The organism is Pseudomonas sp. TE21394 (assembly GCF_054057835.1).
This window is the reverse complement of record NZ_JBSRZR010000001.1, coordinates 1,138,040-1,251,720: the sequence shown is the minus strand read 5'-3', so window position 1 is coordinate 1,251,720 and position 113,681 is coordinate 1,138,040. Positions and strand designations below refer to the sequence as shown.

The 113,681-nt window shown below is 61.0% G+C and carries 98 protein-coding genes, 7 tRNA genes, 3 rRNA genes and 3 pseudogenes (2 of these 111 running past the window's edge); 69 read left to right on the top strand and 42 right to left on the bottom strand.

The features are described from left to right. On the top strand, window positions 1-85 hold the end of the coding sequence (locus ACVWZT_RS05830) for an ArsR/SmtB family transcription factor (RefSeq protein WP_296235552.1). It extends 629 nt beyond the left edge of the window; 85 of the gene's 714 nt are visible here — the last part of the coding sequence; its start codon lies beyond the left edge, outside the window; its stop codon occupies window positions 83-85. A 19-nt stretch (window positions 86-104) separates the two neighbouring features. On the opposite strand, the gene ACVWZT_RS05825 is transcribed toward ACVWZT_RS05830, so the two are convergent. The 5 genes from ACVWZT_RS05825 to ACVWZT_RS05805 all read right to left on the bottom strand — a co-directional run bounded on the left by ACVWZT_RS05825 (window position 105) and on the right by ACVWZT_RS05805 (window position 4,455). Beyond that, complete coding sequence (locus ACVWZT_RS05825) at window positions 105-1,052, bottom strand: adenosine deaminase (RefSeq protein WP_296235553.1); 948 nt, start codon at window positions 1,050-1,052, stop codon at window positions 105-107. A gap of 86 nt (window positions 1,053-1,138) precedes the next feature. Beyond that, window positions 1,139-1,825, bottom strand: coding sequence for an SDR family oxidoreductase (locus ACVWZT_RS05820; RefSeq protein WP_296235554.1), 687 nt, complete (start codon window positions 1,823-1,825; stop codon window positions 1,139-1,141). Window positions 1,826-2,188: 363 nt separating this feature from the next. Continuing rightward, window positions 2,189-2,773, bottom strand: a complete 585-nt coding sequence (locus ACVWZT_RS05815) for an IMPACT family protein (RefSeq protein WP_457468551.1) — start codon at window positions 2,771-2,773, stop codon at window positions 2,189-2,191. Window positions 2,774-2,782: 9 nt separating this feature from the next. After that, a complete protein-coding gene (locus tag ACVWZT_RS05810; RefSeq protein WP_170028128.1) occupies window positions 2,783-3,445 on the bottom strand; it encodes a TetR/AcrR family transcriptional regulator in 663 nt (220 codons plus the stop codon). Window positions 3,446-3,534: 89 nt separating this feature from the next. Then, the gene (locus ACVWZT_RS05805) at window positions 3,535-4,455 is read right to left on the bottom strand and encodes a LysR family transcriptional regulator (RefSeq protein ID WP_296235560.1); all 921 of its coding nucleotides are present in this window, start codon (window positions 4,453-4,455) and stop codon (window positions 3,535-3,537) included. Window positions 4,456-4,570: 115 nt separating this feature from the next. On the opposite strand from ACVWZT_RS05805, the gene ACVWZT_RS05800 reads away from it, so the two are divergent. The 10 genes from ACVWZT_RS05800 (at window position 4,571) to ACVWZT_RS05755 (ending at window position 16,959) form a co-directional block, all read left to right on the top strand. Then, complete coding sequence (locus ACVWZT_RS05800) at window positions 4,571-5,917, top strand: aminotransferase class III-fold pyridoxal phosphate-dependent enzyme (RefSeq protein WP_457468549.1); 1,347 nt, start codon at window positions 4,571-4,573, stop codon at window positions 5,915-5,917. 73 nt (window positions 5,918-5,990) lie between these two features. Further along, window positions 5,991-7,484 (top strand): CoA-acylating methylmalonate-semialdehyde dehydrogenase, encoded by a 1,494-nt coding sequence (locus ACVWZT_RS05795; RefSeq protein ID WP_296235557.1) that lies wholly within the window; start codon window positions 5,991-5,993, stop codon window positions 7,482-7,484. A 558-nt stretch (window positions 7,485-8,042) separates the two neighbouring features. Then, window positions 8,043-9,579: ribosomal RNA gene (locus ACVWZT_RS05790) — 16S ribosomal RNA — on the top strand. 84 nt (window positions 9,580-9,663) lie between these two features. Further along, window positions 9,664-9,740 (top strand) — tRNA-Ile (locus tag ACVWZT_RS05785). 24 nt (window positions 9,741-9,764) lie between these two features. Then, a tRNA-Ala gene (locus tag ACVWZT_RS05780) sits at window positions 9,765-9,840 on the top strand. Between the two features lie 249 nt (window positions 9,841-10,089). Next, window positions 10,090-12,981, top strand: a 23S ribosomal RNA gene (locus tag ACVWZT_RS05775). 134 nt (window positions 12,982-13,115) lie between these two features. Further along, window positions 13,116-13,231, top strand: a 5S ribosomal RNA gene (gene rrf, locus ACVWZT_RS05770). The 16S, 23S and 5S rRNA genes sit together here with 2 tRNA genes alongside, the layout of an rRNA operon. Before the next feature lie 165 nt (window positions 13,232-13,396). Beyond that, entirely contained in the window at window positions 13,397-14,056 is a 660-nt protein-coding gene (locus tag ACVWZT_RS05765; protein ID WP_296231942.1) for a paraquat-inducible protein A, read from the top strand. Continuing rightward, the gene (locus ACVWZT_RS05760) at window positions 14,043-14,666 is read left to right on the top strand and encodes a paraquat-inducible protein A (protein WP_296231941.1); all 624 of its coding nucleotides are present in this window, start codon (window positions 14,043-14,045) and stop codon (window positions 14,664-14,666) included. Before ACVWZT_RS05765 ends, ACVWZT_RS05760 begins: the two co-directional genes overlap by 14 nt. Next, entirely contained in the window at window positions 14,659-16,959 is a 2,301-nt protein-coding gene (locus ACVWZT_RS05755; protein ID WP_457468546.1) for an MlaD family protein, read from the top strand. The genes ACVWZT_RS05760 and ACVWZT_RS05755 overlap by 8 nt, the downstream gene beginning before the upstream one ends. Window positions 16,960-17,182: 223 nt before the next feature. On the opposite strand, the gene rpsT is transcribed toward ACVWZT_RS05755, so the two are convergent. After that, window positions 17,183-17,461, bottom strand: coding sequence for a 30S ribosomal protein S20 (gene rpsT / locus ACVWZT_RS05750; RefSeq protein ID WP_003247625.1), 279 nt, complete (start codon window positions 17,459-17,461; stop codon window positions 17,183-17,185). A gap of 250 nt (window positions 17,462-17,711) precedes the next feature. Here rpsT and murJ point away from each other — a divergent pair, with 250 nt between their 5' ends. From murJ to ispH, 6 genes are all read left to right on the top strand, one after another. After that, a complete protein-coding gene (murJ, locus tag ACVWZT_RS05745) occupies window positions 17,712-19,250 on the top strand; it encodes a murein biosynthesis integral membrane protein MurJ (RefSeq protein ID WP_296231939.1) in 1,539 nt (512 codons plus the stop codon). Window positions 19,251-19,368: 118 nt separating this feature from the next. Next, the gene (gene ribF / locus ACVWZT_RS05740; RefSeq protein ID WP_457468543.1) at window positions 19,369-20,319 is read left to right on the top strand and encodes a bifunctional riboflavin kinase/FAD synthetase; all 951 of its coding nucleotides are present in this window, start codon (window positions 19,369-19,371) and stop codon (window positions 20,317-20,319) included. Further along, window positions 20,316-23,147, top strand: coding sequence for an isoleucine--tRNA ligase (gene ileS / locus ACVWZT_RS05735; RefSeq protein ID WP_457468541.1), 2,832 nt, complete (start codon window positions 20,316-20,318; stop codon window positions 23,145-23,147). Before ribF ends, ileS begins: the two co-directional genes overlap by 4 nt. Beyond that, window positions 23,140-23,655, top strand: coding sequence for a signal peptidase II (lspA, locus tag ACVWZT_RS05730; protein ID WP_296231936.1), 516 nt, complete (start codon window positions 23,140-23,142; stop codon window positions 23,653-23,655). Before ileS ends, lspA begins: the two co-directional genes overlap by 8 nt. Beyond that, window positions 23,648-24,085, top strand: a complete 438-nt coding sequence (fkpB, locus tag ACVWZT_RS05725; protein WP_186674028.1) for an FKBP-type peptidyl-prolyl cis-trans isomerase — start codon at window positions 23,648-23,650, stop codon at window positions 24,083-24,085. The genes lspA and fkpB overlap by 8 nt, the downstream gene beginning before the upstream one ends. A gap of 14 nt (window positions 24,086-24,099) precedes the next feature. Continuing rightward, window positions 24,100-25,047 (top strand): 4-hydroxy-3-methylbut-2-enyl diphosphate reductase, encoded by a 948-nt coding sequence (gene ispH / locus ACVWZT_RS05720; RefSeq protein ID WP_186674026.1) that lies wholly within the window; start codon window positions 24,100-24,102, stop codon window positions 25,045-25,047. A 49-nt stretch (window positions 25,048-25,096) separates the two neighbouring features. Here the strand turns inward: ispH and ACVWZT_RS05715 are convergent, their stop codons facing one another. Continuing rightward, complete coding sequence (locus ACVWZT_RS05715; RefSeq protein WP_296231934.1) at window positions 25,097-25,594, bottom strand: GspH/FimT family pseudopilin; 498 nt, start codon at window positions 25,592-25,594, stop codon at window positions 25,097-25,099. A 109-nt stretch (window positions 25,595-25,703) separates the two neighbouring features. Between ACVWZT_RS05715 and ACVWZT_RS05710 the strand changes: the two genes are divergently transcribed. The 5 genes from ACVWZT_RS05710 to thiO are packed head-to-tail and all read left to right on the top strand — an operon-like array spanning window position 25,704 to window position 28,537. After that, window positions 25,704-25,886, top strand: coding sequence for a prepilin-type N-terminal cleavage/methylation domain-containing protein (locus tag ACVWZT_RS05710; RefSeq protein ID WP_296231931.1), 183 nt, complete (start codon window positions 25,704-25,706; stop codon window positions 25,884-25,886). Further along, a complete protein-coding gene (locus ACVWZT_RS05705; RefSeq protein ID WP_457468538.1) occupies window positions 25,883-26,533 on the top strand; it encodes a PilW family protein in 651 nt (216 codons plus the stop codon). Before ACVWZT_RS05710 ends, ACVWZT_RS05705 begins: the two co-directional genes overlap by 4 nt. Further along, a complete protein-coding gene (locus ACVWZT_RS05700; RefSeq protein WP_457468537.1) occupies window positions 26,530-26,994 on the top strand; it encodes a hypothetical protein in 465 nt (154 codons plus the stop codon). The genes ACVWZT_RS05705 and ACVWZT_RS05700 overlap by 4 nt, the downstream gene beginning before the upstream one ends. Window position 26,995: 1 nt before the next feature. Next, a complete protein-coding gene (locus ACVWZT_RS05695) occupies window positions 26,996-27,385 on the top strand; it encodes a type IV pilin protein (protein ID WP_296231927.1) in 390 nt (129 codons plus the stop codon). 54 nt (window positions 27,386-27,439) lie between these two features. Then, window positions 27,440-28,537 (top strand): glycine oxidase ThiO, encoded by a 1,098-nt coding sequence (gene thiO, locus ACVWZT_RS05690; protein ID WP_457468535.1) that lies wholly within the window; start codon window positions 27,440-27,442, stop codon window positions 28,535-28,537. Between the two features lie 32 nt (window positions 28,538-28,569). Here the strand turns inward: thiO and ACVWZT_RS05685 are convergent, their stop codons facing one another. Together ACVWZT_RS05685 and ACVWZT_RS05680 are read right to left on the bottom strand one after the other, a co-directional pair. Next, window positions 28,570-28,800 (bottom strand): PP0621 family protein, encoded by a 231-nt coding sequence (locus ACVWZT_RS05685; protein WP_296231925.1) that lies wholly within the window; start codon window positions 28,798-28,800, stop codon window positions 28,570-28,572. A gap of 94 nt (window positions 28,801-28,894) precedes the next feature. Next, window positions 28,895-29,914, bottom strand: a complete 1,020-nt coding sequence (locus ACVWZT_RS05680; RefSeq protein ID WP_225780296.1) for an outer membrane protein assembly factor BamD — start codon at window positions 29,912-29,914, stop codon at window positions 28,895-28,897. A 147-nt stretch (window positions 29,915-30,061) separates the two neighbouring features. Here ACVWZT_RS05680 and rluD point away from each other — a divergent pair, with 147 nt between their 5' ends. The 6 genes from rluD (at window position 30,062) to ACVWZT_RS05650 (ending at window position 35,078) form a co-directional block, all read left to right on the top strand. Beyond that, window positions 30,062-31,024 (top strand): 23S rRNA pseudouridine(1911/1915/1917) synthase RluD, encoded by a 963-nt coding sequence (rluD, locus tag ACVWZT_RS05675; protein WP_170028155.1) that lies wholly within the window; start codon window positions 30,062-30,064, stop codon window positions 31,022-31,024. Further along, a complete protein-coding gene (pgeF, locus tag ACVWZT_RS05670; protein WP_457468532.1) occupies window positions 31,021-31,761 on the top strand; it encodes a peptidoglycan editing factor PgeF in 741 nt (246 codons plus the stop codon). Before rluD ends, pgeF begins: the two co-directional genes overlap by 4 nt. A 189-nt stretch (window positions 31,762-31,950) precedes the next feature. Further along, window positions 31,951-34,515: an ATP-dependent chaperone ClpB gene (clpB, locus tag ACVWZT_RS05665; protein WP_296231923.1), complete on the top strand. Its 2,565-nt coding sequence runs from the start codon at window positions 31,951-31,953 to the stop codon at window positions 34,513-34,515. Window positions 34,516-34,839: 324 nt separating this feature from the next. Continuing rightward, window positions 34,840-34,915 (top strand) — tRNA-Asn (locus ACVWZT_RS05660). 4 nt (window positions 34,916-34,919) lie between these two features. Beyond that, window positions 34,920-34,996, top strand: a tRNA-Pro gene (locus tag ACVWZT_RS05655). Between the two features lie 6 nt (window positions 34,997-35,002). Beyond that, window positions 35,003-35,078, top strand: a tRNA-Lys gene (locus tag ACVWZT_RS05650). Between the two features lie 390 nt (window positions 35,079-35,468). On the opposite strand, the gene ACVWZT_RS05645 is transcribed toward ACVWZT_RS05650, so the two are convergent. The 3 genes from ACVWZT_RS05645 to ACVWZT_RS05635 form a co-directional block, all read right to left on the bottom strand. Continuing rightward, window positions 35,469-36,764 (bottom strand): NAD(P)/FAD-dependent oxidoreductase, encoded by a 1,296-nt coding sequence (locus tag ACVWZT_RS05645; protein ID WP_225780299.1) that lies wholly within the window; start codon window positions 36,762-36,764, stop codon window positions 35,469-35,471. 84 nt (window positions 36,765-36,848) lie between these two features. Then, on the bottom strand, window positions 36,849-37,022 hold the full coding sequence (locus ACVWZT_RS05640; RefSeq protein ID WP_013970765.1) for a DUF3094 family protein: 174 nt from the start codon (window positions 37,020-37,022) through the stop codon (window positions 36,849-36,851). Between the two features lie 133 nt (window positions 37,023-37,155). Further along, complete coding sequence (locus tag ACVWZT_RS05635) at window positions 37,156-37,785, bottom strand: DUF1780 domain-containing protein (RefSeq protein WP_013970766.1); 630 nt, start codon at window positions 37,783-37,785, stop codon at window positions 37,156-37,158. Between the two features lie 204 nt (window positions 37,786-37,989). On the opposite strand from ACVWZT_RS05635, the gene ACVWZT_RS05630 reads away from it, so the two are divergent. Beyond that, window positions 37,990-38,682, top strand: a complete 693-nt coding sequence (locus ACVWZT_RS05630; protein ID WP_457468530.1) for an energy-coupling factor ABC transporter permease — start codon at window positions 37,990-37,992, stop codon at window positions 38,680-38,682. Between the two features lie 197 nt (window positions 38,683-38,879). Here ACVWZT_RS05630 and yacG read toward each other — a convergent pair whose 3' ends face one another. Genes yacG through ACVWZT_RS05610 form a run of 4 tightly spaced genes read right to left on the bottom strand, consistent with a single transcriptional unit; the run spans window position 38,880 to window position 41,777 of the window. Continuing rightward, the gene (gene yacG, locus ACVWZT_RS05625; RefSeq protein WP_170028160.1) at window positions 38,880-39,080 is read right to left on the bottom strand and encodes a DNA gyrase inhibitor YacG; all 201 of its coding nucleotides are present in this window, start codon (window positions 39,078-39,080) and stop codon (window positions 38,880-38,882) included. After that, window positions 39,077-39,700, bottom strand: a complete 624-nt coding sequence (coaE, locus tag ACVWZT_RS05620; RefSeq protein ID WP_457468528.1) for a dephospho-CoA kinase — start codon at window positions 39,698-39,700, stop codon at window positions 39,077-39,079. The genes yacG and coaE overlap by 4 nt, the downstream gene beginning before the upstream one ends. Beyond that, window positions 39,700-40,566: a prepilin peptidase gene (locus ACVWZT_RS05615; RefSeq protein WP_457468526.1), complete on the bottom strand. Its 867-nt coding sequence runs from the start codon at window positions 40,564-40,566 to the stop codon at window positions 39,700-39,702. The genes coaE and ACVWZT_RS05615 overlap by 1 nt, the downstream gene beginning before the upstream one ends. A gap of 2 nt (window positions 40,567-40,568) precedes the next feature. Continuing rightward, on the bottom strand, window positions 40,569-41,777 hold the full coding sequence (locus tag ACVWZT_RS05610) for a type II secretion system F family protein (RefSeq protein WP_457468524.1): 1,209 nt from the start codon (window positions 41,775-41,777) through the stop codon (window positions 40,569-40,571). A 216-nt stretch (window positions 41,778-41,993) separates the two neighbouring features. On the opposite strand from ACVWZT_RS05610, the gene ACVWZT_RS05605 reads away from it, so the two are divergent. The 8 genes and pseudogenes from ACVWZT_RS05605 (at window position 41,994) to ACVWZT_RS05570 (ending at window position 49,363) form a co-directional block, all read left to right on the top strand. After that, window positions 41,994-42,404: a pilin gene (locus tag ACVWZT_RS05605; RefSeq protein WP_225780306.1), complete on the top strand. Its 411-nt coding sequence runs from the start codon at window positions 41,994-41,996 to the stop codon at window positions 42,402-42,404. A gap of 71 nt (window positions 42,405-42,475) precedes the next feature. After that, window positions 42,476-42,551 (top strand) — tRNA-Thr (locus ACVWZT_RS05600). Between the two features lie 164 nt (window positions 42,552-42,715). Further along, window positions 42,716-44,043, top strand: a pseudogene (locus tag ACVWZT_RS05595) (tyrosine-type recombinase/integrase). 899 nt (window positions 44,044-44,942) lie between these two features. Further along, window positions 44,943-45,188: pseudogene (locus tag ACVWZT_RS05590) on the top strand (integrase domain-containing protein); the annotation flags it as partial. A gap of 567 nt (window positions 45,189-45,755) precedes the next feature. Beyond that, the gene (locus ACVWZT_RS05585; RefSeq protein ID WP_258800496.1) at window positions 45,756-46,742 is read left to right on the top strand and encodes a hypothetical protein; all 987 of its coding nucleotides are present in this window, start codon (window positions 45,756-45,758) and stop codon (window positions 46,740-46,742) included. After that, window positions 46,739-47,638, top strand: a complete 900-nt coding sequence (locus ACVWZT_RS05580; RefSeq protein WP_457468522.1) for a hypothetical protein — start codon at window positions 46,739-46,741, stop codon at window positions 47,636-47,638. The genes ACVWZT_RS05585 and ACVWZT_RS05580 overlap by 4 nt, the downstream gene beginning before the upstream one ends. A gap of 207 nt (window positions 47,639-47,845) precedes the next feature. Beyond that, window positions 47,846-48,535: a hypothetical protein gene (locus ACVWZT_RS05575; protein ID WP_457468520.1), complete on the top strand. Its 690-nt coding sequence runs from the start codon at window positions 47,846-47,848 to the stop codon at window positions 48,533-48,535. A 36-nt stretch (window positions 48,536-48,571) separates the two neighbouring features. Beyond that, complete coding sequence (locus tag ACVWZT_RS05570) at window positions 48,572-49,363, top strand: hypothetical protein (protein ID WP_457468518.1); 792 nt, start codon at window positions 48,572-48,574, stop codon at window positions 49,361-49,363. Between the two features lie 401 nt (window positions 49,364-49,764). Here ACVWZT_RS05570 and ACVWZT_RS05565 read toward each other — a convergent pair whose 3' ends face one another. Then, window positions 49,765-50,733: an SIR2 family protein gene (locus ACVWZT_RS05565; protein WP_457468516.1), complete on the bottom strand. Its 969-nt coding sequence runs from the start codon at window positions 50,731-50,733 to the stop codon at window positions 49,765-49,767. Window positions 50,734-51,724: 991 nt separating this feature from the next. On the opposite strand from ACVWZT_RS05565, the gene ACVWZT_RS05560 reads away from it, so the two are divergent. The 4 genes from ACVWZT_RS05560 to gabP all read left to right on the top strand — a co-directional run bounded on the left by ACVWZT_RS05560 (window position 51,725) and on the right by gabP (window position 56,403). Continuing rightward, the gene (locus ACVWZT_RS05560; RefSeq protein ID WP_457468514.1) at window positions 51,725-53,080 is read left to right on the top strand and encodes a type II toxin-antitoxin system HipA family toxin; all 1,356 of its coding nucleotides are present in this window, start codon (window positions 51,725-51,727) and stop codon (window positions 53,078-53,080) included. After that, complete coding sequence (locus tag ACVWZT_RS05555) at window positions 53,077-53,568, top strand: helix-turn-helix domain-containing protein (RefSeq protein ID WP_457468512.1); 492 nt, start codon at window positions 53,077-53,079, stop codon at window positions 53,566-53,568. Before ACVWZT_RS05560 ends, ACVWZT_RS05555 begins: the two co-directional genes overlap by 4 nt. Before the next feature lie 379 nt (window positions 53,569-53,947). Further along, window positions 53,948-54,850, top strand: coding sequence for a DMT family transporter (locus ACVWZT_RS05550; protein WP_457468510.1), 903 nt, complete (start codon window positions 53,948-53,950; stop codon window positions 54,848-54,850). Window positions 54,851-55,002: 152 nt separating this feature from the next. Then, entirely contained in the window at window positions 55,003-56,403 is a 1,401-nt protein-coding gene (gabP, locus tag ACVWZT_RS05545) for a GABA permease (RefSeq protein ID WP_457472027.1), read from the top strand. A gap of 42 nt (window positions 56,404-56,445) precedes the next feature. Here gabP and ACVWZT_RS05540 read toward each other — a convergent pair whose 3' ends face one another. The 6 genes from ACVWZT_RS05540 to ACVWZT_RS05515 all read right to left on the bottom strand — a co-directional run bounded on the left by ACVWZT_RS05540 (window position 56,446) and on the right by ACVWZT_RS05515 (window position 62,102). Further along, complete coding sequence (locus tag ACVWZT_RS05540; protein WP_457468508.1) at window positions 56,446-57,504, bottom strand: GlxA family transcriptional regulator; 1,059 nt, start codon at window positions 57,502-57,504, stop codon at window positions 56,446-56,448. A gap of 49 nt (window positions 57,505-57,553) precedes the next feature. Further along, the gene (locus ACVWZT_RS05535; RefSeq protein WP_289133744.1) at window positions 57,554-58,405 is read right to left on the bottom strand and encodes an ABC transporter permease; all 852 of its coding nucleotides are present in this window, start codon (window positions 58,403-58,405) and stop codon (window positions 57,554-57,556) included. After that, window positions 58,392-59,249 carry an ABC transporter permease gene (locus ACVWZT_RS05530; RefSeq protein WP_457468506.1) on the bottom strand — a complete coding sequence of 286 codons (858 nt, stop codon included), beginning with the start codon at window positions 59,247-59,249 and terminating at the stop codon, window positions 58,392-58,394. The genes ACVWZT_RS05535 and ACVWZT_RS05530 overlap by 14 nt, the downstream gene beginning before the upstream one ends. Then, window positions 59,246-60,358 carry a quaternary amine ABC transporter ATP-binding protein gene (locus ACVWZT_RS05525; RefSeq protein ID WP_289133746.1) on the bottom strand — a complete coding sequence of 371 codons (1,113 nt, stop codon included), beginning with the start codon at window positions 60,356-60,358 and terminating at the stop codon, window positions 59,246-59,248. Before ACVWZT_RS05525 ends, ACVWZT_RS05530 begins: the two co-directional genes overlap by 4 nt. Window positions 60,359-60,432: 74 nt before the next feature. Then, on the bottom strand, window positions 60,433-61,284 hold the full coding sequence (locus ACVWZT_RS05520) for a glycine betaine ABC transporter substrate-binding protein (protein ID WP_289133747.1): 852 nt from the start codon (window positions 61,282-61,284) through the stop codon (window positions 60,433-60,435). 125 nt (window positions 61,285-61,409) lie between these two features. Continuing rightward, window positions 61,410-62,102, bottom strand: coding sequence for a GntR family transcriptional regulator (locus ACVWZT_RS05515; RefSeq protein WP_289133748.1), 693 nt, complete (start codon window positions 62,100-62,102; stop codon window positions 61,410-61,412). Between the two features lie 339 nt (window positions 62,103-62,441). On the opposite strand from ACVWZT_RS05515, the gene ACVWZT_RS05510 reads away from it, so the two are divergent. From ACVWZT_RS05510 to ACVWZT_RS05485, 6 genes are all read left to right on the top strand, one after another. Further along, complete coding sequence (locus ACVWZT_RS05510; RefSeq protein ID WP_289134225.1) at window positions 62,442-63,164, top strand: GntR family transcriptional regulator; 723 nt, start codon at window positions 62,442-62,444, stop codon at window positions 63,162-63,164. 94 nt (window positions 63,165-63,258) lie between these two features. Beyond that, window positions 63,259-64,578 carry an NAD(P)/FAD-dependent oxidoreductase gene (locus ACVWZT_RS05505; protein WP_289133749.1) on the top strand — a complete coding sequence of 440 codons (1,320 nt, stop codon included), beginning with the start codon at window positions 63,259-63,261 and terminating at the stop codon, window positions 64,576-64,578. A 185-nt stretch (window positions 64,579-64,763) separates the two neighbouring features. Next, complete coding sequence (locus tag ACVWZT_RS05500) at window positions 64,764-66,092, top strand: MFS transporter (protein ID WP_457472025.1); 1,329 nt, start codon at window positions 64,764-64,766, stop codon at window positions 66,090-66,092. A 65-nt stretch (window positions 66,093-66,157) separates the two neighbouring features. Further along, window positions 66,158-67,051 (top strand): dihydrodipicolinate synthase family protein, encoded by an 894-nt coding sequence (locus ACVWZT_RS05495; RefSeq protein WP_457468504.1) that lies wholly within the window; start codon window positions 66,158-66,160, stop codon window positions 67,049-67,051. Window positions 67,052-67,064: 13 nt separating this feature from the next. Next, the gene (locus ACVWZT_RS05490) at window positions 67,065-68,555 is read left to right on the top strand and encodes an aldehyde dehydrogenase (protein WP_457468502.1); all 1,491 of its coding nucleotides are present in this window, start codon (window positions 67,065-67,067) and stop codon (window positions 68,553-68,555) included. Between the two features lie 174 nt (window positions 68,556-68,729). Beyond that, window positions 68,730-70,520 carry an MOSC domain-containing protein gene (locus ACVWZT_RS05485; RefSeq protein WP_457468501.1) on the top strand — a complete coding sequence of 597 codons (1,791 nt, stop codon included), beginning with the start codon at window positions 68,730-68,732 and terminating at the stop codon, window positions 70,518-70,520. A gap of 91 nt (window positions 70,521-70,611) precedes the next feature. On the opposite strand, the pseudogene chrA reads toward ACVWZT_RS05485, so the two are convergent. Continuing rightward, window positions 70,612-71,982 (bottom strand): annotated as a pseudogene (chrA, locus tag ACVWZT_RS05480) (chromate efflux transporter). 288 nt (window positions 71,983-72,270) lie between these two features. Between chrA and ACVWZT_RS05475 the strand changes: the two are divergent. The 3 genes from ACVWZT_RS05475 to ACVWZT_RS05465 all read left to right on the top strand — a co-directional run bounded on the left by ACVWZT_RS05475 (window position 72,271) and on the right by ACVWZT_RS05465 (window position 74,691). Beyond that, complete coding sequence (locus ACVWZT_RS05475; protein WP_457468500.1) at window positions 72,271-72,711, top strand: YqaA family protein; 441 nt, start codon at window positions 72,271-72,273, stop codon at window positions 72,709-72,711. Next, complete coding sequence (locus ACVWZT_RS05470) at window positions 72,708-73,442, top strand: TraX family protein (protein ID WP_457468499.1); 735 nt, start codon at window positions 72,708-72,710, stop codon at window positions 73,440-73,442. Before ACVWZT_RS05475 ends, ACVWZT_RS05470 begins: the two co-directional genes overlap by 4 nt. 319 nt (window positions 73,443-73,761) lie before the next feature. Continuing rightward, on the top strand, window positions 73,762-74,691 hold the full coding sequence (locus ACVWZT_RS05465) for a malate dehydrogenase (protein ID WP_457468497.1): 930 nt from the start codon (window positions 73,762-73,764) through the stop codon (window positions 74,689-74,691). Between the two features lie 58 nt (window positions 74,692-74,749). On the opposite strand, the gene ACVWZT_RS05460 is transcribed toward ACVWZT_RS05465, so the two are convergent. Further along, complete coding sequence (locus ACVWZT_RS05460) at window positions 74,750-75,571, bottom strand: amino acid ABC transporter permease (RefSeq protein ID WP_457468496.1); 822 nt, start codon at window positions 75,569-75,571, stop codon at window positions 74,750-74,752. Then, window positions 75,568-76,389 (bottom strand): ABC transporter substrate-binding protein, encoded by an 822-nt coding sequence (locus ACVWZT_RS05455; RefSeq protein ID WP_296231891.1) that lies wholly within the window; start codon window positions 76,387-76,389, stop codon window positions 75,568-75,570. Before ACVWZT_RS05455 ends, ACVWZT_RS05460 begins: the two co-directional genes overlap by 4 nt. Window positions 76,390-76,507: 118 nt before the next feature. Between ACVWZT_RS05455 and ACVWZT_RS05450 the strand changes: the two genes are divergently transcribed. Then, window positions 76,508-77,392: a homocysteine S-methyltransferase family protein gene (locus ACVWZT_RS05450; protein ID WP_457472023.1), complete on the top strand. Its 885-nt coding sequence runs from the start codon at window positions 76,508-76,510 to the stop codon at window positions 77,390-77,392. A 313-nt stretch (window positions 77,393-77,705) separates the two neighbouring features. Here the strand turns inward: ACVWZT_RS05450 and ACVWZT_RS05445 are convergent, their stop codons facing one another. From ACVWZT_RS05445 to ACVWZT_RS05435, 3 genes are all read right to left on the bottom strand, one after another. After that, window positions 77,706-78,653: an arsenic resistance protein gene (locus tag ACVWZT_RS05445; protein ID WP_457468493.1), complete on the bottom strand. Its 948-nt coding sequence runs from the start codon at window positions 78,651-78,653 to the stop codon at window positions 77,706-77,708. A 150-nt stretch (window positions 78,654-78,803) separates the two neighbouring features. Further along, complete coding sequence (gene glyA / locus ACVWZT_RS05440) at window positions 78,804-80,057, bottom strand: serine hydroxymethyltransferase (protein ID WP_023382412.1); 1,254 nt, start codon at window positions 80,055-80,057, stop codon at window positions 78,804-78,806. A 231-nt stretch (window positions 80,058-80,288) separates the two neighbouring features. Next, window positions 80,289-84,119, bottom strand: coding sequence for a sensor domain-containing protein (locus tag ACVWZT_RS05435; RefSeq protein WP_457468491.1), 3,831 nt, complete (start codon window positions 84,117-84,119; stop codon window positions 80,289-80,291). A gap of 249 nt (window positions 84,120-84,368) precedes the next feature. Between ACVWZT_RS05435 and ACVWZT_RS05430 the strand changes: the two genes are divergently transcribed. From ACVWZT_RS05430 to gdhA, 3 genes are all read left to right on the top strand, one after another. After that, entirely contained in the window at window positions 84,369-84,767 is a 399-nt protein-coding gene (locus tag ACVWZT_RS05430; RefSeq protein ID WP_457468489.1) for a hypothetical protein, read from the top strand. A gap of 231 nt (window positions 84,768-84,998) precedes the next feature. After that, window positions 84,999-86,666 carry an energy-dependent translational throttle protein EttA gene (ettA, locus tag ACVWZT_RS05425; protein ID WP_296231883.1) on the top strand — a complete coding sequence of 556 codons (1,668 nt, stop codon included), beginning with the start codon at window positions 84,999-85,001 and terminating at the stop codon, window positions 86,664-86,666. A gap of 217 nt (window positions 86,667-86,883) precedes the next feature. Next, window positions 86,884-88,224, top strand: a complete 1,341-nt coding sequence (gene gdhA, locus ACVWZT_RS05420; protein ID WP_296231882.1) for an NADP-specific glutamate dehydrogenase — start codon at window positions 86,884-86,886, stop codon at window positions 88,222-88,224. 137 nt (window positions 88,225-88,361) lie between these two features. Here gdhA and ACVWZT_RS05415 read toward each other — a convergent pair whose 3' ends face one another. The 4 genes from ACVWZT_RS05415 to ACVWZT_RS05400 all read right to left on the bottom strand — a co-directional run bounded on the left by ACVWZT_RS05415 (window position 88,362) and on the right by ACVWZT_RS05400 (window position 91,794). Then, entirely contained in the window at window positions 88,362-88,859 is a 498-nt protein-coding gene (locus ACVWZT_RS05415; RefSeq protein ID WP_457468487.1) for a GreA/GreB family elongation factor, read from the bottom strand. 66 nt (window positions 88,860-88,925) lie between these two features. Further along, the gene (locus ACVWZT_RS05410; RefSeq protein ID WP_296231878.1) at window positions 88,926-89,282 is read right to left on the bottom strand and encodes a hypothetical protein; all 357 of its coding nucleotides are present in this window, start codon (window positions 89,280-89,282) and stop codon (window positions 88,926-88,928) included. A 94-nt stretch (window positions 89,283-89,376) separates the two neighbouring features. Next, window positions 89,377-91,230, bottom strand: coding sequence for an Lnb N-terminal periplasmic domain-containing protein (locus ACVWZT_RS05405; RefSeq protein WP_457468485.1), 1,854 nt, complete (start codon window positions 91,228-91,230; stop codon window positions 89,377-89,379). 75 nt (window positions 91,231-91,305) lie between these two features. Continuing rightward, window positions 91,306-91,794 carry a DUF3015 domain-containing protein gene (locus ACVWZT_RS05400; RefSeq protein ID WP_170028199.1) on the bottom strand — a complete coding sequence of 163 codons (489 nt, stop codon included), beginning with the start codon at window positions 91,792-91,794 and terminating at the stop codon, window positions 91,306-91,308. 252 nt (window positions 91,795-92,046) lie between these two features. On the opposite strand from ACVWZT_RS05400, the gene ACVWZT_RS05395 reads away from it, so the two are divergent. From ACVWZT_RS05395 to ACVWZT_RS05375, 5 genes are all read left to right on the top strand, one after another. Further along, window positions 92,047-94,485: a Lon protease family protein gene (locus ACVWZT_RS05395; RefSeq protein WP_296231875.1), complete on the top strand. Its 2,439-nt coding sequence runs from the start codon at window positions 92,047-92,049 to the stop codon at window positions 94,483-94,485. A gap of 160 nt (window positions 94,486-94,645) precedes the next feature. Then, window positions 94,646-94,984 carry a PA4575 family protein gene (locus ACVWZT_RS05390; RefSeq protein ID WP_296231874.1) on the top strand — a complete coding sequence of 113 codons (339 nt, stop codon included), beginning with the start codon at window positions 94,646-94,648 and terminating at the stop codon, window positions 94,982-94,984. A 109-nt stretch (window positions 94,985-95,093) separates the two neighbouring features. Further along, window positions 95,094-95,582 carry a TIGR00645 family protein gene (locus ACVWZT_RS05385; protein WP_003247486.1) on the top strand — a complete coding sequence of 163 codons (489 nt, stop codon included), beginning with the start codon at window positions 95,094-95,096 and terminating at the stop codon, window positions 95,580-95,582. A gap of 157 nt (window positions 95,583-95,739) precedes the next feature. Further along, window positions 95,740-96,045 (top strand): DUF6482 family protein, encoded by a 306-nt coding sequence (locus ACVWZT_RS05380; protein ID WP_296231872.1) that lies wholly within the window; start codon window positions 95,740-95,742, stop codon window positions 96,043-96,045. 85 nt (window positions 96,046-96,130) lie between these two features. Beyond that, window positions 96,131-96,748 carry an FKBP-type peptidyl-prolyl cis-trans isomerase gene (locus ACVWZT_RS05375; protein WP_170028204.1) on the top strand — a complete coding sequence of 206 codons (618 nt, stop codon included), beginning with the start codon at window positions 96,131-96,133 and terminating at the stop codon, window positions 96,746-96,748. Window positions 96,749-96,836: 88 nt separating this feature from the next. Here the strand turns inward: ACVWZT_RS05375 and ACVWZT_RS05370 are convergent, their stop codons facing one another. The 3 genes from ACVWZT_RS05370 to ACVWZT_RS05360 all read right to left on the bottom strand — a co-directional run bounded on the left by ACVWZT_RS05370 (window position 96,837) and on the right by ACVWZT_RS05360 (window position 98,598). Beyond that, the gene (locus ACVWZT_RS05370; RefSeq protein WP_170028205.1) at window positions 96,837-97,082 is read right to left on the bottom strand and encodes a PA4570 family protein; all 246 of its coding nucleotides are present in this window, start codon (window positions 97,080-97,082) and stop codon (window positions 96,837-96,839) included. An 83-nt stretch (window positions 97,083-97,165) separates the two neighbouring features. Beyond that, window positions 97,166-97,507 (bottom strand): zinc ribbon domain-containing protein YjdM, encoded by a 342-nt coding sequence (locus ACVWZT_RS05365; protein WP_009686103.1) that lies wholly within the window; start codon window positions 97,505-97,507, stop codon window positions 97,166-97,168. Between the two features lie 122 nt (window positions 97,508-97,629). Next, on the bottom strand, window positions 97,630-98,598 hold the full coding sequence (locus ACVWZT_RS05360) for a polyprenyl synthetase family protein (RefSeq protein ID WP_296231869.1): 969 nt from the start codon (window positions 98,596-98,598) through the stop codon (window positions 97,630-97,632). Window positions 98,599-98,842: 244 nt separating this feature from the next. Between ACVWZT_RS05360 and rplU the strand changes: the two genes are divergently transcribed. From rplU to ACVWZT_RS05335, 5 genes are all read left to right on the top strand, one after another. Then, the gene (rplU, locus tag ACVWZT_RS05355) at window positions 98,843-99,157 is read left to right on the top strand and encodes a 50S ribosomal protein L21 (protein ID WP_003247466.1); all 315 of its coding nucleotides are present in this window, start codon (window positions 98,843-98,845) and stop codon (window positions 99,155-99,157) included. Window positions 99,158-99,195: 38 nt separating this feature from the next. Continuing rightward, entirely contained in the window at window positions 99,196-99,453 is a 258-nt protein-coding gene (gene rpmA, locus ACVWZT_RS05350; protein ID WP_070092741.1) for a 50S ribosomal protein L27, read from the top strand. Window positions 99,454-99,641: 188 nt separating this feature from the next. Further along, complete coding sequence (cgtA, locus tag ACVWZT_RS05345) at window positions 99,642-100,868, top strand: Obg family GTPase CgtA (RefSeq protein WP_296231862.1); 1,227 nt, start codon at window positions 99,642-99,644, stop codon at window positions 100,866-100,868. Between the two features lie 85 nt (window positions 100,869-100,953). Beyond that, the gene (gene proB, locus ACVWZT_RS05340) at window positions 100,954-102,072 is read left to right on the top strand and encodes a glutamate 5-kinase (protein ID WP_296231861.1); all 1,119 of its coding nucleotides are present in this window, start codon (window positions 100,954-100,956) and stop codon (window positions 102,070-102,072) included. Window positions 102,073-102,094: 22 nt separating this feature from the next. Then, complete coding sequence (locus ACVWZT_RS05335) at window positions 102,095-102,538, top strand: CreA family protein (protein ID WP_085617292.1); 444 nt, start codon at window positions 102,095-102,097, stop codon at window positions 102,536-102,538. A 145-nt stretch (window positions 102,539-102,683) separates the two neighbouring features. Here the strand turns inward: ACVWZT_RS05335 and mksF are convergent, their stop codons facing one another. From mksF to mksB, 3 genes are read right to left on the bottom strand one after another with little or no spacing between them, the layout of a single operon-like run. Then, window positions 102,684-105,515 carry an Mks condensin complex protein MksF gene (gene mksF, locus ACVWZT_RS05330; RefSeq protein ID WP_457468481.1) on the bottom strand — a complete coding sequence of 944 codons (2,832 nt, stop codon included), beginning with the start codon at window positions 105,513-105,515 and terminating at the stop codon, window positions 102,684-102,686. Next, window positions 105,512-106,219 carry an Mks condensin complex protein MksE gene (gene mksE / locus ACVWZT_RS05325; protein WP_225780358.1) on the bottom strand — a complete coding sequence of 236 codons (708 nt, stop codon included), beginning with the start codon at window positions 106,217-106,219 and terminating at the stop codon, window positions 105,512-105,514. The genes mksF and mksE overlap by 4 nt, the downstream gene beginning before the upstream one ends. Then, window positions 106,209-107,495, bottom strand: a complete 1,287-nt coding sequence (mksB, locus tag ACVWZT_RS05320) for an Mks condensin complex protein MksB (RefSeq protein WP_170028211.1) — start codon at window positions 107,493-107,495, stop codon at window positions 106,209-106,211. The genes mksE and mksB overlap by 11 nt, the downstream gene beginning before the upstream one ends. Before the next feature lie 239 nt (window positions 107,496-107,734). On the opposite strand from mksB, the gene ACVWZT_RS05315 reads away from it, so the two are divergent. Together ACVWZT_RS05315 and rimI are read left to right on the top strand one after the other, a co-directional pair. Next, window positions 107,735-108,520, top strand: coding sequence for an energy transducer TonB (locus ACVWZT_RS05315; RefSeq protein ID WP_457468480.1), 786 nt, complete (start codon window positions 107,735-107,737; stop codon window positions 108,518-108,520). Then, entirely contained in the window at window positions 108,517-108,972 is a 456-nt protein-coding gene (rimI, locus tag ACVWZT_RS05310) for a ribosomal protein S18-alanine N-acetyltransferase (protein WP_200626723.1), read from the top strand. Before ACVWZT_RS05315 ends, rimI begins: the two co-directional genes overlap by 4 nt. 115 nt (window positions 108,973-109,087) lie before the next feature. Here rimI and ACVWZT_RS05305 read toward each other — a convergent pair whose 3' ends face one another. Further along, window positions 109,088-110,245 carry a hypothetical protein gene (locus ACVWZT_RS05305; protein ID WP_296231853.1) on the bottom strand — a complete coding sequence of 386 codons (1,158 nt, stop codon included), beginning with the start codon at window positions 110,243-110,245 and terminating at the stop codon, window positions 109,088-109,090. 66 nt (window positions 110,246-110,311) lie between these two features. Between ACVWZT_RS05305 and ACVWZT_RS05300 the strand changes: the two genes are divergently transcribed. Next, a complete protein-coding gene (locus tag ACVWZT_RS05300) occupies window positions 110,312-110,893 on the top strand; it encodes a D-Ala-D-Ala carboxypeptidase family metallohydrolase (protein ID WP_457468478.1) in 582 nt (193 codons plus the stop codon). Here the strand turns inward: ACVWZT_RS05300 and ACVWZT_RS05295 are convergent. Then, window positions 110,833-111,750, bottom strand: coding sequence for a LysR substrate-binding domain-containing protein (locus ACVWZT_RS05295; RefSeq protein WP_457468476.1), 918 nt, complete (start codon window positions 111,748-111,750; stop codon window positions 110,833-110,835). The two genes, ACVWZT_RS05300 and ACVWZT_RS05295, sit on opposite strands and share 61 nt — an antisense overlap. Before the next feature lie 164 nt (window positions 111,751-111,914). Here ACVWZT_RS05295 and ACVWZT_RS05290 point away from each other — a divergent pair, with 164 nt between their 5' ends. Next, window positions 111,915-112,526 carry a LysE family translocator gene (locus ACVWZT_RS05290; RefSeq protein WP_457468474.1) on the top strand — a complete coding sequence of 204 codons (612 nt, stop codon included), beginning with the start codon at window positions 111,915-111,917 and terminating at the stop codon, window positions 112,524-112,526. Between the two features lie 66 nt (window positions 112,527-112,592). Here the strand turns inward: ACVWZT_RS05290 and ACVWZT_RS05285 are convergent. Further along, a tRNA-Met gene (locus ACVWZT_RS05285) sits at window positions 112,593-112,669 on the bottom strand. A 259-nt stretch (window positions 112,670-112,928) separates the two neighbouring features. Here ACVWZT_RS05285 and ACVWZT_RS05280 point away from each other — a divergent pair. Then, on the top strand, window positions 112,929-113,681 hold the 5' portion of the coding sequence (locus ACVWZT_RS05280) for an MFS transporter (protein ID WP_457468473.1). 462 nt of this gene lie beyond the right edge of the window; only the first 753 of its 1,215 coding nucleotides appear in the window; the start codon lies at window positions 112,929-112,931; its stop codon lies beyond the right edge, outside the window.

Here is a 113,681-nt window from a genome sequence, read left to right as displayed (position 1 = left end):
AGACACACGGGCTTTGCATATTTCAGCGCTGGGCATCCAGCAGATCAATCGCATTGCCCGCGTGCCGACGTTGCAGGTCGGTTGACCGCAACGCCGCCATTCATTCAGACCAACCGCGCATCCAGGCTGTTCTGGGCCAGGCGACGGGCCTGGGTTTCGCTCATGCCCAAGTCGGTATACAAGGCGTGGAAGTTTTCGGTGACGTAGCCACCGAAGTACGCCGGGTCGTCCGAGTTGACCGTCACTTTTACGCCGCGCTCGAGCATGTCGAGGATGTTGTGCTGGCTCATGTGGTCGAACACACAGAGCTTGGTGTTCGACAGCGGGCACACCGTGAGCGGGATCTGCTCGTCGATGATGCGCTGCATCAGGCGCTCGTCCTCGATAGCGCGCACGCCGTGGTCGATGCGCTTGACCTGCAACAGGTCCAGGGCCTCCCAGATGTACTCGGGTGGGCCTTCTTCACCGGCGTGGGCGACGGCGACGAAGCCTTCGCTGCGAGCGCGGTCGAACACTCGCTGGAACTTGCTGGGCGGGTGGCCCATTTCCGAGCTGTCCAGGCCAACGGCGATGAACGCTTCGCGGAACGGCAATGCCTGGTCGAGGGTTTTCTGGGCTTCGTCTTCGCTGAGGTGGCGCAGGAAGCTGAGGATCAGGCCACTGCTGATGCCCAGTTGCTTGCGGCCATCCTTGAGCGCCTGGTCGATGCCATTGAGCACCACTTCGAAGGGGATACCGCGGTCGGTGTGGGTTTGCGGGTCGAAGAACGGTTCGGTGTGGATGACGTTCTGTGCCTTGCAGCGTTGCAGGTAGGCCCAGGTCAGGTCGTAGAAGTCCTGCTCGGTGCGCAGCACGTCGGCACCCTGGTAATACAGGTCGAGGAATTCCTGCAGGTTGTTGAAGGCATAGGCAGCACGCAAGGTTTCCACGTCGGCCCACGGCAAGGCGATCTTGTTGCGCTCGGCCAGGGCGAACAGCAACTCGGGCTCCAGCGAGCCTTCCAGGTGCAGGTGCAGTTCGGCCTTGGGCAGGGCGTTCAACCAGTCATACATAGTGGGTCATCTCGATCAGGTACGGTTGCCGCCATTCTACAGGGCCTGGCCGGGCAATGTGCCCGGCCAGATTGCAAGCTGGTGAGTCACCAGACCAGGGGTTCGCCCTTGTAGTTGATGAAACGCAGGCCGCCGTGTCCGCTCTGGGCCTTGATCTGCTCGAGCATGCCGCGGGTGCTGGTCAGCACATCGATCTCGGCGTTTTCGCCGCCCATGTCGGTCTTTACCCAACCCGGGTGCATGGCCAGTACACACAGGTCAGGGCGTTGCTGTTCGACGACGAAGCTGTTGATCATCGAGTTGAGCGCTGCCTTGCTGGCCTTGTACAGGCAGATTTCGCCGCCGTCGGGGATGGTCACGCTACCCAGGATCGAGCTCATGAAGGCCAGCACGCCGCTACCTTCCCGCACCTGGCCGACCAGGCGGCGGGCCACGCGGATCGGTGCCACGGCGTTGGTCATGAACAACTCACCGAGGTCCTGGGTCTGTACCGTTTCCAGGTCTTGTGGCAGGGGCCCCATGACACCGGCGTTGACGAAGACCAGGTCGAACACCTGGCCTTGCAGACGCTGCTTGAGGCCATCCAGCTGGGCTGTGTCGTTCATTTCCAACTGTTCGATACGCACGCCGGGCACATCGGCAAGCGCCCCAGGCTGCTGCGGGTTGCGTACGGTGGCGGTAACGTTCCAGCCGTCCTCATGCAGGCGTTGCACCAGGCCAAGGCCCAGGCCGCGCGAGGCGCCAATGATGAGGGCCGATCTTGAAGAAGCCATGGAATCACTCCTTTATCAAAGCAAAGAAAAGGTAATGAGCATACGTCACAGTGGGCACTGGCGCCTGTCTGCCGAGTGTATAAAAAGTGAGCAGTCGTTTCGGAGCCGTGCATGGCTTGGCCCTGGGCCTGTTGGCGCACGGGTTATCCACAGGCTGTTCCACAGTTATTGTGCGCAAGGCGCATGGCGTAGCTGAATTTTGTGGCGTTCCGTTGGGGATAACGCTTGGGTAAACAGCGGTCTGCGTTCAGTACAATCGCTGATCAAAATATGATCAATAGCATGCAGGGCTTGAAAACACTGGCTTGCAAGCGAATGCCCCAAGCTTATCCACAGGCCGGCCCACAGTTGTTGTGGGCATGTTCAGCGCGCTTCGAGCAGAATGCGCCCGCGGCTCAGGTCGGCCAGTTGCTGCTGCAAAGACTCCAGGTGGGCATCGCCGAGGGCAATCACCAAGTCAACACCGTTGGCAGTGAATTGCTCGTCAAGGACCAACCCGTCAACCTCTGCCAGGCGCAACTTCACCAGCGCCAGTTCACTGAAACCACAGCTACAGGCGAATTCGCTGCGCTGCACCAGCAGCCGCTTGGGGGCCTGTTGCAGGCACTTGTTGGCACCGCCACCGTAGGCCCTGGCCAGGCCACCAGTGCCCAGCTGGATACCGCCGTACCAGCGGATCACCAGCACCACCACCTGGTCGCAGTCCTGCGCTTCGATTGCAGCCAGGATCGGTCGCCCGGCGGTGCCCCCCGGTTCGCCGTCATCACTGCTGCGGTACTGGGCGCCAAGCTTCCAGGCCCAGCAGTTGTGAGTCGCGGCCAGGTCGCTGTGGCGCTCGATGAAACTCATCGCTTCGGCGGCACTGCTGATGGGGCCGGCGAGGGTGATGAAACGGCTTTTGCGAATTTCCTCGCGGTATTCGCACAGGTCGAGCAGGGTAGAGGGCATAGATGACGGTCAGGCAGCCGGCTTGATGCCGCAGCCTTTCAGGATGATGTGGATAAGGTTGTTGCTGGCGTCTTCCATGTCCTGCTTGGTCAGGCGGCTGCGGCCGGTAACCTGGCAGATCTGGGTGGCGAAGTCGGCGTAGTGCTGGGTACTGCCCCAGAGCAGGAAGATCAGGTGCACCGGATCGACTGGGTCCATCTTGCCGGCTTCGATCCAGGCCTGGAATACCGCGGCACGGCCGCGGAACCATTCGCGGTAGTCGGCACTGAAGTATTCGGTCAGGCAGGTGCCGCCGCTGATCACTTCCATGGCGAAGATGCGCGAGGCTTGCGGGTTGCGCCGGGAGAATTCCATCTTGGTGCGGATGTACTGGCTCAGGGCTTCGGCCGGGTCGTCATCGACGCTCAAGGCGTTGAAGGTACTGTCCCACAACTCGATGATGTTGCTGAGCACGGCGATGTACAGGCCCAGCTTGTTGGTGAAGTAGTAATGCAGGTTGGCCTTGGGCAACCCCGCCTTGAGGGCGATGGTGTTCATGCTGGTGCCCTTGAAGCCGTGGCGGGCGAACTCGTCTTCGGCGGCCTGGATGATGGCCTGTTCGTTTTTCTGGCGAATGCGGCCCGCGGGTTTGCCCGAGGTGGCGAGGCGATGCGCAGGGACTTCTAGGGTCATGGACGATTCCGTACGGGTCAATGGCTGCGGCTGTCGGACAAGATTACCTGCCTGCGCCGAAGTGACAAGCGTTTCGGCAAAGACTGGCATCAGCGTGTCGCAGCCAGGCTCTCGAGGAAGCTTTCCAGCACCAGGTTGGGCCGCCGCCCCTTGCGTGTTACCCAACTCAGGCTCAGGTCATAGAAGCGCTGCCGGGGTTTAAGCGCACGCAAGCGGCCTTGCTGTACCCAGAACGTGGCGTAGTGGTCAGGCAGGTAGCCGATATAGCGCCCGGTAAGGATGAGAAACGCCATTCCCTCGCGGTCCGAAGCGCTCGCCGTGCAGTTCAGGGCCTGATAGTGCGCCTGGATCTCGGCCGGCAGGCGGAAGGTAGGGGCGATGGCTTCCTGGCTGTTGAGGCGGTCGTCATCTATCTGCTGGTCATCGGCATAGAACAGCGGATGGCCGACGGCGCAATACAGCAGCGAGCGTTCGCTGTACAACGGCTGGTACTCCAGGCCCGACAGCGGACTGGTCTGCGGCACCACGCCGACGTGCAGGCTACCGTCGAGCACGCCGTGTTCGACCTGGCTGGGCGCGATCATGCGGATCTGGATGCGTACATCGGGGCCACGGTCCTTGAGTTCGGCCAGGGCATGGGTGATGCGCATGTGCGGCAAGGTGACCAGGTTGTCGGTCAGGCCAATGTTCAGCTCACCACGCAAATGCTGGTGCAGGCCATTGACTTCGGTGCGGAAAGTTTCCAGGGCGCTGAGCAGTTGCAGGGCCGAATGGTAGACCTCGCGGCCTTCCTCGGTCAGCGAGAACCCGGCGCGACCGCGCTGGCACAGGCGCAGGCCCAGACGTTGCTCCAGGTCGTTCATTTGCTGGCTGATAGCCGAGCGACCAATGCCCAGCACGTTCTCGGCAGCCGAGAAGCCTCCGCACTCGACAACGCTGCGGTAGATCTTCAGCAGGCGGATGTCGAAATCGCTGACCTGGGCGAGTGGGTCGGGGCGTCTGCTCATCAGTTTAGCGGGGGCCTGTCTGAAGGTTAGAAATGTTGGCTTTTTCAGACTTTATCGCCGTGCCACTTTAGCTGCAACAACATCCATCGTTGCCTAGTCGTCTTCCGAGGAACCGCCGATGAACATGCCCGAAACCGCTACCGCCGGTATCGCCAGCCAGCTCAAGCTGGATGCCCACTGGATGCCCTACACCGCCAACCGTAACTTCCAGCGCGACCCACGCCTGATCGTGGCGGCCGAAGGCAACCACCTGGTCGATGACAAGGGGCGCAGGGTCTTCGATGCGCTGTCGGGGCTGTGGACATGTGGCGCAGGGCATACCCGCAAGGAGATCACCGAGGCGGTAGCACGTCAGGTCGGCACCCTGGACTACTCTCCGGCCTTCCAGTTCGGCCACCCGCTGTCGTTCCAGCTGGCCGAGAAGATCACCGAGCTGACCCCGGGCGACCTGAACCACGTGTTCTACACCAACTCCGGTTCCGAGTGCGCCGACACCGCACTGAAGATGGTGCGCGCCTACTGGCGCCTGAAAGGCCAGGCGACCAAGACCAAGATCATCGGCCGTGCCCGCGGCTACCACGGCGTGAACATCGCCGGCACCAGCCTGGGGGGGGTCAACGGTAACCGCAAGCTGTTCGGCCAGTTGCTGGATGTCGATCATCTGCCTCACACCGTGCTGCCGGTGAATGCCTTCTCCAAGGGCTTGCCGGAAGAGGGTGGCATCGCCCTGGCCGAGGAAATGCTCAAGCTGATCGAACTGCACGATGCGTCCAACATCGCTGCCGTGATCGTCGAGCCACTGGCGGGTTCCGCCGGCGTACTGCCGCCGCCCAAGGGTTACCTGAAGCGCCTGCGCGAAATCTGCACCCAGCACAACATCCTGCTGATCTTCGACGAAGTGATTACCGGTTTTGGCCGCATGGGCGCAATGACCGGTGCCGAAGCCTTCGGCGTGACCCCGGACCTGATGTGCATCGCCAAGCAGGTAACCAACGGCGCCATCCCGATGGGCGCGGTTATCGCCAGTAGCGAGATCTACCAGACCTTCATGAACCAGCCGACCCCGGAATACGCCGTGGAATTCCCGCATGGCTACACCTACTCGGCCCACCCGGTGGCTTGCGCCGCCGGTATCGCGGCACTGGACCTGCTGCAGAAGGAAAACCTGGTGCAGTCGGCTGCCGAGCTGGCGCCGCACTTCGAGAAGCTGCTGCACGGCGTGAAAGGCACGAAGAACATCGTCGATATCCGCAACTACGGCCTGGCCGGTGCCATCCAGATCGCTGCCCGCGATGGTGATGCCATTGTTCGTCCGTACGAAGCGGCGATGAAGCTGTGGCAGGCCGGCTTCTATGTGCGCTTTGGTGGCGACACCCTGCAGTTCGGCCCAACCTTCAACACCACGCCGCAGCAACTGGACCGCCTGTTCGACGCCGTGGGCGAGACCTTGAACCTGATCGACTGATCTGTCCGATTCTGAGGCCAGGCACGCGAGCAGTTCGCGCGCCTGGCTCAACCTTCTTTATCTGGAGTTTTGCATGAGCATTGTTCAGCACCTGATCCACGGCGAACTGGTTACCAAGGGTGAACGCAGCGCCGATGTCTTCAACCCGTCCACTGGCCAGGCTGTGCGCAAGGTCGAGCTGGCCAGCCGCGCAACCGTGCAGCAGGCGATCGACTCGGCCAAGGCAGCCTTCCCGGCGTGGCGCAACACCCCACCGGCCAAGCGCGCCCAGGTCATGTTCCGCTTCAAGCAGCTGCTGGAACAGAACGAAGCCCGCATTGCGCAGATGATCAGCGAAGAACACGGCAAGACCCTGGAAGACGCTGCCGGCGAACTGAAGCGTGGCATAGAGAATGTCGAGTTCGCCTGTGCAGCGCCAGAAGTGCTGAAAGGCGAGTACAGCCGCAACGTCGGCCCCAACATCGACGCCTGGTCCGACTTCCAGCCGCTGGGTGTGGTTGCCGGTATCACCCCGTTCAACTTCCCGGCCATGGTGCCGCTGTGGATGTACCCGCTGGCCATCGCCTGCGGTAACGCGTTCATCCTCAAGCCTTCCGAGCGGGACCCGAGTTCGACCCTGTACATCGCCCAACTGCTGCATGAAGCTGGCCTGCCGAACGGCATCCTCAACGTGGTGCATGGCGACAAGGAAGCGGTGGATGCGCTGATCGAAGCGCCGGAGGTGAAGGCCCTGAGCTTCGTCGGTTCGACCCCGATCGCCGAGTACATCTATGCCGAGGGCACCAAGCGTGGCAAGCGCGTGCAAGCCCTGGGCGGCGCCAAGAACCACGCAGTGCTGATGCCCGATGCCGACCTGGACAATGCGGTCAGCGCGCTGATGGGCGCGGCCTATGGTTCTTGCGGCGAGCGTTGCATGGCCATTTCGGTAGCGGTGTGCGTGGGTGATCAGGTGGCCGATGCGCTGATTGCCAAGCTCGAACCGCAGATCAAGGCATTGAAGATCGGTGCTGGCACCTCGTGCGGCCTGGACATGGGACCGCTGGTGACTGCTGCCGCTCGCGACAAGGTGGTGGGCTACATCGATGAGGGGGTTGCTGCCGGCGCCAGGCTGGTGGTGGATGGTCGTGGTTACCGAGTGGCCGGTAATGAGGATGGCTATTTCGTAGGTGGTACGCTGTTCGACAACGTGACGCCGGAGATGCGCATCTACAAGGAAGAGATCTTCGGCCCGGTACTGTGCGTGGTGCGCGTCAACAGCCTGGAACAGGCCATGCAGCTGATCAACGACCACGAATATGGCAATGGCACTTGCATCTTCACCCGTGACGGTGAAGCGGCGCGCCTGTTCTGCGACGAGATCGAAGTGGGCATGGTCGGTGTGAACGTACCGTTGCCGGTGCCGGTGGCCTACCACAGCTTCGGTGGCTGGAAGCGCTCGCTGTTCGGTGACCTGCATGCCTATGGCCCGGACGGGGTGCGTTTCTATACCCGTCGCAAGGCGATTACCCAGCGTTGGCCGCAGCGGGCCAGCCATGAGGCTTCGCAGTTTGCCTTCCCTAGTTTGTAAATAATGAACAGGAAGCGGGGAGGCCGTCAGGCCTCCCCGCTTGTTTTTCAGGAACGTTAAAGTTTCTTGAAATTAAAGGTTGACGCGATTTCGAATGCCCTTATAATGCGCCCCACTTCCAGCAACATCGGAACGAAAAACTCCTTGTTCATCAATGGGTTAAGTAGTTGCGGAAAAGCTGGAGGGGCTACGGTCGAATGATCGCAGCGGTCGAGATGAAGCTTGACAGCGGTTTTGGACGCTGTATGATTCGCCTCCCGCTACGAGCGATCGCAGCGAGTCAAGTGTTTGAAGCTAAACGAGTTTCTCGCGAAAAACTTCAAAATAAACGCTTGACAGGCAGTGAGGAAAGCGTAGAATGCGCGCCTCGGTTGAGACGAAACGCTCTTGACCAAACGCTCTTTAACAAATCGAATCAAGCAATTCGTGTGGGTGCTTGTGAGTACGGGTTGATAGTCACAAAGATTATCAGCATCACAAGTGGCCATGCGAGAAATCACATAGTCATTTGAGATTGCTGAGCCAAGTTTAGGGTTTCTTAAAAATCCAAGCAGTATTGAACTGAAGAGTTTGATCATGGCTCAGATTGAACGCTGGCGGCAGGCCTAACACATGCAAGTCGAGCGGATGACGGGAGCTTGCTCCTTGATTCAGCGGCGGACGGGTGAGTAATGCCTAGGAATCTGCCTGGTAGTGGGGGACAACGTTTCGAAAGGAACGCTAATACCGCATACGTCCTACGGGAGAAAGCAGGGGACCTTCGGGCCTTGCGCTATCAGATGAGCCTAGGTCGGATTAGCTAGTTGGTGAGGTAATGGCTCACCAAGGCGACGATCCGTAACTGGTCTGAGAGGATGATCAGTCACACTGGAACTGAGACACGGTCCAGACTCCTACGGGAGGCAGCAGTGGGGAATATTGGACAATGGGCGAAAGCCTGATCCAGCCATGCCGCGTGTGTGAAGAAGGTCTTCGGATTGTAAAGCACTTTAAGTTGGGAGGAAGGGCAGTAAGTTAATACCTTGCTGTTTTGACGTTACCGACAGAATAAGCACCGGCTAACTCTGTGCCAGCAGCCGCGGTAATACAGAGGGTGCAAGCGTTAATCGGAATTACTGGGCGTAAAGCGCGCGTAGGTGGTTCGTTAAGTTGGATGTGAAAGCCCCGGGCTCAACCTGGGAACTGCATCCAAAACTGGCGAGCTAGAGTACGGTAGAGGGTGGTGGAATTTCCTGTGTAGCGGTGAAATGCGTAGATATAGGAAGGAACACCAGTGGCGAAGGCGACCACCTGGACTGATACTGACACTGAGGTGCGAAAGCGTGGGGAGCAAACAGGATTAGATACCCTGGTAGTCCACGCCGTAAACGATGTCAACTAGCCGTTGGAATCCTTGAGATTTTAGTGGCGCAGCTAACGCATTAAGTTGACCGCCTGGGGAGTACGGCCGCAAGGTTAAAACTCAAATGAATTGACGGGGGCCCGCACAAGCGGTGGAGCATGTGGTTTAATTCGAAGCAACGCGAAGAACCTTACCAGGCCTTGACATGCAGAGAACTTTCCAGAGATGGATTGGTGCCTTCGGGAACTCTGACACAGGTGCTGCATGGCTGTCGTCAGCTCGTGTCGTGAGATGTTGGGTTAAGTCCCGTAACGAGCGCAACCCTTGTCCTTAGTTACCAGCACGTCATGGTGGGCACTCTAAGGAGACTGCCGGTGACAAACCGGAGGAAGGTGGGGATGACGTCAAGTCATCATGGCCCTTACGGCCTGGGCTACACACGTGCTACAATGGTCGGTACAGAGGGTTGCCAAGCCGCGAGGTGGAGCTAATCTCACAAAACCGATCGTAGTCCGGATCGCAGTCTGCAACTCGACTGCGTGAAGTCGGAATCGCTAGTAATCGCGAATCAGAATGTCGCGGTGAATACGTTCCCGGGCCTTGTACACACCGCCCGTCACACCATGGGAGTGGGTTGCACCAGAAGTAGCTAGTCTAACCTTCGGGGGGACGGTTACCACGGTGTGATTCATGACTGGGGTGAAGTCGTAACAAGGTAGCCGTAGGGGAACCTGCGGCTGGATCACCTCCTTAATCGACGACATCAGCCTGCTGATGAGCTCCCACACGAATTGCTTGATTCATTGTAAAAGACGATGTTGCACGTGACCCTGTTATAGGTCTGTAGCTCAGTTGGTTAGAGCGCACCCCTGATAAGGGTGAGGTCGGCAGTTCAAATCTGCCCAGACCTACCATTACATGGTTCAGCCGTAGAATACGGGGCCATAGCTCAGCTGGGAGAGCGCCTGCCTTGCACGCAGGAGGTCAGCGGTTCGATCCCGCTTGGCTCCACCACTTTCTGCTGTTGTGAAATTGTTGCACTTGATCAAACTCAGAAATGAACATTCGCATCGAATGTTGATTTCTGGCTTTTGTCAGATCGTTCTTTAAAAATTCGGATATGTGATAGATATAGACTGATGACCAGTTTCACTGCTGGTTATCAGGCTAAGGTAAAATTTGTGAGTTCTGCTCGAAAGAGCAACATGCGAATTTTCGGCGAATGTCGTCTTCACAGTATAACCAGATTGCTTGGGGTTATATGGTCAAGTGAAGAAGCGCATACGGTGGATGCCTTGGCAGTCAGAGGCGATGAAAGACGTGGTAGCCTGCGATAAGCTTTGGGGAGTCGGCAAACAGACTGTGATCCAGAGATCTCTGAATGGGGGAACCCACTCAGCACAAGCTGAGTATCTTGTACTGAATACATAGGTGCAAGAGGCGAACCAGGGGAACTGAAACATCTAAGTACCCTGAGGAAAAGAAATCAACCGAGATTCCCTTAGTAGTGGCGAGCGAACGGGGACCAGCCCTTAAGTTGGTTTGAGATTAGTGGAACGCTCTGGAAAGTGCGGCCATAGTGGGTGATAGCCCCGTACACGAAAATCTCTTGTCAATGAAATCGAGTAGGACGGAGCACGAGAAACTTTGTCTGAACATGGGGGGACCATCCTCCAAGGCTAAATACTACTGACTGACCGATAGTGAACCAGTACCGTGAGGGAAAGGCGAAAAGAACCCCGGAGAGGGGAGTGAAATAGAACCTGAAACCGTATGCGTACAAGCAGTGGGAGCCTACTTTGTTAGGTGACTGCGTACCTTTTGTATAATGGGTCAGCGACTTATATTCAGTGGCGAGCTTAACCGAATAGGGGAGGCGTAGCGAAAGCGAGTCTTAATAGGGCGTTTAGTCGCTGGGTATAGACCCGAAACCGGGCGATCTATCCATGGGCAGGTTGAAGGTTAGGTAACACTGACTGGAGGACCGAACCGACTACCGTTGAAAAGTTAGCGGATGACCTGTGGATCGGAGTGAAAGGCTAATCAAGCTCGGAGATAGCTGGTTCTCCTCGAAAGCTATTTAGGTAGCGCCTCATGTATCACTCCAGGGGGTAGAGCACTGTTTCGGCTAGGGGGTCATCCCGACTTACCAAACCGATGCAAACTCCGAATACCTGGAAGTGCCGAGCATGGGAGACACACGGCGGGTGCTAACGTCCGTCGTGAAAAGGGAAACAACCCAGACCGTCAGCTAAGGTCCCAAAGTCATGGTTAAGTGGGAAACGATGTGGGAAGGCTTAGACAGCTAGGAGGTTGGCTTAGAAGCAGCCACCCTTTAAAGAAAGCGTAATAGCTCACTAGTCGAGTCGGCCTGCGCGGAAGATGTAACGGGGCTCAAACCATGCACCGAAGCTACGGGTGTCATCTTTGATGACGCGGTAGAGGAGCGTTCTGTAAGCCTGTGAAGGTGAGTTGAGAAGCTTGCTGGAGGTATCAGAAGTGCGAATGCTGACATGAGTAACGACAATGCGAGTGAAAAACTCGCACGCCGAAAGACCAAGGTTTCCTGCGCAACGTTAATCGACGCAGGGTTAGTCGGTCCCTAAGGCGAGGCTGAAAAGCGTAGTCGATGGAAAACAGGTTAATATTCCTGTACTTCCAGTTATTGCGATGGAGGGACGGAGAAGGTTAGGCCAGCCTGGCGTTGGTTGTCCAGGTTTAAGGTGGTAGGCTGGAATCTTAGGCAAATCCGGGATTTCAAGGCCGAGAGCTGATGACGAGTTGCCTTCAGGCGACGAAGTGGTTGATACCATGCTTCCAAGAAAAGCTCCTAAGCTTCAGATAACTGGGAACCGTACCCCAAACCGACACAGGTGGTTAGGTAGAGAATACCAAGGCGCTTGAGAGAACTCGGGTGAAGGAACTAGGCAAAATGGCACCGTAACTTCGGGAGAAGGTGCGCCGGCGAGGGTGAAGGACTTGCTCCGTAAGCCCATGCCGGTCGAAGATACCAGGCCGCTGCGACTGTTTATTAAAAACACAGCACTCTGCAAACACGAAAGTGGACGTATAGGGTGTGACGCCTGCCCGGTGCCGGAAGGTTAATTGATGGGGTTAGCGCAAGCGAAGCTCTTGATCGAAGCCCCGGTAAACGGCGGCCGTAACTATAACGGTCCTAAGGTAGCGAAATTCCTTGTCGGGTAAGTTCCGACCTGCACGAATGGCGTAACGATGGCGGCGCTGTCTCCACCCGAGACTCAGTGAAATTGAAATCGCTGTGAAGATGCAGTGTATCCGCGGCTAGACGGAAAGACCCCGTGAACCTTTACTATAGCTTTGCACTGGACTTTGAATTTGCTTGTGTAGGATAGGTGGGAGGCTTTGAAGTGGGGACGCCAGTTCTCATGGAGCCATCCTTGAAATACCACCCTGGCAACTTTGAGGTTCTAACTCAGGTCCGTTATCCGGATCGAGGACAGTGTATGGTGGGTAGTTTGACTGGGGCGGTCTCCTCCCAAAGAGTAACGGAGGAGTACGAAGGTGCGCTCAGACCGGTCGGAAATCGGTCGTAGAGTATAAAGGCAAAAGCGCGCTTGACTGCGAGACAAACACGTCGAGCAGGTACGAAAGTAGGTCTTAGTGATCCGGTGGTTCTGTATGGAAGGGCCATCGCTCAACGGATAAAAGGTACTCCGGGGATAACAGGCTGATACCGCCCAAGAGTTCATATCGACGGCGGTGTTTGGCACCTCGATGTCGGCTCATCACATCCTGGGGCTGAAGCCGGTCCCAAGGGTATGGCTGTTCGCCATTTAAAGTGGTACGCGAGCTGGGTTTAGAACGTCGTGAGACAGTTCGGTCCCTATCTGCCGTGGACGTTTGAGATTTGAGAGGGGCTGCTCCTAGTACGAGAGGACCGGAGTGGACGAACCTCTGGTGTTCCGGTTGTCACGCCAGTGGCATTGCCGGGTAGCTATGTTCGGAAGAGATAACCGCTGAAAGCATCTAAGCGGGAAACTTGCCTCAAGATGAGATCTCACTGGAACCTTGAGTTCCCTGAAGGGCCGTCGAAGACTACGACGTTGATAGGTTGGGTGTGTAAGCGCTGTGAGGCGTTGAGCTAACCAATACTAATTGCCCGTGAGGCTTGACCATATAACACCCAAGCAATTTGCTGACGCAGATTGCGGTGGTGAAGATGATACGAACCGAAAGTTCGCAACGAACCACGAACATCACATATCCGGATTCGCTGGAGTGTCTACCAGGACCTTCTGGCAACAGAATTTCTTGACGACCATAGAGCATTGGAACCACCTGATCCCATCCCGAACTCAGCAGTGAAACGATGCATCGCCGATGGTAGTGTGGGGCTTCCCCATGTGAGAGTAGGTCATCGTCAAGATTCATTTCGCAAAACCCCTATCTGCGCAGGCAGGTAGGGGTTTTGTCTTTGTCACGCAAAAAAACCTGCATGCATGGTCCCGTGTGGGAGCGCGCCCGCTCCACACCTCCCACAATCCGGGCAAGCACACTAGAATAGCCCCACGCACCTATTCAGAAGCGCTATATGCCCAATCCTGTCGAACCCGAATCATTGGCACGCTTGCCGCTGGAGGAGCTTGTCGCCTGCCATGAATGCGACCTGCTGCTACGCAAGCCCGTACTCCAGCACGATGAAAAGGCCCTGTGCCCGCGCTGCGGCTACGAGCTGTACGCCCACCGGCACAATGTGGTCAACCGTAGCCTGGCGCTGGTACTGACGGCGCTGCTGCTGTTTGTGCCGGCCAATTTCCTGCCAATCATGCAGCTGCATCTGCTTGGCCAGACATCAGACGATACCGTCTGGAGCGGCGTGCTGGGCCTGTACAACTCGGAAATGCGTGGCGTGGCTGTCGTGGTGTTTCTCTGCAGCATGGCCATACCCTTGGCAAAGCTCCTCTGCCAACTGGCCGTACTGTTGAGCATCCGGCTGAACATCGGGCGCGATTACGGCTTGCTGTTCTACCGCATCTATCACCACTTGCGTGACTGGGGCATGCTCGAGGTTTATTTCATGGGCGTGCTGGTGGCCATCGTCAAGCTTGTTGACCTGGCCGAACTCACCGTAGGCCTGGGGCTGTTCTGCTTCATCAGCCTGTTGTTGATCCAGGTATGGCTTGAAGTGGTGATGTCGCCGCACCAGATCTGGAGTGCGCTATCGGGGGAAGATCTGCATGCGGGCGATTGATGCGGGCATTCTGGTCTGTAATGAATGTCACGAGCTGAACCGGCAAGAGCCGGGCAGCGCTTCACAAACCTGTACACGCTGCGGTGCCATCGTGCATGCCCGTCGCCCGAACAGCATCGTGCGTACCTGGGCGCTGCTGATCGCTGCATCGATCTTGTACATCCCGGCCAACATGTTGCCGATCATGACCGTGAGTACGCTCGGCCAAGGTAGCCCCGACACGATCATGTCCGGCGTCATCACCTTGCTCAAGCATGGCATGGTGCCCATTGCTGCCGTGGTGTTCATTGCCAGCATCCTGGTGCCCACCTTCAAGCTGGTGGGAATCGGCCTGTTGTTGTATTCCGTTCAGCGGCGGCAGCCGCTTTCGGCGCGGCAACGGATATTGATGTACCGCTTCATCGAATTCATCGGACGCTGGTCCATGCTGGATATCTTTGTCATCGCCATCCTGGTGGCGGTGGTGAATTTCGGCCGAATCGCCAGTGTCGAAGCCAACCTGGGCGCTGTCGCCTTTGCAACTGTGGTGATTCTGACAATGCTTGCTGCTTTAACTTTCGATCCCCGACTGATCTGGGATAACACGGAGTCGGATGACGACCATGAGTGACCTGCCAACGGCTAAAACCCGCCCTGCCTCGAACTGGTCGGCCATCTGGATCCTGCCTTTGATCGCCTTGATGATCGGTGGTTGGCTGGCGTGGCAGGCTTACCGTGATGCCGGCGTGGAAATTGAAGTCCGCTTCGAGTCGGGCGAGGGGATCGTCGCCAACAAGACCGAGGTCATCTACAAGGGCATGCCGGTCGGCAAGGTGACCCGCTTGGTGCTGGACGCCAAGGGCGAGAACCAGGGGGTGATCGCCACCATCGAGATGAACAAGGCCGCCGAACCCCACCTGACCAAAGGCACGCGCTTCTGGCTGGTCAAGCCAAGTGTCAGCCTGGCGGGTATTTCCGGTCTTGAAACACTGGTGTCCGGTAACTACATCGCCGTCAGCCCGGGAGAAGGGGAGCGTACCAAGCGCTTCACTGCGTTGAAGGTGGCGCCGCCGTTGTCGGACACCGAGCCGGGCCTGCACCTGACCCTAAAGGCCGACCGGCTCGGTTCACTCAACCGTGACAGTCCGGTGTTCTACAAGCAGATCCAGGTTGGCCGGGTGAAAAGCTATCGCCTCTCCGACGACCAGAGCACCGTCGAAATCAAAGTCTTCATCGAGCCGGCATACGCCAGCCTGGTGCGCAAGCACACGCGTTTCTGGAACGCCAGCGGCGTCAGCATCGATGCCTCGCTGTCGGGGGTGAAGGTGCGCAGCGAGTCGCTGTCGAGCATCGTGGCTGGTGGTATCGCCTTCGCCACGCCGGAACATCGCCAGGACAGCCCGCCCACAGACCCCAGCCTGCCGTTCCGCCTGTATGAGGACTTCGATGCGGCCCAGGCCGGTATCCGCGTGAAGCTGAAGCTAAGCGATTATGAGGGCCTGCAGGCGGGCCGTACGCCGGTCATGTACAAGGGGATCCAGGTCGGCTCGCTGAAAACCCTGAAGATGGAAGACAACCTGGCCAGCGCATCGGCCGAATTGACGCTGGACCCATTGACCGAGGACTACCTGGTCGAGGGTACGCAGTTCTGGGTGGTCAAACCATCGATTTCGCTGGCGGGTATCACTGGCCTGGAAGCACTGGTCAAAGGCAACTACATCGCTATCCGTCCCGGCGAGAAAGGCGCACGTCCCGAGCGCGAGTTCGAGGCCCGCGCCAAGGCGCCGCCACTCGACCTCAAGGCGCCTGGCCTGCACATGGTGCTGTTCGCCGACACCCTGGGTTCGCTGGAGATCGGGAGCCCGGTGATGTACCGCCAGGTGAAGGTGGGTAGCGTGCAGAGCTACCAGTTTGCGCGTAACAGCAACCGCATCCTGATCGGCGTGCATATCGAGAAGGAATACGAAAAGCTGGTCAACGGCTCGTCGCGCTTCTGGAACGTCAGTGGTATCACCCTCACCGGTGGCCTGTCGGGCATCAAGATCAAGAGTGAGTCGCTGCAGACGCTGATGGCCGGTGGTATCGCCTTCGACACGCCGCGACCCAATGTGGCGCTCAAGCGTCATATTCCGCGCTTCCGTCTGCACGACAGCCAGGAGGCGGCCAACCGTGCAGGCACGCTGGTCACCATCCGCGTCGACCGTGCCGATGGCCTGAAGCCGGGCACGGCAATCCGCTTCCGCGGCCTGGATGTAGGCAGCGTCGAGAGCGTCGACCTCACCACTGACCTGCAGGCGGTGTTGCTGCGGGCGCGCATTACCGAGGCAGCGAACCGTATTGCCCGGGTCGGCACGCAGTTCTGGGTGGTCAAGCCGGCCTTTGGCCTGGTGCGTACACAGAACCTAGATACCCTGGTTGGCGGGCAATACCTGGAAGTGCAACCGGCAACCAAGGACCGCGGCCCGCAGCATGACTTCATCGCGCTGGCCGAAGCCCCGCAAGTGGCAGGGCCGGAAGTCGGCCTGCCGTTGACGCTAAGTGCCCCGCGTCGTGGTTCGATCAAGCCGGGTGTACCGGTTACCTACCGCGAAGTAGCGGTGGGCAAGGTGACGGGCTTCGAGCTGGGCCAGAATGCTGACCGCGTGCTGATCCATATCCTGATCGAACCGCGCTATGCGGCACTGGTGCGCAACGGCAGTCGTTTCTGGAACAGCAGTGGCTTCGGTTTCGACTGGGGGCTGTTCAAGGGGGCTACGGTGCGTACCGAGTCGGTGGAAACCCTGATCGACGGTGGTATTGCCTTCGCCACGCCGGATGGCGAGCAGATGGGTAACCCGGCGCGGCCGCAGCAGACCTTCGCCTTGTTCGACCAGGCCGAAGAAGAATGGCTGAAATGGGCGCCGAAGATCCAGATAGCCAAGTAATACCGGGCTAACGCAGGCATGCCTCATTTTGCAGGAGCGGGCTTGTGTCGCGATGGGGCTGCCTAGCAGCCCCTCAACTGCAGCTGCAATGCCTATGCTGCAGCCCGATCATGACCCAAGTCCGCTCCTGCAAAAAGCGGTGCGGCGATGGGTTGGTGCTGAAGCACAAATCGCAGGCAACAAAAAACCGACCCTAGGGTCGGTTTTTCGACTAGCGCGTCGCTTAGGCAGCTGCAGCTTCTTTCAGCGCCTTGATGTGGCCATTCAGACGGCCTTTGTGACGAGCAGCCTTGTTCTTGTGGATGATGCCCTTGTCGGCCATACGGTCGATTACAGGCACAGCCAGAACGTAAGCGGCTTGCGCTTTTTCGGCGTCTTTTGCGTCGATGGCTTTGACTACATTCTTGATGTAGGTGCGGACCATGGAACGCAGGCTGGCGTTGTGGCTGCGACGCTTCTCAGCCTGTTTTGCACGTTTCTTGGCGGAAGGTGTGTTGGCCACCGTCGAGCTCCTCGAAAGACTTTAGGTAAATAGCAAACAAAATAGGCCGCGAATCATGCCGATCAGTCGAGCGGATGTCAAGGCCACCTGCAAGGTTCCGCCGAGCGGTGCGCCAACAGGATGGAAAGATTCCTTTCTGCTGCGCGACCTGTAAACTCGGGAATTTTTGGCTCCCCTGCGAAGGCGCGGGAGTATCGCACATTCGGACGCTGTCTGGCAGCGTCCTCTGCCCTTGGCGTGAATCTTTTCGATGAACCTGCTCAAATCCCTGGCTGCGGTAAGCTCGATCACCATGATTTCGCGGGTGCTGGGCTTTGTCCGCGACACCATCCTGGCGCGCATCTTCGGCGCCGGCATCGCCACCGATGCCTTCTTCATCGCCTTCAAGCTGCCCAACCTGCTGCGGCGCATCTTCGCCGAAGGTGCGTTTTCCCAGGCGTTCGTGCCGATCCTGGCTGAATACAAGACCCAGCAAGGCGAGGAGGCCACCCGTACCTTCGTCGCCTATGTCAGCGGCCTACTGACCCTGGTCCTGGCACTGGTCACCGCCATCGGTATCCTGGCCGCACCGTGGGTGGTCTGGGCGACTGCCCCGGGCTTTGTCGACAGCGCCGAAAAGTACCAGCTGACCACCGCCCTGTTGCGGGTGACTTTTCCTTATATATTGCTGATCTCGCTGTCTTCGCTGGTTGGGGCCATCCTCAATACCTGGAACCGTTTCTCGGTGCCGGCCTTCACCCCGACCCTGTTGAACGTGGCGATGATCGCCTTCGCCGTGCTGCTCACGCCGTACTTCGACCCGCCGATCATGGCCCTGGCCTGGGGCGTGCTGGCCGGAGGCCTGGCGCAGCTGCTGTACCAGCTGCCAGCGCTGAAACGGATCGGCATGCTCGTGCTGCCGCGCCTGAACCTGCGCGACGCCGGGGTCTGGCGGGTGCTCAAGCAGATGCTGCCGGCGATTCTCGGGGTGTCGGTGAGCCAGATTTCGCTGATCATCAACACCATCTTTGCCTCGTTCCTGGTGGCTGGCTCGGTGTCCTGGATGTACTACGCCGACCGCCTCATGGAGCTGCCTTCAGGTGTGCTGGGCGTGGCTCTGGGCACCATTCTCCTGCCGACCCTTGCCAAGACCTACGCCAACAAGGACCGTGAAGAGTATTCACGGATCCTCGACTGGGGCCTGCGCCTGTGCTTCCTGCTGGTGTTGCCGTGCACCCTGGCCCTGGCCATCCTCGCCGAGCCGCTGACCGTGGCGCTGTTCCAGTACGGCAAGTTCACCGCCACCGACGCGGCCATGACCCAGCGGGCATTGATTGCCTATTCCGTGGGCTTGCTGGCGATCATTCTGATCAAGGTGCTGGCCCCCGGCTTCTATGCGCAGCAGAATATCCGCACGCCGGTGAAGATCGCGGTGTTCACCCTGGTCTGCACCCAACTGTTCAACCTGGCCCTGGTCGGCCCGCTGGCACATGCCGGGCTGGCCCTGGCGATCAGCCTGGGCGCCTGCCTGAATGCCGGCCTGCTGTTCTGGAAACTGCGCAGCCAGCAGCTGTTCCAGCCACAGCCTGGGTGGGCGATGTTCCTGCTCAAGTTGCTGCTGGCGGTGGGGCTGATGTCGGCGGTGTTGCTGGCCGGCATGCACTACCTGCCAGCCTGGGAGCAGGGCAGCATGCTGGCGCGCCTGGTTCGCCTGGGGGCGCTGGTGCTGGCTGGGGTGGTGAGCTATTTCGGCTGCCTGTACCTGTGCGGTTTCCGGCCTCGGCATTTCGCCCGCAAGGCCTTGCACTGAGGCATCGGGCGGGTCAGGCGTCGGTTTTTCGCATTCCACGCCGCCCTTGGGCGCTGCTGCCTGTCACCGGCGCCCGGGTGTGGTTATAATCGGCCACTTTATGAGCAAGAAGCGCGTTATGCAGCTGGTTCGAGGTCTTCACAACCTGCGCCCCGAGCACCGGGGCTGTGTCGCCACCATTGGCAACTTCGACGGGGTTCACCGCGGCCACCAGGCTATCCTGGGGCGTCTGCGCGAGCGCGGCCAGGCCTTGGGCCTGCCAACCTGCGTGGTGATCTTCGAGCCCCAACCACGCGAATACTTCGCCCCCGATACCGCGCCGGCGCGCCTGGCCCGCCTGCGTGACAAGGTCGAGCTGCTGGCGGCCGAAGGCATCGACCAGGTCCTGTGCCTGGCATTCAACCAGCGCCTGAGCAAGCTCGGCGCCGATGCCTTCGTCAAGACCATCCTCGTCGACGGCCTGGGGGTACGCCACCTCGAAGTCGGCGATGACTTCCGCTTTGGCTGCGACCGCGCCGGCGATTTTGCCTTCCTGGTCGATGCCGGCAAGCAGTACGGCTTCAGCGTCGAGGCCGCCAATACGGTGGTCCAGGACGGCCTGCGGGTCAGCAGCACCGAAGTGCGCAAGGCGCTGTCCGAGGGCAACTTCGAACTTGCCGAGCACCTGCTGGGCCGCCCCTACAGTATCAGCGGCTGCGTGCTGCACGGCCAGAAGCTGGCCCGCCAGCTCGGCACACCCACTGCCAACATCCAGCTCAAACGCCGCCGCGTGCCGCTGTCCGGGGTCTACCTGGCCAGCATCGAGATCGACGGCAAGGCCTGGCCGGGTGTCGGCAATATCGGCGTGCGTCCCACCGTTGCCGGTGACGGGCGCCCGCACCTGGAAATTCATCTGCTGGACTATGCCGGCGACCTGTATGGCCGGCGCCTGACGGTGAAGTTCCACCACAAGCTGCGTGAAGAGCAGCGTTTCGCCTCCCTGGAGGCGCTGAAGTCGGCGATCGATGCGGATATCGCCGCCGCACGTGCACATTGGCACGCTCAACCGCTAACGAAGAGCCTGAAATGACCGACTACAAAGCCACGCTAAACCTTCCGGACACCGCCTTCCCCATGAAGGCCGGCCTGCCTCAGCGCGAACCGCAGATCCTGCAGCGCTGGGACAGCATTGGCCTGTACCAGAAGCTGCGCGAAATTGGCAAGGATCGTCCCAAGTTCGTCCTGCACGACGGCCCGCCCTATGCCAACGGCAAGATTCACATCGGTCATGCGCTGAACAAGATCCTCAAGGACATGATCGTCCGTTCCAAGACCCTGGCCGGCTTCGATGCGCCGTACGTGCCGGGCTGGGACTGCCATGGCCTGCCGATCGAGCACAAGGTCGAGGTTACCCACGGCAAGCACCTGTCCGCCGACCGCACCCGCGAGCTGTGCCGCGAGTATGCCGCCGAGCAGATCGAAGGGCAGAAGACCGAGTTCATCCGCCTGGGCGTGCTGGGTGACTGGGACAACCCGTACAAGACCATGAACTTTGCCAACGAGGCCGGTGAAATCCGCGCCCTGGCCGAGATGGTCAAGCAAGGCTTCGTGTTCAAGGGCCTGAAGCCGGTGAACTGGTGCTTCGATTGCGGCTCGGCGCTGGCCGAAGCCGAAGTCGAGTACGCCGACAAGAAATCGCAGACCATCGATGTCGCCTTCCCGGTTGCCGACGAGGCCAAGCTGGCCGCCGCGTTCGGCCTTGATGCGCTGGTCAGGCCGGCCGCCATCGTGATCTGGACCACCACGCCGTGGACCATCCCGGCCAACCAGGCGCTGAACATCCACCCCGAGTTCAAGTACGCCCTGGTCGATACCGGCGCGCGCCTGCTGGTGCTGGCCGAAGAACTGGTCGAGTCGTGCCTGAAACGCTACAACCTGGAAGGCTCGGTCATCGCCACCGCCCCGGGTTCGGCACTGGAGCTGATCAACTTCCGTCACCCGTTCTACGATCGCCTGTCGCCGGTGTACCTGGCCGACTACGTCGAACTGGGCGCCGGTACCGGCGTGGTGCACTCCTCGCCAGCCTACGGTGAAGACGACTTCGTCACCTGCAAGCGCTACGGCATGGTCAACGACGACATCCTCACCCCGGTGCAGAGCAACGGCGTGTATGTGGATTCGCTGCCATTCTTCGGCGGCCAGTTTATCTGGAAGGCCAACCCGGCCATCGTCGACAAGCTGAGCGAAGTCGGTGCGCTGATGCACACCGAAACCATCAGCCACAGCTACATGCACTGCTGGCGCCACAAGACCCCGCTGATCTACCGCGCCACCGCGCAGTGGTTCGTGGGCATGGACAAGCAACCGTCCACCGGCGAGCCGCTGCGTGAGCGTGCCCTGAAAGCCATCGAGGACACCAGGTTCGTGCCTGCCTGGGGCCAGGCGCGCCTGCACGCGATGATCGCCAACCGCCCGGACTGGTGCATCTCGCGTCAGCGCAACTGGGGCGTGCCGATCCCGTTCTTCCTGCACAAGCAGACCGGTGAGCTGCACCCGCGCACCGTCGAGCTGATGGAAGAAGTGGCCAAGCGCGTCGAGCAGCAGGGCATCGAGGCCTGGTTCAAGCTGGACGCTGCCGAACTGCTGGGCGCCGAGGCCGAGCAGTACGACAAGATCGCCGACACCCTCGACGTCTGGTTCGACTCCGGTACCACTCACTGGCATGTACTGCGTGGTTCGCACGACATCGGTCACGCCACCGGCCCGCGTGCCGACCTGTACCTGGAAGGCTCCGACCAGCACCGCGGCTGGTTCCACTCTTCGCTGCTGACCGGCTGCGCCATCGACGGCCATGCGCCGTATCGCGAGCTGCTGACCCACGGCTTCACCGTGGACGAGAACGGCCGCAAGATGTCCAAGTCGCTGGGTAACACCATCGAGCCGGAAAAGGTCAACAACACCCTGGGTGCCGACATTCTGCGTCTGTGGGTCGCCGCCACCGACTACTCCGGCGAGATGGCTGTTTCCGAGCAGATCCTGCAGCGTAGCGCCGACGCCTACCGCCGTATCCGCAATACCGCGCGCTTCCTGCTGTCCAACCTGTCCGGCTTCGACCCGGCCCGGGACCTGCTGGCCCCGCAAGACATGCTGGCGCTGGACCGCTGGGCGGTGGACCGCACCCTGCTGCTGCAACGCGAACTGGAAGAGCACTACAGCGAGTACCGTTTCTGGAACGTCTACTCCAAGGTGCACAACTTCTGTGTGCAGGAACTGGGTGGCTTCTACCTCGATATCATCAAGGACCGCCAGTACACTACCGGTGCCAATAGTGTCGCCCGCCGTTCCTGCCAGACCGCGCTATACCACATCAGCGAAGCGCTGGTGCGCTGGATCGCCCCGATCCTGGCGTTCACCGCCGACGAAATCTGGCAATACCTGCCGGGCGAGCGCAACGAGTCGGTGATGCTCAATGGCTGGTACGAGGGCCTGAGCGAATTGCCGGAAGGCACCGAGCTGGACCGCGCCTACTGGGACCGCGTGATGGCGGTGAAGGCTTCGGTCAACAAGGAGCTGGAGAACCAGCGTACCGCCAAGGTCATCGGCGGCAACCTGCAGGCCGAAGTTACCCTGTATGCCGATGAAGGCCTGAGCGCCGACCTGGGCAAGCTGGGCGATGAACTGCGCTTCGTGCTGATCACCTCGGCCGCCAGCGTGGTGCCATTCGCCCAGGCGCCGGCCGAAGCCGTGGCCACCGAAGTCGAAGGCCTCAAGCTGAAGGTGGTCAAGTCCGGCCACGCCAAGTGCGGCCGTTGCTGGCACTTCCGCGCCGACGTTGGCAGCCATCCGGAGCATCCGGAAATCTGCGGCCGTTGCGTCGACAACCTGAGCGGCTCGGGTGAGGTGCGCCACTATGCCTAACCCTGCAGCGGGGCGCTTCGGGCGCCTTGCATGGCTTTGGCTGAGCCTGTTGGTCGTGGTCCTCGACCAGGCCACCAAGCTGTATTTCAACAACGCCCTGACCATGTACCAGCAGATCGTCGTGATTCCCGACTACTTCAGCTGGACCCTGGCCTACAACACCGGCGCGGCCTTCAGCTTCCTGGCGGAAAGCTCCGGCTGGCAGCGCTGGTTGTTCGCCCTGATCGCCGTGGTGGTCAGCGCCGTGCTGGTGGTGTGGCTCAAGCGCCTGGGGCGCAACGAGACCTGGCTGGCCGTGGCGCTGGCGCTGGTGCTGGGTGGGGCGATCGGCAACCTGTACGACCGCGTCGTGCTCGGCCATGTGGTCGACTTCATCCTGGTGCACTGGCAGAACCGCCATTACTTCCCGGCCTTCAACCTGGCCGACAGCGCCATTACCGTTGGTGCGGTGATGCTGGCGCTGGATATGTTCAAGAGCAAGAAGTCCGAGGATCCGGTCCATGACTGACACCCGTATCGGCCAGAACACCGAAGTCACCCTGCACTTCGCGCTGCACCTGGAAAACGGCGATACCGTCGACAGTACCTTCGACAAGGCCCCGGCCACTTTCAAGGTGGGCGATGGCAACCTGCTGCCAGGGTTCGAGAATGCCCTGTTCGGCTTCAAGGCAGGTGACAAGCGCAACGTGGTAGTGGCCCCGGAGAACGCCTTCGGCCAGCCCAACCCGCAGAACGTGCAAGTCATGCCGCGGTCCCAGTTCGAGGGCATGGAGCTGTCCGAAGGGTTGCTGATCATCTTCAACGACGCCGCCAACACCGAGCTGCCGGGTGTGGTCAAGGCATTCGATGACGACCAGGTGACCATCGACTTCAATCACCCACTGGCTGGCAAGACCCTGACCTTCGAGGTGGAGATCCTCGAGGTCAAGGCCCTGTAAGCCTGGAGCCGAACATGCAAATCAAACTCGCCAACCCTCGCGGCTTCTGCGCGGGGGTCGACCGGGCGATCGAGATCGTCAACCGCGCGCTGGAAGTCTTCGGCCCGCCGATCTATGTGCGTCACGAAGTGGTGCACAACAAGTTCGTGGTGGAAGACCTGCGCAACCGTGGTGCCATCTTCGTCGAGGAGCTGGACCAGGTGCCGGACGACGTCATCGTCATCTTCAGTGCCCACGGGGTTTCCCAGGCCGTGCGCCAGGAAGCCGCAGGCCGTGGCCTGAAAGTGTTCGACGCGACTTGCCCGCTGGTGACCAAGGTGCACATCGAAGTGGCCAAATACAGCCGCGATGGCCGTGAGTGCATCCTTATCGGCCACGAAGGGCACCCGGAAGTCGAGGGCACCATGGGCCAGTACGACGCCAGCAACGGTGGCGCAATCTATCTCGTCGAGGACGAGGAGGATGTCGCCAACCTGCAGGTGAAAGACCCGGACCACCTGGCCTTCGTCACCCAGACCACGCTGTCGATGGACGACACCAGCCGCGTCATCGACGCCCTGCGCGCACGCTTCCCGAACATCGGCGGCCCGCGCAAGGACGACATCTGCTACGCCACCCAGAACCGCCAGGATGCGGTGAAGCAACTGGCGGACGAGTGCGACGTGGTACTGGTGGTTGGCAGCCCGAACAGTTCCAACTCCAACCGCCTGCGCGAGCTGGCCGAGCGCATGGGCACTCCGGCCTACCTGATCGACGGCGCCGAAGACCTGCAACGTGGCTGGTTCGAGCAGAAGGCGCGAATCGGCATTACTGCCGGCGCTTCGGCCCCCGAAGTGCTGGTGCGTGGCGTGATCGAGCAGCTCAAGGCCTGGGGCGCTACCGGCGCTGAAGAGCTGGATGGGCGTGAAGAGAACATCACCTTCTCCATGCCCAAAGAGCTGCGGGTTCGTTCGCTGATTTGACGTGACCCAGTCCCGGGCTCATTGCTGGCTTGCCGGCGATGAGCCCGGTTCAGGGCCGGGCGGCCGGGCACTGGGTGTGTGGGGCGGCCTCTGTATCCAGCCTGACTCTGCCGGTCGATGCCAGCACCACCTTATAGCGGCTCTCGCCTGACGCCCGTTCGCAAACACGCAGCGTGGCCGCCAGCAACTGGTTGCCCGGGCCCAGCGGAACACCCAGCGCGCTGAATTTCACCTGCCCGCCACTATTGCCTGCAATCTCCAGCGGCCGTGAAAGACGCTGTTCACGCAACACTTGCTGGTTATGTTCCAGCAGCACCCGCCATCCGTTCCCCCACTTACCGTCCAGCGGCTGCACCAGCACTGGCTGGCTTTGCAACATGGCATGGCTGCGCGCACTGCGCAGGGCCTGCGCCAGGTCGCGGGCGGCAGCCGCCCTGTGCAAGTCGTCGCTCAACCGGGCATAGGCCGGCATGCCTAGCTGGGTCAGCAATACCGCCACTGCCAACGCTGACAACATTTGAATCAGTGTTACGCCTCGTTGCTTCACCGTGCATTCCTCCATGGAAGTGCTTGGCTATAGCTTCTCGGTCGTTGGACAGGAGCACCAGTCGCCCGAGTTCAAGGCAATTGCGGGAAAAGTCTCAGGAGGTGCAGGGATGCAGGTAGTTCAACGAGGCATGACACTGCTGGAAGTGCTCCTGGCGGTGGTGGTAGTGGCGGTCGGCCTGTTTGCTGCGGCAGGCCTGCAACTGCAGGCATTGCAGGCCGTGGAAGGCGCGCGCCGCGATGGCCAGGCGGCCATGGCCGCGCATAGCGAACATGAACGGGGGCGACAGTGAAGCGTCGCCAGGACGGGTTCGGCCTGCTGGAGATGACGTTGGCGCTGGCCCTCGGCCTGATGCTGATGGCAGCGGTCGGCCAGCTGTTCGTCTCTGCCCACCAGAGCTGGCGCCTGCAAAGTACCGCGGTGCGCATGCACAGTGAGGCCCGTCTGGCGCTGCTGCGCATGGCTCAGGACATACGCATGGCAGGGATGTTCGGTTGCCTGCGCTTGCAGCCCGGCGATATCAGGAGTCCGGCAGCACGACAGGCTTTTGCTCGTCCCCTGGAAATCGAGGGGGCCACACTTCGCCTGGTGGTGGCAGAGATGCGCGGCCACCCCGGGGCGCCGGAATGGTTCGTGCAGACTGATTGCGCCAAGGAAGTGGTGGTGGAAAAAGAACGCGACGAGGGCAAGTTCTACCCGCTGGCCTACCCCATCAGCAGATACGTCTACCAGCTGCAGGGCAACACCCTGAAGTTCAAGCGGGCAGCAGGCAGCCTGCAGCCGCTCGTGGAGAATGTGCAGGACATGCGTATCGAACGTGTACAAACGTCGGGCGGGGAGCGGGTCGATATCGCTCTGACGTTGCACGAGCCGTCCTCGGGCATCCGCCAGCAGCACGCGTTGAGCGTGGCAATTCGCAACCCGGTAGCGTCGCCATGAGCCGCCAGCGTGGCGTGGTTATGCTGTTGGCCCTGGTGCTCAGTCTGTTGCTCGGCCTGCTTGCGGCATCAGCGCTGCGTGAAGCGTTGGTGGAGACACGGCTGACCGGCTACCAGCGCGATGGCCTGCTGGCGCTGGAGCAGGCTGAGGCAACCTTGCTGGCAGGGGAGGGGGAGCTGCGGCGGGCTCCCCCGGAGCTTTGTTCTGCGTGCCTACCGCCTGGCCGACCGCACGACCTGGTCGGGCCCTGGCAGCGCGCCCGGGACGGTTTTTTCCAGGTACAGAACCTGGGTACCAGCGGCCGTGCCGTGCATGTGCCAGAAGGGCAGCAGGTCACCCTGTTCAGGGTCACTGCGGTCAGCCTGCAAGCCGAGCCGCGATATGTGCTGGAAGCGGTCTATGCCGTGGTTGACGGCACAACCCGCCGTGTTACCTGGCGGCAAAGATTGCGAGGAGACTGACATGCAGCAAGGCTTTAGCCTGATTGAATTGTTGATTGTGCTGGCGGTCATCGGCATTCTGGCAGCCATTGCCTACCCCAGTTACCACGACCAGCTCCGGCGCGCTGCACGCAGCGAGGCGGTCGGCCTGCTGCAAGATGCCGCCCTGCGCCTGGAGCGCCACCGCGTGCTCACCGGCCAGTACGCCGAAGGCGAGCCAGGCTTGCCAGTTGGTAACCGCTACTACGACCTGCAGGCCCAGCGCGACAAGGACATTTTCACCTTGCGCGCCCGGCGGCTGCCGGGCGGACTGATGGCGCAGGACCGCTGTGGTGACTTCCAGCTCGACCAGGCTGGCGTAAGGAGCAATCCGGGCGCCGTTGGCGACAGTGCACACTGCTGGGGAAGCTGAAGGTTGAATGATGCCGGGTGCATCGCGGAATTACTTCAGATGTTGGATCGACAGATGAGCAAGCAAGTAGTGGTGGTCGGCGGCGGGGTGATCGGCCTGCTGACGGCATTCAACCTGGCCGCGAAAGTCGGGCAGGTGGTGGTGTGTGACCAGGGCGAGGTCGGCCGCGAGTCGTCCTGGGCCGGCGGCGGCATCGTTTCGCCGCTGTACCCGTGGCGCTACAGCCCGGCAGTGACGGCGCTGGCGCACTGGTCGCAGGACTTTTATCCACAGCTGGGCGAGCGCCTGTTCGCCAGCACTGGCGTCGACCCGGAAGTACACACCACGGGGCTGTACTGGCTCGACCTGGACGACGAAGCCGAAGCGCTGGCCTGGGCCGTGCGCGAACAGCGGCCGCTGAGTGCGGTGGACATTTCCGCGGCCTATGACGCGGTACCGGGCCTGGGCCCGGGCTTCCGCCGGGCCATCTACATGGCCGGCGTGGCCAACGTGCGCAATCCACGCCTGGTGAAATCCCTCAAGGCGGCCTTGCTGGCGCTGCCCAACGTGACCTTGCGTGAACATTGCAAGATAACCGGCTTCGTCGAGCGCGACGGCCGGGTGACCGGTGTGCGGACGGGCGACGGCGTGCTGGCGGCGGATGAGGTGGTGCTCAGCGCCGGTGCCTGGAGTGGCGAGCTGCTGCGTACGCTTGGCCTGGCGCTGCCGGTGGAGCCGGTGAAAGGGCAGATGATTCTGTTCAAGTGTGCCGAAGATTTCCTGCCAAGCATGGTACTGGCCAAAGGTCGGTATGCGATCCCGCGGCGCGACGGCCACATTCTGGTGGGCAGTACGCTGGAGCATGCCGGGTTTGACAAGACGCCCACGGTTGATGCGTTGGAGAGCCTGAAGGCATCGGCAGTGGAGTTGCTGCCAGGGCTTGAAGGGGCTGAGGTGGTGGCGCATTGGGCCGGGCTGCGGCCGGGCTCGCCGCAAGGCATTCCCTACATCGGGCCGGTGCCGGGGCACCAAGGGTTGTGGCTGAACTGCGGGCACTACCGTAACGGGTTGGTGCTGGCGCCTGCCTCATGCCAGCTGTTTACCGATTTGCTGACCGGGGCCGAGCCGGTCATCGACCCGGCGCCGTATGCACCGGCTGGGCGGTTGGGCTGAAATCATCGGGGCTGCACGGCAGCCCCGGGGGCCTAGCGGGATTGCCCCGGCCCTTGCTGCAGGTGCGCCTGGCTGCAATACCACTCGTTGCCCTGCTGCAGCGCCCGGTCATTGGGCAGGTGCACGCCACAATGGGCACAGCGCACCATCTTCAGCGGCGCATCCAGCCTGGCGTCGGGGCGCGACTGTTGGCTGACTTTGAATTTGCGCCACAGCCAGAACGCGGCGGCGATCAGGGCGATCCAGAAAAGTAAGCGAACCATGGTGTCCAGCTTGTCGGTTGAAGAAGCCGACAGTCTAGGGCGCGGCCAATAAAAAAGGGAGACCCAGGGCCTCCCTTTCACCTACCGCAGCAGGTCAGTCGAACAGACCAAAGGTCATGTAGCTGAACCAGGAGCGGTCCTGCTCGGCTTCCTTCGGCCCTTCCGGCACGATCGGGTCACCGTTCTCGTCTTTCGGCAGCAGTTCTTGCGGCATCTCGTCACGCGCGTCCTGGAACTGTTTGACCACATCCTGGTTGGCGCGGGTTTCGCCCGGCGGCAGCGGGGTGTCGGTTTCGATCAGGCCCAGGGTGGCCTTGGACAGCCAGCCACGGCCGTCAGACTCGGTCTGTTTGGGCTGGAACTGGCCATCGACCAGGCTCGGGTGGTCCGGGTAGTTGAGCTTGAGGGTTTCCAGGCTGGTGGCCGCCAGTTCGTCCAGGTGCATCTTCTGGTATGACTCGACCATTACCGCCAGGCCATCACCGACCGACGGGGTTTCCTGGAAGTTTTCCACCACGTAGCGGCCACGGTTGGCCGCGGCCACATAGGCCTGGCGGCTCAGGTAGTAGTCGGCCACATGGATTTCGTATGCGGCCAGCAGGTTGCGCAGGTAGATCATGCGCTGCTTGGCATCAGGCGCGTAGCGGCTGTTGGGGAAACGGCTGGTCAGCTGGGCGAACTCATTGTACGAGTCGCGGGCGGCACCCGGGTCACGCTTGGTCATGTCCAGCGGCAGGAAGCGCGCCAGCAGGCCGCGGTCCTGGTCGAACGAGGTCAGGCCCTTGAGGTAGTAGGCGTAGTCGACGTTCGGGTGCTGCGGGTGCAGCCGGATGAAGCGCTCGGCGGCCGACTTGGCAGCTTCGGGCTCCGAGTTCTTGTAGTTGGCGTAGATCAGCTCGAGCTGCGCCTGGTCGGCATAGCGGCCGAACGGATAACGCGACTCCAGGGCCTTGAGCTTGTTCACGGCGCTGGTGTAGCTGGAGTTGTCCAGGTCAGCCTGCGCCTGCTGGTACAGCTCGGCTTCGCTGAGGTTCTCGTCAATGACTTCCTTATTGGAGGAACAGGCCGCGGTGAGCCCGAGGATGGCGATCAGCAGCAGGTGTTTCACTTGCATGGCGGCTTGCGTCCCTTTGACGGCCGCTGTCTTGGGCGGTGCCGTCCTGTTATGATGAGCGCCCCGGCCAACCCCGGGACAAAAGAAGCCGTATTTAACCACAAGCTCGCAGCCGAAACCAAAGGCTGTGCGCCCGCCGAATCGAGCATGTCCGAGATCATTCAACTTAGCGCAGAGGTGCCGTCCGAACTGGGCGGTCAACGCCTCGACCAGGTCGCCGCCCAATTGTTCGCCGAGTACTCGCGTTCGCGGCTAACTTCGTGGATCAAAGAGGGCCGCCTGACGGTCGATGGCGCGGTAGTGCGCCCTCGAGACCTCGTCCATGGTGGCTCGCAGCTTATCCTGGAGGCCGAGCAAGAGGCCCAGGGTGAGTGGGTCGCAGAAGATATCGAACTGGATATCGTCTACGAGGACGACCACATCATGGTGATCAACAAGCCTGCCGGGCTGGTTGTGCACCCGGCCGCCGGGCATGCCAGTGGCACCCTGCTCAATGCGTTGCTGCACCATGTGCCGGACATCGTCAACGTACCGCGCGCCGGTATCGTGCACCGCCTGGACAAGGACACCACCGGTCTGATGGTGGTGGCCAAGACCTTGCAAGCGCAGACCAGGCTGGTCGAGCAGATGCAGGCGCGCAAGGTCAGCCGCATCTACGAGTGCATCGTGATTGGCGTGGTGACCGCAGGCGGCAAGATCGATGCCCCGATCGGTCGCCATGGCGGCATGCGCCAGCGCATGGCGGTCACCGACGGCGGCAAGCCGGCGGTCAGCCACTACCGTGTGCTCAAGCGCTTCCGCTCGCACACCCACGTGCGGGTCAAGCTGGAGACCGGTCGTACCCACCAGATCCGCGTGCACATGGCGCATGTAGGGTTCCCGCTGGTCGGCGACCAGACCTACGGTGGCCGCTTCCGGATTCCACCAGCTGCCAGCCCGACCATGGTCGAGGCGGTGAAAACCTTCCCGCGTCAGGCGCTGCATGCGCGCTTCCTCGCGTTGGCCCACCCGATTACCGGTGAAGTCATGAAGTGGGAATCGCCACTGCCGGATGACTTCGTCTGGTTGCTGTCGCTGCTGAACCAGGACCGCGAGAGCTTTATCGGATGAGTGGCCTGACGCAGACGCTGCTGTATCCCGACTGGCCGGCCCCGGCCTCGGTGCGCGCCTGCGTCACCACACGCCAGGGCGGCGTCAGCGTGCCGCCCTACGAAACCTTCAACCTTGGCGACCACGTTGGGGACGACCCGGCGGCGGTGGCCGAGAACCGTCGCCGTCTGAGCGATGAGCTCGCCATCCAGCCGGCCTGGCTCAAGCAGGTGCACGGCCTGGTGGTGGCCGATGCCGACCCGGGCGTGGTCGCCGAGGCCGACGCCAGCTGGACCGACCAGCCAGGCATTGCTTGCGCGGTGATGACTGCCGATTGCCTGCCGGCGCTGTTCTGCGACCGTGCCGGTACCCGCGTGGCCGCGGCGCATGCCGGCTGGCGCGGGCTGGCTGGGGGTGTACTGGAAGCCACGCTCGGCCGCCTGGCTTTGCCGCCTGAAGAGGTGCTGGTATGGCTGGGCCCGGCGATCGGGCCGCAGGCTTTCGAAGTTGGCCTGGAAGTGCGCGATGCCTTTACGGCGGTGCACCCCGAAGCGGCGCGGGCCTTTGTCGATGGCGAGCGGCCAGGCAAGCTGGTGGCCGACATCTATCAACTGGCACGCATTCGCCTGGCGGCGTGTGGGGTGACTGCCGTTTATGGCGGTGGCTGGTGCACGGTCAGCGACGAGCGGTTCTTCTCCTATCGGCGCACCCCGCACGGTGGGCGCTTTGCGTCCCTTGTGTGGCTGGCGCCGCGCTAGCCTGTAGCACCTCTTCGCGGGCACGCCTGCGAACTGCCCCATCGCTAATCCAACAGGTTGACTTCGGTCAACCCCGCTACGCTTGAATCTTCCACAATCAGCCTTATCTATAAGGTCATCTCAGGCAGGTTTCTTCATCAACAGGCGCTGTCCATCGCTCCGACCTGCCCTTTAAAAGGAAGGTATCCCATGCGAATAGACCGTTTGACCAGCAAGCTGCAGCTTGCCATATCCGATGCCCAGTCCCTGGCCGTTGGCATGGACCACCCAGCCATCGAGCCCGTGCACCTGCTGCAGGCGCTGCTCGAGCAGCAGGGTGGTTCGATCAAGCCGCTGCTGATGCAGGTAGGCTTCGATATCAACAGCCTGCGCCAGGCGCTGGTGAAGGAACTCGACCATCTGCCGAAAATCCAGAACCCGACCGGCGACGTGAACATGTCGCAGGACCTGGCGCGCCTGCTCAACCAGGCCGACCGTCTGGCCCAGCAGAAAGGTGACCAGTTCATCTCCAGCGAACTGGTGTTGCTGGCCGCCATGGACGAGAACAGCAAGCTCGGCAAGTTGCTGCTCGGCCAGGGCGTCAGCAAGAAGGCCCTGGAAAACGCCATCAACAACCTGCGCGGCGGTGCGGCAGTCAACGACGCCAACGCCGAGGAATCGCGCCAGGCGCTGGACAAGTACACCGTCGACCTGACCAAGCGGGCCGAGGAAGGCAAGCTGGACCCGGTGATCGGCCGTGACGACGAAATCCGCCGTACCGTACAGGTATTGCAACGCCGGACCAAGAACAACCCGGTGCTGATCGGCGAACCTGGGGTCGGCAAGACCGCCATCGCCGAAGGCCTGGCGCAGCGCATCATCAACGGTGAAGTGCCGGACGGCCTCAAGGGCAAGCGCTTGCTGGCGCTGGACATGGGCGCGCTGATCGCTGGCGCCAAGTACCGCGGCGAGTTCGAAGAGCGGCTCAAAGGCCTGCTCAATGAACTGTCCAAGCAGGAAGGCCAGATCATCCTGTTCATCGACGAACTGCACACCATGGTCGGCGCTGGCAAGGGCGAGGGCGCCATGGACGCCGGCAACATGCTCAAGCCGGCCCTGGCCCGAGGCGAGCTGCACTGTGTCGGCGCGACCACACTCAACGAGTACCGCCAGTTCATCGAGAAGGACGCGGCGCTGGAGCGGCGTTTCCAGAAGGTACTGGTCGAGGAGCCGAGCGAGGAAGATACCATCGCCATCCTGCGTGGCCTGAAGGAGCGCTATGAAGTGCACCACAAGGTCGCTATCACCGACGGCGCCATCATCGCCGCGGCCAAGCTCAGCCACCGCTACATCACCGACCGCCAGTTGCCGGACAAGGCCATCGACCTGATCGACGAAGCGGCCAGCCGCATCCGCATGGAGATCGACTCCAAGCCGGAAGTGCTCGACCGGCTCGACCGTCGCCTGATCCAGCTCAAGGTGGAATCGCAGGCGCTGAAGAAGGAAGAAGACGAAGCTGCGAAGAAACGCCTGGAGAAACTGACCGAGGAAATTACCCGGCTGGAGCGTGAATACGCCGACCTGGAGGAAATCTGGGCGTCGGAGAAAGCCGAAGTGCAGGGTTCGGCGCAGATCCAGCAAAAGATCGAGCAGGCTCGTCAGGAACTGGAAGCCGCCCGTCGCAAAGGCGACCTCAGCCGCATGGCCGAGCTGCAGTACGGAGTGATCCCCGACCTGGAGCGCAGCCTGCAGATGGTCGACCAGCACGGCAAGTCCGACAACCAGTTGCTGCGCAACAAGGTGACCGAGGAAGAAATTGCCGAAGTGGTGTCCAAATGGACCGGTATCCCAGTGGCCAAGATGCTCGAAGGTGAGCGTGAGAAGCTGCTGAAGATGGAAGAGCTGCTGCACCAGCGGGTGATCGGCCAGGGCGAGGCGGTTACTGCCGTGTCCAACGCCGTGCGCCGCTCGCGTGCCGGGTTGTCCGATCCGAACCGGCCCAGTGGCTCGTTCCTGTTCCTCGGCCCGACCGGTGTGGGCAAGACCGAGCTGTGCAAGGCGCTGGCCGAGTTCCTGTTCGACACCGAAGAGGCCATGGTGCGCATCGACATGTCCGAGTTCATGGAGAAGCACTCCGTGGCGCGCCTGATTGGTGCCCCGCCAGGCTATGTGGGCTATGAAGAGGGCGGTTACCTGACCGAGGCGGTACGGCGCAAGCCTTATTCGGTGGTGCTGCTGGACGAGGTGGAAAAGGCTCACCCGGATGTGTTCAACGTGCTGTTGCAGGTGCTTGAGGACGGCCGCCTGACCGACAGCCACGGGCGCACCGTGGACTTCCGCAACACGGTGATCGTGATGACGTCCAACCTGGGCTCGGCGCAGATCCAGGAACTGGTGGGAGACCGCGAGGCACAGCGGGCAGCGGTGATGGATGCGGTGGGTGCGCACTTCCGCCCGGAATTCATCAACCGTATCGACGAAGTGGTGGTGTTCGAGCCATTGGGCCGTGAACAGATTGCCGGTATTACCGAAATTCAGCTGGGCCGCCTGCGCAGCCGTCTGCAGGAGCGCGAACTGTCGCTGAGCCTGAGCCCGGAAGCCCTGGACAAGCTGATTGCCGTGGGTTACGACCCGGTGTATGGCGCACGGCCGCTGAAGCGGGCCATCCAGCGCTGGATCGAGAACCCGCTGGCGCAGCTGATCCTGGCAGGCAAGTTCATGCCCGGTACGGCGATTACCGCCAAGGTGGAAGGCGAGGAGATTGTCTTCGCCTGACCCCTAAGCCCCGCTTCGGCGGGGCTTTTTTCATCCCGCTGCAGGTGAGGTGATAAGTTTCTGAAAATTTTGAAATTTTTGCTTGCATCCGAAATCGAGTGCCCCTAATATACGCCGCGTTGTCAGGCACTAAGCGAATCACCAGCACCATCGGGGATCGCAAAACAACTTACAAATCAGTAAGTTGAACGAAAAAAAGTGGTTGACAAGCAAAACGAAGAATGTAGAATAGCCGGCCTCAGCAGCGACAACGCGAAAGCGGATAGCCAAAGAGACCGAAGCTAACACGGCTTCGAAGTAGTAAAGGTTGTACCGAAGTTCAGTTCCGCGATAGCTCAGTCGGTAGAGCAAATGACTGTTAATCATTGGGTCCCTGGTTCGAGTCCAGGTCGCGGAGCCAATCTCGGGGTGTAGCGCAGTCCGGTAGCGCGCCTGCTTTGGGAGCAGGATGTCAGGAGTTCGAATCCCCTCACCCCGACCATTTTCCGGGTCGTTAGCTCAGTTGGTAGAGCAGTTGGCTTTTAACCAATTGGTCGTAGGTTCGAATCCTACACGACCCACCATGTAAAAAGGGCATCTCGAATGAGATGCCCTTTTTCTTTTGCCTCGAATTAATCCCCAAAGAATGTGCCATCAACGCGGCCTGGCCAGGCCGACCGTCAGGCATTTTTCTGTGGGCGCAACTGTCTTGCTCAAAAGTTCAAAGCTGGCGTTATTCCGGTGGGAGCTGCCTTACCCCGCGAACACGGGCAAAGCCCGTGCCCAGCACCGGCCTCGCCAAGCCGACCGCCAGGTATTTTCCTGTGGGCGCAACTGTCTTGCTCAAATGTTCAAAGCTGGCGTTATTCCTGTGGGAGCGGGCTTGCCCCGCGAACACGGGCAAAGCCCGTGCCCAGCACCGCGACGCCTTCTTCGCGGGCAAGCCTGGTCTTGCAGGTGGAGCCAGATGCCTGTCAGTGCAGCTTCAGGCGCGGCTCGGTACCCCGGCCAATCTTGCTGCCCAGCATCATCAGCGCAGTGCGGAAGAAACCGTACAGCGCCATCTGGTGCATCCGGTACAACGACACATAGAACATGCGCGCCAGCCAGCCTTCCAGTTTCACACTGCCCATCAGGTTACCCATCAGGTTGCCCACCGCCGAGAAGCGCGACAGCGACACCAGCGAACCGTAGTCCTTGTACGCGTAGGTCGGCAGCGCCTTGTTCTCCAGCCGTGCCTTCAGGCTCTGCGCCAGCATCGAGGCCTGCTGGTGCGCGGCCTGCGCCCGTGGCGGCACGTTGCGATCGCTGCCAGGTTGCGGGCAGGCGGCGCAGTCGCCGAAGGCAAAGATGTTGTCGTCCCGCGTGGTCTGCAGGGTGGGGCGCACCACCAACTGGTTGATGCGGTTGGTCTCCAGGCCATCGATGTCCTTGAGGAAACCCGGCGCACGGATACCCGCCGCCCATACCTTCAGGCTGGCCTGGATCACTTCGCCATCCTTGGTTTTCAGGCCATCCTCGGTCACTTCACTGACGGCCGCGTTGGTCATTACCTTCACCCCAAGTTTTTCCAGGGTCTTGTGCACCGGCACGCTGATGCGCTCGGGCAGTGCCGGCAGCACGCGCGGGCCGGCTTCGATCAGGGTGATGTGCATATCCTTGGGCTGGATACGGTCCAGGCCATAGGCCGCCAGTTCGTGCGCTGCGTGGTGCAGCTCGGCCGCCAGTTCCACACCGGTGGCACCCGCGCCGACGATGGCCACGCTGATTTTTTCGCTGGCCACGTCACCGGCATGGGCGCGCAGGTAGTGGTTGAGCAGTTGCTGATGGAAACGCTCAGCCTGCTTGCGGGTATCGAGGAACAGGCAGTGCTGCGCCGCGCCCAGGGTGCCGAAGTCGTTGGTATTGGAACCCACGGCAATCACCAGGGTGTCGTAGCCCAGGGTACGCGCAGGCAGCAGCTCGCGGCCCTCCTCGTCGAGGGTGGCGGCCAGCTGGATCTGTTTGCCCTCGCGGTCCAGGCCGCTCATGCGCCCCAGCTGGAAGTTGAAGTGGTTCCACTTGGCCTGGGCCACGTAGTTCAGTTCGTCTTCAGAGGAGTTCAGCGAGCCTGCGGCCACTTCGTGCAGCAGTGGTTTCCAGATATGCGTGAGGTTGGCGTCGACCAGGGTGATCTCGGCCTGCTTGCGCTTGCCCAGGCTTTTACCCAGGCGGGTCGCCAGTTCCAGGCCGCCGGCGCCGCCGCCGACAATCACAATGCGATGAGTCATGGGAATATCTCATAAGGTTTACGGAATTCTTGGCCCAGGGGGCCGGCCGCAAACTGCGCGAGGGGCGGGCGAGCGCGAAGCAGCTCATAGCACCAGCCCACTCAGCAGGCGGCTGATGAGACCCAACCCGATGGTCACGGCCACCACCAGCACAAGGAGCAGCCACGGCCGGAAGGGCCTGCGCTCGACTTGGTGCTGGGGGGCTCGCAGATACTCATCGACACGACGCTGATCTTCCGGATTCAAGCGGCTGGTCATGGTGTGGCCTCGTCAGGTAGACGTTTGTGACTGCGCAAACGCTACAGCGTTCACGCAGGCGCTTGGAACAAATGATAATGCCTTCTATCTCCGGCGCCGAGTGTACGCCATCGCAAACACTCGCTGCACTGGATCAAAGACTGATGCCCACGTCGAACACGATGCTGCGGCCCAAGTTGCCGCGCAGGAAGTCCGGCGCATCCGGGTGGGCGAACAGCACCCGGGCGAAGGTCGGCCCGACCAGCGATAGCGAGCGCCAGCCCTGGCGCAGGTATTCGGTGGGTGGCGGGAAGTGGGTGTTGAGGTCGAGCACCTCGCGCTTGAGGCTGGCGAAGGCGATGATATCCAGCTCGTTCAGCTCCAGCCCGCGTTCGCGGTAGTTGTGTGCCTTCTTGCGCAAGGTCGGCGCCAGGCGCCCCAGCAGTTCGGTGGCACTGATGCGCCGCGGGCGCGCTTCGCGGCGCACCAGTTGCGCCAGGGAAAACGCACTGCGCCGACGTTGCAGCTCTTCGCGCCATTCATCGTTCAACCGGCGGCCCTCGTCGAGTACGAAAAACACCTCGAAGGCGGCGTCGCGGAACAGCACGTCTGGCGGCTCCTGCCCGGCCGGGGTGAAATCCTCGCTGCGGTAGGGAATGTTCAGCCCCTGCAACAGGCGTTGGCACACCCAACGCTCCCGCTCCCACTTGCGGGCATTGGAGAGAAAGGCATTGGCTTGTTCGGCCTGGATGGTAAGCAGGCGCAGGTAATCTGAGTCATCCATGGGGCAAGCTTAGACCCTAATCGATGACGGTAAGATGCTGTTTGTGCGGAAAAATCAGTGCAGCACCGGCCACTGCTGCCGGCCATGCGAATTCAGCAGGCCAAAGCCCGCCACGGCGTTGATGGCGCGCAGCGCTGCGACCCGCAGCCGAATGACGCGGAGAATAGGTGTAGACTCGGCCTTATCCACACGAAGGCAGGGGGCATGGTTCAGGTGATCAGCGCGCAGGTGTTGTCCGGCACCACCCTTACCGTTGGCTGGCTCGGTTACGTACCGTTGCTGATCTGGGCGACCAGCCAGGTGCGCTGGGTGGAGCTGTTCACCGACCGGCGCCGCCAGCACCTGCTGTTCGGCACGGTGTTCTGCCTGTTTGCCCTGTGGCTGGTAAGGCGCGATTTCGATACTGGCGTGTCGTACCACTTCATCGGCATGACGGCGGTAACGCTGTTGCTGGACTGGCCGCTGGCCGTACTGGGCGGTTTCATGGCGCAGCTCGGCTTGCTGGTGCTCGGGCGCCAGGACCTGGCCGCGCTGGGGGTCAATGGCTTGTTGCTGGTTGGCTTGCCGGTGTTGATTGCCGAGGCGTGCGCGATAGGGGTCGAGCGCGCCCAACCCAGAAACCTGTTCGTGTATATCTTCTGTTCCGGCTTTTTTCCTGCAGCGCTGACGGTGCTGGCCTGCCTGTCGGCCGGGTTGGGCTTGCTGTGGTTGAACGGGCGCTTCGCCATGCCGGAGTGGCTGAGCGACTTTGTCGGCTACCTGTGGCTGATGATGTTCCCCGAGGCGTTCATCAATGGCACGGTGATCAGTGCGCTGGTGGTGTTTTGCCCGGAGTGGCTGGAAACCTTCAACCGCACGCGGTATCTGCAGGCGCCATGGAAGGAAGAAGAGCGATAGCTGCGCAACCACATGCCCCGGTGGAAGCAACTGTCTTGCTCAAATGTTCAAAGCTGGCGTTATTCCTGTGGGAGCGGCCTTGTGCCGCGAAAGGGCAGCGAAGCAGCCCCGGCAGTAGTTGCCATGACGCGATGGAAGGGGCCGCGTAGCGGCCCTTCCGCCACACAAGGCCCAGCCTCCAGCGGCGTGCGGTGGGCTCAGTGGCGCGGCTCCAGGTCCCCCGAATACAGTTCATCCTCGGACTCGTCCGAACCCGGGATCTTGTGTTCCTCCGCCGCCCAGGCGCCCAGGTCGATCAGCTTGCAACGGTCCGAGCAAAACGGCCGGAACGGGCTTTTCTCGTTCCATTCCACTGGTGCGCCACAGGTCGGGCAATCGACGGTCAATGGCTGGCTCATGGCTGGCCTCCTCGTAAAGTCAGGTAAAAGTGGTGCAGGCGGTCAATCTGCTCATGCAACCCGGCGAGGTCGCCATCATTGACCACCACATCGTCGGCATGGCGCAGACGCTCTTCACGCGCCAGCTGGGCCTTGAGTATGGCCTGCACCTGCTCGGTACTGGTGTTGTCCCGCGCCAGGGTTCGCGCCACCTGCAGCTCTTGCGGCGCATCGACTACCAGCACCCGTTGGGTTTTCTGGTATTGCCCCGACTCGATCAACAGCGGCGAGACATACACCGCATACGGCGACTCGGCCTTGGCCAGGTAAGTGAAGATTTCCTGGCCGATCAGCGGGTGCAGCAATTGTTCCAGCCATTTGCGTTGCGCCGGGTCGGCGAAGATCAGCTGGCGCAGGGCCGTGCGGTCTAGCTGGCCGTCGGTTTGCAGCACGCCAGGGCCGAAGCGCTCGACGATGCTGGCCAGCGCCGGGCGGCCAGGTTCGACTACCCAGCGTGCCGCCTGGTCGGCATCGACCAGGTGCACGCCAAGCTCGACGAAACGCTCGGCAGCGGCGCTCTTGCCGCTGCCGATACCGCCGGTCAGGCCGAGAATCCAGGGGGTAAAGGCCGCAGTGGTCATCAGAATCCAAGCAGTTGCAGGTATGAGGCGTATATTTCATCACCCCAGAGCACAGCAATCCACCCCGCGATCGCCAGATAGGGCCCAAACGGCATCGCCGTGCCCAAGGCATGCTGGCGCAAGCGCAGCAGGCACAGCCCCACCAGCGCCCCGACCAGCGACGACAGCAGCAACGTCAACGGCAATACCTGCCAGCCACCCCAGGCCCCGATCAGCGCCATCAGCTTGAAGTCGCCATAGCCCATGCCTTCCTTGCCAGTGGCCAGCTTGAACAGCCAGTACACCGTCCATAGGCAGAGGTAGCCGAGCACCGCCCCCCACAGCGCACTGGCCAGGGGGACATAGAGGCCGAAGGCGTTGACGATCAGCCCCAGCCACAGCATCGGCAGCACCAGCACATCTGGCAACAGCTGGTGCCTGGCATCGATCAGGCTCAGCGCCAGCAGGCACCAGGTCAGCGGCAGCGCCAGCAAGGCTTCGGGCGAAGCACCAAAGTGCCAGGCCACCACCAGCGAAAGCAGCGCGCTGGCGACCTCCACCAACGGGTAACGCGGGCTGATGCGGGCCTTGCAAGCCGAACAGCGCCCGCGCAGGGCCAGGTAGCTGATGAGCGGAATGTTCTCCCACGCGCGTATTCGATGGCCGCAATGCGGGCAACGCGAGGCCGGCAGCCACAGGTCGAAGCGCTCATGCGTCGTTGTCGGCAGCCCCAGCACCTCCTGCGCCTCACGCTGCCATTGCTGCTCCAGCATGATCGGCAGGCGGTACACCAGCACATTGAGGAAACTGCCCACCAGCAGCCCGAGCAGCGTGGCCAGGGTGAGGAAGTACGCTGGCTGCTCGGCCAGCAAAGTCCATGAAGTCATGTTCAGATCAAGCTACCCAACTGGAAGATCGGCAGGTACATCGCTACCACCAGGCCGCCAACCAGCACGCCCAGGATCAGCACGATGGCCGGCTCCAGCAGGCTGGTCAACTGGTCCAGCGCCTGGCTGACCTGTTCCTCGTAGTGGCTGGCGGCTTTCTCCAGCATCTGGTCCAGCGTACCGCTGGTTTCACCGATGGCCGTCAGTTGCACCAGCAACGGCGGAAACAGCGGCTCGGCGGCCATCGCCTGGTTCAGCCCCTGCCCATTGGCCATGCCCTGGCGCAGCCGCAATACCGCCTGTTCGTGCAAGTCGCCACCACTCACCCGCGCTACCGTGCCCAACGCATCCAGCAACGGCACCCCGGCGGCATAGGCTGTTGCCAGGCTACGCGCAAAGCGCGCCAGTGCCGCCTGCCCCAACAACCTGCCAAACACCGGCAAGCCCAGCGCCTGCCGCGCTAGCCACAGGCGCGTCGGTGCGTGCTGCTGATATAGCCGGCGCATGGCGAAACCGAGCGCAGCGCCCAGCACCACCAACAGCGGCGCAAACCGGCTCAGTACCGTGGACAGATCAATGACCCATTGGGTGAATGCAGGCAGTGCCGCGCCCATGCCTGAAAACAGGTTCTCGAATTCGGGTATCACCTCCAGCAGCAGAATCGCCGATACCCCCAACCCGGTCAGCAACAGCAGCAGTGGGTAGATCATCGCCTTGCGCACTTTCCTGCGCAGCATGTGGCGTTGTTCCAGCATGCTCGCCAGCTGTTCCAGCTGGCGGTCGAGCGTGCCGGATTGCTCACCTACCCGCACCAGGTTGCAATACAGCGCATCGAACCAGCCTGGATGGCGCTGCAACGCGTCCGCCAGCCCCAGGCCCGAGGCCACATCCTGTTTCAATCTGTCCAGCAAGGCTGCCTGCCCCGCATCGCAGCCACTGCGCCCCATCACCTCGAACGCTTGCAGCAGCGGTACCCCGGCCTTGAGCAAGGTCGCCAGTTGCCGGCTGAACCCCGCCGGGTCGGCTTTGGCCTGGCGTTTCGGCAAACTGAAGGTCAGCCCGCCAGCGGGCCGCAAACCTGCCACTTTTATGCCCTGACGAATCAGCCCGGCGCGCACGTGGGCCGGGCTGCGCCCGGGCGTCTGGCCGCTGACCGGCTGGCCGTTGGCGTCGGTGCCGTGCCAGGTGTAGAGAGGGGTCGATGGGTTCATGCCAAGGTCCTTTTTCCTGCCCGTGCGACAAGCTTCGAAACAGCTTGCCGCGTCCATGCCAGGGCGTGCGTCCATGATGCTCACTAGAGTAGTTCAGCGAAGATGACGCCCAAGCGGGCAGGGGTGACAAAAGGTGTCTGTTCAGGCCTACTGCGCCGCTGCCGGTTGGGGCGAGACAGACCTCAACGAGTACGCGTATCAAAAAGGAAACTGTTCATGAAAGGGCAACGCGGTATCACCCTGATCGAACTGATGATCGTTGTCGCGATCATCGGCATTCTGGCGACCATCGCCTTACCGATGTACACCAACCACCAGTCCCGTTCGAAGGCTGCGGCCGGGTTGCTGGAGATCAGCGCGCTGAAGACAGCGATGGACTTGCGCCTGAATGATGGCAAGGACGTGGCGGCGGTGGCCGAGCTGGGTGGGCAGCCGGCTACGGCGCATTGTGCGATCACGGCCAGCGGCAAGGCGGCGGACGGCACCGGCAGCATCGTTTGTACACTGGTGGATGCGCCGGCTACCGTGCTCGGCAAAGCCATTACCCTGACGCGTGCGGCGGCTGGCTGGGCGTGTACCACCGACATTGAGGAAGACCTGGCACCGAAGGGCTGCAAGGCGCCTTGAGGGTGGGGTAATAAGGTAGGCGAAACAGGGGTTTGCGTAACGGGTGCGAGCAGTGGTACGTTGCGCTACACGCCGGTGTAGCTCAGTCGGTAGAGCAGCGCACTCGTAACGCGAAGGTCGCAGGTTCGATTCCTGTCTCCGGCACCACATCCAGCTCCACTGCATTCCGCTGAATGCTTTGGAAGCCCTCTAAACCGGCATTCTGGCCGGTTTTTCGTTTCCACGACCCTCCGTCGGGAACCAACAAAATCCCCAATAACCGGGGGTATTTTTGGGGTACAGCGTCTTTCCTGAATGGAGAACGTACCCCTATGCCACGTCTAGCCATTCCGCTCAGCGACCTCAAATGCCGCACGGCCAAACCGCGTGATCGTGCTTACAAACTGTTCGACGGCGGGGGTATGTACCTGTACGTCGCGCCCAGTGGCTCGAAGACTTGGCGGCTGCGGTATTTCAAACCCAGCGGCAAGGAAGGCACGCTGATCATCGGCAAGTACCCCATCGTTTCGTTGGCTGTCGCACGGACAAAGCGTGATGAGGCCAAGGCACTGTTGCTCGACAACCTTGATCCGATGGAAGAAAAGCAGAAGGCCAAGATCGCAGCCCAGCGGGCGAGCCTTCTCTTTGAAACCGTTGCCCTGGAGTGGCACATCGAAATGTCTCGGCGTTGGACTGAGGGGCACGCCAAGACGGTGCTGAGCAGGTTACGCACCCACGTGTTTCCACTGATTGGCCAGCGACCTATTGCTGAACTCGACACCCATGATCTCCTGGAGGTCACCCAGCGGATCAAGGATCGCGGCACCATGGATGTAGCCCTGCGTGTTCAGAACTATCTATCCACGATCATGCGGGGCGCGAAGCGGGCGCGGCAGATCACTCAAAACCCGGCGCTCGATCTGGCCGGCTCGATTCAAGCGCCGCGCACCGTGCACCGTCCTGCGCTCTCGCTGAACCGCCTTCCTGAATTGTTGAGCCGAATCGACAACTACACCGGTCGCGAGCTGACCCGGCTCGCAGTGCTGCTGACGCTGCATGTGTTCGTGCGCTCCAGCGAACTGCGCTTCGCCCGGTGGGATGAATTCGACCTCCAGCGGGCGATGTGGGAGATCCCCAATACCCTAAGCCGATTGAAGGCGTCCGCTATTCCACGCGCGGGACCAAGATGAGTGGGGACATTCAGATAGTGCCGCTGTCGCCTCAAGTCATCGAGATCCTTGAACAGCTGCGCAGCTTGAATCGCTTCTCTGAACTGGTTTTGCCCGGTGACCACAGGTACTGGAAACCCTTGTCGGAGAATACGGTTAACCAGGTGCTGCGCAATATGGGCTACGACACCACCAAGGACGTGTGCGGGCATGGTTTCAGGACCATGGCTTGTAGTGCCTTGCTCGAATCAGGGCTATGGACGGACGCGGCGATTGAGCGGCAGATGAGCCATCAGGAGCGTAACCGCGTGCGCGCCGCGTATATCCACAAGGCCCAGTTTCTGGAGCAGCGTCGGTTGATCATGGCGTGGTGGAGTAACTACATCGATGCCAACAGATCGGGCCATGTCACCCCACATGAGTTTGCCCATCTGGTAGGCGACAACGTCACAGCCTTGCCAAATGGTCATGGCGCATTCAATCGCGGGTGAGCCTGTAAGATCGGCGCTGGCTGCTCTTTCACGCGGGTCCATCCAAACAGGGCTGCAAAGCCGCCCTGTTTGGATGGACCTCACTTTGAAGAGCTAAAAGCTACGACGTTGTCCGGGATTTACCACGGAACTCCGCCGGTGGATAACCGATTCTCACGTCTCCCATAACGCTGAATTTCGATCCTTGACCGGGTTTATCCACAGGCGTAGAACTGGCCGTGCAAGCGCTGTCGATGACAGCACCCCAGGTGGCCCGAACCTTCAAGGTCACGCCGCTCCTCCGGTGGTTCTCCCCCCAAATGGCGATTCGCGTCCGGCAGCTCGCCCGGTCACCTCCCCGGTGATGGATGCCTACTTCAGATCATGGCCCTCGTGCGCCAGACAACACCTTCTACTTCGCTGCCCTGCAGCAACTTATCCGTTTGGCCGAATCTTGCGCCAACCTGCGCCCGTCTCTTTTCCTGGAAAGAGACGGGCGCGTCTAACACTGCTGCAGCCCTTATCGCACATGGCTTTGCGGCATTCCCCCTCGTGACAATTGGCGTGACAAACGCCGATGTCACCAGCAACAGCGCTGTAGATGATGGTGCCGCAGACCAAGGAATGGACTGCACCTGACTGACAGTCAGGCATGCCCGGTCATCGCATTGCTGCTTGCACATGGCTCAGGATCTCGCGGCACTGGTGTCGTCAGCCAATGCAGCCTCCACCCGCCCACCGGTAACGGTGCTCAGGGGGCTAGATCATGAGATGCCCTTGCTCCCGGTCGTAAGGAGCCGCCAGTCCCGCGTAGTGGACATCCCCATAGGTCGCAGGGGCCTTGATCCCTGATAACACTCAGCATTCTTGGCGGGATGACGTGGGGAGAGGATCGGAGAGCGGCAGATGAGGTGACCGATATGGCATTGGTGGGTAGATGCGATGGTCGTAATTTCGGCTATGGCAGGCAATTGAGTTATGCAGGGCCGCAGGCGCTGAAAGACATGTTTGGTGGTGGCCACTACGGCACGGTCAAGGCGCACTGTGATCGGTGGCAGGCAGTCGTGAGGTGGTGCCGTTCCGAACAGGGGCCCGGTATCAATGATGCGCGGCAGATTGATCGAAATGTGTTGGCCGACTACGCGGCGTATCTACGCAGCGTGGTTGCTCCATGCGGTGTTTGCGACATCTCTTTTCGTACAGAACCTAGGCATGGAAACCAGTCTGCAATTCAGGCCGTGCCCTGGGCCCAGGCACTACTACCAGTGCACCTGCCGACCGGTTTTCATAGAATTTTTCCTTTAAAAATCATTGATATATCGTCGACCTGGATTGATGCATCTCAGGAAAAACCTGAGTGAGAGCTAGGATGATTGAGCGTCCTCCTCCTTCGGTAGCGCCGCCATGCAAAAGTCAGTGACACAGACTGCAAGCAATGTCCCGAACGGCGAAACACTCCCGCCCGACGTATAGACTGCTTCAGCCCCCTTGCCTTGAAGCACAAGCAAAGACAGAATGATGGCCAAACATCATCTATGTTTGAAGGCATAAACATGCTTGCAAAAGTCACATATTTATCGAACGTGACAGCATACACACGCTATTTGCAGCGAGAAATCAAAAAGTTTGAGTATGCGCTTGAATCTCCTCGCACTACTGACCAACTGACAGTAGAAATTATGCGTCTGTAAAAATTTATTAGATCCAAGCCAGAAATGTAAGGATATAGAAATATGGCTGAAAATGAACACATTGCTAAACAAGCTGAGAACTTAGCAAGCGATTTATTTGCAGAATTTTTTTGGGATCGGGTAGGCCCTACCAACCACGACTGGCCTTGCGAAGCAAAAGAAGAGCATGAGGTGACAACACATCCGTGCGATGTCGTGTACTACTATGACGAACCGTACTCAGCTCAACGAACCTATGTTCACTGCGACCTCAAGAGCTACGCAAAAGGTTCGATCAAGTCGCCAGCTATCAAGGCAGCGTTGATTAGCTTAGGCAAACAAATTGCGTGTGCTGACAAAAGTGCAGACTGGCAAGAAAAACATGCTCATGACAATGTAACCTACTCAATCTGCGGCTTACTATTCGTATACAATCACGATGGCGAATATGATGCAGACTTCAATGCCTCATTGTCCTTCGTAGCAAATGAAAGCTTACAACTTCCGAAAGGAAAGCGAGTTTTCGTCCTTGGGCCAAAAGAAATATTCTGGCTCGACAATGTCAGCAATGAAATCCGACGCATGCGGGGAAAACGAGTCCCTGAGTTACCAGGGCAAGAGCATTGTTATTATTACCACCCCCAATTAGTGCGCAAAGCTAACCTGCAAGTCAAAAAGGCCAAAGGTGCAACACTCGAGACATTAACTTCCCCTGTGATAATCTTAGAAGCACGAGATCCTAAAGGCAGTGCTCAGAGAAAGGTAGTAATATTCTACTCTCGAAAAGGCGAATCTAGCGACGAATTCATTTATCTTATCGACATCCTAAGAAAATATGAACTCCTAGACGAGAGAACTGAAGTAAAGATAAAAACTCTCAATCCTTCAGAAAACTCATCACCAACTTTCCAGAAATCACAGCAGCAGTATATTGAAGGATTGGCAGGCACGAGCACCGACCTGAGCGAGTATGTGCTTGCAATAAAATATGAGCCCATCAGCGAAATAAAGACCTCCTACTCTACAGTAGACCTGGGAACCTGGTCATGAATGACTACTTAAATCACATCAGCGCTAATGACAATGACATCTACGACCTCTTAATCTCCGGAAAACAACGCATGACAGTCGCTGTTTTGCGTGAACTGCTTAAGGATAGAGGAATTTTCTGCTCGACAAAAGATGAACGGGATGACCTATGTGACTATATAGCGATGCTTCCTCATGGCTTCCATGATATTGAAGCGATAGTTGATAAACGGGAGCCTCCGGGGCGGCGAGAGAAAACAACAAATGTCCAATTTGGAAATGAGATCCCTATTGAAGATATAAGGGCTGCAGTAGAAGCCTACATCAAAGAAGCAGGCCCAAGCGAAGCAGTCACACATAGGATCGTAAAGGATGGTGGCTACGCAATAAAAGTTGAGTATGACGAGTTCAACCACAACCGAACCAAGCTTCTCCAGCGTGAACGAAATGAGGCAAAAATTGATTTCTTAGTCGAGGGTGGAAAGACGATCGTTCGCCTGCCTGCCACAGACAAAGCAAAACGTGTGGTTGAAGCAATCAAAGAGTGTGTAGAGCAACGCCGGAAGGCACCGCTCAATCAGGAAAAAGTAGAGCTATCCGAACTGGCAACACCTGAATTGCGGTCGAAATTTTTCACATCGCTAATTTCGCAACTTCCGGGCTTTAAACTTCGAAACGTTATGAATCTCAAAGTATCCTCACTCAACAGAGGAGAACAGGCCAGCGATTCGCTAGATTTAGATATGGAAGCGGCTGAAAGCGAAGCTGGCATGGAAATGTTCGCCGTAGTCCACAGCATGGCTTTGAGCGGGCAAAATCTTGTTCAGTCCAAAGAATACAAAGAGCTAAGCCAGCGTGGATTTTACATAACTCACATTCGTGGAAATCTGAGCAAATTCAAAACCCGCCCAACATAATTCGCTTTGAAGCCGGCTTTGAGGACAAGCAGAACTGCTTAGGGTTTAGGTACGGCGTGCAGGGAGAGTTCAAGTATCACAAAGGTGCGCATCGTAAGACCATGACTGCCGTGGACACTATTGACCGGGCCAGGTACTTTTCGATAATTGAACAAACAGCCCTCAAAATCAAGAATGATTTAATCTCCGAGTCGGAGGCTTAATATCATGCGTTATCGATGGATGGATATAGACTGGCCTTGCTCTATCGATCAATTGGCGGCACGCATAAAATCCCTGAGCTTCAGCGACACGCAGCAGCACGGCTTTATCATAGATAAAATTCGAAGTGGGGAATCATCGGCAAGGTATATTGAGAAAATCACCTATACCGACACAGTCACCGACCCATTCGGCAACGAAACCTTCTTTGATCGCACCGAATACAAAGAGTCTGCTTTCACAGTATCCAACGAATCGCCCACACTCGAGCTAATCAACCCGCCACGCAGCGTACAAGCTCTGCTGAATAGATTTTCAGAAATAACAAATTTCAGTATAACCATCGAACCACTTAAGATTGATGTAGCGTCCTGGGCTACGGAGACCTTAGCTACAAACAACCTCTCCGGCAATTTAGATATGATTCAAATATCCAAGCTTGAACTCAAGAACAAAGCACTTGCCAAAGTTCTTATCTCGGGCGACACAAAAATACAAGGTGCGTGCTCAGACCTAATTGGAGAAAGAAAACACATAGTTGAGAAAGTTAGAATTCGTCTCGACGACCAATACTCTGGGACGATAGTTTTATCTAACACAGGGGCAGCGACTATCAGCCTGAACGACGTAGATGAATCACTTAGCAAAGTGTTGCGAGAATCCTTAATGCGAACTCTTGCAAATGGCAGTCGATGAGGCTGTCCACCCTTTAATTTTACGGTATAAATAAAAATGCGAACTTGCGCGTATTGTGGTCCGACTGAAAGAAGGATTACTAGAGAGCACATTATTCCGGAGTTTATTTATAACTTCCAGGGGGATCGAAAGAACATCTCAGGATGGAATGAGGTAGCTAAGAAAACAATGCACGGCGAGATAAAGGTCAAAGACGTTTGCGACTACTGTAACAACGTTCTTCTTGGTAAGCTGGATGATTATGCCAAAAAGTTCCTTGAACAAAGCGGAGTGTTGGTCGACGTATGTCTTTTAGAGAAACTGGAGTTGGTTTATGACTGCGACATGCTACTTCGCTGGCTGCTAAAAATTTCTTATAATGCTGCTCGTCAAGATGGAGTTCAGGTCTCGCTCTTTAAGGATTTAGTGCCATACATGCTACATGGGCTTGTAGAGGCGCCAGACAATATTGATCTTGTGTTGCAGTTACAACCGCCAGTGCAACACTCAGCTCAGGAGTTGAATCAGATGTCCGGCGTACCTGTTTCCGCATGTGGGAAGTCAAACCCGTTCATCGCTCGAATAGGGAGAGCGCAGATGGTTGGTTTCACAGATCAATTCGTAATCAGAACCGTGACCATGGGGGCGTTCATATTTTACATGTTTGTGCATCATCCTCTTACTACCCAGGGAGCACGCGAACAGTTATTACGTCTGTTTATAAAAAATCTCAAGGCAGGAACAATTTTGACAAGGAATTGTCCTTCTGTAACTATCACGGCCGGGGGAATGGATTGGATTAACGCTTATGGCCCCGCCGTGTTGAGAGCAAAATCTTATGAGGTCTAATAGATTTTTTATTAGCCGTACTATGGCGGGTACGCAGCTACAATATAGCGGCTGGAGAGCAATAATTCGCTCTCCATGCACAGAGCAGGTGGGCTTTGGCCTCTATTAAAATCAGCGGACCAATCATAACTCTACAGTCTCGAAGCTATGTTCCGTTTTTCATTCCTTCCAAATTCTACATAATGACCATCAAACTGGCTCGGACTCAAAGGGGACATATTTATTTTTTGTGGAACTCGCTGATGAGACATGAAGTTTTGGACTGTGCCGTGTCAATGGATGCCAAGAGGCGATACTCGAATCGTTCTCTTGAAGGTTGTGAAGTTCACTCGAACCTACGGTAAAAATAAATCTGTCCCCTTTTTCGGGCCCGCCAGGCTGAGGGCCACGCAAGCGGCCTATTACCAATCGGTGAAATCGAGAACATTTTCCTCCCTAACGAGATCAAAATGCTCCGTGCGCAGAATCCGTTGCCAGAAACGCTCTCGTTCCCTTTGAGTACCAGCGCCTCGCCACTCAACAACCCTGATTGCAGCTGTTCTGGCATACGCTGCAAGAACCTCATTCAGGTGGGTATCCCCACCTGAATATCCGAAGACAATTATTTCCTCCACTTCATGGCAGCAGTCGTGGAGATAATCCCAGTAAGTGGAAAGCACGTCCGAAGCGTCTATAACGGATCGTTTGTGAGTAACATGAGTCAAGACAATGTGGTTGGATATTTCAGCTGAGTTCATCGTCAGCCTGTCCCGTGTCATCTTACGAGCATTGCCCCATCTATCATCGTAAAAAAGCGGCGAGCCATGCAAGTGCAAGTAATACCCAAAGTTGTTGCCATAACGACGTTCGAGGGTATCCGCGCCGAAGCCCCCATCTGTCATGCCGTCGACTAAAAGGCCTCTGTAGCCGTTCATAAATCCATGATCAATAAACGCACCGTAGAGTAATCGGTCATAGTTTAATGTAGCAATGTTTGATCTGGTTTCACGGACAAAATCAAAAAGCGGATTGAGAAATGCGTCAGGCAGAGGGTCGTCATACAAGTGTAAATTTGAAGCGACCCGATGGATATATTTAGCTACAGCGGCAGGAAATTCCTGCCCATCTTCTGATAGCCAATGGACTTCTTCGTCACCAATTTTGTTGAGCATGTTACATGCTGCGACAACGACATGAAGCGTATCGAGCTGATCTTCGCCCTGAGGAGCCTGACCGCCATCCCCAACACAACGGGCAATTAAGTCCTTTTGTGCGACTGGAAGGTGGTGGGGGTTTTCCCACACGTCGCCGAGGGCACGATTTAACGAGAAGTGTCGAGGGTCCAGCGCCATTCCTAGGCCGTTCCCAAAAATTAGTGTTTTCCTTGGCATTTGGCCTCCTGAACTCAGCATCTGCTGTGCAGAGGATGCTAAATCAAAACGCCATCACTTCACAGGTCATTTGACAGCACTTCGGCATGCATAGACCTTCGAGCGAGGACCTGCTCTGCAAAAGAGAAACCTGGATCGCCCACAACTCGGAGGGGGGAGCAGTTCTACAACACAGACGCCAAACTGGCTGCGTCGAAGAATACCAAGGGTTACGCAGGCAGTCCTACGCCGATGGCCCTATAAACCGTCGAACCATGCACACCGAACAGGTTTGCGATCTCAGTGATCGCTTTCCCACCCTCACTCAACTCACGTGCGTGAGCGATTTGAGAGGGTGTCACATGGCCGATTTCTGCCCTTCGCGAGAGACCGCTTTGGGTCGTCTCTGCCGTTCCTTACGTACCATTTGAAGCGGGTGGGAGGAGCCTCCGCAATTCCCGATTCGATTCCACTGAAAGCCATAACTAGCTGATTTTTTTATAGATACCCTATGAGGTACATCAAAAAATCCACCAAAATCCAGCCCCGCGCAATCTGGGCCCTCACGTCCAACAACCGTCCGTCTGTCTCCGGCACCAGAGACCAGTTTCCAGAAGTCTATGACTGTCTACGAAACACCCCGAAAAGCCCGCCTAGTGCGGGCTTTCTTGCGCCTGTCTTTTCTCAGCAGGCCTGCGAGCATTGGACTTAACCGTTCCAACCCCTGTGGTCAGCGCCACCACTCGCCCCATTTTCACAGGCAGCTCCCGCCCTGTAAGAGCGGGTTTTCCCGCGATCACGGACGAAGACCGTGCCATCCAACACCTGACCAGCGCAAATATACTGGGTCCTATAAACCATAGGCCGAATCACAGGCAGTTTCTGCTTGCCAGGCGCAGCGACCTCCAGCCCTCCAGCGCTCGGCGAATACGTAACCGGTAGTGCGGTGCCGATTTTGCCTGGGCCAGAGCTCGTAATCAGCAAACCATTGCCGGTTTATGCCGTGCTCACTATGATAATCAGCATCCAAATACTGATTAATGGTATGGCCATGCCGCTCAGAGTCACGATCCAGGCTTTCTCCGATGGTGCATGGAGCGATGCCGCGACACTCACGGTTGAGAACCCGGAGCGCGTTGCTGATGGAAGGTGCCTTGTCGCATACGACGGCGACTACATCATCGCGAACATTGATCGCATGGAAGATCGTTGCGAACTGGCCCTGAGCGTTAACCTGCCGTTGAACTGGGACCACCATGGCGTCAAAGGGTATCCAGCATTCCTCTACGACATCATTCCCTCTGGTGCTGCCAAGGACTCTCTTGAATCCCGCTACGGGCGTCTTAAGCCCGATGGCGTGGAAATGGGGCTGTACCTTCTGGAGCGCTTTACGCCGGCCCCTGTTGGGCATCTGCGCATCAAGGAGTCAGTGGAAGGCCTCCAGCCGGATCGGCACGAGGCTTTCGCGCATGCCGAGGTCGTGGACAGGACGAACGAGTTTCTTGAATACGCCTACGAAACCGGCGCGGCGTTGGGCGGTGCTACCGGTGCCAACGGGCAAGCCCCCAAGCTGGTCATGACCGAAGCCCATGACGGTGCTCTCTATGCTGACGCGATGCTCCCCGATGACCAGGCGTGCCGTCACTGGCTGATCAAGTTTGCGCGTAATCGAGGCGGCGAGCGCGACAAAGACATTCTGCGAACAGAGTTTCATTACTACAAGGCGGTTGCTGCCCTCGGTCTTGATACGGTTCCCACTGATGGTTTGGCCCTTGAAGAAGCAGTGAAGCCAAGCCTCTGGATGCCACGATTCGATCGCCGAATAGTGGATGGCGTGGTGGAGCGGATACCGCTGGAATCGGTGTACTCGATCTGCGGCATTACCGGCTACGCGCAACCGATGGCGCATGCCGAAGTGGTTCACCGACTGGTAGGTCTATGGATCGACAACGGCCAGCAGGATGAAGTGGACGACCTGGTGTTCGAGTACGTGCGGCGCGATCTGCTGAACCGCATACTAGGCAATACCGATAACCACGGCCGCAACACCTCCATCATGCGTGTGGGTGGGAAGTTTCGTTTGGCGCCAATCTATGACCTCGCGCCAATGATCCTGGATGAAGAGGGCATCACACGGACGACGAAGTGGGCGGCGGAGCGCAAGGGGTCTTCTGATTGGAGCGACAACTGCGCTGAGCTGGCTGGTTACACCGACCCCAATATTCTACTGCAACGGTTGAAGAAGGCGGCTGAGGAATTCAGGGCGTTGCCCGATCTACTGACCGATGCTCCAGAATCGATGCGCAATGCAGCCTCTATACCCGTGAATAACCTTGATAAGCGACTCGTGGAGTGGGGACTGCGATGAGAAAACTACAGCCTGAAGAGCGCGCTCAGCTCGTAGAGGATATCGTCAGGCGCAACGCGGCTGGGCTCGATTCAGTTGGGGCATCCATCCGCCGTCTGCGGCTCGAAGTCACCGGGCTTGACCAAGAGACCTTCGCGGCCATGTGCAAGATATCCACGAAAAGCCTGTACGAGCTGGAAAGCGGGAAGTCGAATCCAAAGCTCAGCACTTTGGAGGCCGTGTTGCGTCTGTTTGGCGTGCGGATGGGTATGGTGATGACTGCCAAGGATAAGCCCACTGCAACGGTCGTCGCCAACAATGTCGGCCAGTTGAAGGCTGGTGGGCCAATCGCTGTGGCCGCGCCACTGGTGGCGAATCTTTCGCCGCTGGCCAGTTCCAACGTGGTGGCCGGACCGAAACGAGGGAAAAGCCCTGCGGCAGCCAAGGCGAAGAAGGCAGTGTCGAGGCCGGCATCGCCACGGGCACGGAAAAGCACTCAGGAAAAGTGAGATTGATGAGCTCCGCGAAAACCGGGCCCTCACGACCAACAACGTCCGTCTCATTCTCTGGGCCGGCAAGATCATTCGGCGCGCTCACGCGGTGGCGGCCTGTGACATAAAAAACGTCCGGTTTGGACAAGGCCCTGTCGTTCCCGAACAGTTGCACAAGCCAGCCACCATCAATAATTCACATAACGGCCCGCCTCGCGCCACAGGCCAGCCGTTGCGGTTTCGCGAGTAAGCAGCCTCGTCTCACAATTCCAATGCTGCGGCGCCCCTTGCACCGGCAATCCGGTAGCACACCATAAAAGATAAAACCTTATACGTACCCAACGCCGCGCCGCGCCGCGCGGAACGCCCTCGTGCGCCTATTGAAGACTTGACTGCCATGATCGCTACTTCCGCTCCCAGCACCGGTGTTTCCACCGGTCATCGCAATGCTTTGCTCGCCGCGCATGTCGCTGCGGTACTGTTTGGGCTCACTGGTATCCTCGGCGCTTTGATTCTCGCCGATGCCAGTGTCATCACGTTCGGCCGGGCAACATTTGCCTTCATCGCTCTCGGTTTTGTTGCAGGCCTCAAGGGCACCCGCCTCTTGGATGCCCTGAGCTGGCGCAACTTACCGGTCATTGGCCTCACCGGTACCTTATTGGCCGCCCACTGGGTTACCTTCTTCATCGCTGTGAAGGTGGGGGGCGTAGCAGTCGCTACGCTCGGCTTCGCCAGCTTCCCCGCGTTCATCGCGCTTGTAGACTTGCTGCTGTTTCGTGAGCGCATCGGTACCACCGAAAGCCTGCTACTGCTGATGGTGACAGCCGGGCTGGTGCTGGTGGTTCCGTCGTTCGACCTGCTCGACAACGGCACAGTCGGTTTGGTCTGGGGGCTGGCTTCGGGCTTGTCGTTCGCTCTGCTGGCGGTGGCTAACCGTCGCCATACGGCGGGCATGAACGCCTTGCAGATCGCATTCTGGCAGAACGTGGTGGTGGCGGCATTGATGATGCCATTTGCCTTCGGCCACCTCGCTAACGCCAGCCTGCGGGCTGACGATTGGGTGAACCTGGCGCTCCTGGGCGTTTTCTGCACCGGGCTTTCGCAATTTCTGTTCGTCAAGAGCCTGGATGGCCTGCAGGCTCGCACGGCGGGGATGATCATTGCGTTGGAGCCGGTGTACGCCATTGCCTGTGCCTGGTGGCTATTTGGCGAGCAGCCGTCGTTGCGCATGGGCGCGGGAGCGGCGCTGGTAGTCCTGGCAACTGTACTGGGTGCCCGGCGCAAGCCATCGCCTCACTGACGCCGCGCCCGCAGAGGTATGTCCGGCTCACTCCATTTGATGTCCGACCCAGTCAATTGAGCCCTGTTTTCGCTCTCTATGGTTGAACGGTGCAGTGCCTTTGGCACTGCACCCTACCCATAACAAGAGCAAGAGCAGGGACCATAATGACTATGACGACGTCTGGGAAAGCCAGCGATCAGTTGGCGCAGGGATTCAAGCCTCGACATGTGACCATGTTGTCGATTGCCGGTGTCATCGGCGCGGGTTTGTTCGTAGGTTCGGGGCAAGCGATCGCCGCGGCAGGCCCGGCAGCAATCATTGCCTATGCGCTGGCTGGCGCACTGGTAGTGCTGGTAATGCGGATGCTCGGCGAGATGGCGGTGGCCAGCCCAGACACCGGTTCGTTCTCCACCTACGCCGATCGCGCAATCGGCCGCTGGGCGGGGTTCACCATTGGTTGGTTGTACTGGTGGTTCTGGGTGCTGGTGATTCCGATCGAGGCAATTGCTGCCGGCGTCGTGCTGAACAACTGGTTCCCAGGGGTTCAACCCTGGTGCTTCGCACTGTCGATGACAGTGCTGCTGACGGCCACCAACCTGTTCAGCGTAGCCAAGTACGGCGAGTTCGAATTCTGGTTCGCCATGCTCAAGGTGATCGCCATTGTCGGCTTCATCGCACTTGGTGGATTGGCCCTGGCAGGCGCGTTGCCGGCGCGCGAAGTCAGCGGCCTGGCAAGCCTGATGAGCGCACATGGCGGCTTCATGCCCAATGGCTGGACGGCCATCATTGGCGCCTTGCTCACTACCATGTTCAGCTACCTGGGTACCGAAGCGGTCACCATCGCCGCTTCCGAGTCTGCCGACCCTGCCCGCAACATCGCCAAGGCGACACGCTCGGTGATCTGGCGGATCAGCGTGTTCTACCTGGTTTCCATCTTCATCATCATCTCGGTGGTGCCGTGGAATGATCCGCTGCTGCCAGTGCATGGCTCCTATCAACGGGCATTGGAAATCATGAATATTCCCTATGCCAAGCTGATGGTGGACATGGTGGTGCTGGTGGCCGTGGCCAGTTGCCTGAACTCGTCGATCTACATCGCTTCGCGCATGTTGTTTTCCTTGGCCAAGCGCGGCGATGCACCGGCAGCCATCGGCCGTACGTCGGCGGCCGGGGTACCGCGTGCTGCCGTGATAGGCAGCACCCTGATCGGCATGGCGACCACCATCGTCAACTACTTCGCACCGTCCGAGGTGTTTGCCTTCCTGCTAGCCAGTTCGGGTTCGATCGCGCTGCTGGTGTATCTGGCGATCGCTTTCTCACAGCTTCGCATGCGCGCGGTGCTGGAAAAGCAGAACCAGGCTATTGCCTTCAAGATGTGGCTCTACCCTGGGCTCACCTATGGGGTGATCTGCTTCATCATCTTCGCTTTGGGTGTGATGTTCGTGATGCCGCAACATCGACTGGAAGTATCGCTAACCATCGGCCTGGCGTTGCTGATCTTGCTGATTGGTGTGATCAACAGCCGACGCCATGGGCAGGTAGTGGCGTTGTCGACGACAGAGGTTGCGTGACATAAAAAGCCCGTTCGCAGCACGCCTGCGAGCGGGCTCCCGTCAACTCGCTTCGCGCTGCTTGCTTTTCACGCAGGCAAAGCGTTTTTCCTTTGATGGGCTGTACCCAAAGAACGAGGCATAACACTTGCTGAAGTGGCTTGCAGAAACGAACCCGCAGGCCACCGCCACACCCAACAGGGGCAGGTCGGAGTATTGCAGCAAGCGTCGGCTTTCGGTGATACGAAGCTCCAGGTAATAGCGCACGGGGGTCGTGCCCAGTTGATGCTGGAACAAGCGCCCGATCTGGCGCTTGGAGCGGCCAACGTACTCGGCGATCTGATCCTGGCTCAGCGGCTCTTCGATGTTTGCGGCCATCAGGCTGATCGCTTCACGTAGCGGTTCGCTGATGTTGGTGTGGGGGGCCGGGATGGTGCGCCGGTAACGGGAGGCTTCGAACGCAAGGATGGCGGTAATGCCCTCGGTCAGTGCCGTGCCCCTTCTTTGCCCTAACCATTCCAGCACCATGTTGAACGCACCGGCAGGGCTGGCCGCGCTCAAGCGGTCGCGGTCGACCACGAAGCTGTCGGTGCTCACGTGACTGTGCTGGGCGATTTCTGCCACCGCCCCGCGGTGCTCTGGATGAACAGCGCAGCGGTAGCCATCAAGCAATCCGGACTGCCCCAGGAACCAGGCGCCGTTCCACAGCCCAGCCAGGGCAACGCCCTTCTTTGCCAAGCCTTGCAGGCAGGTGCTCAAGTCTGCCGAAGCTACCAGCGCGGTACGCAGGCCGCCGCAGATCACCAGTAGGTCCAGAGGTAGCTTGAGGCTTGATTCCAGCGCTGCGGCAGGAGAAATGTCGATACCTAAGTCACTGATAACCGATTGGCCGTCCAGGCTGAAGGTGGTGCTCACACAGGCCTGTGGCTGAATCAGATTGGCGGTGACCAGGGTATCCAGGGCTTGGGTAAACGCTAGCAGGGAGAAGTGCTCGAGCAGAAGAAAGCCCACGCGCGTCTGTTGAGGGATGGGCTGCTCGGCCGAGCGGGTAAAACGTGAATTGTGCCCATTCAGGGCGTTGCTGAAGCTACGAGTCGGGCGCAACGGGTGTTTCTCTTTCATCTGGCAAGGAGTAGGGGCGGGCCACAACGGCCCGCCGTGTTTTCAGGGGTTACTGCAGTTGCAGGCCTGCGCGACGGCTGAGCAGGCCACGTGAAAGCCGGTCGAGCAGTAAAGCCACAGCGACGATGGCCAAGCCCGCACGCAGGCCAAGGCCCATTTCCATGCGTGTCAGGCCGCGGGTGACTTCGGCGCCAAGGCCGCCTGCGCCAACCAACCCGGCCAGTACCACCATGGCCAGCGACATGAGGATGCACTGGTTGAGGCCCACCAGCAGGGTGGGCATGGCACTGGGCAGTTCGATCTTGAACAAGATGGTGCCGGGCTTTGCACCGGTGGCCTGGCCGAGCTCAAGCAGGTCTTTGGGTACCTGGCGAAAGCCCAGGGTAGTCAGACGCAGCATTGGTGGAATGCCATAGATGATCGTGGCCATGATCGCCGGCACCTTGCCCAGGCTGAAGATGATCACTGCCGGGATCAGGTACACCCATGGCGGCACGGTCTGCATCACGTTCAACAGCGGGCTGACAGCGTTGTCGAAGCGTTTTACCCGCGCCGCCAGGATGCCCAGCGGGAAGGCCACGGCAACCGCAATCATTACGGCCACCGACACCAGGGCGATGGTCTGCATGGAAGCGGTCCAGAAACCACTGAGCCAGCAAAAGCCCAGCAGTACGCCCGCCAGCCCCGCGCTGCGTAGGTTGATCACCAGCCCCGTCACAATGCATACGCCGGCAATCAGTGCGTAAGCCGGTGGTAGCAACAGCAACGCCTCGATCGCGCCCAGCATGCTCTCGACGAAGCGGCTGATGACGGCGAACAGCCCATGCAAGTTGGTATTCAACCAATCGAACACGGGCGCCAGGTAGGCGCCGGGGGAGAGGTTCATTTCAGTGAGCGCCATGACGTGCCTCCTCGGCAGTGCGGATGCCACTCTGTGCCAGCCGGTCGAGGATCAGGGTGAGGATCACGATGGCAATGGCGGCGTTGATCGAACGGGCGATGTCCAATGTCCGGATGGCGCTGTAGATCACTTCTCCAAGCCCTCCAGAGCCAACGATCCCGGCGATGACCACCATGCCGAAGGCCATCATCAGGCTCTGGTTGATGCCTGTCATGATGCTCGGTATGGCGAACGGCAAGCGGATTTTGACGAATTGCTGCCAGCCGGTAGTGCCGCTAGCGTTGCCCAGCTCCAGAAACGCTTTTGGTGTCATGCGGATGCCCAGCGCAGTGAGGCGTAGCACTGGCGGCACGGCCACGATGACCGTGGCCACCAGTGCTGTGCCGGTGCCGTAGCCGAGCAATGCGATGGCCGGCAGCAGATAGATGTATGGCGGTAACGTCTGCACCAGGTCCATGGCCGGTTCACAGATGCGATTCACCGCAGGCGAGAGGCCGGCCGCTACCCCGCAGGGAATACCGATTATCAGCGCCAGGCTGGTGGCGGTAAGCACCAACGCCAGGGTGCTCATGGTTTGCGGCCACAAGCCCATCAGCGCGCACATTAGCAATGCCAGGAAGGTGCCAAGCGAAAAGCGCCACCCGGCCAGGCGCCACGCCAGCAGGGCGAACACCAATGCCACAGCATAAAAAGGTGGTACTTCCAGTACCGTGTACACAGCCTGGTACAGCGCTTTGAGAAGGTCGTTGAACAGGTCGAACAAGCCAGCGGCATTGTCTGACAACCACATCAAGGCGTTGTCGACATGTTCATCGAAGGCGGAAGCGAAGTCTTCGGGGTTCATGCCAGACCCTCCACCGACGTACGTTCCTGGGCATGGGATTCGTCGTCCCGTACGCCTTGGACGGCGCGCAGCAAGTCACGCTGGCTTATCACCCCCAGCAATGTTCCGTTCTCGCGCACGCCTACGGCATCGTGGCCTGAGCGAATCAACAGGTTGATAAGCGAGTCCAGGTCGCTCTCGGGGGTAGCGCATTGCAATTGCTCGGGGTTTTCGTGCGGGTGGCGGGCACTGTATTCCGCAAGCGGCTGCATGATGGAATGGGCTTTCACCAAGTGCAGGCGTGAAATCCCAGCGACGAATTCGGCGACATAGTCGTCGGCCGGGTTCAGCACGATATCTTCGGCGGTGCCTTCCTGGATGATCACCCCATCTTTCATGATGGCGATACGGTCGCCGATGCGAATGGCCTCTTCCAGGTCGTGGGTAATGAATACCGCGGATTTGCCCAGAGATTTGGTCAGTTGCCTGAACTCGTCCTGCAACTGCCGACGGATCAGCGGGTCCAGGGCGCTGAACGGCTCGTCCATGAGGATCACCTCAGGGTCGGAAGCGATCGCACGGGCGAGACCGACACGCTGCTGCATGCCGCCGGACAGTTCGGCGGGGTAGCGGTTGGCCCAATCGCTCAAGCCAACCTTGGCCAAGGCGCGCCCGGCCACTTCATGGCGTTTGGCCTTGGACAGGCCTTGCACTTCCAAGCCGAAGGCCGCGTTTTCCAGCACTGTGCGATGTGGCAGCAAGGCGACGCTCTGGAACACCATGCCGATATGCTTGGCACGTACTTCCCGCAGCGCGGCAGCGTCCAGTTGGGCGATATCGCGGCCCTTGACCAGAATTTCGCCACTGGTAGGAATGATGAGACGGTTGAGAAGCCGGATCAGCGTGGATTTGCCACTGCCAGAAAGCCCCATGATGCAGAAGATCTCGCCGCGGCGTACCTGCAGGTTGACGTCGGAGACGCCTACCACGCAGCCGTAATCCTGGAGGATCTGGGTTTTCGTCAGGCCGCGCTCGCGGTAGGCCTGCATGGCGGCCGGCGCGCGGTCGCCGAAGATCTTCCAGACACCGCGGCAATCGACCAGTGTTTCAACAACATTGTTGGTATTCATGTGTGCACCCGAACCAGAGTTTTTCTGGTGTGTTCTTGTTTCAAGTTCGGCAGTGGCAAGGTGAAACGCTGCTGTCAGTATTTTTTGATGTTTTCCCAACGCTTGAGCAGATCGGCATGACTGTCGGTCCAATCCTTCACGGCTTGGTCCATGGTCTTGCCATCGTTCACTGCGCTGTTGATCGCACTGATGTCGGCCAGCGGTACATAAACGCTGGCGATAACCTCACGGGCCTGGGGGTTTTCCGCTGAGAAGCCTTTCTGGCCAATCCAGTAGTAGCCTTGCGCTGGAGCGAACACGCCTTTCGGATCCTTGAGGAACTTGGTGTCGTACTTGAGGGCCATCCAGGTAGGCTCCCAGAGCGTCACGGCTACCCATTCCTTGCGATCGACCGCCGATTTCAGCGCGGCGGTCATGGCCGCGGTGCTGCCTTCGAGCAGGTTGAGTTTCAGGTCATAAGCCTTGACCGCTTTGGCTGCATCACTCATCAGGCCCGACCCGGGTTCAATCCCGACGATCTTGTTGCCGAACTTGTCAGCGTTTTCGTTGAGCTGCTCGATCGAGTCGATTGGCACGTACTTGGGCACGGCAATCGCCTGGTACAGCCCGTGGGAAACCGGCGAGATTTTTTCCAAGCGGTTCTTGTTGCGGTTCCAGAAGTCCTGGGCCACGTAATCGATCTGCGAGGCGAGGATCTGCACATCACCCTTGCTCAGGGCCGCGTAAGCGATGCCCCACTCGGAAAACGAAGTCACCTTGACGGTGTAGCCGGCGTCTTCCAGCACTTTCTTGGTGATTCCGGTGATGGGCGTGAGGTCTTCCCAGGACAGGGTGCCCATATTGATGACCTTTTCTTCGGCATGGGCCTGACACAGCCCTAAACCGATCATTGCGATAGCGCACAGTGCCTTGCGGATACGATTCATGTTGAACTCCTGCATTGTGGTGGCTGGGCGTTGTGCCCTGTTTTTGTTGAATTTCACCTGCGTGCATCCGTGGTCGGCCAACGTCCGTCCATGGCGGTACTGCAATACTGTCTTACGGGCGCCTGTCAGCCGCTGTTGATATCGCGTGCCACGTCTTCAACCAGGCTTTGCGGGGCGATAAACAGCTGCATGTTGCAGCGCGAAAGCTCCCAGTGTTCAAACACCAAATCGACGACAGCGCCTTCGTCATGCCGGCTGAAAGCTTCAATGAAACTGTCGTGATGCTCGACGGCCAAGCAGAGGTGGCGCTCCATTTCGCTGTTGCGCGGACGGAAGAAGGTGTGGCCGATACGCGCGTGGTCGATCAGTAGGCGACCCAAACTGGGTTCGAGATAAGGGTTGCCCGACATCTCGCCCATGATCTCGTGGAAGCGGTTGTTCTCAACGACCATTGCCCGAGGGTCGCGAACTTGGCTCGCCGTGCGAAAGCGCTCCTGGGTGGCGTGCAGGTCGCGCAGCTGAGCGGGTTTGTAGTTTTGAACTGCGAGCCGCCCAATGGCGGCATACACCATGGGCGCGACCAGAAAAAAGTTGCGCAGGGTGTTGTGGTTCATCGGTGCGACTCGGGCGCCACGATGTTCCTGTATGTCCAGATAGCCTTCGCCCGCCAAGCGACGAAAGACTTCCCTGACCGGGGTTCGCGAGAGCCCGTAACGTTCGCTTAGTCCCAGCTCGTCCAGCAATTGGTCGGGGCTGAGCTCCATGGTCAGAATCTGGCTTTTCAGATCATCGTACAGCTCGTTCTTGCCGCCTCTCATGGAACCCCCCACCGTTCACCAAAACCCGGAGTGATCACTGTTTCAAGCAGACTGGCACGGGATCAGAACCCCGTCAATGCAATTGTATTCTTTGTGTATACCAAGATAATTTCGAAAGAATACCGCGAGCCCAGTGATCATCCGGGTTTGCGCCGGGCGCGTTGCGCTCCGCTTTGGTCGTGGGTTGGCATGATATTGTCGCGGATGGAAATGTGCGCTTCACGCCATCGTGATCACGCTTTACCGATGGTCGAAAAACCAGTAGACACATTGTCTAACGACCCCTATATTCATTATACAAATTGTAGACACAACAATATGAAAACCAAGAAAGCCGCCATGAAAGCCATTGCTGAGGCTCATCCACTGATTGGTGACGTGCCGCTGGACCGCAAGGGTGTCCTCGCTGATGCCTTGCGCCGGCGCATCCTGAGCATGGAGCTGGCACCTGGCGCGGTGGTCGATGAGCTGGCCTTGAGTGAAGAGTTCGGCCTGTCCCGCCCGCCGGTTCGCGAGTTGCTCAGACAAATCGCTGCAGAGGGCTACATCGAGTTGGAAGCTAATCGGGCACCTCGCGTGGCTGCGATGAACCATGATTCCCTGCATAGCTTTTTCTTGGCCGCGCCGTTGATCTACATCGCCACTACCCAGCTGGCGGCAACACACGCGACCGCGCGTGAGATCGAGGGGCTCAAGGTTATTCAGGCGATGTTTCGCCAGGCCATTGAAGAGCGCGACGTGGAAAACCGTGTGCTCTACAACGATGCCTTCCATCTCGAGATCGGCCGGATGGCGCATAACGACTACTTGTTGCCCAGCCTGCGGCGCCTACTGATCGACCACACACGGCTGGGCAAGATTTTCTACCGTCATCCGACCACCGATGACATGCAGCGCGACTTGGAAGTCGCCTGCCAGCAGCACGATCAAATGATCGAGGCGATCGAGCGTCGAGATCCTGAAACTGCCGGACAACTGGTGCGCGAGCACTTCGAGTTGTCCCGTCGCCGCATGGCCGAATACGCGGCGCCCCAAGGGATGGAAGTGGCACTGGCCTTATGAAGTAATGCTCACCGCACGCCAATACCCTGCAGGATGCCGGGTATGGCGAGGCGTGATGAGGAACAGACGCTAACAACAATATCTGGTTCCTGAAATGACAAAGATCACCTCGTTGCCCGCTGACGACACTACGTGTGGCTGGTATCACCTGAGCAAAGGACGGCAGATCAAAGCTCCACACCGTGGGCACACCGCCGCTCGCTGGGTTGTCGTCGGCGCCGGCTTTACCGGGCTGGCCGCTGCCCGCCAGTTGGCGTTGAATTTTCCGGATGACCAGGTCGTGCTGCTGGAGGCCCAGGAAGTGGGGTTTGGCTCGTCGGGGCGCAATGCCGGTTTTGCCATCGACCTGCCCCACGACATCGGCGCCGATGATTACATTGGTGATATTGCCATCGCCAGGACCACGCTCAAGCTCAATCTCAGCGGACAGTCCTTCCTGAAGGAACTGGTGGAGCGCTACCAGATCGATTGCCAGATGAAGCATTGCGGCAAGTACCAGGCAGCCGTAGAGCCGCGCGGCATCGCCGTCCTGGATGCCTACCGGCGCGGCTTGGACAAACTCGATCAGCCTTACGAGATGATCGACGCCGATCAGCTCCCAGACCATATCGGCACCCATTTCTACCGTAAGGCCCTGTTCACTCCGGGTACTTCCCTGATTCAACCCTCGGCATTGGTAAAAGGGCTCGCCGATAATCTTCCGCCAAATGTCACGCTGTACGAACGGACGCCGATCACCGAAGTCGAGTACGGCGCAAAGACCGTGCTCAAGCATGCCAATGGCTCGATCACGGCTGACAAGCTGGTGCTTACCACCAACGCCTTCGGTATGAGTTTCGGTTTCCTCAAAGGCCGCATGCTGCCCGTGTTCACTTATGCCAGCCTGACCCGGCCGATGAGCGAAGAAGAGCAGGCGAGGCTGGGCGGCAAACCCTACTGGGGCGTAATCCCCGCTGATCCATTCGGTACGACTGTGCGTCGCACGCCGGATAACCGTTTGTTGATCCGTAACAGTTTCAGCTTCAACCCCGACGGCCGAGCCAATCGCAAATACCTCGAACGTTTCGTGGTTCGTCATCGTGACGCCTTCGAACGTCGTTTTCCGATGCTGCCAGACATGCCCTTCGAATACACCTGGGGCGGTGCACTGGCCATGTCGCGCAACCACATGGGTTATTTCGGCGAGTTGGCGCCCAACGTTTACGGTGCCCTTTGCTGCAACGGCTTGGGTGTTACCCGCGGCACCGCGACCGGCAAACTGCTGGCTGACTGGCTGGCCGGTGAAAAGAATGAACTGATCGATTTTGTTCGGCAGGCACCGGGACCGTGCGCGAACCCACCGGCGCCCTTGGTGTCGCTGGGTTTGAATGTGAATTTGAAATGGGGACAGTACCGCGCCGGAAAAGAAAGTTAAGTTGGTTCAAAGCTAAATAACTTATTGATATTTGCCAGGCAACGATGTGCCTGGCCTGCGGTTTCTATTGCGTGCTGTTTGGGGTCGAAGCGCACTTCGACAACACGGAGCTGAATACGATTTTCAGCTTCGCGGAGTCGTTCGTCCTCAAACAGGCTGCACTTTGGTCGTGGCAGGAGAAAACAATGACAAATTCCAATGTATCAATCGAAGACGTCCCTATTAATCGGTTTCATCAGTTTCTGACGGTACGCTCTGGCGGTGGATCGTTCGTTGACGGTTATGTGCTTAGCATCATTGGCGTAGCCATGGCGCAAATGTCCGTCGGGCTTGGCCTGTCCAGTTTCTGGCAGGGCATGATCGCCGCCTCGGCGTTGATCGGCATTTTTTTCGGCGGCTTCTTCGGCGGGTGGTTGACCGATCGTTTTGGTCGCAAACGCGTTTTCTTCGTCGGCCCCACCCTGTTCGTTCTGTCATCCGTCGCGCAGTTCTGGGTCGAATCGGCGCTAGCACTGTTCTTGTTGCGCTTTGCCATTGGCATCGCGGTCGGCATCGAATATCCGGTAGCCACTTCGCTGCTGGTAGAGTTCCTGCCCAAGAAGAACCGGGGGCCCCGCCTGGCCACCCTCACTGTGCTGTGGTTCGCAGGTGCGGCCATGGCCTACATGGTCGGGGAAGCGATTCTTCACCACGGCGGTGATGATGCATGGCGCATGGTCCTGGCCAGCGCAGCAGTAGTTGGTAGCGTGTTGTTCATGTTGCGCCTGGGTACCCCTGAGTCGCCACGCTGGCTTATCAGCAAGGGCCGCAGCGCCGAGGCTGAGCAGGTTATCAAGCGTGTATATGGCAATGATTTCTCGCTGCGCAACCTGCCAGAAGAGCCAAAAACGCGAAAACTGTCATTCCTCAGCCTGCTGCATTCCGGCTACGGCAAGCGCATGTTGTTCGTCACCATGTTCTGGACGTGCTCGGTCATTCCAGTGTTCGCCGTCTATGCCTTCGCCCCGAAGGTGCTCGGCGCGCTCAACCTCAAAGGCGAGTGGGCGTCGATCGGCTCCGTCGCAATCACTTGCCTGTTCGTGGTCGGCTGCATCATTGCTACACGCCTGATCAACGGCCTTGGCCGGCGTACCACGCTGCTGCACAGCTTCCTGTGGTCGGGGCTGGCGCTGCTGGGCCTGGGCGCATTCAGTCACGGTTCGGAAATGCTGATCCTGGCCTTGTTCGGCGCTTATGCACTGTTCATTGGCGGTGCCCAAGTGCTGCAGCTTGTTTACCCCAATGAACTTTTCCCTACCGAAATCCGCGCTGGCGCGGTGGGTGTGGGCACCTCCATGTCGCGCGTCGGCGCTGCGGTCGGTACCTGGTTGGTGCCGATTGCCCTCGATACCTACGGAATCGGCGCAACCATGTATGCCGCCGCGGCAGTGACCTTCGTCGGCCTGGCGTTCTCCTTCGCGCTGGCACCCGAAACCCGATCGATGAATCTGCAACAGGCCGCCTCGCTCGCCTGATTTGAACCACAGCTGTCGCGGCGCGCAGCGTCGCGGCTTTCACTTGTATCCCTGGAGAACCTACCGTGAAATTTGAAGGCATCTACACCCCGGCAATCACTCCATTGGCAGCGGACGGCTCGATCGACAAAGCGGCCTTCGCCGAAGTGCTCGAGTATCTGGTCGAGTCGAAGATTCACGGTGTGATCATCGGCGGCTCGACCGGTGAATACTATGCTCACACCACTCAAGAGCGCATCGAACTGGCCGCCCAGGCCAAGGACGTGCTCAATGGCCGCCTGCCGCTGATCGTTGGTACCGGTGGCATTCGCACCGAAGACGCCGTGGCCTTCGCCCAGCATGCCAAGGAAATCAAGGCCGATGCGCTGCTGGTCGGTACCCCGCCGTATGCGCTGCCGACCCAGCAGGAAATTGCCCTGCACGTCAAAGCAGTCGACGCTGCCGCCGGCCTGCCGATCATGCTCTACAACTACCCAGGCCGCATGAGCGTGAGCATGGGCGAGGAGTTCTTCGACGCCGTCGCCGACGTGAACAACATCATTGCCATCAAGGAAAGCTCCGGTGACATGGCCCAGCTCCATCGCCTGGCCATCAAGCGCCCGTACATCCAGCTGTCGTGCGGCTGGGACGATCAGGCCCTGGAGTTCTTCGCCTGGGGCGCCAAGAGCTGGGTTTGCGCCGGCTCCAACTTCATCCCGCGCGAGCACGTGGCCCTGTACGAGGCCTGCGTGGTCGAGAAGAACTTCGACAAAGGCCGCAAGATCATGGCCGCCATGATGCCGCTGATGGACTTCCTCGAAGGTGGCAAGTTCGTCCAGTCGATCAAGTACGGCTGCGCCCTCAATGGCCTGAGCACCGGCGGCGTACGCAAGCCGCTGTACGACCTCGACGCTGCCGAGAAGCAGGAACTGCAGCGCGTGGTCAGTGAACTGAAGGCCACCATCGCCCAGATCAAGTAAGGAGGTTGTGAAAATGGCTGAATTGCTGAGCAAGGAACAATACGCGGCCATCGCCGCCGACCTGCAATTGCGCACCCAGGCGTTCATCGACGGTGAATTCCGCGATGCCATCTCAGGCCGCACCTTCGTCACCACCAACCCGGCCACCGGCAAGCAGCTGGCTGAGGTCGCCGCCTGCGACGTCAACGACGTCAACGTTGCCGTGGCTGCAGCCAAGCGCGTTTTCGAAGCGGGCACCTGGTCGAAGATGCAGCCGAACGACCGCAAGCACGTGTTGCAGAAGTTCGCCCAACTGCTCGAAGACAACGCCCACGAGCTGGCGGTACTGGAAGCGCTGGACAGCGGCAAGCCGGTCAGCGAGTGCCAGACCGTCGACGTGCCGGAAACCATCCATACTATCCGCTGGCATGCCGAGCTGATCGACAAGATCTACGACGCCACTGCCCCGACCGGCAATGCCGCTGTGACCATGGTGGTGCGTGAAGCCATCGGCGTGGTCGGCCTGGTGCTGCCGTGGAACTTCCCGCTGCTGATGCTGGCCTGGAAGATCGCCCCGTCGCTGGCCGCCGGTTGCTCGATCGTGGTCAAACCAGCGAAGGAAACCACCCTCAGCGCCCTGCGCGTGGCCGAACTGGCCCACGAGGCTGGTATTCCCGCAGGCGTATTCAACCTGGTACCAGGCGGTGGCCGTGAAGTGGGCGAGGCCATCGGCCGCCACATGGACATCCCGATGGTCAGCTTCACTGGCTCGACCGACACCGGCCGCCTGTTCCTCAAGTATGCCGCCGAGTCCAACCTCAAGCGCATCGTCCTGGAACTGGGGGGCAAGAACCCAGCCGTGGTCATGAACGACTGCGAAGACCTCGACGAAGTGGCCCAGTACGTCACCGCCGGTGCATTTTGGAACATGGGTGAGAACTGCTCTGCTTCCTCGCGCCTGATCGTGCACAAGGACGTAAAGGACCAGCTGCTGGGTCTGATCGCCAAGCACCTGAAGGACTGGAAGCTGGGCGACCCGCTCGACCCGGACAACCGCCTGGGCGCCATGGTCAGCAAGGCGCACTTCGAGAAGGTGAAGTCGTACCTGGAATACGCTGCCGAGCAGAAACTCAGCATCGTTCAGGGCGGCGAAACCGAGGAAGGCGTGTTCGTGCAGCCGACCATCGTCGACAACGTTGATCGCGACAACAAGCTGTTTGTCGAGGAAATCTTTGGCCCGGTGCTGAGCGTGACCAGCTTCGAGACCATCGATGAGGCGATCGAGCTGGCCAACGACACCGTCTATGGCCTGGCCGCTTCGGCCTATACCGGCAGCCTGCGCAATGCACTGCGCCTGTCGCGAGAAATCCGCGCCGGTGTCGTCACGGTCAACTGTTTCGGCGAGGGCGATGTGACCACGCCGTTCGGTGGCTACAAGGAATCTGGCTTCGGTGGGCGCGACAAGTCCATCTGGGCTCATGATCAGTACACGGAGCTGAAGACCATCTGGATCAACGCTTCGTGACTGGTAGGACGCGGGTGGTGCAATCGCCTGCGTCCTGATCCCGCGCTGTTCTGACGGAGTTCGGTGCGGACCCGGCCACTGCCCCTCCGGGCAGTGGCTTTTTTTGCATCAGTGGCGAGCGAATGGATGACCGGCATTGCATGCATCCAGCGATTCGGCGCCGTCAGGTCACGCATGGCTTCAAGTAATTCCTACGAACTTGTGAATAGGGCATGTCAGATGGCTCACGTCGTTTCGCTGTTCCGCTATCCAATAAAGGGCTTCGCAGGTGAAAAGCTCGACAGTGTCTCGCTGGAATACGGTAAAGGTTTTCCAGGCGACCGTGCGGTAGCCATTACACGAAGTGGAGCGGCTGCTGGCGCCGCCCCCTATCAGCAGCTCACGACCAATCCGGCGCTTGTTCATTTTCTACCTGGCAAAAGCCTCGGCGCAGCGACGCTCCATGAAAGGCAGCCGGTGCCTCGTGGAGACTTGCTGACCGATCCAGAACTACTGGCCGAATTCTTTGGTGCACAAGCACGCGTCGTTGATCGAAACGATTGTCTCGGCCATTGGGATTTTGATGACTCGGCACTGTCCATCATCAATGTCAGGACAGTACAGGCGCTGTCTACGCTAATGGGCGTAACGATCGACCCCATGCGTTTTCGCGGCAACATCTATATCGATGCGGAACCCTTCTCGGAATTCGGATGGCTTGGTAAAGGTGTAGATTTTGGTCAGTCCCGTCTCTCGATTATCCGGCCAATCAAGCGCTGTCGCGCGACCTCGGTAAACCCGCAGACGGGCGATCTGGACATGAACATTCCCGCCCAACTGAACCGACATTTCGGTCACATGTATTGCGGTGTCTATGCACAGGTCGAGCAAGCAGGAACGCTATTACCTAACGATAGGATTGCAGCGACGCAGGCGCATTACAGCGAACGGCTGGCAATAGCTGCCAAGGTTCCCAGGGCACCTGCGTTGGTTTCCTGGCCGCGTCCTGCAGAAGTCGTTGAGATTTTTGAGGAAGCACCGGGCATTCGCTCAGTATGGCTCCGAGATCCCCTGGCCATGCTTGGCTCGCTGGAGAGCTTTGTGGCTGGGCAGCATGTTGCAGTGCATCACCTGGCCGTAGATGGCACGTGGCGTCGCTACACCGTGTCAGGTATCAAGGACGATCGGTTACGAATCACGGTGAAGCAGGGGAGGGGTGCCGGCTCCCAAGCTATTCATGCTTTAGAAACAGGGCAGCGTCTGCATCTGACAGGACCTTGCGGCCCAGATACCTTCAGTCTGGACGCTCCAGCTAATCTCTTTCTTACCGCGGGGATAGGCATAACCCCTACGATCACCAAGCTTAGAGCACTCGTGGAAGCGGGTTACCCGCATCCTGTGCGTGTCGTGCATACCGTGAAATGCAGCGACGATTTAGCGCTGTGGAATGAGGTTACCAAGCTGGTTGGGCAGCTGAGCCAAGGTTCTATCGCTTTGCATGTGACCCAGGGGAAGAGGGGCATTGAAGGCGCGATCAAATACAGGCCGGACCTATCCGCGTTGGTTACCGATGCTGCCGATAGTGGAGCTGCCATCCATGTTTGCGGGCCTGAAGGCTTTCAGAGGCAGGTACACAACAGCGTGATTCAGGCGGACGCTGCCGATCGGCTGCACATGGACAGCTTCGCAACCCCCGATAGTCCAGTTGAGATGCGCAAAATTCCTGAATGTGGTCCATTCACCGTCACTTTTAGCAGAACAGGCCTTTCGGCGACTTGGCATCCTTCGGACGGCCCCCTCCTCAGCTTCGCAGAAGCCAAAGGGCTCGTACTACCGGCCCATTGCCGTGCCGGGTTATGTCAAACCTGCGGGTGCGCGGTGTTGGAGGGAAAAATTCAGAATCTCACTGATTCACCAGTGACAAATGATGGCTATGCCTACTTATGCGCAGCAGTACCTGCAAGTGACGTCACATTAGACTGTTGAAGGTGAAAACTGCCGGATCGATTCGGCAGGTTGCAGAATGACCCGGGTGTCGCGTTGCTGCGGGGATTCCCATTGTGAATCGCCCCTGCTTTCAAGCCCGCAGCAAATGCACCACCAGGCCAAGCACGGCACAGCCAAACAGCACCTGTATCACCCCCCGCTTGAAGCGGAACAAGGCCACCGCCGCCGCAACCGCAATCACTGCCGAAGGCCAGTCGAACGCGCCAGCGAACCCCTTCGGCCAAAGCACGTGATAGCCGAAGAACATCGCCAGGTTCAGGATCACCCCGACCACCGCCGCCGTAATCCCGGTCAGCGGCGCAGTGAACTTCACCTCGTTATGCGTCGATTCCACCAGCGGCCCACCGCCCAGAATGAACAGGAACGACGGCAGGAAGGTGAACCAGGTGACCAGGCTGGCCGCGACCGCGCCAGCGAGGAACGGGTGTTCCGCGCCAAACATCGGGTGCAGTTAACCCCCAACGAAACCGACGAAAGCCACCACCATGATCAGTGGCCCTGGCGTGGTTTCACCCAGGGCGAGCCCGTCGATCATCTGCGCCGGTGACAGCCAGCCGTAATGCCCGACTGCGCCCTGGTAGACATAGGGCAACACGGCGTAGGCCCCGCCAAAGGTCAACAGCGCCGCCTTGGTAAAGAACCAGCCCATCTGGGTCAGGGTCGCACCCCAGCCAAACGTCAGGGTCAGCAGCGCCATGGGCAGGCACCACAGCGCAGCACCGACCAGCAGCAGGCGCAGCAGGTGACCCCAGCTGAAACGGGCATGTTCGGGCGTCGGTGTGTCGTCATCGATCAGCGCCGGGCCATAGCTGTTCTCCGCTGCGCCATGGCCACCACCGATCACGAACTTGTCCGGGGCAAAGCGGCCGCCTGCATAGCCGATCAGCGCGGCGGCCAGCACGATCAGCGGGAATGGCACGTTGAGCGCGAAGATGGCCACGAACGAGGCCGCGGCCATGGCCCACAGCCAGGCGTTCTTCAGCGCCCGCGAGCCGATCCGGTGGGCCGCGTGAACGACGATGGCGGTGACCGCCGGCTTGATGCCATAGAAGAGACCAGCCACCACCGGCACATCGCCGAAGACGATGTAGACCCAGGACAAGCCAATCAGGATGAACAGTGAAGGCAGCACGAACAACGCGCCGGCAATCACGCCGCCCCAGGTGCGGTGCATCAGCCAGCCGATGTACGTGGCGAGCTGCTGGGCCTCGGGGCCGGGCAGCAGCATGCAGTAGTTCAGCGCATGCAGGAAACGCTTTTCGCTGATCCAGCGGCGGCGCTCCACCAGCTCCTGGTGCATGATCGAAATCTGCCCGGCGGGCCCGCCAAAACTGATGAAACCCAGCTTGAGCCAGAACAGGAAGGCCTCGAACAGGCCGACCGGCCGCAAGGCGGCGTGCGGCTTTGACTGTTCGCTGGCGGCGGAGGGGCTATCAACCATTTTCGATTTCCTTACTTGCGAAAGCCGTCAGCAGCCCATCGAAGATGCCCCCGGCAACTGTAGTCAGTTGGCTGTGATTGCCATTGCTTTCTCACAAGTTTGCGAGGATACGCTCTATACCCGGTCCCTCGGAAGGTTGGTTGCCTCCTCAGGCAAGTACAGGCCATGTCGCGTTGACCCTCTCCCCAAGGGGGGCTAGCATCGCCAGCGAAACGTCCCGCTGGCCGAGCCCCAACAGCAATCGGCCGCTCCTCAAATGCAAGCAGATCACCAGGTACCTGTAGCGCCGTGTTCGAACTCACCAGCTACCTCGGGCTGTTCCTGGCCGCGTTTGCAGCGGCAACCGTGTTGCCCATGCAATCGGAAGCGGCGCTGGTCGCGATGCTGGTGTCCGGGCACTACCTGGCGGTGCTACTGGTCGCGGTGGCCACTGCCGGCAACGTGCTTGGCTCAGTGGTGAACTGGGTGCTTGGCCGGGGCGTCGAACATTTCCGCCACAAGCGCTGGTTCCCGGTCAGCGAGGCCAAGCTGGAGAAGGCGCAGGCCATGTACCGGCGCTACGGATACTGGTCACTGCTGCTGAGCTGGGTGCCGCTGATCGGCGATCCGATCACCCTGGTGGCCGGGGTCATGCGCGAACCGTTCTGGCGGTTCCTGCTGCTGGTCATCCTGGCCAAGGGCGGGCGTTACCTGGCGCTGACGCTTGTGGTGCTTGGAGGCATGCCATGACGCCGGACCCCGTTTGCCCGGTGGCAGCGCGGCACACCGGCCAGGACCTGATCAAGTGGATCGCCCTGGTCACCATGGTGCTCGACCACATGCGGTTGGCCTGGCCAGCGACCGCTGGCCTGTTCGTGCTCGGCCGCCTGTCCTTTCCCTTGTTCTGCCTGGCAGTGGCGATCAATGTCTCGCGAAACCCGCAAGGCGAGTTGTTCACCCGCAGCAACGGTCGCTACCTCGCACTTCTGCTGCTGTTCGCTGCGCTTTCCGAAGTGCCTTACCGGCTGGCCGGCAGTTCGGGAACCTTCAACGTGCTGGTCACCCTGGCGCTGGGCCTCATGGTCGCTTGGGGAGTGCAGCACCGCACCCTCGAAAGCCTGCTGGTGGCGGGAGCTGCGATGGTGGCGGGCTATGTGTTGAGCGAACCATTGATGTACGGTTTTTACGGAGTATTGCTCCCTGCGGCCCTGGTGCTGGCAATCAAGCGCCCCGAGCGGTTTCTGGTCATCCCGGTCGCCTTGTGCGTGCTGATCAACACGCGAACCGACCTCTTCGAGCGGGCTGCGCAGCTTGAGCCATTCGCGATCCTGGCGCTGCTGACCGCAGCCCTGGCGCCGCTGCTTGGGTTGGCCCTGTTCCGGGCCCGCCTGCCGTTCAAGGTCTGGCCCGTCACGCAGTGGAGCTACTGGTTCTACCCCGGTCACCTGCTGGCGCTGTCGGGCATTCGCCAGCTGTTGTAGCGCTTATCACTGAATCGCAGGCCGCTCATTGAACGCGCCGGCTGTCGGCCACGCCTCGGCCTGGGCAATTGCTGGTCGTTGGGGACTCTGCGTTCGTCAGGGGTATACGGCACGATGCACCGCGCCGACATCGAGCGGCAGATGATAGGCACTCCCCAGCGCATGTTGAGCAAGCCCCTGCGCTGGCTGGAGCGCGCTGAGCTGGTCAGTCGTCACTACCGTGCATCGTCCCGCCACTGGCCATTCAGCCCCGGCAGGCAATACTTCATCTCTATATGCAGGCGTGTTCCTGGTGGCGCGCGCCGCTGGGAGGTGTCAGGTGAACAAACTGTCAATCGTAGGCGCCGGCATTGTCGGCGAGGCGGCGGCGCAGATCATTGCCCGGGACGAGCTGTGCCGTGAACTGGTGCTGATGGACGTGCAGGGTGAAATGGCCAAGGGCAAGGCGCTGGACGTGTGGCAAGCGGCAGTCGAATCAGGTTCCGATACCCGCGTGCATGGTGGCGGCCACGCCGAGTTGTTGCAGGGTTCCGAGCTGGTGGTGATCACCGCAGGCGTGCCACGCAAGCCGGGCCAGTCGCGTCAGGATGTACTCGCGACCAACCTGCCCATCCTCGACGGCATCATGGCGGACATCAAGCATCATGCGCCGGCGGCTACAGTGCTGGTAGTGTCCAACCCGGTCGACGTGCTCACCTACCGCGCCTGGAGCCTCAGCGGGCAAGGGCGCAACAAGGTGTTCGGCCAGGCCGGTGTGCTGGATACCGCGCGGATGAAGTGCTTCATCGCCGAGCAGACCGGTTTCTCGGCCCGCGATATCACCGCGCTGGTGCTGGGCGGGCATGGCGACAGCATGGTGCCGCTGATGCGCTACTGCCAGATCGGCTCGGTGCCGTTGTCGCACTTGCTGTCCGGTGAGCAGATCGAGCAGATCGTCGAGCGCACGCGCAAAGGTGGCGGCGAGATCCTTGGCTTGAAGAAACTGGGCAGCGCCTGTGATGCGCCGGGTGTGGCCATTGCGCAGATGGTGGATGCGATCGCCAACGGGCGAAACCGCATCTTGCCGGCAGTGGCGATTCTGCAGGGCGAGTATGGGCGCAAGGATATTGCCATGGGCGTGCCTTGCGTACTGGCAGAGGAGGGGCTGGCGCGGGTGATCGAGCTGCCGTTGGATACGCAGGAGCAGGCGATGTTCGACCAGTCGGCCGATCAGGTGGCGCGGGATATCGCCGAAATGAAAGCGCTGTGACTCTCTGTGGGAGCGGGCGCACCCGCTCTCACAACAAGCTGCCTACCGAGCCTTGCCCTCAGCGCTGGTAAGCCCGGCCAAAATGCCGCTCCAGCCGCGCCTGCACCAGTTCCAGCAGTATCGACAGCATCCAGTAGATGACTGCTGCCGTGGTCAGCATCTCCAGGTAGCGATAGCTCGAGCGCCCGTACGACTGCGCCAGGAACATCACCTCCCAGACGCCCATCACCGAGATCAGCGACGAGTCCTTGAGCATCGAGATGAACTGGTTGGCCGTCGGTGGAATGATCACGCGCATGGCCTGGGGCAGGACGATGTGCCAGAAGATCTGTGGCGTGCGCATGCCCAGCGCCAGCGCCGCTTCACGCTGCCCGCGGGCGACACCGAGGATGCCGGCGCGGAAGATCTCGCTCAGGTAGGCGCCGTAGTTCAGCGACAGGGCGATGATGCCGGCACTGATGGCGCCCGGCACCAGGCCCAGCTGTGGCAGCCCCAGGTAGATCAGCAGGATCTGGATCAGCAGCGGCGTGCCGCGGAAGAACGAGGTGTAGAAGCTGGCGATGCCCACCAGCACCGCACTGTTCGACAAGCGCGCCAAGGCCGCGGCAAAGCCGAACAGCACCGACGCCAGCATCGAACACAGGCACAGGAACAGGGTCAGCGCCGCACCCTGGAGAAAGCCGTTGGGCCCCAGCTTGAAACCGGCAAGGTTGGGGAACTTCTCCAGGACGATCGAGAACTTCAGGTCGAAGCTGAGGAAAAACGCGACGAACAGGCCGAACAGCGCCAACCAGGTCAACAGCAAGCGGGTACGAAAGCCTAACAGGCTGGCACCCGTGGTTTTCACCACGGGCTTGAGGGGCGGGGGGAAAGTGCTCATTTGCTGATATCGGCGCCGATCCATTTCTGCGACAGCTTGGCCAGGGTGCCATCAGCCTTCAGCTCGGCAAACACCTGGCGTACCTTGGCATCCCACTCGGGGTCGCCTTTTTCGATGGCCACCGAGTTCGGCTCTTCGTACAGCGGGGCGCCGGCCAGCTTGAAGCGCTTGTCCTGGTCCAGGCGCGGCTGCGCGGTCACCAGGTTGGTGAGGATGGCGTCCAGGCGCACGCCGGCGCCCAGGCCCAGGTCCTGGAAGGCGACGTTGTCGGTGTCGTACGGCGCGATCTGCACGAAGTCGAAGGGGTAGTCGATCTTCTGCTCTTCCTTGCCTTCGATCACCAGGTTCTTGTTCAGGTAGCTCTCGTAGCTCGATGCACTGGTCAGGCCGACCTTGCGGCCGTCCAGGTCCTTCGCACCGTGGATGCGCTCATCCTTGGCGTTGACCACGATCACTGCAGGCGAGGCGTAGTACTCCACCGGGAAGTCGAACACTTCGGCGCGGGCCTTGCTTGGGGTCATCGAGCAGATGCAGATGTCATAGCGGCCACTCCAGCGGCCAGCGGCGATCACGTCCCACGACGGGGTCTCCAGGCGCAGCTTGACGCCCAGCTTGTCTGCCACGGCCTTGGCCACATCCACGTCGAAGCCAGCCAGCTGGTTCTGCTCGTTGACGAAGGAGAATGGCGGGTAGCTTTCCATCAGCACGTTGACCAGTTCCTTGCGCGATTCAACCCGCTCCAGCGTGGCGCCAGCAAAAGCCTGGGAAGCAGCCGCGAGCAGCACGAGGCCCGTACCGAGCACAGTAGAAAAACGCATGTACATACCTGAAATGTTGGCCAATGAGGAGAAAGTGTATTTAATAGTTATAAACCAAACTCACATAATGAATTTAATTCATAAGAACCTGCAGAGTAGTTATATGAAACAGCGAGCGATGGTGATTCTCGACGGTGGCATGGGCCGTGAACTGCAGCGCAGTGGGGCGCCGTTTCGCCAGCCTGAATGGTCGGCCCTGGCGCTGAGCGAGGCGCCCGAAGCGGTGGTTGGCGTTCACGCCGCATTCATCGCCGCAGGTGCCCAGGTCATTACCAGCAACAGTTATGCGGTAGTGCCTTTCCACATTGGCGAGGAGCGTTTTGCCAAGGAAGGGCGCCAGCTGGCCAATATCGCAGGGCAGCTGGCGCGGCACGCGGCCGATGTTGGCGCGCACCCGGTCAAGGTTGCAGGTTCGCTGCCGCCGCTGTTCGGCTCCTACCGCCCGGACCTGTTCCAGCCCGAGCGCGTCGAGGAAGTGCTGTCGCCGCTGTTGCAGGGCCTGGCTCCGCATGTCGACCTGTGGCTGGCCGAAACCCAGAGCTCGGTTGCCGAAGTACGGGCTATCCACGCCCACTTGCCGGAAGACGGCAAGCCGTTCTGGGTATCGTTCACCTTGCAGGACGAGGACGTGGACGAAACCCCGCGCCTGCGTTCCGGCGAGCCGGTGGCCGAGGCCATCGAAGCTGTGGTTGGCCTGGGGGCGGCGGCCGTGCTGTTCAACTGCAGCCAGCCCGAGGTCATCGGCGCTGCAGTGGATGTGGCGCGCTCGCTGATCGAGCGACACAACGCTGACGTGGCCATCGGCGCCTACGCCAACGCCTTCCCGCCGCAACCGAAGGAAGCCACCGCCAATGATGGCCTGGATGAGCTGCGCGAAGACCTCGACCCGCCCGGTTACCTGGCCTGGGCTGCGGACTGGCGCAAGCGTGGTGCCAGCATGGTCGGTGGCTGCTGTGGCATCGGCCCGGAGCACATTGCCGAGCTGAAGCGCAATCTGCTGTGAAGCCATGAAGGGGCCGGACGGCTGCCGCACCCGCCTGGCCCCAGCCATTAAAGAAATGCCACTCAGGCCCCAGATCGACAGGCTGATGGCTGAAGCCAGGGTAGGCAAGGACCAGTTGACCCGGGTGCAGCTGTAGATCGCCGCCTACCGGCACTTCGACCTGGGGCAACGAGGTGTACGACCCCTGGTTGCAGGGCTGTGCCAAACCGGCGCGGGCCGGTGTCGGCGTCGACCTGGGGGAGGGCTAGCTGGCCGAGGTGCAGCGTGTCTGGTAGCGAGCGCATGTGACCGGCGGTGGCCGATACCCGCGGCGTCAGCGCACCAGCCGTGGTACAACCCGTACGTAGGCGAGCTCGCTCAGCAGCTCGATCAATGTCTGGGTAATCACGGCTGCCGCTGCCAACCCGCGCATCTCGTCCGGCAACGCCAACGCCAGCGGTAGCACCACCAGCGAGTTGCGCGTGGCGGCGCTGAAGGTTACCGCGCGTGCTTCGCTGGCCGGCAGGCGCAACAGGCGCGCCGCGAGCATGCCGAGCCCCGGTGCCGCAAGCATGAAACCCAGGTATACCGGAATCACAGGCAGCAAACGCTCGAAGTCATCGAACACCACGGTGATCTGCGAAGCGATCACCACCATCAGCACCAAAGCCATCGCCGGTACCGGCAGCCATGCCCAGGCGCTTTTCCACGCTGCGACCATGCGTGAGCGACGGGCGCCGGCGCTGGTGAGTACGGCCAGCGCCAGCGGTAGCACGATCAGCACCACGAAGGCCTCCACGAACGGGGTGATGGCGAGCGGCACGTTGTCACCCAGCAGCAGCGCCAGGTACAGCGGCAGCAGCGCCAGTTGCGCCAGCAACAGCACAGGTGTGGCGGCCAGGGTCAGGCGTGCATCGCCTTTGCCGATGTGGGTGAACACCACCACATAGTCGATGCACGGGGTCAGCAGCACCAGCAGTGCGCCGACGAGGATTGCCGGCTGGTCGCCCAGCCCGCGGGTGATGGCCCAGACCAGCAGCGGCACAAGAATGAAGTTGGCCAGCAGCAGGGCGGCGATGAAGCGGCGGTTACCCAGGCCTTGGCGCAGGTCGAGGAAGGGAATCTGCAGGAACATCGTATACATCAGCACGGCGATGGCAGGCGTGATCAGGGCTTGCAAATGGCCAGCGGTGTCGCTGGCCAGCAGGCCGAAGGCGACGGCGGCGAGTACGGCGACGAAATAGATCGGGATCTGCCGGGTTTCGAGTTGCTCTCTGGTCAAGGTACGGCCTGTGGTTGCTGGCTGAAAAAAGGCATACAGGGTAATACGCGCCAACAGCGGGGTGTCGCGCTTTATTGTAGGTGCGGCGCCAGTGCGAAAACGAAAAAGCCCGGCACTGGGCCGGGCTTTTTGCTGTCAGGCAATCGCCAATCAGTTGCCGTAGACCGGCAGCTTCTTGCAGATGGCCTTGACCTTCTCACGTACGGCGTCGATGACCGCTTCGTTGTTCAGGTCAGCCAGGATGTCGCAGATCCAGCCAGCCAGCTCGCGGCACTCGGCTTCCTTGAAACCACGGGTGGTCACGGCCGGGGTGCCGAAACGCAGGCCCGAGGTGACGAATGGGGAACGTGGGTCATTCGGTACCGAGTTCTTGTTCACGGTGATGAAGGCTTTGCCCAGTGCGGCGTCAGCATCCTTACCGGAGATTTCCTGCTTGATCAGCGACAGCAGGAACAGGTGGTTCTGGGTGCCACCGGAAACCACGTCGAAACCACGCTCGATGAACACGCTGGCCATGGCCTGGGCGTTCTTCACCACCTGCTGCTGGTAAGCCTTGAACTCAGGCTGCAGGGCTTCCTTGAAGCAGATGGCCTTGGCCGCGATGACGTGCTCCAGCGGGCCGCCCTGGGCGCCCGGGAAGACGGCGGAGTTCAGCTTCTTCTCGATCTCTTCGTTCTTGCGAGCGAGGATCAGGCCGCCGCGCGGGCCGCGCAGGGTCTTGTGGGTGGTGGTGGTGACCACATCGGCGAACGGCACTGGGTTCGGATATACGCCAGCGGCAACCAGGCCGGCAACGTGGGCCATGTCGACGAACAGGTAGGCTCCGACCTTGTCGGCAATGGCGCGGAAGCGGGCGAAGTCCAGAACCTGCGAGTAGGCCGAGAAGCCGGCAACGATCATCTTCGGCTTGTGCTCGACAGCCAGGCGCTCGACTTCGTCGTAGTCGATCAGGCCGTTGGCATCGATGCCGTACTGGATGGCGTTGTACAGCTTGCCCGAGGAGCTGACCGAAGCACCGTGGGTCAGGTGGCCACCGTGGGCCAGGCTCATGCCCAGGATGGTGTCACCGGCTGACAGCAGGGCCAGGTAGACAGCGGCGTTGGCCTGGGAGCCGGCGTGCGGTTGAACGTTGGCGTAGTCGGCGCCGAACAGTTGCTTGGCTCGGTCGATGGCCAGTTGCTCGACGACGTCGACGTACTCGCAACCGCCGTAGTAGCGCTTGCCCGGGTAGCCTTCGGCGTACTTGTTGGTCAGGACCGAGCCCTGAGCTTCCATGACTGCCGGGCTGGTGTAGTTTTCCGAAGCGATCAGCTCGATATGCTCTTCCTGGCGCAGAGCTTCTTGCTGCATGGCTTCGAAGAGCTCGGCGTCGTACTTGGCAATGGTCAAATCACGGCTGAACATGGCGGTCCTCAAGGATCGGGGTGAATTGGGGGGGCATTCTAACCGATTGATTCGCCGCTGGCATATGAAGTGGCATCAAGTCGCGGACCAATGGGCTTCATGTTGTATCCCGCGCCGTGTCTGGGCTGGGCGGGGGTCGGAGTTGACTCTCAGGTCCGTTTTCAGGCCCAGGCGCCCAGGCGCGGCACGGTCCGCTTCTGCAAGTGCCCGGGTATGCCGGGAGAGGGCGGCTCAGTTGAACATGAACAACGTCTCGTTGGCGAACTGCGCCTCGAACTGATGCGCTGGCATCGGCCGCCCGAACAGGTAGCCCTGCACCTCGTCACAGCCATGCTCGCGGAGGAATTCCAGTTGCTCGTGGGTTTCCACGCCTTCGGCGATCACTGCCAGGTTGAGGCTGTGGGCCATGGCGATGATTGCCCGGGCAATCTGTGCATCCTGCTCGCCTTCCGGCAGGCCGTCGACGAAGGTGCGGTCGATCTTCAGCACGTCGATGGGGAACTGCTTGAGGTAGTTCAGCGACGAGTAGCCGGTGCCGAAATCGTCCACCGCAATGCTCAGGCCAAGGTTTTTCAGGCCGGCCAGAATCTGCAGTGCTTCATTCACCTCGCGCATCAGGATGCTTTCAGTCAGTTCCAGCTCCAGACACGCCGGTGGCAGGCCGGTTTCTTCCAGGACCCTGGCGATGCGCGTACCCAGCTGGCCGTCGGAAAACTGCCGTGCGGAAATGTTCACCGAAACCTTCGGCACGCGCACCTTGGCCTTGTGCCAGGCATTGAGCTGGCGGCTGGCTTCACGCAGCACCCAGTCGCCCACGTCGACCACCAGGCCCAGTTCCTCGATCACCGGGATGAAGTCGCCCGGCGGCACCAGGCCGCGAGTCGGGTGGCGCCAGCGCAGCAGGGCTTCGGCGCCGGTCAGGCGCTTGCCGTCGCCGCTGAACTGCGGTTGGTAGTAGAGGATGAACTCGTTCTGCTCCATGGCGTGGCGCAGGTCGCTTTCCAGTTCCAGGCGCTCCAGGGCGCTGGCGTTCATCTCGGCCTGGTAGAACTGGAAGTTGTTCTTGCCGCGTTCCTTGGCGTGGTACATGGCGGTGTCGGCGTTTTTCATCAGCTGGCTCAGTTCGCTGCCGTCCTGTGGGCTGAGGGCGATGCCGACACTGGCGGTGACGAAGAACTCGCGGTTCTCCAGCACGAACGGCCGCACCAGGCTGGCGAGGATGTTCTCGGCCACATGAATCGCGCGGTTGAGCGCCATCTCGCGGGTAGCGCGCGGTTGCAGCAGCAGGGTGAACTCGTCGCCGCCCATGCGCGCCACGGTATCGTCGTCATCCACGCAGGCCAGCAGGCGCTGGGCCATGTCCTTGAGCATGCGGTCGCCGGCGGCGTGGCCGAGGGAGTCGTTGATCGGCTTGAAGCGGTCCAGGTCGAGGAACATCAGCACCACCCAGGCCTTCTGCCGCTCGGCCTGCTGCAGGGCGTTGTACAGGCGGTCCTGGAACAGCGTGCGGTTAGGCAGGTGGGTGAGGGCATCGTAGTAGGCCAGGCGGTGAATGCGCTGTTCGCTGGCCTTGCGCTCGCTGATGTCGGTGAAGAAGCACACGTAGCTGGCCAGGTCGCCCTCGTCGTCGAGCACCGCAGTGATGCCGACCCAGGCCGGGTAATGGTCGCCGTCACGGCGCTTGAGCCACACTTCACCTTCCCAGCTGCCGCGCTGGTGCAGCTGCTTGACCACATAGCGCAGGTGGCCTTCCTGCTGCTCGTCGACGGTGAGCATGCCCGGCAGCTGGTCGAGCACCTCGCTGACGGCGTAGCCACTGACGCGGCTGAACGCCTCGTTGGCCTGGACGATATAGCCGGCCGGGTCAGTGATGATAATGGCCGAGGTCGAGTGCTCGAATACCGTCGCAGCCATGCGCAGGTCTTTTTCGGCGCGGCGTTGCTGGCTGATGTCGCGGCCCACCCCGAGCACGCCTTCGAAGTGCTGGTCATCGTCCCACACCAGCACCAGGCGCAATTCGATGGGGATCTTGCGACCATCGGCGCGCAGGCAGTCGAACAGGAACAGCTGGGTCGGCAACTGGCTGCGCAGCAGGGCCAGCTGCGCGGGGTCGCCCATGGCCTTGCTGACACGCTCCATCAGGCTGTAGATGCCGGTGAGCTGGGCCGGGTTGGCGATGATCGACTGCCAGCCGTTGGTGAAGATCCAGTCGGCCTGGTAGCCCAGCACGTTCTGCACCGAGGGGCTGACGTAGTTGAGCTGGAGCCGGTTGTCGGTGGAGAAGATCACGTCGCTGATGCTTTCGGCGAGCATGCGATAGCGCTGCTCGCTGTCGCGCAGCGACTGGCTGGCCTCGATCTGTACCGTCACGTCCTTGCCCACGCCGATTATGCGTGTGACTTGGCCATCGGCGTCACGGGTCAGCACCTGTTCGCGAATGTCGTAGCAGCGCCAGCCGCCATCGCGGTGGCGGAAGCGCAGCTGGCAGTGCAGTGGCTGGTCATGGCCGCTGTCGCGCTGTTGTTGGCGCAGCGCCTGGTAGTGCGTGGCGTCTTCGGGGTGCAGCAGCAACTCCCAGAAGCGGTCGCCCATCTGCGCCAGCTCGGTACGGTCGTAGCCCAGGGTCTGGCCGAGATGACGGTTGCTGAAGATCATCCGCTGGCTGAGCACATCTTGCACGTACAGCTGGTCGGGCACGGTGCGCACGACGTCCGACCAGAAACTCTCACGCTCCAGCAGCGACAGCTCCACCTGCTTGCGGCTGGTGATGTCGCTGATGCTGAGGATCACTGCCTGGTAATCATTGCGCTGTTGCGGCAAGCGGGCCATCAGCCACAGGTGCAGCTCGCCGCCCAGCGGGGCCGCCAGGCGCACTTCCAGTTCCAGCGACGGGCGTTGCTCGATCAGCGCATCGATCAGCTGCATGCCCACGCTGTCGCGACCGTCGCCGCTGCCTTCGATCAGGCGCTGCCATGCCCCCTGGTGGCACTCGATGTTCAACAACTGGCGTGCCACCTGGTTGATCTCGGTGATCTTCAGCTCCAGCAGCAGCGAGCGGCGCAGGTTCGGGTCGAGGGCCAGGCTGTGCTTGAGCGCGGTGCGGTTGCGCAGGTGGTAGCGGTCGAGTTGGCCGGGCAGGCTGGACAGGTCGAGCACGCACAAGGCCACGCCGGTACCTTCGAAGATTTCCTGGTAGCGTCGACGGTCTTCATGCAGCGCCCGTTGGCGACGGCGCATGTTGAGCAGCGCCAGCACCGGCAACATTGCGCAGAACAGCACCAGCAGGCATTTGCCCAGCAGCGCGGGAAGCAGCGTCTGGCGCGCCAACCTGGCGTCGAACAGGCCGCGCAGTTGCCAGGTGCTGTTGTCGATGAAGGCCAGCATCACGCTCTGCGGTGCCGTGTCGCTGGTCGGGGTTGGCGCATGGCGTTGCAGTATCTCGCCGCTGCGGCTGTTTTCCAGCAGCCATAGCGGCCGGCCAGGGCCATCCAGGTAGGTGACCAGGGGGCGGTAGTACGCTGGCGCCAGGCGCAACAACCAGTAGCCGCGGTTCTCGCCGGCGGCCTGGCGCAGTAGCAGGTAGATGGTGCTGTTGTCGGGCGAGTTGCTGAAGAAATACGGGCGGCCCTGGCCCAGCTTCAGCAATTCGTCAATCAACTGGCGGTCAGGGCTGCCGGCAAGGCTGTCGGCCTGCACCTGCCCGGCAGCATCCAGCCAGGCCAGGCCCTGCAGGTCCGGCAGCTGCCCGCGCAGGCTGGCCAGCACGGCGGGCAAGGCTTTCAGCGCCGGTACATTGGCGTAGGGCTGGAGCACATTCACGGCCTGCTGCGCCTTGAACGCCAGGTTCAGGCTCAGGTGGTCGGCCAGTTCGGCGGTGCCTTCCAGGGTTTTCTTGCGCAGGTCGGCCTGGGTATGGCTGAACTGGGCGAACAGTTGCCACGCCAGCAAGCCCAGCAGGATCAGGGCCAGCAGCGCCAGCGCACCCTTGATCGACCCGCGCAGGGAGCCCGCAGGCGCTTTTGGCACGGAACGCAATGACGGCGGATGAGTAAGATTGGTCAAGCGTTGATCCTGCGATTGGGCTGGCGATGGCAGGGGTTAATGATGCACGGTATGTGCCGGTGTCTGGTTGCCAGACCGCAGTGGCGCACTATAAGGCCGGACACCCGAAACGGGCTAGCATGCCTAGGATTATGGCAAAGTGCCAGCCAATGTGACCGATGGTGCCTGCCCAGGTGGTTCGGCAAGCCCCTGCGAGCTGTGCGAGAATAGCGCCCGCTTCACATGACAACGCATCGGAGATGTTCGGTTTTGGTTACTCACTTTTCCACCAATGGCCTCGATTCCGCCTGCGGGCGCAGCAGTCAGACCCTTGTCAGCACTGCCGTGACCGAGGACGTATCGTGCAAATCCTGCCAGCGTTCGCTGAGCAAACCTGAGGTGGCCACAGCCGCCAAGAGCAAGAGCCCGTCGCTGGCTGAACTGCGCAAGACCGCCAAGGCGGCAGCAGAGCCGGCATTTGCCGTAGCCGCGGTCAGCAAGCCGGCCACCAAGGTGGTCAACGTGCCTGCTGCCCAACTGTCGAAGGTGGCGCAACAGCCGGCCCGTGCCGGTGGCTTCAGTGTAAAGGCAGCCTGGGCCGCGCGCCTGGCCGAGCAGGGCGACCGTTGCCGCCTGCCACGCGGCAAGGCCAAGCAGCGTCACGTCTGAGCCATCTTTGGCTGCTGTACCGGCCCCGTCACGGGCTCTCCCGCGAAGGGGCCGGTACCGGCAACCATCCTCCCCCGGGGGATCACCCCACCATCGGCCCCTCCTGTGCAACGCTGCGCGTTGGCGTAGAATGGTCGACTTTGTTCAATGACACCCCGTAAACACATCCCCCTGGCCAGCGTGCCGGGGCGATCGTCGATGTCTTTATCTATCTGATTAGAGGGCTTGGTTTTGGCTCAATACGTCTACACCATGCATCGGCTGAGCAAGGTCGTGCCGCCGAAGCGGGAAATTCTCAAGAATATTTCCCTGTCGTTCTTCCCGGGCGCCAAGATCGGCGTGCTCGGCCTGAACGGCGCCGGTAAATCGACCCTGCTGCGGATCATGGCGGGCGTCGACAAGGAATTCGACGGCGAAGCCCGTCCGATGCCCGACATCAACGTTGGCTACCTGCCGCAGGAACCACAACTGGACCCGAACAAGTCGGTACGTGAGGTGGTCGAGGAAGCGGTCAGCGTCATCAAGGACGCCCAGGCACGCCTGGACGAGGTCTACGCGGCCTATGCCGAACCGGATGCCGACTTCGACAAGCTGGCCGCCGAGCAGGCCAAGCTCGAGGCCATCCTGCAGGCCGCCGATGGCCACAACCTCGAGCGCCAGCTGGACGTTGCCGCTGACGCCCTGCGCCTGCCGGCCTGGGATGCGCGCATCGAGCACCTGTCTGGTGGTGAAAAGCGCCGTGTGGCCCTGTGCCGCCTGCTGCTGTCGGCCCCCGACATGCTGCTGCTGGACGAACCGACCAACCACCTGGATGCCGATTCGGTGGCGTGGCTGGAGCGTTTCCTGCACGATTTCCCGGGCACCGTGGTAGCGATTACCCACGACCGTTACTTCCTCGACAACGTCGCCGGCTGGATCCTGGAACTGGACCGCGGCGCCGGTATCCCTTACGAAGGCAACTACTCGGGCTGGCTGGAAGCCAAGTCCGAGCGCCTGGCGCAGGAATCGAAGCAGCAGAGCGCTCATGAAAAGGCCATGAAAGAGGAACTGGAGTGGGTGCGCAAAGGCGCCAAGGCCCGCCAGTCCAAATCCAAGGCCCGTCTGCAGCGCTTCGAGGAAATGCAGTCGCAGGAATTCCAGAAGCGCAGCGAAACCAACGAGATCTACATCCCGGCCGGTCCGCGCCTGGGTGACAAGGTCATCGAATTCAAGAACGTCACCAAGGGCTACGGCGACCGCGTGCTGATCGACAACCTGTCGTTCTCCATGCCGAAGGGCGCCATCGTCGGTGTGATCGGTGGTAACGGTGCCGGTAAGTCGACCCTGTTCCGCATGCTGATGGGCAAGGAGCAGCCGGACTCGGGCAGTATCGAGATCGGTGAAACCGTGCAGTTGGCCTGCGTCGACCAGAGCCGTGAAGACCTGGACGGCAGCAAGACCGTATTCCAGCAGATTTCCGACGGTTCCGACATGATCCGCATCGGCAACTACGAGATCCCGTCGCGTACCTATGTGGGCCGCTTCAACTTCAAGGGTGGCGACCAGCAGAAGTTCGTCAAGGACCTGTCCGGTGGTGAGCGTGGCCGCCTGCACCTGGCCCTGACCCTGAAGGAGGGCGGCAACGTCCTGCTGCTCGACGAACCGTCCAACGACCTCGACGTCGAAACCCTGCGTTCGCTGGAAGAAGCCCTGCTGGACTTCCCGGGCGCCGCGATCGTGATCTCCCACGACCGTTGGTTCCTGGACCGTGTGGCTACCCACATCCTGGCGTACGAAGACGACTCGAACGTGGTGTTCTTCGAAGGCAACTACACCGAGTACGAAGCCGACCGCAAGAAGCGCCTGGGCGATGCCGCTGCCCAGCCACACCGAGTCCGGCACAAGAAGCTGGCCCAGTAAGCCGGATTCTGCTGCACAAGAATGGGGCCCTGCGTGGCCCCATTTTTGTGCCTGTTGGAAGGTGGTCAAGGGGCTCTGGCGAAGCGTTTTGTATACAGTTACATAAAACGCACCAAATAATTTCAAATAAACGACATTTCGCCCTGTTCCGGTGCGATTGCTTCTTGGTACATTCGCTGAAAAACCAATAAGTCCAATCCTGGGTGAGACGTCTACCATGATCGAATCTGTCGACAATTTCCTCGCACGCCTGAAGCAACGCGACCCGGCCCAGCCCGAATTTCACCAGGCGGTGGAAGAAGTGCTGCGCAGCCTGTGGCCGTTCCTGGAAGCCAACCCGCATTACCTGCAAGCCGGCATTCTCGAGCGCATGGTCGAGCCGGAGCGCGCCGTGCTGTTCCGCGTGTCCTGGGTCGATGACCAGGGCAAGGTGCAGGTCAACCGCGGCTACCGCATCCAGATGAGCAGCGCCATCGGCCCGTACAAGGGCGGCCTGCGCTTCCACCCCTCGGTCAACCTCGGCGTGCTCAAGTTCCTGGCGTTCGAACAGGTGTTCAAGAACTCACTCACCTCGCTGCCCATGGGCGGCGGCAAAGGCGGCTCGGACTTCGACCCGAAAGGCAAGAGCGACGCTGAAGTGATGCGCTTCTGCCAGGCGTTCATGAGCGAGCTGTACCGCCACATCGGCGCTGACCTGGACGTACCGGCCGGTGACATTGGCGTGGGGGCTCGCGAAATCGGCTTCATGTTCGGCCAGTACAAGCGCCTGGCCAACCAGTTCACCTCGGTGCTGACCGGCAAGGGCATGACTTACGGCGGCAGCCTGATCCGCCCGGAAGCCACCGGCTACGGTTGCGTGTACTTCGCCGAGGAAATGCTCAAGCGCCAGGACAAGCGCATCGATGGTTGCCGAGTGGCAATTTCCGGCTCGGGCAACGTGGCCCAGTATGCCGCGCGCAAGGTCATGGACCTGGGCGGCAAGGTCATCTCGCTGTCCGATTCCGAAGGCACCCTGTATGCCGAGGCCGGCCTGACCGACGCCCAATGGGAGGCGGTCATGGCGCTGAAGAACGTCAAGCGTGGCCGCATCAGCGAGCTGGCCGCCCAGTTCGGCCTGGAGTTCCGCCAGGGCCAGACCCCATGGGACCTGCCGTGCGACATCGCCCTGCCGTGCGCCACGCAGAACGAGCTGGACGCCGAAGACGCGCGCACCCTGCTGCGCAATGGCTGTATCTGCGTAGCGGAAGGCGCCAACATGCCGACCACCCTCGCGGCTGTGGATATCTTCCTGGAAGCCGGCATCCTGTATGCGCCGGGCAAGGCCTCCAACGCCGGCGGTGTGGCCGTGTCGGGGCTGGAGATGTCGCAGAATGCCATGCGCTTGCTGTGGACCGCCGGCGAGGTGGACAGCAAGCTGCACAACATCATGCAGTCGATCCACCATGCGTGCGTGCACTACGGTGAAGAGGCCGATGGCCGGATCAACTATGTGAAGGGCGCGAACATCGCCGGTTTCGTGAAAGTGGCGGATGCGATGCTGGCGCAAGGCGTGGTCTGATTCGAGCGTGCCGGGGCCGCTTTGCGGCCCTTTCGCGACGCAAGGCCGCTGCTACAAGCGCCGCGTCAATCAGGTGGTCGCGGGCCGCTGTAGGAGCGGCCTTGCGCCGCGATGGGCTGCAAAGCAGCCCCTGCCCTTCAGTCCTCAACCTCGATATCAACTATCTCGATCACCTGCTCTCCCGCCGGCCGTCGCCACAGCACTTCATCGCCAGGCCCGGCCCCGAGCAATGTCCGCCCCAGCGGCGAGCCCCAGTTGATCAGCCCGCGCCCCGCATCTGCCTCGTCCTCACCCACCAGCCGCACCACATGCTCCTGGTCCTGGGCATCGACAAACCGCACCCGGCTACCGATCTGCACCTTGCTCCGCGACGTCGCCGCCGGTACCACCTGGGCGCTCTGCAGCCGCGTGTTGAAATAGCGCAGATCGCGCTCGGTATCGGCCAGGCGCTGCTTGTCACCATGCTCACCTAGCGCCTGCAGCTCGCTGCGCAGGGCATTCAGCTCGGCCACGCGGTCCTGCAACTGGCGCAGGCCACTGGCGGTCACGTAGTTGGGTTGTTCGCTGACCCGTCGCTCCACGGGCTGGTCGGCCTGGGCGGCGGTCTGGTCTTCGTTGACGAATGCTCGGCTCATGGCTACCTCCTTGTGCAGGAGACCATCATGGCAGGCTACGGGTTTCAAGGGATGTCCGATTGCGACTCAATCGTGGCGATAAGCCTTGGCAGCGCCGCGATCCTTTTCCTGTTCCCAGTCACGGTCGCGCTGGTCCCGGAAACGCTCTTGGTACTGGCGCTGTTGCTCACTGTTCTGCATCGCCTGGCACTGGCGGAAGCCGTCGTCCCAACCCGCTTCGTACTGACGCTCATGCAGGTAGCGTTGCACATCCTTGCGAAAGTCACCGACCATCAGCCCGGTCGCCTGGCGACCGCTGCTGCAGCCATCCTCATAGCCGTCGGCGAACGCCGGGGGATAACCGCGGGCGACCATCTGTTCACGGGTCGTTTCGCAACCCGCCAGCAACAAGGCAATGCACAAGCCCGACCAATACCGCGACATGACCACCTGGACCTTCGGAGGAATACCGGAAAGTCTAGGTGGCGGTTTGTCGGGGAGCTGTCAAAACAGTGTCAAAGAGTCGGTTGGTTCACAATCAATAGTGGTACCACTTCAGTTCCAGCATCACCTCGTTCTGCGCCGTCGCCAGGTGACTGAACTCGCGCGAAGCGCTCAGACGCAGCCCCAGGTTCTGGCTGATTTCCCACTGCTGGTTCAGGCTCACGCTGCGTCGAACCTCGCCATTGCTGAAATAGTCGCCCTTGGCCTCGAGCGTCATGTTGCCGAGCCCGTTGCGCCATAGCAGCCCGCCGCTGAACCCCGCCGCCGGGGCGATGAACTGGGCAAAGTCATTGTGGTGCTCGACCCGCAGCGTGCCCAGGGCAAAGCCCAGCAACCCGTCCGCCAGCTGCCAGGTGCCACCGGCTCCGCCATTCACATGACTCACCAGCACTTCGTCATCATGCTTGCCCGGCACTCGTTCCAACCCGCCGGCTACCTGCCACGACCACGGCTTGAGCAACTCGTTGCGCGGGGTCAGCGAGCGGATGGTGGCCAGGTCCAGGCGCTGTACCTGCCAGTCGTTGCCTTCGTACTGGCGTACCTTCAATTGCAGGATCTCGATCTGCGCCCCCAGCGGGAAGCCATAGGCGTTGTCATTGAGGTCGTGGTAAGCCATGCGCAGGCCATACTCGGCATAGGCGCGGTGCTCACGGGTGCCTGCGCCCAGTTGCCAGGTGCGCGAATCGTGCCCGTCCTCGGGCAGCCCCGGGCGCTCGATATCCAGCGCCGGTGGCGGGTTGCGGTTGATCGCCTGCAGCAGCTCGAAGCTGCGCCGGGCCTGGCCAGCGTCGCGTTCCTGGCCGTTGGCGCGGTAACGTTCCAGGCGATACGCGGCATCCTGCACCAGTGCCTGGCGCGGGCGGGGCAGGGCGGTGAATTCAGGGTTCTGCAATTGTGCGGTGTCGGCACTGATGGCCAGCACTTGCTGCTTTTCCTGATGGTCCAGCGGTTCGGCCCGGGCCAGCAACTCGCGCTCGCGCGAAGGGCGATATTTCACGCTGGAGACCAGGCCGGACTGGCGCACTGCCTTCACCGTGTCGGTGGGGATGGCGGTCAGCGGGAACTGTGAGGTCAGGTCCAGGCTCGGTCGGGCGACCTGCAGCAGCTCCAGCAGGCGATACGAGCAGTTTTCGTCGAAGAAGAAGTAGTCGAACTGGATCTGCTTCAGCTCCCACACATGCTCGACCATGCGCCCGGTCTCTTCTGGCGTCAGGTCCAGCTGGTATTCCCACAGGTCGCGGTTTTCCAGGCTGCGGTACTCGGAGAGCTTTTCCTGGTAGGGCATCAGCGCGAACAGGCCCGGATAGCCGCCCATGAGGCCTTTCCATGCATACAGGATGCTGTTGTCGCTGCCTTCGATATAGGCGCCGAAGTTGATCGCGTAGCTCAGCAGGGTGGTGTCGTCGCTGCGGGTTTTCGACTGGTCGATGCGCAGCAAGGTATGGCCGAACATCGAGGACGGGCTGTTCAGGTAGGCCGCCGGGAAGATCAGCGCCGCGCTGTGTGGGTCGACCGACTGGTACCAGCCGTTGAATTCCTGGCAGGCCGGCTGTGGCAAGTCTTGCAGGTCGAGCTGTTCGCGCAGCCAGCGGGTGCGCGCCGGGAACCGGCACTGGGCGTGCTGGTCGCCGAGGCTGGCCGGGGCGTACAGCGCTTCGACCGTGGCTTGCAGCTCGTCGTCGGGATGGTGCGCGCCGTCCTGGGCAAGAAAGAACGCGTCATCGTCCACATAGCTGCGCCAGCCACCAAGCTTGGCGGTTTCGTAATGGCCCAGGGCAATCCAGTAAGGGGTATTGGCCAGTTGCTGGAGACGGCCGTGGTCCAGCAGTGGTGCGGCATGTACAGGGGCGCAGGCACACAGCGCCAAGGAAGCGAGGCGTTTGAGCATGTCGGGCAACTACTTCTCAACGATGCCGAAAAAAAGGCGAAACCCGCCCCGGAGCCGGGGCGGGAGCAGCTGCGCTTAGGCCTCGGTAGCGTATTTGGCCAGGCGTGGATCGTTCTTCAGAACGGCCAGGGTGTTGCTGTGGACCGTTTCGGCAGTGACGTCGGCACTGCTGAAGATCTGGTTGAAGTGCTGGTGGGTGACGGCTGCGAAGTAGCCACGGTCTTCCGGAGCCACGCCGAGTACCACGGCATAGGTGGTCAGTGCTTCGCCCTGGCCCATGGCCATGTCTTCGGACAGTTCGTTCATCATGCCGTTCATGGCGAACCAGGACTTGCCGCCGTAGGTCAGCGAAGCCTTGGTCGAGCAACCGTTGGTGCCGGACGTCATGCCGAACGTGGCGTTACCGGAGGTGCCGTTGGTGGTGGAAGCCAGGAAGTGTGCCGGAGTGCCGCGCTGGCCTTCGAACAGCATGTTGCCCCAGCCGCAGTTCGGGCCGCCTGGCGCTTCGGCCATGGCGTTAAGCGAAACCACGGTGAACAGAGTACCCAGAAGAATCCGTTTCATAGCATTTGTTCTCTATTTGACTTAACCAAGGGTCAGGGTTTCTGGCAACTCGGTTGCCAGGTCGGGGAAGCTTTTCACCCACCCGCGCAGCTTGGAGTTTAGGCACGATCTAAAGGTTGCGTTGCTGATTGCGAAAAATTTGCTGTCGGATGACCCGCTGCGGCTGGAGATAAAGTCCCGTGGAGCCTTGCAAGGCGCGCGCGGGCAGCGCCAGAATGCTGCGTATCTGCCCCGCCGAAGTAAGGAAACCCAATGCCCGATCCTGTCGCTGCGCGCCTGCGTCTCGCGCCTGAAGCCCTGACCCGGCGTTTCTCCCCCGAGCAGTTTGCCTTTACCAACACCGACGATCTGGAGCCGTTTCGCGGAGTCCTGGGCCAGGAACGTGCTGTCGAGGCCCTGCAGTTCGGCGTGGCCATGCCGCGCCCCGGTTACAACGTGTATGTGATGGGCGAGCCTGGCACCGGCCGTTTCTCGTTCGTCAAGCGCTACCTCAAGGCCGAGGGCAAGCGCCAGCAGACCCCGGCCGACTGGGTCTACGTCAATCACTTCGATGACACCCGCGAACCGCGCGCGCTGGAATTGCCGTCCGGCAGCGCCGGGGCATTCATAGCCGACATGAACGGCTTGATCGACAACCTGTTGGCGACGTTCCCGGCGGTGTTCGAGCACCCCTCCTACCAGCAGAAGAAAGGCGCCATCGACCGCGCCTTCAACCAGCGTTACGACCGCGCCCTGGATGTGATCGAGCGCGCCTCGCTGGAAAAGGACGTTGCCCTGTACCGCGACGCCAGCAACGTCGCCTTTACCCCGATGGCCGACGGCAAGGCGCTGGATGAAGCCGAATTCGCCCAGTTGCCGGAAGAAGTACGCGAGCAGTTCCACGAAGACATCGCCCTGCTCGAGGAACGCCTGAACGAAGAGCTGGCCAGCCTGCCGCAATGGAAGCGCGAGTCGAATAACCAGTTGCGCCAGCTCAACGAGGAAACCATCACCCTGGCCCTGCAGCCGTTGCTGGCGCCGTTGTCGGAAAAATATGCGGAAAACGCGGCGGTCTGTGCCTACCTGCAGTCGGTGCAGCTGAACCTGCTGCGTACCGTGGTCGAGCAACTGGTGGACGACAGCAAGACCGACGCCGTCGCGCGCAAGCTGCTGGAAGAGCAATACGCCCCCAGCCTGGTGGTTGGCCATCACGCTGACGGTGGCGCACCCGTGGTGTTCGAGCCACACCCGACCTACGACAACCTGTTCGGCCGTATCGAATACAGCACCGACCAGGGCGCGCTGTATACCTCGTACCGCCAGCTGCGGCCGGGTGCGTTGCACCGCGCCAACGGTGGTTTCCTGATTCTCGAAGCCGAGAAGATGCTCGGCGAGCCATTCGTATGGGACGCGCTCAAGCGTGCCCTGCAGTCGCGCAAGCTGAAGATGGAGTCGCCGCTGGGCGAGCTGGGGCGCGTGGCCACTGTCAGCCTGACGCCGCAGATGATCCCGCTGAACGTCAAGCTGATCATCATCGGTTCGCGCCAGTTGTACTACGCGCTGCAGGACCACGATCCGGACTTCCAGGAGATGTTCCGGGTGCTGGTGGACTTCGACGAAGACATGCCCATGGTCGACGAGAACCTCGAGCAGTTCGCCCAGTTGCTGCGCACCCGCACCAATGAAGAGGGCATGGCGCCGCTGACCAGTGATGCAGTGGCGCGCCTGGCCACCTACAGCGCTCGCCTGGCAGAGAACCAGTCGCGCCTTTCGGCGCGTATCGGCGACCTGTTCCAGCTGGTCAGCGAAGCCGATTTCATTCGCCAGCTGGCCAGTGACGAAATGACCGACGCCGGCCATATCGAACGTGCACTCAAGGCCAAGGCCACCCGCACCGGGCGAGTTTCGCAGCGGGTACTGGACGACATGCTGGCCGGCATCATCCTGATCGACACCGAAGGCGCGGCCATCGGCAAGTGCAACGGCCTGACCGTGCTGGAGGTGGGCGACTCGGCGTTCGGCATGCCGGCGCGTATCTCCGCCACCGTGTACCCGGGCGGCAGCGGCATCGTCGACATCGAACGCGAGGTCAACCTCGGCCAGCCGATCCACTCCAAGGGCGTGATGATCCTCACCGGCTACCTGGGCAGCCGTTATGCCCAGGAATTTCCGCTGGCGATCTCGGCGAGCATCGCCCTGGAGCAGTCCTACGGCTATGTCGACGGCGACAGCGCCTCGCTGGGCGAAGCCTGTACGCTGATCTCGGCCTTGTCGCGCACGCCGCTCAAGCAATGCTTCGCCATCACCGGTTCGATCAACCAGTTTGGTGAAGTGCAGGCGGTTGGTGGGGTCAACGAGAAGATCGAGGGCTTCTTCCGCCTGTGCGAGGCACGTGGCCTGACCGGCGAACAGGGGGTGATCATCCCGCGCGCCAACGTCGCCACGCTGATGCTCGACGAGCGCGTGCTGCAGGCAGTGGAGAACGGCATGTTCCACGTCTATGCGGTGAGCCAGGCCGACGAGGCCCTGAGCCTGCTGGTGGGCGAGGAGGCCGGCGTGCTGGATGACAAGGGCCAGTTCACCGAAGGCAGCGTCAATGCCCGGGTGGTGGAGCGCCTGCGCGAGATCGCCGAGATGATCGGTGAGGAAGAAATCGAAAAGGCGGAGAAGGAGCGTCTTGAAGAGGTGATTGCCCAGGCCAAGCCGGCCTGAGTCAATAAACCGGCGCTGGCGGCGAAGTGCTACCGTTCAGCGCCGGTTTTCCAACTTTTGCTGCTGTTCTTCTATGCTGGAACTTAAGGACGGTATCAGCGTTCAGGATGGAAACAGCCTGAGTCCAGGCTGAACAAGGCTCTTTGGAGGGGACGCGGCCATGCGCAACCTCAGCCTCACGCGCCAGTGCCTGGGCCTGGTGACCCGTATCGAATGTTGCATCCGGCCGCTGGCCGGGGACAACGGTATGTGGACGTTGCTGTTCGCTGCCGGAATGGCTGGTGAACAGCCTTCGGCGATCAAGGCCCAGGGGCCGTTTCATGGGCCGCTGGTGGCCGAATCGGTATTGAATGCCATTGTCGACAGCCTGACCTTGCATGGCTATCAGGTGGCCGAGGACCCGCAGATCTGGTGTTTGCACCTGCAGGCGCAGTTGCGGCGGATCAATGGCGACCGGTGCCGTAACCTCGGGGATTACCAGTTCCATCCTGAAACCTGAACGAATTGCCGGGGCTGCAGCGCAGCCCCGTTCACCGGGCTTTTGCTGTAACAGGTGGCTGGCTATACTCGCCCTCGCTTTTTAGTCACCTGATGAGTCCCGATTCTCCATGGAACGTATCCTCGAAAACGCGATGTATGCCTCGCGCTGGCTGCTCGCACCGATCTACTTCGGCCTGTCCCTCGGCCTGCTGGCCCTGGCGCTGAAATTCTTCCAGGAAGTGGTTCACGTCCTGCCCAACGTCTTCGCGCTGAGCGAAGCCGACCTGATTCTGGTGATCCTGTCGTTGATCGACATGTCGCTGGTCGGTGGCCTGCTGGTGATGGTGATGATCTCCGGCTACGAAAACTTCGTCTCGCAGCTGGATATCGACGAGAGCAAGGAAAAGCTCAACTGGCTGGGCAAGATGGATTCCTCGTCGCTGAAGATGAAAGTGGCGGCGTCGATCGTGGCCATTTCGTCCATCCACCTGCTGCGGGTGTTCATGGATGCGCAGAACATCTCCACTGATTACCTGATGTGGTACGTGATCATCCACATGACCTTCGTGGTCTCGGCGTTCTGCATGGGCTACCTGGACAAGCTCACCAAACACTGAGCCGCGGCCCCTTAAAGGAGCGGCCTTGCGTCGCTCCTGGAGGAATTGCGCTACGTGGCGCTGGCAACTGACGAGCGGCGTCAGTCGTGTCTTGTGTATTCTCCGTTTCTGTACAAAAAATGAGCTTCATGCGTGGTTCCCGTCCCGAGGTGCTCTCATGAACCTGCATCAGCTCAACACTGAGGCCAGATCCGGCCATGTCGACGAACTGAACCTGATCGCCATCGAAGGCGGTGACTACTTGCTCGAGGCCCGGGTCAAAGGGCGCGCCCATCCACTCTCCGATGCCCACGGTCAACGCTTGCGCGTGCGTTCGGTGGAGGATGCGCGCAAGCTGCTGCAAACCATTCCCATGGTTTCGATGAACCTGGTGCACTGGTCGGTGCAGGATGAAATGTGTGGCATGGGCACGCACCCGGAAGAAGACTTGAAGGTGCCGATTTCCCAGCGCTCGGCCTGGTAGCTGCTCGCAGCGCCCCAGTGTGCTAGGCTGCTCGCCCTTTTCATCAAGGGCGCGGCTTCACTGCGCCCTGCAGTGGAGCATGACAATGTCCGAACTCAACCTGTCCACCGACGAAACCCGCGTCAGCTACGGCATCGGCCGTCAGCTGGGCGGCCAGCTGCGTGACAACCCGCCACCAGGCGTGAGCCTGGAAGCCATCCTGGCCGGCCTGACCGACGCCTTCAACGGTGCCGACAGCCGCGTCAGCGAAGCCGACCTGTCGGCCAGCTTCAAGGTCATCCGCGAAGTGATGCAGGCCGAAGCGGCCGCCAAGGCCGAAGCCGCTGCTGCCGCGGGCAAGGAATTCCTGGCGGAAAACGCCAAGCGTGAAGGCATCACCACCCTGGCCTCGGGCCTGCAGTTCGAAGTGTTGACCGCAGGTGAAGGCGCCAAGCCGACCCGCGAAAGCAACGTTCGCACCCACTACCACGGCACCCTGATCGACGGCACTGTGTTCGACAGCTCCTACGATCGTGGCCAGCCGGCTGAATTCCCGGTTGGTGGCGTGATCGCTGGCTGGACCGAGGCCCTGCAGCTGATGAACGCCGGCAGCAAATGGCGTCTGTACGTACCGAGCGAGCTGGCTTACGGCGCTCAGGGCGTCGGCAGCATCCCGCCGCACAGCGTGCTGGTGTTCGACGTCGAGCTGCTCGACGTTCTGTAATACCGCTGAGGCCGCTCTACAGGGATATGCGTTGTCCTGTAGAAGCGGCCTTGTGTCGCGATCGAGGGCGAAGCCCTCGCCAGGTTCGTCAGTTCCAGTCTGTTCCCCCAGGGCGCAATGCCCGCGCATAGCAGAACAGAAACAGGTTGCGCACCAGCTCCTTGAGCACCCCCGGTTCACTCGAGTTCAGCCCGCTCATGTCCAGGTCGCCCTGGTCACGCAGCTCGTCGAGCGCTTCTTGTTCAAGCACCGCGCACACTTCGCCGGTTTCCCGATGAAGGATGCGCAGGTAGGGGTGTGGGCGGTCCAGCCAGGCGTCGATCAGATAAGTCATGGCTATTCTCCTTGGATAGCGGCTCCAATGAGAATAATTCTTATTATCTAAATAGCAAGCGTCAATTGGCGGTTTTTGCGTTATCAGACTTTACGCACGAACTCGGACTTCAACTTCATGGCGCCGATGCCGTCGATTTTGCAGTCGATGTCGTGGTCGCCATCGCACAGGCGGATGTTCTTGACCTTGGTGCCGACCTTGACCACCAGGGAAGAGCCTTTGACCTTGAGGTCCTTGATCACGGTGACGGTATCGCCGTCCTGCAGGATGTTGCCGACCGAGTCCTTCTTCACCACCTCGTCGCTGGCTGCCTCGGCATCGCCGCTGGCCGACCATTCGTGGGCGCATTCAGGGCAGATCAGCTGGGTGCCATCCTCGTAGGTGTATTCGGAGTTGCATTTCGGGCAGGGTGGCAGAGTGCTCACTTCGGTTCCTCGACAGACAGGCAATAAAAGCCCGACATTGTAAGAGGTATTGTTGCAGAAGGGATTATGTCCGGACAAAAGCGTTCGCGGGCGTGCCCCGCGAACGGCATTGACGCGATCTATCAGTGAGTACGCGCTACGGCAAACTCGCTCAACTCGACCAGCGCTTCACGGTATTCAGTGGCCGGCAGTACTTCCAGGCACTCGATGGCACGCTTGACGTAGTCACGCGCCAGCTCGGCGGTGTAGTTCAGGGCGCCGGATGCCTCGACCGCCACGCGAATCTGCTCAAGGTCTTCCAGGCCACCCTTCTGGATCGCCTGGCGCACCAGTGCAGCCTGTTCGGCGGTGCCTTCGCGCATGGTGTAGATCAGCGGCAGGGTAGGTTTGCCTTCGGCCAGGTCGTCGCCGACGTTCTTGCCCAGGGTCTGCGAGTCGCCCTTGTAGTCCAGCAGGTCGTCAACCAGCTGGAAGGCCACGCCCAGGTGGTCGCCGAAGGTGCGCAGGGCCTCGCGCTGCTCGTCGCTGGCATCGGCCAGCGCGGCGGCGCTGTGGGTCGAAGCCTCGAACAGCATCGCGGTCTTGCCGCGGATGACCTCCATGTAGACTTCCTCGGTGGTACTGGCGTCGCGTACCCGCGACAGCTGCAGCACTTCACCCTCGGCAATTACCCGGGTGGCCTTGGACAGGATCTGCATGACCGGCATCGAGCCGAGCTCGACCATCATCTCGAACGAGCGCGAATAGAGGAAGTCGCCCACCAGCACGCTCGGCGCATTGCCCCACAAGGCATTGGCGGTGGAGCGGCCACGGCGCATGCCGGACATGTCGACCACGTCGTCGTGCAGCAGGGTGGCGGTGTGCAGGAACTCGATGGTGGCGGCCAGCAGGCGCAGGTCGTCGCCTTCGCGGCCCAGGGCCTTGCCGCATAGCAGGACCAGCAGCGGGCGCAGGCGCTTGCCACCGGCGGACGTGATATAGTCGCCGATCTTCGATACCAGCGGCACGCGCGAGGTCAGCTGCTTCTTGATGATCTCGTCGACGGCGCTGAAATCATCAGCCACCGCTCGGTAGAAGGCTTGGGGTTGCATCGGCTGCTCCAGTGAGGTTGCGCGGCATGCTAGGTCGCGGGTCCCGGTGTGTCAAGGCGCGGTGCCGCCTGCCCGGGGGCGGGACTTGCAAGCAAAACCGCGGTTGCGTACAATCGCGCACCCTAACTTCCTGGGCAGCACCTGCCTTACGCAATTGCACCGGGCCGTTCCAGCCCTGTGCAGCCATGCCAGCCAATACTCATCATATAAAGCGCTGGGTGAGCAGGATTATCGGAGAAATACCATGTCTTACGCAGTAATCGTTACCGGCGGCAAGCAGTACAAAGTCGCTGAAGGTGAATTCCTCAAGATCGAAAAACTGGAAGTCGCCACTGGCGAATCCGTGACCTTCGATCGCGTTCTGCTGGTCGCCAACGGTGAAGAAGTCACCATCGGTGCTCCAGTTGTTGCTGGCGCTAAAGTAGTGGCCGAAGTCGTTTCGCAAGGCCGCCACGACAAGGTTCGCATCATCAAGTTCCGTCGTCGTAAGCACCACATGAAGCGCATGGGCCACCGCCAGTGGTTCACCGAGATCAAAATCACCGGTATCCAGGCTTAATCCCCTAGATCCCCTGAATTTATTTGGAGAATTGAACCATGGCTCACAAGAAGGCTGGTGGTAGTACTCGTAACGGTCGCGACTCAGAATCGAAACGCCTTGGCGTGAAGATGTATGGCGGCCAGGTTATCAAGCCAGGCAACATCATCGTCCGCCAGCGCGGCACCGAATTCCACGCCGGCTACGGTGTTGGTATGGGCAAGGATCACACCCTGTTCGCCAAGATCGAAGGCGTGATCAAGTTCGAGAAGAAAGGCGAGTTCAACCGCCGTTACGTGAGCATCGTCGCAGCTTAATCGCGACGTCGCTCCAGAAGCCCCGTCATGCGACGGGGCTTTTTCGTTTGTGGTGAGCCTCTTGCAAAGCTGTTTGTATGGGCTGCCGGCGTGGGTTTCTACGGTCGTACGGGGCCGCCGCGCTCATTTTTGCAAGAGCCTCAGGTTTATCAGTATTCAGCTCGTCGGAAGACGAGAGGCGGTTTTGAATGAAGTTTGTTGACGAAGTATCCATTCGGGTCAAGGCCGGTGACGGTGGCAACGGTTGCATGAGCTTCCGTCGCGAGAAGTTCATCGAGAACGGTGGTCCCAACGGCGGTGATGGTGGCGATGGCGGCTCGGTGTACATGGTCGCCGACGAAAACCTCAACACCCTGGTCGACTATCGCTATACCCGTCACCACGAGGCCCAGCGTGGCGCCAACGGTGGCAGTACCGATTGCACCGGCAAGAAGGGCGACGACCTGTTCCTGCGCGTGCCGGTCGGCACCACCGTGATCGACGCTTCCACCCAGGAGGTGATCGGTGACCTGGTGACCCCGGGGCAGAAGCTGATGGTCGCCCAGGGCGGCTGGCACGGCCTGGGCAATACCCGTTTCAAGTCCAGCACCAACCGTGCCCCGCGCCAGACCACCCCAGGCAAGCCGGGTGAGCAGCGCGACCTGAAGATGGAAATGAAAGTGCTGGCCGACGTCGGCCTGCTGGGCTTGCCGAACGCCGGCAAGAGCACCTTCATCCGCTCGGTTTCGGCGGCCAAGCCGAAAGTGGCCGACTACCCGTTCACCACCTTGGTACCGAACCTCGGCGTGGTCAGCGTCGACCGCTGGAAAAGCTTCGTCATCGCCGACATTCCCGGCCTGATCGAAGGCGCTTCCGAAGGTGCCGGCCTGGGTATCCGCTTCCTCAAGCACCTGGCGCGTACCCGCGTGCTGCTGCACCTGGTGGACATGGCGCCGCTGGACGGCAGCAGCCCGGCCGATGCTGCCGAAGTCATCATCAACGAGCTGACCCAGTTCAGCCCGTCGCTGGCCGAGCGCGAGCGCTGGCTGGTGCTGAACAAGGCCGACATGCTCATGGATGACGAGCGCGACGAGCGCGTCAAGGAAGTGGTCGAGCGCCTGCAGTGGGAAGGCCCGGTCTATGTGATTTCGGCCATCGCCAAGCAGGGCACCGAGAAGCTCAGCCACGACCTGATGCGCTACCTTGAAGATCGCGCCGACCGCCTGGCCAATGACCCGGTCTATGCCGAAGAGCTGGCCGACCTCGACCAGCGCATCGAAGACGAGGCGCGTGCCCAGCTGCAGGCCCTGGACGACGCGCGCACCCTGCGTCGGACTGGCGTCAAGAGCGTGCACGACATCGGCGACGATGACGGTTGGGACGATGATTTCGAGGACGACGAAGACGGCCCGGAAATCATTTACGTGCGCGACTGACCGGTTGCAGTACACTAAACGCCGCTCTCGGGAGCGGCGTTTTTGTATCCACGGTATCTACAGATTCGACATAGGTTGGAAGAAGATGCGAAGCAAGGTGACGGGCGCCAGGCGCTGGGTCGTGAAGATTGGCAGTGCTCTGCTGACCGCCGATGGCAAGGGTCTCGACCGCGGTGCCATGGCCGTTTGGGTCAAGCAGATGGTTGCGCTGCGTGAGGCAGGCGTGGAGTTGGTTCTGGTCTCCTCCGGGGCCGTGGCTGCCGGCATGAGCCAGCTGGGCTGGACTTCGCGACCGAGTGCGATGAACGAGCTGCAGGCGGCCGCCTCGATTGGCCAGATGCGCCTGGTACAGGCTTGGGAATCGAGCTTCGGCGAGCACGGCAAGCACACTGCGCAGATTCTTCTCACCCATGACGACCTGTCCGACCGCAAGCGCTACCTGAACGCGCGCAGCACCCTGCGCACGCTGGTCGACCTGGGCGTGGTGCCGGTAATCAACGAAAACGACACCGTGGTCACCGACGAGATCCGCTTCGGCGACAACGACACCCTGGCGGCGCTGGTGGCCAACCTGGTCGAGGCCGACCTGCTGGTGATCCTCACCGACCGCGATGGCATGTTCGACGCCGACCCGCGCAACAACCCCGAAGCCCAGCTGATCTACGAAGCCCGCGCCGACGACCCGGCGCTGGATGCGGTGGCCGGCAGCACCGGTGGTGCGCTGGGCCGTGGCGGCATGCAGACCAAGCTGCGCGCCGCACGCCTGGCGGCCCGTTCCGGTGCCCATACCATCATCATCGGTGGCCGCATCGAGCGTGTGCTGGACCGGCTCAAGGCCGGCGAGCGCCTGGGTACCCTGCTGTCGCCAGAGCGCGGCATGCTCGCGGCGCGCAAGCAGTGGCTGGCTGGCCACCTGCAGACCCGTGGCACCCTGGTGCTGGACGCGGGTGCGGTGCAGGCCCTGCGCCAGGCCAACAAGAGCCTGCTGCCGGTCGGCGTGAAGACCGTGCAAGGCAGCTTCCGCCGCGGCGAGATGGTGGTATGTGTTGGTCCGGACGGCCATGAAGTGGCGCGTGGCCTGGCCAACTACAGCGCCCTGGAGGCGCAGAAGATCATCGGCCAGCCATCGGATGCCATCGAAGGTATTCTCGGCTACATCGCGGAGCCCGAGCTGGTGCACCGCGACAACCTGGTTCTGGTCTGAGGAAGCGTACGTGCTGAAAAGGATGATTGCCGTGGCGGCATTGGCCTTGCCGATGCTGGCCGGAGCCGAGGAAATCGGCCAGGTGTCGACCGTGTTCAAGTTCCTCGGGCCGAACGACCGGATTGTCGTCGAGGCGTTCGACGACCCCAAGGTCGAGGGTGTGACCTGTTACCTGTCGCGGGCCAAGACCGGCGGCGTGAAGGGCGGGCTGGGGCTGGCGGAAGACCGGGCCGAGGCGTCGATTGCCTGCCGTCAGGTGGGGCCGATCAACTTCAAGGGTGAGCTGAAGGATGGCGAGGAAGTGTTCAAGGAGCGCACCTCGCTGGTGTTCAAGACCATGCAGGTGGTGCGCTTCCTGGACAAGAAGCGCAATACCTTGGTGTACCTGGTGTACAGCGACCGCATGATCGAAGGCAGCCCGCAGAATGCGGTGACGGCGATACCGATCCTGCCTTGGGCTCACTGACAACATGCTAGATCGCCGGAGGCCTTTGGCCTCCATTCGCGGGTAAACCCGCTCCCACAGGTACTGTACTGCCCTTGAGGCTTGCACAACACCTGTGGGAGCGGTTTACCCGCGAATGGGCCGCAAAGCGGCCCAATGCTTCCTGTCAGGCCAACTCCTCGGCCTGATCCTCGCGCACAACCGCCTTCACCTCATCCCGACGGCTGATGTACTTCCAGTCTGCCTCGTCAATGTAGATGCCGTTCGGCCCGCTGCCACCTTCCAGGTCGATTGCCACGCGCGCCGACACCTGCGGCTTCACGCTCGCCAGAATCGGCACGAAACCCAGCTGCAGGCTGGTCTCCAGCAGCGCAGCCTGGTTGCGTTCGTCGATGTCCGCCGCTTCGTCCAGGTAGTACGGCAGGCGGATGCGCCCGGCCAGGTCACGGTCCATCAGGTGCAGCAACAGGTACATGTTGGTCAGCGCCTTGATGGTCATGGTGGTGCCGTTGGATGCCGCGCCGTCGATGTCGGCATGGATCACCGGCTGGCCGTTGACCTTGGTGATCTCGAACGCCAGCTCGAACAGGTCCTTCAGGCCCAGCTGGTTGTGGTTGGCCGCCACCAGCCGTGCCAGGTATTCCTTGGCCTCTTCGTTCTTGTTGTCCTGCTCGGCGCTCTGGGTCAGGTCGAACACCGACAGGGTTTCGCCCTCTTCGTACTGGCCGGCGCTGTGGATGATCTGGTCGATGTGCTTGAGCGCTTCCTTGTTCGGCGCCAGCACCACGCGGAAGCTCTCCAGGTTGGATACCTGGCGCCGGTTGATCTCGCGGTTGAACAGGGCCAGCTGATGTTCGAGGCTGTCGTAGTCGCTACGGATGTTGCGCAACGTCCGGGCGATGTCGGTGACCGCGGCACGGCGGGCCTTGGCCAGGGTCAGGGCCTCGTCGGTGCGGTGCGCGTAGGCATTCACCAGCAGCTGCAGGCGGCGTTCCATGTCGTCTTCGCTATCGAACTTGGCCACGCCTTTCAGGCGCACCTGGGCGTACAGCGCCTCGATCTGGTTGTCCACCCGCTGCAAGCTCTGCCAGCTGTCCTGGTAGTCGTTGAGCAGCGGCAGCAGGTTGTCCATCGAATCGTCGATGGCCTCCATGTACGGCGTGCCGTAGGGCAGGTCGGCCGGCAACAGCTGGCGACGGCGCAGGGCGTCTTCCAGCGTGCGCTGCTTGGCCTCGAGGTCGCCGATCTGGCGGCCAACCAGCTGCAGCTTGGCCGACAGCTGCTGGACGCGTTCGGTGAAGGCATCGCTGGAGCGCTTGAGTTCGTCCTGGGCGGCTTCCAGCTGTGCCAGCTGTTCCAGTTTCTCGGGCTCTTCGGCAGCCAGGGTTTCGCTGCGACGGAAGTCTTCCAGCGCTTTCTGCGCGTCCAGCACCTCCTGGTACAGGGTTTCGGTCTGGGCCTTGGATGCGGAGCGGTCAGCGGCTACGGCTTGCTGGGTCTTGAGCTGCTTGAGCTCTTTTTCCAGGCGTTCCTTCTGGTCGCGCAGCGCGGCGCGGTCGGCCAGGGCCTGTAGCGCCGGCGGGTCGATGTGCGACAGGTCGATGGACAGGCCGGGCGCCTCGAAACGCTCGCCCTTGAAGCCTTCGAGCACCGCTTCCAGCGATTTTACCCACAAGTCGCTGTCATCCAGCTCGATACCCCGGTCGCCCAGCGGCAGGCTGAACAGTGCCCCGTTGAACAGGCGCATCAGGCGGTCGACGTCCTGTTGCGAGAACTCTTCGCGCAGGCGGGCGTAGCTGTTGTTGTCGGCGTGGTCGAGCTGCTGGCGTACCTGCTTCAGGCGCTTTTCCAGGTCGCGTACGCGTTCGTCCAGGTCCTCGGCGCTGAACTGCCGGGACTGGGCCAGGGCGCCGGCCAGTTCGTCGTGGGCGTCCTTGGCCGCCAGCAACTGCTGTTCGAGGACCTTGACGTCATCGACCAGGGCAAAGCGGTGCTTGAGCACCGACAGCTCGCCCAGCCAGCGCTGGATGCCGGTGATTTCCCGCTCCAGGCGCATCAGTTCCTGGGTGCCGCCGCGCTGGTCGTTCTGCAGGCGGTCCTGCTCGCCACGATAGTGCTCGGCCTGGATCACCAGTTCTTCCTTGCGCGCCATGGCGTATTCCTGCCAGGTCGCCAGCAGGGTGTCGAGCACCGGCGAAATGCGGTGCAGCTTGCCGCGCAGGATGTCACGCTGCGCCACACCACCGGCCAGCGCCTCGACCAGTGGGCCGGCGGCGACCAGGGCGTTGTAGTCCTGTTCCATGCGGCGCACGTCGCGGAAGGCCTCTTCGCACGCGGCGATGTAGTCGACACTGCCGGAGCGCAGGCTGTGCTCGAAGGCGTCGAGGAACAGCTGCTTGAGCTTGGCGGCAGTGATCTCGCGCATGTGCAGCAGGTTGATGAACAGTGCGCGGAAGGTTTTCAGGCTTTGCTCGCTGGTCGAGCGCAGCGGGATCATGGTCAGGTCCAGCGGCACCGAGGTATGGCCGCCGACCAGCAGCCGGCGCAACTCGTCCGGCTTCACTTCATAGGCTTTGATGCCCAGGCGCTCGAGGTTGGTGAACAGCTCTTTCTGGCGCAGGCAGGTGTCGTTCTTCTGGTAGTGGGCCAGGTCCAGTTCGCCTTTGTAGGCGAAGAACTGGTGGCCGAAACCGCCGCCCGGACCACGCCCGACCACGCCGATCACGTGCGGGCCGTGGGGCAGGCTCAGCTCGCAGAGAATGTACGAGGTGTCGCTGGCGAAGTAGAAGCGGCGCGACTGCTCCAGGCTGTACTTGCCGAAGCTCATGTCCGACATGCGTGCCAGGATCGGGAACTGCAGGGCGTTGATCGACGCCGATTTACCCAGGTTGTTGGCACCGTAGACCGACAGCGGCTGTTCCAGCGGGAACAGGCCAAGGCTGTAGCCGGCGGTGTTGAGCAGTGCGAAGCGGCGGATGCCGTAGCGTTCCTGGCTCATGCGTCAATCTCCTGTTGCTCTTCGCGGATCGCCCGGGCCAGGGCTTCCTCTTCGCTTTCCTCGCCCTCGAAGGGGCTGAGGTCGAGCGGGTCGTCGGTGCGGTTGAGTTCTTCGGGGCTTTCTTCCTCGACCAGCACCGGGGTCGGCAGCGGCAGGTCGCTGTGCAAGGTGGCCGCCAGGTCGCGGTCCTGCTGCACGGCCAGGCAAACGTCGAGGAAGCGGTGCATCGGCGGCAGGAAGCGGTAGATCCCGCCTTCCTCGAAGGCGAAACCGAGCTGGGTCATGCGCCGCAGGATTTTTTCTTCCAGCTCGTCCACGGTCTGCACTTCGGCCTGCAGGAACAGGTCGCGGTACTTGTCCAGCAGCGATGGCAGTTCATCGCGGCCGATGCTGCCGCCGTCGAGCACGGCCATTGGGTCGCGGCCCTGGTCGGCCAGGTGCTCGACCAGGATGAAGGTGAACAGCGACAGGCGCTGCGCGGTCTTGTTGACCTGCGCGGCGCTCATGTCCGGCACGAAGTAGTAGAAGCCTCGGGTGTCGCACACCAGTTCGAAGCCCAGGGCCTTGAACAGGGTGCGGTACTGGTCCTGGAAATTGGACAGCTGGGCGTATAGCTCGGGGTCGCGGCGGCTGACGTGGAAGCCTTTGAACAGCTCGCGGAAGATCGGTGCGAGCTGGGACAGTTCGGAAAGATCAAGATGCATGGGCTGGGCTCGCGTTGGTTTCGGTAGACGCAGTGGCGTCTTCGCGGCTGGAGGTCAGGGCGAACGAGCGCAGGCTGACCAGGTGTTCCTGGGTGGTGTACTCGCGGCGGTCGAGGCGTTCGCGCTTGAAGCGCTTTTCCCGCGACAGGCGCGAGAACCAATACAGCAGCTCGTCGGTGGCGCTTTCCGGTTCCTGCTCCAGCAGCCAGACCATCAGGTCGGGCAGCGGCAGGGCCTGTTCGCAGCGTTCGGCCATTTCCTTTACCGTGCGCGGTGCACGGGGCAGGGCGCCGGACTGGGTCTTGTGGGCCTTGGGGAAGCGCGCCGGCTTGGGCTCGAAGCGCGCCAGGGCGTAGACGTAGGCTTCAACCTGGCTGGCACTGCCGAGGAAGGTGCTTTGCGGGCGGGTGAACAGCGGCATCGCGGCTTGCGGCACGGCGTCGATGCCCTTGCGCCGGATCACCGACAGGGCCAGCGCGGCGCCACGGGTCACGGCGTTGTGGCGGCGGGCTTCTTCACGCAGCGGCAGCAGCAGTTCGCGGGCGTGGCGCAGGGTCAGCTGGGCGCTGGTCTGCATTTCCAGGATGCGCGCATGGGTGCGCAGCAACATGTCGTCGTCGACCAGGTGACCCAGGCGCGCCTGTTCGCCGAGCAGTTTCAACAGCACCGTCTCGACCTTGCGCACGCCTTGCTCGAAGGCGCCGTCGGCGTTGACCAGCTGGATCATCGGCTCGACGTATTCGTCCCAGGTGGCGAGCACTTCGGCATAACGCTGGCGCAGCGGGATCTGGCGGTTGCTGGTCTTGGCCCGTTCGGCCACGGCCACCAGCGCCTGCTCGTCATTGTCGAGTTTTTTCAGCACATCGCGCACGCGCATGTCGAGCAGGCGCAGCTGGCGCGCCAGGTCGTCGCTGTCGCGGTTGTCGAAGGCATCCTGGATATGCCCGGCCAGGCGTTCCAGGTGGCGCAGGTAGGCTTCGATCTCCAGGCACAGGCCCAGCCGGTGTTCGCGGCGCAGGTAAGCGAGGAAGTCGTGGATCTGCGCGTTGAGCTCGAAACGGTTCGGGCTCTTGGCCACCGGGACCAGAATGTCCAGGCGGATCCACACGTCGAGCAGCTGGGTGATGTCCTGCGGGGTGCTCTCGACCTGCTGACGGGCGACATGCTGGCGCAGTTCGACCAGGCTCAGGGTGCCCTGGTCGAAACGCTCGCACAGCGGCTCGATCAGGGCCCAGTGTTCGGCTAGGGCGCGCAGGACGCGCTTGGGTTCGATCATTGGCTTCGACTCGTTGCCAAGAAAAAGGGGGCGATTGTACTGCATCCTGGGGGGAGGTTTTCACCCCTTGGTCTGTAATGAAGGGGATAGCCTTGTGATGTGTAGGTGTACGGCATTGTTTTCAGGGTGGTTGCGAGATCGAGCGCCGCCCACGCGGCGCTCGGTCTGATAGGCGCTGCAAAATCCAAGGCATACCCGTTAGAATGGCCAATTGTCTTCACCCCTCGGGACCCCGCACCTTGCTCACCGAACCCCGTCGCCGCGCCTACCTTTCCGCCATGCAAGTGGTGCACTGGCTGCCGCGCGCCGAACTGCCGTTCGCCGCACCGTCGCGGCCCGAGTTGCTGCTGCCGGTGGCACCGGTCGAAGACCTCGGTGTCGAAGCCAGGCCCGCCCCCGCCGCCAACGACGTGCCCGTCACCCCACAGGCGCGTGCTGGCGAGCGCCCGAAAATCGAAATACCGCGCCCGGCCAGTGCGCCCAAGCCGGCTGCCCAGGCCGCCGAGGCCGAGGGGCCGGTCGCAGCTACCCGTCCGGCACCCGTGCCGCCCCCGCGCTTCTCGCTGCAGCTGCTGCGTGCCGGCAGCTGCTTGCTGCTGGTGGAATTGGCCACCGGCCAGCCGTTCCAGAGCCGCGATCCGTCCTACCTGCTGCTCAAGGACATGCTGCGCGCCGCCGGCCTGCCCGATGCCCCGCAGATCGTCGGCGAACCGGTGCGCTGGCCACTGCTGGTGCGCGGCAACCTCGACCAGGGCCCGGAAGCCGCCGGCGATTTTGTCCGGGGCTTTGTCCAGGCACGCCTGGAAGACGCCCCATGCGCCTGCCTGTGGCTGGTCGGCCTGCCGGCGCTGCGCTTTGCCGCCAATGCCGATAGCAACGCCTATTACCAAACCCTGACGCTCGACGGCCTGGGGGACGCCTGGGCCTTGCCGGGCCTTGAACTGTTGATGGACGAGCCGCAGCGCAAGGCGGACGTCTGGAAAGCCATGCGCCAGCTGATGGCGCGCTGGAAGAGCGTTGAATGAGTGACTCGATCAGCTTCCGCCGGATGACCGAGGCGGATCTGGATGCCGTACTTAAAATCGAATATGCCGCGTTCAGTCATCCCTGGACCCGTGGGATCTTTCAGGATGCACTCAAATCCTATGAAGTCTGGCTGATGTTCGACGGCCAGCAGCAAGTGGGGCATGGCGTGATCAACGTGATCATCGATGAGGCGCACCTGCTCAATATCACGGTCAAGCCGGAAAACCAGGGGCGCGGCCTGGGCCTGCGGCTGCTTGAGCACCTGATGGCCCGGGCTTACCAGCTCAACGGTCGTGAGTGCTTCCTGGAGGTGCGTGCCAGCAACCAGTCGGCCTATCGCCTGTACGAGCGCTATGGCTTCAACGAGATTGGCCGCCGTCGCGACTATTACCCGATCGCCGGCGGCCGTGAGGATGCGCTGGTGATGGCCTGTACCCTGCTCGAAGATTGAGCAGGCCTGCACGGGCCCCTTCGCGGGCATGCCCGCTCCTGCGAATGGGGTGCAAGGCCTGAGGCCTGTGGTTCACCCCGGGAGCGAGCGTGCCCGCGAATGAACGGTGTGCCGGTCACAAGCCCTGCGGCTGAATCTCGACCGGCTTGTCCAGCTCGCGCAGGCTGCGGGTCACGCTGGCGGTGTTGCATTTTGCTGCCGCCTGCTCCGGCGTGTACTTGCGCACCGTACGGAAGAACAGTTCACAAGTCTGCTTTTTCTGCGTTACCTGCCACTTGGTCGCGCAAGCATCCAGCGTCAGCTTGGCATCGGCCCGTTGATTGCGCCCCATCCCCGCCTGCCAGCAGGCCGCTGTCAGGTCCTGACCCATCATTTTCAAGCCGGCGGCATCGGCGGCGTCCTGGTTGCCACCGTGGCTGTCCTTGTCCGCTGCGTACCAGATGGCACTGGGGTGGTTGGCACCCAGCACCGGCACCTTGGCCCCGGCTTGCGGGCTGATCGTGACCAGGCCCAGTACATTCAGCTGCGCGCCATATTGCTGCTGGATCCAGCTGCGTACCGGCGCGCCGAAGGCAACCATCGGCAGGGGTTTGGCGGGGTTCTGCAGGGTCATCTCGCTGACCATGCGCACCTGGTAGTCCTTGAAGTAGCTGTAGGTGTCCTTCAGTGTTTCACCGGCGCTGGCCGGCGCGGCGATGGGGGCGATATCGATGATGGTCTGGTAGGCCGGGGTCTGGCTGGCGTCGACACCGTTGAAGGTCAGCAGCTCGGCCCAGCGGTCGGTGGTATTGGAGCGCAGGTAGTCCTGGGCCTGGGTCAGCGAGTAGTCCGGCGGGAAGTGCAGCAGCTCGATGCTGCGGCGGTTCTGCAGGGCCATGCCCAGTGGCAGGAACAGGTACCAGTCGTAGGACCATTTACCGTCCTTGTTCAGTTGTGTGGCGCCCTGGTAGGCCAGTTCGCCGGTGTCGAGCAGCTTGCGCAGGGGCTTGGCATAGCTGGCGGGTACACCGGTGATGGTCGCCTGCAGGCGGTCGTTGTCGCGGCTCACCTTCACCTGGGCATCGGCATGGCCATCGCGCCGCACGCTCTGGGTCAGGTAATGCTCGACGGTCTGTTCCAGGGTCCAGTCGCGATAACAGATGACGTGGCAGTTGTTGGGGAAGGCGAACAGGCGGGTGACGCGCTGCGCGTCGCCCAGGTCGATGCGTGCGTCAGCCGCGGCCAGGCCGCTGAAGGCGAGGGCGACGAGGCCCGGTAAGGCAATCTTGTGCATGCTTAACTCCTTGTCGTGCGCCGCCGTGTTTGGCAGCGTGCACATACTGGGGCAGGGGGAGCAGGGATGAAAGGGGCAAGATGGCTTCTGCTGGTGCTGGGCATGCTGGGTGCTGCGGCGCACGCTGATGAGCGTGATCTGTGGATGTTCGCGCAATGGGCCGGGGACCATCAGACCCGGCCATTTCGTCAGATGCTGGTGGATGCCCGCCTTTATGGCGTGGTGCCGATCCACCAGTTGCTGCGTTCGGCTTCGGACTGGCGGCTGTGCCGGGCTTCGCCTTTTGCGGTGCCGCCAGTGAGCAACTGGCCGGCGGTGCGTGCCACGCTGTCGCTGCTCAAGGTGCTCGACCAACAAGGCATCCTGCGCCAGTTCGAGGTGGTATCGGCCTACCGTGACCCGGGCCTGAACCGTTGTGCAGGTGGTGCCCTGGGTAGCGCTCATACTCGCGCCTTTGCGGTGGATATCCTGCTGCCGGCGTGGGCCGACCCCAGCCCGCTATGCCGTTTCTGGCAGCAATCCGGCCAGGCCTGGAACATGGGGCTTGGGCGCTACCCGAGCGGGCGCATTCACATCGATACCGCAGGCTATCGTACCTGGGGTGATGACGGCCGTTCGGGTTCGTCGTTCTGCGCCAGGCCCAGCTGAACCAGGCTGCTCTGGCATTCCTCGATCACCCATGCGGCGAAGCGCTGGCGCTTGCCAGCGTCTTGCAGGGGGCGAGGGCTGAGCAGGTGGTAGGCCGAACCGTCGCGCACAAAGCCGAAGGGGGCTTGCAGCTGCCTGTTGTCGAGTTCGTCGAGCACCATCAGGGCCGAAGCCATGGCCAGGCCGAGGCCAGCGCTGGCGGCCTGGATCGACAGGTAGAAGTGCTCGTAGTCGCTGCGCTCGGCATGCCGGGCCTGCTGCCCGCTCAGGCGCAGCCAGGTGGGCCAGGCAGCCGGGCGGGTGCTGCTGTGCAGCAGGCGCTGGCCGTCGAGACTTGCGCAGGCGGCGGGGTGGCCCACCGGGCCGATCCATTCGTCACAGATCTTCACGCTGTGCAGCAAGTTGCCCCAATGGAAGTCGTCGCGGCGGATGGCCAGGTCGACACCGCTGCGGGTGAAGTCCAGCGGTCCCCCGGCAGCCACCAGGTGCAACTGCAGGTCGGGGTGGACGGCATGGAAGCGCGGCAGGCGCGGGATCAGCCAGCGCATGGCGATGGTGGGCTCGCAGGACAGCACCAGCACATTGTCGCGGCCTTGTTGTTGCAGGCGCTGCACGGTGCCTTCGAGCTGCTCGAAAATCGCCTGGGTGGTGCTGTGCAAGGTGCGCCCTGCCGCGGTCAGGAAAATGGCCCGGTTACGGCGCTCGAACAGTTCCACGCCAAGGCTTTGCTCAAGCAGGCGCACCTGGCGGCTGACCGCGCCATGGGTGACATGCAGGTGCTCGGCGGCGCGCACGAAGCTTTCGGTCCGGGCGGCGATGTCGAAGTAGCGGAAGGTGTTCAGCAGCGGCAGTTTCATGGCGTCCCTGTTTGCCTGCAGCCGCGAGGAGAGCGGCGCAGTTTCTTGTCATGAGTGAGAAAAACTAGCAGATTTACCTCACGATAAATCGATTTTGCCGGGTTCAGAAGCTCTCGATAATCAGTGTATCCGTGCATTTCCATCGCTTATCGAGAGCCCCCGTCATGACCGAACTCATTGCCATCGCCCTGTTCACCCTGCTGGCTGTCATCAGCCCCGGCGCGGATTTCGCCATGGTCACCCGCAGCAGTTATGCACAAGGCCGCAAGGCCGGGCTGGCTGCCGCCGTGGGCATTGCGTTGGGTGTGCAGGTGCACGTGCTGTACACGGTGTTGGGGATTGCCCTGATCATCAGCCACAGCCCGCCATTGTTCCTGGCCATGAAAGTGCTCGGTGCGGGTTACCTGGTGTTCCTGGGTTACCTGCTGCTTACCCGCAACAGCCAGGTAAGTGCGGACGGGGAGGCGGGACAAGCGGGCTTGCTGGTTGCACTGCGTACCGGTTTCCTGACCAATGCGCTCAACCCCAAGACCATGCTGTTCGTGATCAGCGCCTATACCCAGGTGGTTCAGCCGGGCAGCTCGCTGGCACTGGACTTCGCCTATGGTGGGTTCATGTCATTCGCTCACTGGGCCTGGTTCAGCCTGGTGGCGGTGTTCTTTTCCAGTGCGGTAGTGCGCGAGGCGATGCTGGCAAGGCAGCAACTGGTCGACCGGATGATCGGCGTCGCGCTGATCGGTCTGGGTCTGGCCGTGGCGTTGGCCGGGGTGAAGTGAGGGAGGGTGAATTTTCTGCAGGCAAAGAAAAAGGGCTTACCTTGCGATAAGCCCTTCGTCTTTGTTTGGTGGCTACACAGGGACTTGAACCCCGGACCCCAGCATTATGAATGCTATGCTCTAACCAACTGAGCTATGTAGCCGATGGCGCGCATTATTCTCTTGAACGCCCCCCCTGTCAACATTCATTTCAAAAAAAATTTGCACGCTTTCAAAAACTTAGCGGCCAGGCTGGGTTTCTGCTGGCCTGATGGGTTCACTTCGGCCGCGACAGGGGCATTTCGCCCACTGCTGGCGGGGGATGTTTGCAAGAAAAGCGCGCCTGGGTTGTAAAAAAGGTAGCTAGGTAGCTATCTATTTCCTGATAATCGGATCCCAAATTGCGGACGGAGACTCAGGGACATGGCCATCAGTAGCGCCCCCACGGCATCCACCACTGCGGCGGCGAGCCAAGCCACGCCACTGGTGATGCGCATCATCGGTTTCTGTGCGCTGGCGCACCTGATCAATGACCTGATCCAGGCGGTGTTGCCGGCGATCTACCCGATGCTCAAGGCCAACTACGACCTGAGTTTCGCCCAGATCGGCATGATCACCCTGACCTTCCAGATCACTGCCTCGTTGCTGCAGCCCTGGGTTGGCTTCTTCACCGACCGCCGGCCCGCACCCAACCTGTTACCGCTCGGCACGCTGTGCACCTTGGTCGGTATCGTGATGCTGGCTTTCGTCGGCAGCTTCCCCATGATCCTGCTGGCTTCGGCGCTGGTAGGCATCGGCTCCTCGACGTTCCACCCCGAGACTTCACGCATCGCCCGCCTGGCTTCGGGTGGCCGTTTCGGCCTGGCCCAGTCGACTTTTCAGGTGGGTGGCAACACCGGTTCGGCACTGGGCCCGCTGCTGGCGGCAGCCATCGTCATTCCGTTCGGCCAGAGCCACGTCGCCTGGTTCGGCCTGGCCGCGCTGTTCTTCCTGTGCGTAACCTTGATGCTGCGCAGCTGGTACAAGGAACACCTCAACCAGGCCAAGGCGCGCAAGGCGGTACAGGCAACCCACGGCATTTCCCGCACGCGGGTGGTCGCAGCGTTGATCGTGCTGGGCTTGCTGGTGTTCTCCAAGTACTTCTACATGGCCAGCTTCACCAGCTACTTCACTTTC

Bases quoted from the DNA above. Each gene is read 5' to 3' on its own strand.
- ACVWZT_RS05825 (WP_296235553.1), bottom strand. From the start codon at position 1,052: ATGTATGACTGGTTGAACGCCCTGCCCAAGGCCGAACTGCACCTGCAC.
- ACVWZT_RS05820 (WP_296235554.1), bottom strand. From the start codon at position 1,825: ATGGCTTCTTCAAGATCGGCCCTCATCATTGGCGCCTCGCGCGGCCTG.
- ACVWZT_RS05815 (WP_457468551.1), bottom strand. From the start codon at position 2,773: ATGCCCTCTACCCTGCTCGACCTGTGCGAATACCGCGAGGAAATTCGC.
- ACVWZT_RS05810 (WP_170028128.1), bottom strand. From the start codon at position 3,445: ATGACCCTAGAAGTCCCTGCGCATCGCCTCGCCACCTCGGGCAAACCC.
- ACVWZT_RS05800 (WP_457468549.1), top strand. From the start codon at position 4,571: ATGAACATGCCCGAAACCGCTACCGCCGGTATCGCCAGCCAGCTCAAG.
- ACVWZT_RS05795 (WP_296235557.1), top strand. From the start codon at position 5,991: ATGAGCATTGTTCAGCACCTGATCCACGGCGAACTGGTTACCAAGGGT.
- ACVWZT_RS05765 (WP_296231942.1), top strand. From the start codon at position 13,397: ATGCCCAATCCTGTCGAACCCGAATCATTGGCACGCTTGCCGCTGGAG.
- ACVWZT_RS05760 (WP_296231941.1), top strand. From the start codon at position 14,043: ATGCGGGCGATTGATGCGGGCATTCTGGTCTGTAATGAATGTCACGAG.
- ACVWZT_RS05755 (WP_457468546.1), top strand. From the start codon at position 14,659: ATGAGTGACCTGCCAACGGCTAAAACCCGCCCTGCCTCGAACTGGTCG.
- murJ (WP_296231939.1), top strand. From the start codon at position 17,712: ATGAACCTGCTCAAATCCCTGGCTGCGGTAAGCTCGATCACCATGATT.
- ribF (WP_457468543.1), top strand. From the start codon at position 19,369: ATGCAGCTGGTTCGAGGTCTTCACAACCTGCGCCCCGAGCACCGGGGC.
- ileS (WP_457468541.1), top strand. From the start codon at position 20,316: ATGACCGACTACAAAGCCACGCTAAACCTTCCGGACACCGCCTTCCCC.
- lspA (WP_296231936.1), top strand. From the start codon at position 23,140: ATGCCTAACCCTGCAGCGGGGCGCTTCGGGCGCCTTGCATGGCTTTGG.
- fkpB (WP_186674028.1), top strand. From the start codon at position 23,648: ATGACTGACACCCGTATCGGCCAGAACACCGAAGTCACCCTGCACTTC.
- ispH (WP_186674026.1), top strand. From the start codon at position 24,100: ATGCAAATCAAACTCGCCAACCCTCGCGGCTTCTGCGCGGGGGTCGAC.
- ACVWZT_RS05710 (WP_296231931.1), top strand. From the start codon at position 25,704: ATGCAGGTAGTTCAACGAGGCATGACACTGCTGGAAGTGCTCCTGGCG.
- ACVWZT_RS05700 (WP_457468537.1), top strand. From the start codon at position 26,530: ATGAGCCGCCAGCGTGGCGTGGTTATGCTGTTGGCCCTGGTGCTCAGT.
- ACVWZT_RS05695 (WP_296231927.1), top strand. From the start codon at position 26,996: ATGCAGCAAGGCTTTAGCCTGATTGAATTGTTGATTGTGCTGGCGGTC.
- thiO (WP_457468535.1), top strand. From the start codon at position 27,440: ATGAGCAAGCAAGTAGTGGTGGTCGGCGGCGGGGTGATCGGCCTGCTG.
- ACVWZT_RS05685 (WP_296231925.1), bottom strand. From the start codon at position 28,800: ATGGTTCGCTTACTTTTCTGGATCGCCCTGATCGCCGCCGCGTTCTGG.
- ACVWZT_RS05680 (WP_225780296.1), bottom strand. From the start codon at position 29,914: ATGCAAGTGAAACACCTGCTGCTGATCGCCATCCTCGGGCTCACCGCG.
- rluD (WP_170028155.1), top strand. From the start codon at position 30,062: ATGTCCGAGATCATTCAACTTAGCGCAGAGGTGCCGTCCGAACTGGGC.
- pgeF (WP_457468532.1), top strand. From the start codon at position 31,021: ATGAGTGGCCTGACGCAGACGCTGCTGTATCCCGACTGGCCGGCCCCG.
- clpB (WP_296231923.1), top strand. From the start codon at position 31,951: ATGCGAATAGACCGTTTGACCAGCAAGCTGCAGCTTGCCATATCCGAT.
- ACVWZT_RS05645 (WP_225780299.1), bottom strand. From the start codon at position 36,764: ATGACTCATCGCATTGTGATTGTCGGCGGCGGCGCCGGCGGCCTGGAA.
- ACVWZT_RS05640 (WP_013970765.1), bottom strand. From the start codon at position 37,022: ATGACCAGCCGCTTGAATCCGGAAGATCAGCGTCGTGTCGATGAGTAT.
- ACVWZT_RS05635 (WP_013970766.1), bottom strand. From the start codon at position 37,785: ATGGATGACTCAGATTACCTGCGCCTGCTTACCATCCAGGCCGAACAA.
- ACVWZT_RS05630 (WP_457468530.1), top strand. From the start codon at position 37,990: ATGGTTCAGGTGATCAGCGCGCAGGTGTTGTCCGGCACCACCCTTACC.
- yacG (WP_170028160.1), bottom strand. From the start codon at position 39,080: ATGAGCCAGCCATTGACCGTCGATTGCCCGACCTGTGGCGCACCAGTG.
- coaE (WP_457468528.1), bottom strand. From the start codon at position 39,700: ATGACCACTGCGGCCTTTACCCCCTGGATTCTCGGCCTGACCGGCGGT.
- ACVWZT_RS05615 (WP_457468526.1), bottom strand. From the start codon at position 40,566: ATGACTTCATGGACTTTGCTGGCCGAGCAGCCAGCGTACTTCCTCACC.
- ACVWZT_RS05610 (WP_457468524.1), bottom strand. From the start codon at position 41,777: ATGAACCCATCGACCCCTCTCTACACCTGGCACGGCACCGACGCCAAC.
- ACVWZT_RS05605 (WP_225780306.1), top strand. From the start codon at position 41,994: ATGAAAGGGCAACGCGGTATCACCCTGATCGAACTGATGATCGTTGTC.
- ACVWZT_RS05585 (WP_258800496.1), top strand. From the start codon at position 45,756: ATGGCTGAAAATGAACACATTGCTAAACAAGCTGAGAACTTAGCAAGC.
- ACVWZT_RS05580 (WP_457468522.1), top strand. From the start codon at position 46,739: ATGAATGACTACTTAAATCACATCAGCGCTAATGACAATGACATCTAC.
- ACVWZT_RS05575 (WP_457468520.1), top strand. From the start codon at position 47,846: ATGCGTTATCGATGGATGGATATAGACTGGCCTTGCTCTATCGATCAA.
- ACVWZT_RS05570 (WP_457468518.1), top strand. From the start codon at position 48,572: ATGCGAACTTGCGCGTATTGTGGTCCGACTGAAAGAAGGATTACTAGA.
- ACVWZT_RS05565 (WP_457468516.1), bottom strand. From the start codon at position 50,733: ATGCCAAGGAAAACACTAATTTTTGGGAACGGCCTAGGAATGGCGCTG.
- ACVWZT_RS05560 (WP_457468514.1), top strand. From the start codon at position 51,725: ATGATAATCAGCATCCAAATACTGATTAATGGTATGGCCATGCCGCTC.
- ACVWZT_RS05555 (WP_457468512.1), top strand. From the start codon at position 53,077: ATGAGAAAACTACAGCCTGAAGAGCGCGCTCAGCTCGTAGAGGATATC.
- ACVWZT_RS05550 (WP_457468510.1), top strand. From the start codon at position 53,948: ATGATCGCTACTTCCGCTCCCAGCACCGGTGTTTCCACCGGTCATCGC.
- gabP (WP_457472027.1), top strand. From the start codon at position 55,003: ATGACGACGTCTGGGAAAGCCAGCGATCAGTTGGCGCAGGGATTCAAG.
- ACVWZT_RS05540 (WP_457468508.1), bottom strand. From the start codon at position 57,504: ATGAAAGAGAAACACCCGTTGCGCCCGACTCGTAGCTTCAGCAACGCC.
- ACVWZT_RS05535 (WP_289133744.1), bottom strand. From the start codon at position 58,405: ATGGCGCTCACTGAAATGAACCTCTCCCCCGGCGCCTACCTGGCGCCC.
- ACVWZT_RS05530 (WP_457468506.1), bottom strand. From the start codon at position 59,249: ATGAACCCCGAAGACTTCGCTTCCGCCTTCGATGAACATGTCGACAAC.
- ACVWZT_RS05525 (WP_289133746.1), bottom strand. From the start codon at position 60,358: ATGAATACCAACAATGTTGTTGAAACACTGGTCGATTGCCGCGGTGTC.
- ACVWZT_RS05520 (WP_289133747.1), bottom strand. From the start codon at position 61,284: ATGAATCGTATCCGCAAGGCACTGTGCGCTATCGCAATGATCGGTTTA.
- ACVWZT_RS05515 (WP_289133748.1), bottom strand. From the start codon at position 62,102: ATGAGAGGCGGCAAGAACGAGCTGTACGATGATCTGAAAAGCCAGATT.
- ACVWZT_RS05510 (WP_289134225.1), top strand. From the start codon at position 62,442: ATGAAAGCCATTGCTGAGGCTCATCCACTGATTGGTGACGTGCCGCTG.
- ACVWZT_RS05505 (WP_289133749.1), top strand. From the start codon at position 63,259: ATGACAAAGATCACCTCGTTGCCCGCTGACGACACTACGTGTGGCTGG.
- ACVWZT_RS05500 (WP_457472025.1), top strand. From the start codon at position 64,764: ATGACAAATTCCAATGTATCAATCGAAGACGTCCCTATTAATCGGTTT.
- ACVWZT_RS05490 (WP_457468502.1), top strand. From the start codon at position 67,065: ATGGCTGAATTGCTGAGCAAGGAACAATACGCGGCCATCGCCGCCGAC.
- ACVWZT_RS05485 (WP_457468501.1), top strand. From the start codon at position 68,730: ATGGCTTCAAGTAATTCCTACGAACTTGTGAATAGGGCATGTCAGATG.
- ACVWZT_RS05470 (WP_457468499.1), top strand. From the start codon at position 72,708: ATGACGCCGGACCCCGTTTGCCCGGTGGCAGCGCGGCACACCGGCCAG.
- ACVWZT_RS05460 (WP_457468496.1), bottom strand. From the start codon at position 75,571: ATGAGCACTTTCCCCCCGCCCCTCAAGCCCGTGGTGAAAACCACGGGT.
- ACVWZT_RS05455 (WP_296231891.1), bottom strand. From the start codon at position 76,389: ATGCGTTTTTCTACTGTGCTCGGTACGGGCCTCGTGCTGCTCGCGGCT.
- ACVWZT_RS05450 (WP_457472023.1), top strand. From the start codon at position 76,508: ATGGTGATTCTCGACGGTGGCATGGGCCGTGAACTGCAGCGCAGTGGG.
- glyA (WP_023382412.1), bottom strand. From the start codon at position 80,057: ATGTTCAGCCGTGATTTGACCATTGCCAAGTACGACGCCGAGCTCTTC.
- gdhA (WP_296231882.1), top strand. From the start codon at position 86,884: ATGATCGAATCTGTCGACAATTTCCTCGCACGCCTGAAGCAACGCGAC.
- ACVWZT_RS05415 (WP_457468487.1), bottom strand. From the start codon at position 88,859: ATGAGCCGAGCATTCGTCAACGAAGACCAGACCGCCGCCCAGGCCGAC.
- ACVWZT_RS05410 (WP_296231878.1), bottom strand. From the start codon at position 89,282: ATGTCGCGGTATTGGTCGGGCTTGTGCATTGCCTTGTTGCTGGCGGGT.
- ACVWZT_RS05405 (WP_457468485.1), bottom strand. From the start codon at position 91,230: ATGCTCAAACGCCTCGCTTCCTTGGCGCTGTGTGCCTGCGCCCCTGTA.
- ACVWZT_RS05400 (WP_170028199.1), bottom strand. From the start codon at position 91,794: ATGAAACGGATTCTTCTGGGTACTCTGTTCACCGTGGTTTCGCTTAAC.
- ACVWZT_RS05395 (WP_296231875.1), top strand. From the start codon at position 92,047: ATGCCCGATCCTGTCGCTGCGCGCCTGCGTCTCGCGCCTGAAGCCCTG.
- ACVWZT_RS05390 (WP_296231874.1), top strand. From the start codon at position 94,646: ATGCGCAACCTCAGCCTCACGCGCCAGTGCCTGGGCCTGGTGACCCGT.
- ACVWZT_RS05385 (WP_003247486.1), top strand. From the start codon at position 95,094: ATGGAACGTATCCTCGAAAACGCGATGTATGCCTCGCGCTGGCTGCTC.
- ACVWZT_RS05380 (WP_296231872.1), top strand. From the start codon at position 95,740: ATGAACCTGCATCAGCTCAACACTGAGGCCAGATCCGGCCATGTCGAC.
- ACVWZT_RS05375 (WP_170028204.1), top strand. From the start codon at position 96,131: ATGTCCGAACTCAACCTGTCCACCGACGAAACCCGCGTCAGCTACGGC.
- ACVWZT_RS05370 (WP_170028205.1), bottom strand. From the start codon at position 97,082: ATGACTTATCTGATCGACGCCTGGCTGGACCGCCCACACCCCTACCTG.
- ACVWZT_RS05360 (WP_296231869.1), bottom strand. From the start codon at position 98,598: ATGCAACCCCAAGCCTTCTACCGAGCGGTGGCTGATGATTTCAGCGCC.
- rplU (WP_003247466.1), top strand. From the start codon at position 98,843: ATGTCTTACGCAGTAATCGTTACCGGCGGCAAGCAGTACAAAGTCGCT.
- rpmA (WP_070092741.1), top strand. From the start codon at position 99,196: ATGGCTCACAAGAAGGCTGGTGGTAGTACTCGTAACGGTCGCGACTCA.
- cgtA (WP_296231862.1), top strand. From the start codon at position 99,642: ATGAAGTTTGTTGACGAAGTATCCATTCGGGTCAAGGCCGGTGACGGT.
- proB (WP_296231861.1), top strand. From the start codon at position 100,954: ATGCGAAGCAAGGTGACGGGCGCCAGGCGCTGGGTCGTGAAGATTGGC.
- ACVWZT_RS05335 (WP_085617292.1), top strand. From the start codon at position 102,095: ATGATTGCCGTGGCGGCATTGGCCTTGCCGATGCTGGCCGGAGCCGAG.
- mksF (WP_457468481.1), bottom strand. From the start codon at position 105,515: ATGAGCCAGGAACGCTACGGCATCCGCCGCTTCGCACTGCTCAACACC.
- mksE (WP_225780358.1), bottom strand. From the start codon at position 106,219: ATGCATCTTGATCTTTCCGAACTGTCCCAGCTCGCACCGATCTTCCGC.
- mksB (WP_170028211.1), bottom strand. From the start codon at position 107,495: ATGATCGAACCCAAGCGCGTCCTGCGCGCCCTAGCCGAACACTGGGCC.
- rimI (WP_200626723.1), top strand. From the start codon at position 108,517: ATGAGTGACTCGATCAGCTTCCGCCGGATGACCGAGGCGGATCTGGAT.
- ACVWZT_RS05305 (WP_296231853.1), bottom strand. From the start codon at position 110,245: ATGCACAAGATTGCCTTACCGGGCCTCGTCGCCCTCGCCTTCAGCGGC.
- ACVWZT_RS05300 (WP_457468478.1), top strand. From the start codon at position 110,312: ATGAAAGGGGCAAGATGGCTTCTGCTGGTGCTGGGCATGCTGGGTGCT.
- ACVWZT_RS05295 (WP_457468476.1), bottom strand. From the start codon at position 111,750: ATGAAACTGCCGCTGCTGAACACCTTCCGCTACTTCGACATCGCCGCC.
- ACVWZT_RS05290 (WP_457468474.1), top strand. From the start codon at position 111,915: ATGACCGAACTCATTGCCATCGCCCTGTTCACCCTGCTGGCTGTCATC.